Below are 90979 nucleotides of genomic sequence, written 5' to 3'. Positions count from 1 at the left end.
TCGATCGCCGGCGGCGGCGACACGCTGGCCGCCATCGCCAAGTACGGCATTGCCGACCGTGTCGGCTACATCTCCACCGGCGGCGGCGCGTTCCTGGAATTCCTGGAAGGCAGGAAGCTGCCCGCACTGGACGTGCTGGAGCAGCGCGCCGCCGGCTGACCCGTATTACCAAGCATCGACTAAAGGAGCTTCACCATGGCACTCATTTCCTTGCGACAGCTGCTGGACCACGCGGGAGAGTACGGCTACGGCGTGCCGGCATTCAACGTCAACAACCTGGAACAGATTCACGCCATCATGGAAGCGGCCGAGGAGACCGACAGCCCGGTCATCCTGCAGGCCTCGGCCGGCGCGCGCAAGTATGCCGGCGAGGCCTACCTGCGGCATATGGTGCTGGCCGCTGCCGAAACCCATCCGGACATCCCCATCGTGCTGCACCAGGACCACGGCTCCAGCCCGGCCGTGTGCCAGGCCTCGATCCGCTCCGGCTTCACCAGCGTGATGATGGACGGCTCGCTGCGCGAAGACATGAAGACGCCGTCGGACTACGACTACAACGTCGAGGTCACGCGGCGCGTGTGCGAGATGGCGCATGCGGTCGGCGTGTCGGTGGAAGGCGAACTCGGCTGCCTGGGCTCGCTCGAAACCGGGCAGGCCGGCGAAGAGGACGGCGTGGGCGCGGCAGGCACGCTGTCGCACGACATGATGCTGACCGACCCGGCGCAGGCGCGCGACTTTGTCGCACGCACCGGCGTGGATGCGCTGGCCATCGCCATCGGCACCAGCCACGGCGCCTACAAGTTCTCGCGCAAGCCCACCGGCGACATCCTGGCGATGGACCGCATCCGCGAGATCCACGAGCAGATCCCCGATACCCACCTGGTGATGCACGGCTCCAGCTCGGTGCCGCAGGAATGGCTGGAGATCATCCGCCAGTACGGCGGCGAGATCAAGGAGACCTACGGCGTGCCGGTCGAGGAAATCCTGCGTGGCATCAGGATGGGCGTGCGCAAGGTGAATATCGACACCGATATCCGCCTGGCCATGACCGGGGCGATCCGCAAGTCGCTGTCCGAGGACCGCAGCGAGTTTGATCCGCGCAAGGCCCTGCTGGCGGCCAAGAAAGGGGCCAAGGGCGTGGTGAAGCTGCGTTTCGAGGCCTTCGGCTGCGCCGGGCAGGCGTCGCGGATCAAGCCGGTGGGGATGGAAAGGATGGCGGGGCTCTACCGCTAGCGGCGCTCGCAGTACCACCACCCCGCCACGGCGATCCGGCTGCAGAGCCGCAAGCCGTCAGCAGCCCCATCACCCGTAGCGCGATTTTCATCGTCGCGACCCTTTCACCCGGCGCCGCGCACGCCGAAACCGTGCGGGCGTGGTGCGCGGATGTGGCCGCGCTGGTCCGTGCCGTAGGCAAGCGGGTCCAGGGCGGCAACCTTTCCTGTGTCTGCGGCTTCGGATCCGGGGCCTGGGACACGCTGTTCGGACAGCCACGGCCGGCCTCGCTGCATCCGTTCCGCGAATTCGGCAGCGGCGCGCGCCGCGCCATGGCCATGTGACAACATGCCGTTCGGGCAACCGGGCAAGGGCGAGTTCGGTACCTTCTTTATCGGCTACGCCCGCTCTCCCGCGCCGGTCGAGCAGATGCTCGAGAACATGTTCGTGGGGCGCCCGCCCGGCAACTATGACCGGCTGCTGGACTTCAGCGAGGCGGTCAGCGGCAACCTGTTCTTCGTGCCGCCTGCCTCGCTGCTGGAGGCGCTTGCCGAACGCCGCCCGGGAGGCGCCGATACCGGTGAGGCTCGGTAGTTCCGCGTGGCGGTCCGCGACGGCCCGCACGCCGGTCGCTTGCGCAATCGCACCGAGGCGCCAATGCTTGTTGTTATACCCCCTCCCGGAGCAACGCCATGGACACAGCAAGCGAACTGCAAGCCACCGTCGACGCCATGGTGCAGGGCGCCAAAGGCCTGCTGGCCGCCGACGAAAGCGGGCCGACCATCGCCAAGCGGTTCGACCGCATCGGTGTGGAATCCAGCGAGGAGAGCCGCCGGGCGTGGCGCAACCTGCTCCTGTCCACGCCGGGCCTGGGCGAGTTCATCAGCGGCGTGATCCTGTACGAGGAGACCCTGGGCCAGCGGGCCGACGATGGCACGCCGCTGCCCGAACTGGCCGCGCGCCAGGGCATCGTGCCCGGCATCAAGGTCGACAAGGGCAAGCTCGCGCTGGCGCACGCACCCGGGGACGAAATCACCGAAGGCCTCGACGGGCTGGCAAAACGGCTTGCCGGCTATCGCCAGCAGGGCGCGCGCTTTGCCAAATGGCGTGCCGTCTACAACGTGTCCGACAAGCTGCCGGGCCGGCTTGCCATTCACGCCAACGCCGAGGCGCTGGCGCGCTATGCCGCGATCTGCCAGGAGGCAGGGATCGTGCCCATCGTCGAACCCGAGGTGCTGATGGATGGCGCGCACAGCATGGCGCGCTGTGCGGAAGTCACCGAAGCCGTGCTGCATGAGGTGTTCGACGCCTTGCAGCGGCATGCGGTGGTGTTCGAGCACATGCTGCTGAAACCCAGCATGGTGCTTCCAGGCAAGGATGCGGGGCAGGCGGCACCGGCAGAGGTTGCCACGCAGACCGTACAGGTGCTCAGGCGCACCGTGCCCGCCGCGGTGCCGGGTATTTTTTTCCTGTCCGGCGGCCAGACGCCCGCCGAAGCCACCGCCAATCTCGATGCGATGAACCGGCTCGGCCCGTTGCCCTGGCGGCTCAGCTTCTCCTATGGGCGCGCCTTGCAGGAGCCGCCATTGCTGGCGTGGCGCGGGGAGCCGGCCAACGCCGCGCTGGCGCAACGGGCGCTGCTGCAGCGCTCGCGGCTCAACGCCATGGCGTGCCTGGGGCAATACGAAGCGGCGATGGAGAACGCCGCGGCCTGATCAACGCGCAAGATGCCGGCGGGCGTGCTCTTCTATCGCTGAATCGCCGGCGGCCTGCCGCGCCGTTTGCAGGTCCTTCCCGATTCGATTGAAAGAACTTCCGGTCGCCGGCCCGGGTGCGCGTGTGACGCGCGCATCCGGCAAACACCCGGCCCTCCGCTTCGGCAATACGGAACATATTTCACGCTCCACATCCGTCTCATCACCTGCGTGCTGGCATGCCGAATGCAGACGCAGGCACCGAGGATTATCCCGCCGGGGCCGAGGTCCCGGCGGCGCTATCCCGTCCCAGGAGACCCCGTGGAGAAGACAAATGTCAACCGACTTGCAAAGCAGAGTTTTGCCAGTGACCTTCAAACTGGCTCCCGTCCTCGTTGCGACCGTGGCCGGCCTTGTGCTGAGTGCCTGCGGCGGCGGTGACGGTGACAACGATCATCCCCCGCCGGTAAAGACCCCGGTATCGTGCCAGAACTTGCCGGGCAAGACCGTCCCCGCGAGCAGCATCGGCCTGCCTACCAAGGGCGCAACGGTTGCCGAGACCGACATGGTGCCGGCCACCGGCGGCGGGCAGTTGGGCACTGGCGCGTATTGCAAGGTAACGGGGACCATCGCGCCCGTCGATCCGACGGCGCCACCGATCCGGTTCGAGATAAACATGCCCGCCAGCTGGAACCAGAAGGTGGTGATGTTCGGCGGCGGCGGCTATGACGGGACCATTCCCAACACGGCAGGCAATGTGCCGGCCGGACCGACTGACCAGCCCTCGCCACTGGCGCGCGGCTATGCCACCTTCGCCAGCGATTCCGGCCACCAGGCGGGTGCGCTCGGCAGCCGCGACGGCTCGTTCGGCGTCAATGACGAGGCGCTGCGCAACTATGCCAGCGACGCGCTGAAGAAGACGCGCGACGTGGCGATCGCGCTGATCCAGATGCACTACCAGGCCGATGGCCCGAAGAAGGCCTACTTTGCCGGCGGATCGACCGGCGGCCGCGAAGCGCTGGCCGTGGTGCAGCGCTGGCCGCAGGACTGGGATGGCGCCATCGTGCTCTATCCCGCCTGGAATGCCGCCAGCCTGGACCTGCAGTTCGGCCGCATCACCCGCGCGCTGGCCGCGCCGGGCGCCTACCCGAACCAGCCCAAGCGCAAGGTGCTATACGACGCCGCCATTGCCGCGTGCGACGACCTCGACGGCGTCAAGGACGGCCTGATCAGCAATGTCGCCGCCTGCAATGCCAGCTTCGACCCATCCACGGCCATGCTCAACGGCCAGCCGGTCCGCTGCGCCAACGGCGCCGACGCCGGGGACACGTGCCTGTCCGACGCGCAGATCAACGCGCTGAAGGTGTACAACTCGCAGATCGTGTTCGGCTATGCGCTGGGCAGCGGCGAGACGCAGTATCCGGGCTTCAACGTCTGGGGCGCCGACCTCGGCTTGGCCGGCAACGCATCCGTCCAGCCGACAGTCATTGCCCTGGCGCTCAACATCGATGCCCCGGTCAATCCGATGCCCGCTACCGCGCCGTACATGAGCGTGTTTTGGGACCAGTGGGTGCGCTACTTCGTCACGCGCGATCCGACCTTCAACTCGCTGACGCTCGACCCGCAGAACCCGGGGCCCTGGCAGGACCGCATCAGCCAGCTTGCCGGGCTGCAGGACATCAACAAGACCGACCTGTCCGCGTTCATGAACAAGGGCGGCAAGATCCTGATGGCGCACGGCAAGTCCGATGCGCTGGTCAGCACGCGCGCGACCGAGGACTACTTCACGCGCGTACAGGGAACGATGGGCGCGGGCAATGTCGCCAACTTCATGCGTTACTACGAAATCCCGGGCTACGGACACTCGATAAGCTCGGTGTTCAATGCTTCGTGGGACTCGCTGACGGCGCTTGAGAAGTGGGTCGAGCAGGGCACCGCGCCGGCTTCGCTGACGGTGACCGACACGGTCGGCGTGCCGGGCCGCACGCGGCCGCTGTGCGAATACCCGAGCTGGCCGAAGTACAACGGCGCCGGCGATGTGAACCTGGCATCGAGCTTTACCTGCGCGACGCAATAATGCGGAGGCAGGCGTAGGAAAAAGGGGCGAGCCCGCGCGGCTCGCTTCTTTTTGCTTGCTTGCGCTTTTACTTGCTCTTTTACTTGCCTGCCTTACCCGGCACGACGCATGGACTGCGCGAGTTCGCCGAATCCCCGCGCTTGCAGCGATTCCGCGGCACCCAGCCGGTCGCGCGCTTCCCGGTTCTGGCTCAGCTTGACCTTGCCCTGCAGCGCAGTGACAGCGATCTCGATGCCGACGATATGGCGCAGCATGCCGTCGATGAATTCGGGCGTGGAGTCGCCCATCTTCCATGGCCTGGGCTCGTCCGCTTCGTGCCGGCGCGTCAGGCGCGCGACGATGCGCCGGACGAAGCGTTCGTCGTCATGCACGGTGAGCGTGCCGTGCGCGTGTACCACCTCGTAGTTCCAGGTCGGCACCAGCCGGTGCGCCTCGTGCTTGCTCGGGTACCAGTTTGGCGAGATGTAGGCCTCGGCGCCGCGAAAGACGACCATCACCGGCGTGCCGGAAGGGCAGCGCTGCCAGACCGGGTTGGCACGCGCCACGTGGGCGCTGAGCACGCCGTGCGAGCCCGCGTCGGCGTCGAACTCGAACGGAATGTGGTCGGCATCCAGCGTGCCGCTTGCCTGGGTGACCAGCATGCCGAGCGGGTGCGCGCGAATGATGCGCGCAAGTTCTTCTGGGCGGGTTTCTGCGAAGTGGGCGGGGATGTACATGGGGCGAACGGGTGTCCTGGCGTCGTAGATACTGTCTCCTGTAACTGGCACAATCGGAAGGTCCAGTTTTCAGGATTTTTTATGGGCCAGATTCCCCGACCCAACGGCCCGCGGCCGGGCGCCAGCGGCGCGGGACGCCGCATCTACGACCTGCTGCGCGGCCAGATCTCGGACGGCGTGCTGCCGCCGGGCGCGCCCGCACCGTCCACGCGGGCGCTGGCAGCCGAGCTGGGGGTATCCCGCACCACGGTCACCGCGGCCTATGAGCAGTTGGCGGCCGAAGGCTTTCTCGTCACGTCGGCGGGGCGCGCGGCGCGGGTTGCCAATGCGCTGGCGGCGCCGGCGCCTGCCAGCGCGGCCGGGACGCCGCGCCTTGCCTCCCGTTTGCCGCTGTCCCGCTTTGCACGCCGGCTGGCGGACATCGGCATGCCGGCATTCCCCGACGCGGAACCGCTTCGTTTCGACTTCCGCTATGGCGCGGTGGCGTCGCGGGATTTCCCTACGCTGGCGTGGCGGCGCGCCTATCAGGCCGAACTGCTGCGTCAGCAGGACGGCCTTTACTATGCGGCGCCGGAGGGCGACCCTGCGCTGCGCCGCGCCCTGCAGGGCTATCTGCGGCGGGCCCGCGGGCTTGCCTGCGAGCCCACGCAAATCGTGGTGGTGAACGGCTCGCAACAGGCCATCGACCTGTGCGCGCGGCTGCTGCTGGATGCCGGCGACGCCTTCGCCTTTGAAGATCCCGGCTACCTGATGGCCCGGTGCTGCTTCGCGGCGACCGGCGCCACCTGTCTGCCCACGCCCGCGGACGAACACGGACTGGATACCGCCAGCCTGCCGCAGCACGAGCGCGTCCGCCTGGCATACGTGACGCCATCGCACCAGTTCCCGCTGGGTGGCGTGCTGCCGGTCGGCCGGCGCATGGAATTGCTGCAATGGGCACAGCGCCACGATGCCTGGATCGTCGAAGACGACTACGACGGCGAGTTCCGCTACGGCCAGCGCCCGATCGACACGCTGCAGTCGATCGACACCGACGGACGCGTGATCTACGTCGGCACCCTCTCCAAGGCATTGTCGCCGCAACTGCGGCTCGGCTACCTGGTGCTCCCTGCCGAACTGGTGCCGGTGTTCCGGCAGGCCAAGCGGCTGGCCGACCGCCATGCGCCGGTGCTGGAGCAGCGCGCGCTGGCCGCGCTGATCGAGAGCGGCGCCTACGAACGCCATGTGCGGCGCATGCGCCGGGAGAACGAGCGCCGCCGTGCGGCGTTGCTGGATGGCATTGCCCGCTACCTGCCCGCGGATGCCGAGGTCAGCGGCACGGCGGCCGGCCTGCATGTGGTGCTGTGGCTGCCGTCGCTGCGCCCGCGGGACGAAGCGGCGCTGGCGGCTGCCGCGCGGGAGCAGGACGTGGGCGTTTATCCGTTGTCGCCGCTGTTTGCCTTGCCGCCGTCGCCAGGACCCACACGACCGGCCGGGCTGGTGCTGGGCTATGCCAGCCTGACGACCCGGCAGATTGAGGAAGGCATGCGCATCCTGGGCGCGGTCATCGCGGCTATGGCCGCGTGAACCCTATGCTGCGGTGCTATCGGATCGCGTCTATGCCGGTGTGCTCGAAGGCGCGGAGAACCGATCCCGGCGTCGACAAGCCTAACAGGGAGCAACCGCAGGAGGCTAGCATGTTGCACGTCACTTACCCCAACGAAAGCGCCGAGTACCGCAAGGCGCGGAACGCACTGCTTGAAGAGGAAATTGCGTTGCGAAGGCATATCGAGGCCGTCGCGGCGCAGCGCCGCGCGCTGCCGCCAGGCGGCGAAGTGCCGCAGGACTACGTGTTCGAGCGGATCGGCGCGAACGGCATGCCCGAAACGGTCGCAATGTCCGGGCTGTTCGGCCCGCATCCCACCCTGGTCCTGTACAGCTTCATGTACGGCCCGGACCGCGATACGCCATGCCCGATGTGCACGCTCTTGCTCGACTCCGTCAACGGCGCGGCCAGGCATGTCGGCCAGCGTGCTGCGCTCTATATCGTCGCCAAGTCGCCCATCGCGCGGCTGGTCGCGTGGGCGCGCGAACGGGGATGGGCGCATCTTCAGTTCCTCTCGACCGCGGGCAACAGCTACGACGCCGACTATTTCGGAGACTCAACGAAACTGCCGGCGCAGATCCGGGCGTTGAGCGGCGGGAAGCCCGGCGAGGAATGGGACGACACCGCATTCAACGTATTCCGTCTCGACCACGGCAAGGTCCGCCACTTCTGGGGCAGCGACCTTACCTGGGCACCGGCGGACGTTGGCACGGATCATCGATCCGGCGACGCCGTCAGTGCGCTCTGGGGCCTGCTCGACATGACGCCCGAGGGGCGTGGGCAGTTCATGCCGAAGCTTGCCTACTAACGCCCCGCGCGCGACCAGTCCTTCGTCGCAGGATGCGCTGACAGCGCAGGCCATTGCGACGGCCTGCGCTGCCATCACTTCTCCTGCATCCTGGCCGCCTTGACGATCTCGCCCAGCCGCTTCCGTTCCGCATTGACGAACTTCACGAAATCCGCACGCGTGCCGCCGATCGGCTCGATGCCGACGGCCTTCAGCTTGGCGGAGGCGTCGGGATCTTTCATGGCCTTGTCGACCGCCGCGGCGACCTTGTCGAGAATGGCGTTGGGCGTGCCCTTGGGCGCGTGGACACCGGCCCAGTGGGCGATCTGCAAATCCGGAAAACCCTGCTCGACCGCGGTGGAGAGCTGCGGGTAGGCCGAGATGCGCTGCGTCCAGGTCGTGGCCAGCGCCTTGAACTTGCCTTCGTGCAGGATGTGCGGCAGCGCGATGATGCTGGCCTCGGAGGTGCCCTCCACCTGGCCGCCCAGCACTGCCGTGGTGCTCTCCGACCCGCTCTTGTACGGCACCGGCTGCAGCTTCGCGCCGTACTTTACGTTCAGGATCTCGGCGACAAAGTGGGGCGTGCTGCCGGTTCCCGCGGTGGCGAAGTTGAAGCCGGTGCCTTTCTTCGAGGCCTCGACAAAGTCGCGCAAGTCCTTGTAGGGCGCGTTCTTCGGCACGACGATCACCGACGGCGCGAGGCCGATCATGGCGACCGGCACCAGGTCGTCGTCCTTGAACGGCATCGACTTCTTGATCATGCTGTTGGAAATGACACCGGCGGCGCTGATCAGGAAGGTGTAGCCATCGGGCTTGCTCTTGGCCACCACGTCCGCGCCGACGGTGCCACCGGCGCCCGGGCGGTTCTCGACCAGTACGGTCTGCCCCAGCTCCTTGGAAGCGCCCTCGGCCGCGGCGCGCGCCATCAGGTCATTGGCGCCGCCAGCGGCGAAAGGCACGACAAAGCGGATGGGTTTGTTCGGCCACTGCCCTTGTGCCGAGGCCGGCGTAGCGGCAATCAGGCTTGCCGTGGCCAGCAGGCCCAAGGCGAATCGATATTTCGTGGTCAAGGCTTGTCTCCGTGTGTGGATCAGGGAATCGGCTCGTCAGCGTATGTCTTTTGTGCCGGTAATCCTATATTCACCCGGGGACTGCCCGCAACGACCTGATCTGAGCCGACGCCCGCCTCAGCGCCGACGCAGGCCGCCAGCCTTGTGCTTCCTGGCCGTACGCAGCGCCAGTCCCGCCAGCACCGCGACGACCGCCAGGATGCCGGCGGCGATGAAGAAGGGCAGGGGCCGGTCGATCGCCAGGCTCTCGCCCGCGACGACGATGCCAATCGCATAGCCCGCTTCGGCGATGGCGATGGCGGCCAGGAACTTCGCGAAGGGGTAGCGCATCGTGCCAAAAAGATAGCCGGGAATTTCGGACGGCACCGCGATGCAGAACAGCAGCACCGCCCAGAATCTGATGCGCTTCGATACGTAGTCCTGGTACTTCGCCAGCTTGTCCGCATAACCGCTGCGGGCAAGCAACGGATAGGCGAGACGGCCGATGCCGTAGGCGGCAACCGCGCCCAGCACCCAGCCGCCCCAGAGCAGAAGAACGGTGAGGGGCTTGCCAAACACGGCGCTGGCCGGCGGCACCAGGACCACGCTCGAGGCGAAAGCGAGCATGGCAGATACGGCGGAGAACAGGAAGAAAACCAGCGCGCCAGCCCCGGGATGCTGTTCCATCGTTGCCTGGGCCCAGGCGATGGCCTGGTCGGCAAAGCCCTTGACGGGCGGGGACAGCACGGCCAGGGCGATCAGCGCCGCCACGGTGCCGACTGCAGACCAGAACCAGATGGTGCGCCGATTGGCAGACAATTTGCTCAGCATATAAAAATTAGAACCGCGGGCAGGGCCGAAGTTTCGATGCGAGGGCACGGTGGATCACGACGGGGGGCGCCGTGCGCGCGGCCACTGGCGGCAATTTCGAGTTTTAGCTCGCGGCACAAACTGCAAGAGATTGACGGCTCATTGCCCCGCTAGAGACATACGAGCCCCGACGTAGTTGTCTCCTCTCTGAAACGTTCTTTCCGGTTTGCGCTGGCCGGCAATTCTTCCACCGCAAAATTTCCGAACAGAATCAAGACGCTAGCCCGGTTGGCACCGATCTCGCTTAGCCATTTGAATCAATTCGCTATTCCGGGGAGATGCCGGGCGTGGGCCGGCGATGCCGGCACGCGCTCAAGTTGGCAGTGAAGCTACCGCCCGAAGGCAGTATTGGAGGGCGCAGCCGAGACCAGGGATGTCGTCCCGCGCGCTTCCCTGTCTTGCGACGCTGCGGGTGCACCGCATGTCCAGGGCATAGCCAAATGCGCCACGGAAATCAGAGAAGGAGGGCGCCACCAGTACCTTGGTTGAAACAGCTTTTCAAGGGCTGGGGGCACTGCTGGCTGCAGTCCTCCCGGCTGTTTCCTGCATTGATGGCTTCAAAGGTGGTCGTATGGCAAATCGTCGTAAGGCCCTGTCACTGGCGCTGACAGGCACATGCTCGTTCTGGCTTATCGCCGCGCCGGCCGGTACCGCTGCGGCGGTGGAGGCATGCCCTGCCGCGGGTGCGACGGTATGTGGGGTAAACAGCGGTCTGATTCCCGTGCACAAGGATTTCATCCACACCTCGCTGATATGGAATAAGAAGTACGCGGAATGCCCGAAAATGCTGATCTGGATGCGGCCATCTGAGTACAAGCCGAAGCACTATCTGAATCCGCCGGTGCAGGGTGGTGGCTTCCCGGGATTCAACCAGAAGTACATCGAACTGGTACAGGGCGGTTTCGGGCTCGGACAACTCGACGAAAGCGGCTGGTCGCGCTACAGCTCCGACCTCGAACGTGAAAACACCCAGATCGTGGATGTCTGTGGACTGCAGTCCCTGATCGATACCGGCATATTCACCAAGACGGCTATCGCCGACCTGACCAGCGCGGACATCAGCCATACCGATCCGTTCTTTTCGGACGCAGGCTTTTCCAGGGGACTGGGATATAACCTGTTCTGCAATGGCCACGTGGCTGGCATCGATGGCCGCATCTATGTAGTCGGGTTGCATGACAAGGGCGGCAACAATGGCGGCAGGAAGGTCAATATATTCGACCCCAAGACCGAGCAATGGGTATTCAGGCCCACGCCCTGCGTCAGGTCAGGCTTTGAATCGGATCCGACCGGCACCTTGTCGCATTGCAATCCCCTCGATGAGAACAACACCGACCCGCCGCTCCCCTCGGACCTGAAGTACCAGCGGTGGTACCCCACCGCCGTGACCCTGCCCGACGGGAAGATCCTGGTGCTGTCCGGCTCGGACCAGGATACCAGCGTGGGGGCGGGCAACGCGAGCGCCACCAAGGTACGGCAGGCGGTACCCGAGGTGTACGACCCCAAGACGGACACGACGGTGGCGCTGGAGAGCGCGCGCAAGCTGTTGCCAATGTATCCGCGCGCCTTTGTGGTCCAGACCGGCCCTGGCGAGAAGGACTGGAAGGTCGCGGTGACATCCGAAGTCGTGCCGCCCCTGCCCGGGGAAACGGGCGGCCTCAACATCCGCGGATATGACCCGTTCTTCTACAGCGGCAAGACCTACCTGTTCGATGTCCAGGCAGCGCTGGCCGATCCGCTGATCGCCACGCCGGCGCAAAACCATTGGCAATATGTCGATACCGCGCAGAATGCCCACGACAGTGGTGCCGGGGCCATCATGGTAACGATCAACGCGGATGGCACGTGGTCGCAAAACGTGTTCCTGTTCGGCGGATCGAATGGCGGCAACACACCGGGATCGGCGGTTGCGGAAACCATCAACTTCTCCAGCGCGACGCCAAAATGGACGTCCCTTAGCAACCTGGCCCAGCCGGTCTCCCAGAACAATGTGGTCGTGCTGCCGGACGGGAAGCTGCTGGTCGTTGGTGGTGCCGAGGGCGACGTCAACAGCCTCGTCTACCAGCTGTACAATCCGGCCGACGGCAGCAGGACCGACGTGGCCACTTCGCCGGTGCCACGGCATGACCATTCCACTGCGCTGCTGATGCCAAATGGCGGTGTATGGGTGATGGGCGGCAACCGGGTCAACCTGATACCGGGATCGCCGCAGACGCAGGCGCAGCGTGACGCCGCCGTACCGGTCATCGAGTTCTACAAGCCGCCGTATTTCTTCAAGGGCGCGAAGCCGGTCATCACCCAAAGTCCCAACAGCATCCACTACGGCAACAGCTTCAAGCTCGACGTCTCCGGTACTGAGGTCGAGTCGGTGGCGCTGGTTCGTACCGGTCCGATCACGCACAACTGGACCTGGGGAAACCGGTACGTGAAGCTGCCGGTGCGGCTTCACAACGACGGCAAGCTGGAGGTCACCGCGCCGCCGCTGCCAGGGCTGGCGATTGCCGGCGACTACGTGCTCTACGCCGTTGGCAAGAACGGGACCGTCAGCGAAGGGCGGCATGTGCTGCTGAAGTCCAAGGGGGAACCTGCGAACGATTAGACATTGGCAGGTATTGACCGCCGGACCCGTCCGGGCCCTTCGTTCGCGAAGCGGCCCCCGACGGGCACGCGGATTTGTTCCATGGCGTTTCTATTCCTGTTCCCGCCGGTGCCTGTATTCCCGGTCAATGCGCACCTAAACTGAGCCTGACAGGAGAAGGCCGAAGACTGCGCTGCCGCCATTCAGGCCAGCCGCACGGCACTCCCGATTCACAGCACACCCGACCAGACTGGAATACATGATGTCCGTACATGAACGACTTTCGGCGCGCGGACTGGCGCTGCCGCGGCCCCCGCAACCACTGGGCAGCTATACCGCCGTCAGCCAGGCGGGAGACCTGCTCTTCATCTCCGGCCAGTTGCCATTGCAGGACGGCAAGGTGGCCTGGCAAGGCCAGGTCGGCAAGGACCTGACGGTCGGGCAGGGCAAGCTGGCCGCCGAACTCGCGGCTCTCAACGTGCTGGCGCAGATCGATGACTGCCTGGGTGGCTTCGAGCGCCTGGACCATATCGTTCGCGTCGACGGCCACATTGCCAGCGCGCCGGGCTGGTTCGACCAGCCCGCGGTCCTCGACGGGGCTTCGGACCTGTTCCGCGATGTGCTGGGGGACAAGGCCGGCCATGCACGGACCATTTCCGCGCATTTCCAGCAGCCCGCCAATGCAGCGGTGATCCTCGTGGTGATTGCGCAGCTCAAGCCTGCGTGAGCGCTCCGCGTGGAGATTTACGCGGAAAACTTCTCCACCAGGAAGTCGACGAAGACGCGCACGCGGCGCGTCACGTGCCGCGCCGACGGGTAGAGCAGCACGAACGGCCGCGTACTGCCGCTGAATTCCTGCAAGACTTCCACCAGCGTGCCGTCGCGCAGGTCCTGTTCCACCACGAAGCGATAGGTCTGGAACAGGCCCGCTCCGGCGCGGACCAGCGTGGCCCCGCCGAGGATGTCTTCGGTCGCCGCATAGCCGCCGGTGGTGACGATATCGGTGTCTTCGCCATTGACGCGGAAGGTCCAGGGAATGCGCCGGCCGCTGCTGGGGCGTTCGAACTGGATGCATTCATGCCTGAGCAGGTCTTCCAGTGACCGGGGCGTGCCGGCGCGCTGCAGGTAGGCGGGCGTTGCCACGACCACCAGCTCGGCATCCTCCAGCTTGCGCGCAATCAGGTTCGAGTCGTCCGGCGCGCGGCCGCGCACCGACAGGTCATAGGTGTCGTCCGCGAAATCGACGTTGCGGTTGCTGATATGCACGTCGACCTCGACTTCCGGGTACTGCGCCCGGAACGCCGGCAGGACCGGCAGCACGCGGTAGTGGGCATAGGGCGTCGGCAGGCTGATCCGCAAGCGGCCCGCGGGCGCTGCGCGCTGGCCGCTGACCTGCCGCTCCGCATCCAATAGCTGCGCCAGCGCGCCCCGGCTTTGCTCGAAATACAGCCGGCCTTCGTCGGTCAGGCGGATCTGCCGCGTGGTGCGCACGAACAGGCGTACCCCCAGCCGTTCTTCCAGCCGCTGCACGGTGCGGCTGACTGCAGGCGGCGTCACGCCGGCCGCGACCGCGGCGGCGGTGAAGCTGCCCAGTTCGGCGGCCAGGCAGAACAGCTCGATGCTGCCGAGCTGGAGGTCATCGAATTGCCTTTTCATCGGGTCGGATCAGGCGGTGCATCGGGTGGCGGGAAGCGGTGTTCCCATCATATGTGGGCCTTTGCCAGAAGTCGATGGCGGCCGTCTAGCGGGCGGAAAAGCGGCCGGGAGTCGACGTTTCGCCGCCTTGGCAACGGTGCTTCCTGCGCCATTTGTTCCGCGCGTGCATAACTGTTTGTTCCGCCGAGGTCTTCGAACCACGGGACGGTTCTCCTAGATTTGAGCCCATCGGAGCCGTCGGCCCGATCGGCCCGAAGGACCTGAAGGACCCGAAGGCCGAATCAACTGACATCGAGGTAAGAAAATGAGTGCAGCACAGAAGGTTGTCGTCATCACCGGCGCATCGCAGGGCATCGGCGCGGAACTGGTCAAGGCATTCCGCGAGCGCGGCCATCGCGTGGTCGCCACCGCGCGCAGCATCAAGCCGTCGGACGACGCGGACATCCTGGCCGTTCCCGGCGATATCGCCGACCCCGCAACGGCGCGCCGCGTCATCGCCGAAGCCGTGGCGAAGTTCGGCCGCATCGATACGCTGGTCAACAATGCCGGCATCTTCGTCGCCAAGCCGTTCACCAGCTATACCGACGAGGACTATGCCACTGTCACGGGTATCAACCTGACGGGCTTCTTCCATATCACGCAGCTGGCCATTGCCGAAATGGAGAAGCAGCGCAGCGGCCATGTGGTCAGCATCACCACCAGCCTGGTCGACCATGCCATCAGCGGCGTGCCGTCGGTGCTGGCCTCGCTGACCAAGGGCGGGCTGAGCGCGGCGACGAAATCGCTGGCGATCGAGTATGCGAAGACCGGCATCCGCGCCAACGCGGTGTCGCCCGGCATCATCAAGTCGCCGATGCACCCGAAGGAAACGCATGAGGCGCTGGGCGCGCTGCATCCGGTGGGGCATATGGGCGAGATGCGCGATATCGTCGACGCCGTGCTGTACCTTGACCGCGCGCCGTTCGTGACGGGCGAGATCCTGCATGTCGACGGCGGCCAGAGCGCCGGGCACTGAGTCTCCTGCCCGCAAGGGATCGACGGCGCGACGGGGCAGTTGCCCTGTCGCGCCGTTTTGCGTTGAGCCACCGGTGCTAGCCGTCCTGAACCAGCTTGAACGCGGCACGGCACGCGGCGGCCCATTCGCGGGCCAGCGCGCTGCGCTGTGCAAGCCCGATTGCCAACGCCTGGTCCATGCTCGCCGCAAGTTTCTCTACGGGTACGGCCGCCGGCGCGCCGGCCGCGCCCCAGGCCGAGGCGAACGCAACCTGCTTGCTGGCTTCGGGCGGTTGCCCGGGCCGCAGCAGGCCCAGCCTCGGCAAGCCAAAGGCGCCTGCGACAATGCCGCCGTGCAGGCTGCTGCCGATGAAGCCCTGGCTGTGCGCGACCAACGCGCAGATGTCCCACAGGTCGAGCGAGCCAAAGAGCGCGACGTGCGCGCTGCGCAGCCGTGCGGCAAGGCGTTGGTAGCAAGCCAGGTCGTCATGCCATGGCGCGGCGCCGGCGCGGAACAGCACCACGCCCAGGTGCCTGTCCCGGGCGACGCGCTCGAGTTGGGAGGCCAGCTGTGCCAGGGTTTCGTCGTCGCCAAAATCGGCGCTGCACTGCACCGCCAGGTATCCGCCCGGGAAACCCGACCCGATGCGGGCGCATTCGCCATGGCCGGCGCGCCGGCGGATGCGATCGCCGAACAGTTCAGCCACCAGCACCGCCGGATCCGGCTCCAGGCGGCAATCGATGCCGTTCGCGGCGAGCACGGCCCGGGTTTGCCGGTCCCTGACGCCGACACTGGTGGCGGCGCCGAGCTTGGCCACCACTTCGGCCCGCATGCCGGACTCGACCGATCCCAGGTCAATGCCACCGGCGGCGTGGACAATGACGCGCCTGACATTGGCAAACAAAGTGGCAGGCAACAGGTAGGGAGCAAGGTCCGGCACGCCCAGTTGCCGCCGCGCCCACGCCGTGCGCTCGCGCGGATGGCTATCGAGCCGCGCTACCACTGCGCCGGCCTCGTCAGGCGGCAGCAGCATCACGGCGGCTTCCCACGGCGAGCACGTCAGGATTTCGCCGCCCACGTGGATGACCTCGACGGCGGCGTCGCCCACGGTGGCGGACAGATGCGCCAGCGCGCGGACCCGGTGGCCGCCATGGCGCCTCAGGTCGCGCCCGGCAAGACCTCCGAAATAGAGTTTGTCACTGGTGCGGTGCTGGCCGATCATGCGCCGCACCACATGCGCGAGCAGCAGGTCGCCGAAGTTGTGGCGGTCGAAGGCGCCGAACAGGATCGTGAAGGTCGCGGCGCCTGCCTGTTCCCGCGGCCCGGACGCTGGCATGGCATCAACGGGCGGACACGGCCTGCATGTCCGCGCTGTCGAAGCCTTCCGTCAGCCCGGCCCGGATGCCCGCCAGCAACTGGATGGCCGCTTGCTCCTTGCCTTGCTGCCGCCATAGCTGCGCCAGGTCCAGCGCGGCCCGCAATTCCAGCGACCTGGCATGCTGGTGGCGAGCCACTTCCATCGCCTTGTCGAAACACGCTTGCGCTTCGGCGTCGCCTTCAGGCCGCCCCTCGGCAGCCGACCGTTGCCGTACCAGCTCGCCGTTCAGGCGGTGCCATTCCGCGTCGCAATAGTGCTCCCCGGTCTGGTCCACCGCGTCCTTCGCCACGGCAAGCGCGTCCAGCCCCGCCTGCCATTGTCCCTGGCGTCCGTAGGCGTGTGCCAGCAGGCAGTGGAAGTGCGAATTCCCCAGGACCGCACCGGTCGCATGATAGGCGTCCAGCCCTTCATGCATCAGCGCGATGCCTGCCTGCTGCTGCCCCTGTTCCGTTAGCGCCCAACCGCGAAGGATGGTGGTCCACGCGCGCCACAGCGGGAAACCCTGCTCGGTCGACAGCGTGATGGCGGCATCGGCGTATTCCTGCGTGAGTTGGGGCTCGCGGCGGAACTGGTGCAATTCCGCGGCCTGGCACAGGGCATGCGCCAAACTGAAGGGGTGGGATATCTGCCGCGCCAGCGCAAGCCCGTCCTGCGCGCACTGGAGGGCCTGGTCCGGATAGCCAAGCGTCCAGAGCACGAGTGCTGACGCCGACAGGGCGCGCACTTCGGGATCCACGCCATGGACATTCAGGTGGGTGAGATGCGGTCCTGCGCCATAGAGCGCGAGGGCAGCGCGCAGATGGGTATGCGCGATGCCGAACCTGCCCAGGTAATACGCGCTCATCCCAAGCGCGACGTGCGCTTCTCCCGACAGCTCCGGATCGTTCGTTCGCCCGGCCAGCCGCAGCAGTTGCTTGCCCAGCCGGTAAGCCTTCGCATGCTCCGCCCGCAGCGAGAAGTAGGTACGCAGCCCGACCAGCGTCGGGAACAGCTGTAGCGTGTCGCCGCCCTGGCCGCACAGGGCCAGCGCGCGGCTGTAGGTGGCCTCGACCTCGGCGGCGGCAAAGCCCCGGGCGGCGATCAGCGCCGGCCCGATGGCCAGCCGCAGCGCGAGCTCCTGGTGTGCGCGTTCCGGGGTGTCCGGCTGGCGGCCGAGCAGTTCCAGTGCGGCATTCAGGTGGCTGATCGCCTCGTGGTAGGCCGAGCGCTGGATGGCCTGCTGTCCCGTGTACTGGAGGTATTCCACCGCCTTCGGGTCGTTGCCGCTGAGGCTGTAATGCCGCGCCAGTTCGCCGTAGTGGTCTTTCAGCTGGTTCTGGAACAGGGCCTCGATCGCCTGGGCGGTGCGCTGGTGCAGCGCGGTGCGCTGCTCCGTCAGCAGGCTGTTGCCGGCCACTTCCTGGGTCAGCGCATGCTTGAAGGTGTATTCGGTGTCGGGAAAGGCCGGCCGTTCGTAGATAAATTCCCCCGCCTGCAGCTGGGCGAGCAGCGGGCGCAACTGCTCATCGGGTTGCGCGACCACCCGCTGGATCAGGCTGAGCGTAAACTCTTTCCCGATCACGGCGAGGGTTTGCAGCAAGTCCTTCTCGGCACGGGACAGCCGGTCGATGCGGGCGGCAAGCACGCCCTGTACCGTGGTCGGGATATGGAGCGCCGTGGGCGTCTTCTCGATGCGGTAGTGGCCGGGCTCGCCAAGCAGCGCCTTTTCCTCGCACAAGGTTTGCACCACTTCTTCCATGAAGAAGGGATTGCCTTCGGTCTTTGCCAGGATCAGGCGCTTGAGGTCCGCCAGCGCCGGATCGTCGCCGAGGAGCGCGGTGAGCAGTTGCCCGGCTTCCGCCAGGCCCAGCGGGTCTAGCCGCAGCGGCGTGTAGCAGTCAAGATGGCTCCAGCCATGCTGGTACTCGGGCCGGTAGTTCAGCAGCAGCAGGATCCTGGCGTTGGCAAGGCGGTCGACGAGTACATCCAGGAAGGCTTCGGTCTCGCTGTCCAGCCATTGCAGGTCCTCGAACAGCAGCACCAGCGGCTGGTTGCGGCTCTCGCGCGCCAGCAGGGTGGTGATCGCCTCGAAGGTGCGCTGGCGCCGGATCAGCGGATCCATGTTCGGCAACGCCGAGCCCGGCTCGCTGATGCCCAGCAGGTGCAACAGGTATGGCAGCACGTCTTCCAGTCCCCGGTCGAGCATCACCACGCGGCCCGCCACCTTTTCGCGGGCCTTCCGTTCATCGTCGTGAGCCTCGATCTGGAAATAGTTCTTCACCAGCTCGATCAGCGGGAGGTAGGCAAAGGCCTTGCCGTGGGACACCGAAAACGTCTCCAGCTTCAGGCAGCTGCCCGGCGAACGCGCCTTGAATTCATGGAACAGCCGCGACTTGCCGACGCCGGCCTCGCCGACCACCGCAACGATCTGCCCCTGTCCAGCCGCTGAGCGCTGCAGTGCCTGGTGCAGCGTCTCCAGTTCCCGGTCGCGCCCGACGAAGCACGCCAGGCCCCGATGCGCCGACACCTGCAGGCGCGTACGCAGCGGCCCGATGCCGGTCAGCTCGTAGACGGCCAGCGGCATGGGAATCCCCTTGACCTGCGCTAGGCCCAGCGGCTTGAAGGCGAAATACCCTTCGGCAAGCCGCTGCGTGGATTCGCTGACGAAGATCGACGAGAGCGCCGCCATGGTTTCCATCCGCGACGCGATGTGGATGGTGTGGCCGACCGGATCGTAGTCCGTGTGCAGATCGTCCTTGCGGATCGAGCGCACCACCACTTCGCCGGTGTGGATGCCGACCCGGATCTGCAGCGAGATGCCTTGCTCCAGCCTGAGCCTGTCGCTGTGGCGCTGCATTGCCTTCTGCATGCGCAGCGCGGCGTAGAGCGCACGCTGGGGGTGGTCCTCGTGCGCGATCGGTGCGCCGAAAAGCGCCAGGATGCCGTCGCCCAATGACTTGGCAACGTAGCCCTCGTAGTAGTGCACCGCCTCCATCATCAGGTCGATCACCGGCGTGATCAGCCGGTGGGCGTCCTCTGGATCCAGGTCGTGGATCAGCGCGGTCGAGCCGGCCATGTCCGCAAACAGCACGGTGATGGTCTTGCGCTCGCCGGCGGGCTCGCCGCGGGCTTCCAGCGCCGCCTGCTCGCTGCGGATGCGCTCGGCGAGGTGGGGTGGCGTATAGGACACCGGGGACACCGGCGAGACCGGCGCGGTGGACGCGGCGGGTGCCGGTTCCCCACAAGGCTCGCCGCATGCACTGCAGAAGCGCGCCGCCGGCGCCAGGGCTTGGCCGCAACTGCGGCACTGGCGGACGAGGGCGCTGCCGCACTGCTGGCAAAAGTTGGCACCCGCGGTGTTATCGCATCCGCACTTTGTGCACTGCGCCATGGGGCCTCCTTGGGGACGCGTCCTTCATAGGATTAGTGCCCAAAGCCGTCCATCGCAAGAGGCGTTGCCAGGGATCGTGGTTCAGCAGGAAAACGCGTTACGAGATGTCTTCCATGTTGTCCTGCTGCGAGCGGATATCCTCCGGACTGAACACGATATACCCGAGCGCCTTCAACAGCTGCACCGCTTCCAGCTCGGCGTCGAGATAGACCGGCCGGTCCGGTCGCCGCAGGCGCGGCGCGGGCTGCCAGCGTGGCAGCCCGCTGGCATGGGGGCCAGCCGCGCCCGGGCCATCCGGTTGCCGCGCGGTCAGGATGCGGCAATGCTCCACGCTGAGCCGCCAGGCCACGTCGACGGCGACATTGAAACGCGCCACGCACAGCCGCAAGCGCTTGAGAGCCTGCAGCCAGCTGATGAAAGTGTCGCGCTTGGATGGCTCGTAGCCCTTGAGCAGCGTAGTGAGCTGATCATGGGCCGCGGGATTGGCCGCTGCCGGGTCGTCGTCGAGCAACGCAAGCTCCAGCGCGACCTGCTGGCACTTGTCCTGATCGTAGATCGTGCACTCGCAGTCGAGTACGCCTTCCTGCAGCAGCTCGCACAGCAGCGCCCACACCCGGGGGTTCTTGTCGAGCCGGCCTTCGAGCGTGGGATCGATCTGGCAGAGGATGTCCGGCAGGGGGCGTTCGGCATCCGCCTGCACGGCATGCGCGAACGCCATCGCGTTGTCCGAGGGCGTATCGCCGCGTGCCAGCCGCTGCAAGGCTGCCTCCTTCAGTTCGTGGATCTCCGCGATGGTGTCGACGGCGTGCTTCCAGGCAAACGCTTCCAGCCCGCCCGCCAGCTTGCGAGCGGGCCTGGCAAGCTGGCCTGCCAGCGTCTGGATGAAGCCGGTGCAGATGCTGCACTGACACTCCAGCCGGCCGGCGTGCAGGAAGCCGGCATACAGGCGCTCCCGATGCCCGCAATGCGGGCATTCCACCGAGAACCCGCCCTGCCGTGCCACGCGTTGCGACGCGAGCAGTCCGTCGACCTGGTAGTGCGCCTGGCCATCGCAGCAAGGGCAGATCCATTCCAGCTTGTGCGCACCGTCGCGCGGCGCGACCGCGCGGTCGAACTGGCGCTCGATCGCGCTGCGCGGAATCCCTTGCGAGCGCCCGAGTACGTCGGCGGAATAGCGCCAGTAGCAGTACGAGTGCGCGGCAGCGGCCGCTTCGGGGCCGAGGCGCTGCAGGGCGGAGATGAGATGCGTGCTGCGCCGGATCTCGTCGGCCTTCGCGTCAACCAGCGCGGCCCCGCCGGGCATCACCGCCTCGAGGGCGGCGCGGCTCTGTGCGAGGAAGTCCGGCACGTGGACGCTGCGGATGAAGTCCTCGTTCTCGAGCCAGAACATATGTCCGGGCAGCGATTCCAGTGCATCGACGCCGGACCTGACTTCCGGCATGCCGGGACAGGCGAGAAACGTGAAGGGTTTGCTGAACAGGAATGCATCGGCCATGTTTTGTCAACGGAGAATCCCGCTCACGGCCGGTACTGCACCGCGTGCGATGGTTTCACCCCATGATTCCAGTCAGGCCGAGCGCGCGGACGGCGCATGCTTCTCGCATCAGCCCGTATTTGGGGAGATTCCCCTTGTCCTTGTTATTGTTAATTCTTGTCCGGCTATGTCTTGTACCGCACAGATTCGCCGTGCCGGTTAGGACAGGATAGGCGACGGTCATGGATCCCCGCAATGATCAATAAGCGACGCTTTCACAATGAGAAATGTGCCGCGCAACCATGCCCCGAAAGGGGCAGGATCAGGAACCGGGCCTGCGGACCGAACGCGCTGGCCACACACCGCCGTCGACCAGCCCGGCGGTAATCTCCAGCAACTGCGTCCACACCATGCTTGCGGCGAGCGTGACCGGCATCGTCGCCGACCGGCAGATCCACACGTGGCGGCTCATGGCGGGCTGCACGCCTTTGATACGTTCTGCCAGGTGGCCGCGACCGACGACGCGAAGGAGGGAATTGCGGCCTTCGTGGAAAAGCGTCGGCCGCATTGGGGGGATAGCCGGGCGCTACGGTGGCCGATCGGATTGTCCACCGTCATGTTGGTCTTAGCGAAGTCGTGGCGGGATGATGGGCACGCCTGTCACTATCCCGGTGCTCCTCAGACGAGAGGCGTACTGACCAAAGGGGCGGCGAAGCTCTCATGGCACTACATGTACCTCGACCACCAAGTGCGTCTGGATGGCGCCACCGTCGCGCCCCTCGGGGGCGGGGCGGATCAAATTGCCGCGATGGGCGGGCACGCTAGCGCCGGCTTATGGCGTCCACGGCATATTGGGGATGCGGCCAGATAAGTCTAATATCGACGCCTGGGCGGCCGACCGGCACACCGTGCCTGGCCGGCGCCCTTGAGTGTTCGACGACCACGGATGCCCCGTGCTCACCTTTCCAAGGAGACACAACATGCCGAGCAAGAATACGATCTGTTTGTGGTACGACCGCGACGCGCTGGATGCCGCGCACTTCTATGCCGAGACCTTCCCCGACAGCGCTGTCAAGGCCGTCCACCGCGCCCCCGGCGACTATCCCGATGGCAAGCAAGGCGATGTCCTGACGGTAGAGTTCACCGTTGCCGGCATTCCCTGCCTTGGCCTCAACGGCGGCCCGCATTTCAAGCACAGCGAGGCGTTTTCCTTCCAGATCGCGACGGACGACCAGGCCGAAACCGACCGCCTGTGGAATGCCATCGTCGGCAACGGCGGGCAGGAAAGCGAATGCGGCTGGTGCAAGGACCGGTGGGGATTGTCGTGGCAGATCACGCCGCGCGCGCTGACCGCGGCGGTATTCGATTCCGATCCCGCGGCGGCCAAGCGCGCCTTCGAAGCGATGATGACGATGCGGAAGATCGATATCGCAAAAATCGAGGCGGCCCGGCGCGGAACCTGATCCCGGCGCGCCTCGGGCCTACGCGTGCTGCGCTTGCTGCGCCTGCTGCGACCGCCACTTCGACACGCTGCAGCCGAACTCGCCGCTGAACCAGCGCGAAAACGTGCTCAGTGAAGTAAATCCCAGCAGCGTGGCCACCTCCGACAGCGGCCTGTCGGGGTTCTCGATATAGCCGACCACCAGCCCCGCACGCACCTGGTTCAGGATCTCGGAATAGCTGGTCCGGTCGCGCGCCAGGCGGCGGTGGATGGTGCGCCGGTCCACCCCCAGGTGTTGCGCCACCCGGTCGACCGAGCACATGCCGGTGGGCAGCAGCACGTAGACCAGCTTGCGCACCTTGTCCGGCGCGGTGGCATTGGCCTGGGCCAGCAGGCTGCCGAGGTAGCGCTTGACCTGGCCTGCCATCGCGGGGTCGTAGGACGGCAGCGGGGCCTCCAGGTCGGCGGCGGCGCAGACGATGCCGTCGAAGTCCTGGTTGAACAGCGGGTCGATGCCGAACACGCGCATGCAGGTCGCCACGCTGGCGGGTGCGGGGTGCGTGAAGCAGATGCTGCGCGGGCGCCACGAAGTCCCCAGGAACAGGCTCAGCATGCGGAACATCACGCCCACGGCCAGGTCGGTGGCCTGGCGCAGCACGCCGGACTCCTCGCTCAGGACCTGGAGCCGGATGATGACCAGTCCTTCGGATTCCTCCAGGCGCATCGCCAGCGATTCGTTCTGCAGGCCCATGTATCGTACCATGGACTCCAGCGCGCGGCGCAGCGTGGGCTGCTCGCGCACCACGAAGGCCAATGGCCCCAGGTTGGAGAACTGGCGCAGCTCCGCCATGCGCAGGCCGAAGTCGTCCACCTGCGCGGCGCGTGCCGACGCGTCAAGCAGCCGTCCCACCAGCGCGGCAGGGATGCGGATATCGGGATCGAGCAGCACGTCGCGGCTGATCTTGGCCGCACGCATCTGCTGGTGCGGATCGAGGCCGACGGCACGTGCCACTTCAACGTAGTTGGTCAGGCTGGCGCTGCGCAGGTAGTAAGACATCGCGTTATCCGATTGTCGCGAAATGCAAGCCGATGGTGTGCGAAGGGCTCATCGTTGCGTGGCCTCGGCACCGGCAGCGCTTGCGTTGCCGCTGGTGTTGCCGTTTGCGTGCCGCCGGCGCCATGCCAGCGGCGGCTCGCCGAACTGGAGCGAGAACCAGCGCGTGAACGTGCTGGCCGAGCTGTATCCCAGCAGCTCCGCCACGCGCAGCATGGCGTATTGCGGGTTCTCCACATAGCGCAGCGCCAGTTCGCGCCGCACTTCATTGAGGATATCGGTGAAGGTTTCGCCGGCTTCGTCGAGCTGGCGCTGCATGGTGCGCAGGCTCAGTCCCAGTCCCTGCGCCACGGCTTCGCAGGTGGCGCGGCCCATCGGCAGCATCAGGTAGACGGCATTGCGCACATCGCGGCCGATGCTGGGCGCGTTGATGCGCGGCAGCGTGTCGACAAAGCGCTCGGCATAGCGGGCCATCGCCGGATCGCCGGTCGGGTTGGGCGCGTCGAGGTCGGCTGCCCGGCACACGATGCCGTTGAATTCGCTGTCGAACTCGAGCGGGCAGCCGAACAGGCGCCGGTGCACGCGCAGGTCGGCGGGCGCCGGGTGCGTAAAGTTGATGCTGAGCGGGCGCCAGTGCGAGCCGAGCAAGGCGCGGCACAGCCGGAACACCACCCCCAGCGCCAGCTCGGTGCCCTGGCGCGAAGGCTGGTCGAGCACGATTTCCTGGCGGATGATGACCGCGCCGCCGGCCTCTTCCAGCAGGATCGACACCGATTCGTTGACCAGGTGCCGGTAGCGGATGATCGTGGCGAGCGCGGCGCGCAGCGTTGGCTGCTGGCTGATCAGCAGGCTCATCACGCCAAAGTCCGATAGCTGCCGGGATTCCGCCATGCGCAGGCCGAAGGTGGGGCAGTCCGCCGCCCTGGCCGCGGCTTCCAGCAGCGCGGCGCAGGCGCCCACCGGGATGCGCTGGTCCGGATCGGCCAGCAGCGCCCGGCTAAGCCTGGCGGTGCGCAGCAAAGGCTGAGTATTGAGGCCGAGCGCGCCGGCCACTTCAAAGAAATTGGTCAGTGCTGCTGCACGTACCAGGGTGTCCAAGGTTGTCTCCCGCTTATGGCGGCTGGCCTTGGGAAGGCCGCCGCATTGTCTTTGCAGCGGCATGATAGGCGGGCTTGGCATGAAATGCAAAGCCGCTGGAGCCTATTGCAAAGCTGCCGCGGCCGCGGCGACCTACATTGGCTGCATGCGCGGCACACATCGGTGCCGCAACGTTCCAAGGAGACAACTGCATGGCAAAGATCGTCCGCATGTATGAGACTGGCGGCCCCGAAGTGTTGCGTTACGAAGACGCGGCGGTGGGAGAGCCCGGCGCGGGACAGGTGCGCATCCGCCACGTGGCGGTGGGCCTGAACTACGCCGACACCTATTTCCGCAACGGCACCTACCCGGTGCCGCTGCCGTCCGGCATGGGCGTGGAAGCCTCGGGCGTGGTGCAGGCCATCGGCCCGGGCGTGACCAACGTTGCCGTGGGCGATCGCGTCACGTATACCGGCTTTATCAACACGCTGGGCGCCTACAGCACCGAGCGCCTGGTGCCGGCGGCGCCGCTGATCCGGCTGCCCGACACCATCGGCTTCGAGACCGCGGCGGCGATGACCATGCGCGGCCTGACTTCGGCGTACCTGATGCGCCGCATCCATGCGTTCCAGCCGGGCGAAACCATCCTGCTGCACGCGGCAGCCGGCGGCGTGGGCCTGATCGTTTCGCAGTGGGCCAAGCTGCTGGGACTGACCGTGATCGGCACGGTGTCGAGCGAGGCCAAGGCCGAAGTGGCGCGTGCCCATGGCTGCGACCACATCATCAACTACAGCCATGAAGACGTGGCCAAGCGCGTGCGCGAACTGACCGACGGCGTCGGCGTGTCGGTGGTGTTCGACAGCGTCGGCAAGAGCACCTTCACGTCTTCGCTGGATTCGCTGCGCCGCCGCGGCACCATGGTCTGCGTCGGCACGGCCTCCGGCCCGATCCCGCCGTTCGACCCGGTGCTGCTGGCGATGAAGGGCTCGCTGTTCCTGACCCGTCCGGCGCTGGCCGACTACATCTTCGATCCGGCCGAGAAGGCGCAACTGGCCGGGGAACTGTTCGATCATGTCGGCTCCGGCCGCATCCGGATCGAGATCAACCAGCGCTACGCGCTCGAAGACGCGGTGCAGGCGCATATCGACCTGGAGTCGCGCAAGACCACCGGTTCGTCGATCTTTGTCATCTGAGGAGCCAAAAGCCATGCGAGTCCAACAACTCACCTGCGCGCTGGGCGCCGAACTGAGCGGCGTCAACCTGGCCGATGCCGTGCGCGACGACGGCCTGTTCGCCGAGATCCGCGCGTTGCTGCTGCAGCACCGCGTGCTGTTCCTGCGCGACCAGAAGTTCAGCCGGGCCGAGCATGTCGCCTTCGCCAGCCGCTTCGGCGAACTGGAAGACCATCCGGTGGCCGGCAGCGACCCGGAACACCCCGGCCTGGTGCGCATCTACAAGACGCCCGACCAGCCCAACGACCGCTACGAGAACGCCTGGCACTCCGACACTACGTGGCGCGAGGCGCCGCAGTTCGGCGCGGTGCTGCGCTGCGTGGAATGCCCGCCGGTTGGCGGCGACACCATGTGGGCGAACATGGCGCTGGCTTACGAACGGCTGCCCGAGCACATCAAGACGCAGATCGCCGACCTGCGCGCGCGCCATAGCATCGAAGCGAGCTTCGGCGCCGCCATGCCGGTCGAGAAGCGCCTGGCGCTGAAGGCGCAGTATCCCGATGCCGAGCATCCGGTGGTGCGCACGCACCCGGACACCGGCGAGAAGGTGCTTTACGTCAACGCCTTCACCACGCACTTCACCAACTACCACACCGCCGCGCGCGTGCGCTTCGGGCAGGACGCCAACCCGGGCGCCGCCGACCTGCTGCGCTACCTGGTAAGCCAGGCGTACATCCCCGAGTACCAGGTGCGCTGGCGCTGGGCGCCCGACAGCGTGGCGATCTGGGACAACACCGCGACGCAGCACTATGCTGTGATGGATTATCCGCCGTGCCACCGCAAGATGGAGCGGGCCGGCATCATCGGCACCAGGCCGTACTGAACCCTGGATTCGAGCGAATGAACATGCAAGACAACCTGATCACGCCGGCCAAGTCGGCCTACGCCTATCCGCTGCTGGTCAAGCAGCTGCTGACCAATGCCCTGAGCCTCTATGGCGACCAGGAGATCAGCTACCGCGGCGAAATGCGCTACACCTTCCGCGATTTCCGCCGCCGCATCGGCAAGCTGGCGTCTGCGCTGGCTGCGCTGGACATCCGCCACGGCAGCACCGTGGCCGTGATGGACTGGGACAGCCACCGCTACCTGGAATGCTATTTCGGCGTACCGATGATGGGCGCCACGCTGTTCACCGTCAATGTGCGGCTGTCGCCCCAGCAGATCCTCTACACGCTCAACGATGCAGGCGCCGCGATCGTGCTGGTGCACCCGGATTTCCTGCCGGTGATCGAGCAGATCCGCCCGCAGCTCACCGGCAACCCGCGCTTCGTGCTGCTGGCCGATGGCCAGGACGTGCCGAAGTCCAGCGTGCCGTTCGCCGGCGAGTACGAGGCGCTGCTGGAGCATGCGCCCGCGGACTTCGAGTTCGCGGATTTCGACGAGAACACCAAGGCCGCCACCTTCTATACCACCGGCACCACCGGCGATCCGAAGGGTGTCTGCTACAGCCACCGCGAGATCGTGCTGCACACGCTGGCGTCGGCGACGAGCCTGTGCTCGCCGCGCGAAGGACAGCGCATGCATCGTGAAGATGTCTACATGCCGATCACGCCGATGTTCCACGTGCTGGCATGGGGCATCCCGTATGTCGCCGTGATGCTCGGGCTGCGCACGGTGCTGCCGGGCCGCTACCTGCCCGACCAGCTGCTGAAATTGCGCGAGACCGAGAAGGTCACTTTCTCGCACTGCGTGCCAACCATCCTGCAGATGCTGCTGCAGGCCTCCGCCAACGGCAAGCCGGACCTGTCGGGCTGGAAGATCATCATCGGTGGCTCGGCGTTGCCGCCCGCGCTGTGCGAGGCGGCCCTGGATCGCGGCATCGACATCTTCGCCGGCTACGGCATGTCGGAGACCGGCCCGATCGTGTCGCTGGCGCAGCTGCCGCCCGGGTGCGTGCCGAAGGACCGTGCCGAAGAAGTGCGCATGCGCTGCTCCACCGGCCGCCCGGTGACGCTGGTGGACTACCGCATCGTCAGCGAAGACATGCAGGACCTGCCGCACGACGGCAAGAGCCGCGGCGAGATCGTGCTGCGTGCGCCGTTCCTGACCAAGGCGTACTTCGGCAAGCCGGCGGCATCGGAAGACCTGTGGGCCGGCGGCTACCTGCACACGCAGGACGTCGCGGTGATGGGGCAGGACGGCTTCGTGCAGATCGTCGACCGCATCAAGGACGTGATCAAGACCGGCGGCGAGTGGGTGTCGTCGATCGAGGTGGAGAATCTGATCACCGAAGTGCCAGGCGTGCTGGAATGCGCGGTGATCGGTGTCCCCGACGCCAGGTGGGGCGAGCGGCCGATGGCGTTCGTGGTACGCAAGCCGGGCGTGGAGGTGAATGCGGAACAGGTCCGCGCGCACCTGCTGGGCCACGTCGAATCGCAGCGCATCAGCAAGTACGCGGTGCCTGAAGCCGACCGCATCACGTTCGTCGAGGCGATCCCGAAGACCAGCGTGGGCAAGATCAACAAGAAGCAGCTGCGGGAAGACGTAGCCTGAAAGGGAAGGTAAGGAGCTTGGCGCCAGTCCTCGGGCGGGGACTGGCGCTTTTTTTTTGTTGAGCTTGCGAAAGGGCGACGCGCTTTCGCCGGCAAGTAGAAACGCCTCCCGAGAAAGGCGTGCGGGGGGCTGACGAAGCCTGGTGCCGGCAGCGATGCTTGCCATGCGCCTGCCCTCACCCTCTCTCGCGCAAGCGGAGGAAGCAGCGCAAGCGCCGGCGCAGCCAGCACTCGAGATCGCGCAGCACGCTTGGCCACTCACTGAAGCCGAAGTTGCCCAGCCCAGTGCGACCAGGCCTCGTATCTGATTTCTGTTCGTCAGGTCGTGGCTTTGCTCCACGCTTCCTTCAGACCCCACCTCATGGTGGAGCCCTTGCGCTTCGCTAATCCTTCACCACCATCAGGTTGGATAGGGGACCTGCACCCCCGAGCTGTTGGGCATGCTCGGCACACATGAGAAACGCCTCCCGAGGGAGGCGTGTGGGTGCGACGAAGCCTGGTGCCGGCAGTGCTTACTCCCCTCTCCCATTTATGGGAAAGGGAAGCAAACCAGTGGAACAAAAGCGCCCGATCAAGGCTGGATATTGAACGCCTTCACAATCGCGCCGTTGCGCTCGAACTCTTCGTGCAGCGACTGCCCGAGCTGCTGCAGCGACTGTGGCTGCATCGGCTCATAGCTCAGCGCCTGCATCCGCTCCTGCACCTTGGGCGTCGCCGCGGCCTTGTAGGTCGCGGTCTGGATCTTCTGCGCCAGCTCGACCGGCACGCGCGCGGAGGCGATCACGCCAACCCAGTTGCTGAACTCCACATCGGGATAGCCCAGTTCGGCGAAGGTCGGCACCTGCGGCAGCAGCGGCGAGCGGTTCTTCGATGCCACGGCGTACGGCTGCAGCTTGCCCGCCTTGATCATCGGCAGCGACGTCACCATGCCGTCGTACATCACGGCGATCTGGCCGCCCATCACCTGGGCCAGCGCTGGCGCCGAGCCGGCGAACGGCACGTGCTGCAGGTCCATGCCGGACTTCTGGTTCACGATCACGCCCGCGTAGTGCGAAGCGGTGCCGGCGCTGTAGGAAGCGAAGCTGAGCTTGCCGGGGTTGGCACGCGCGTAGCTCACCAGGCCGTTGAAGTCCTTGGCGGGCAGCGTCGGCGAGCCCACCAGCAGCAGCCGCGAGCGGGCCACGGCGGCCAGCGGGCGGATGTCCTTCATGGTGTTGTAGGGGGTCTTCAGCACGTGCGGCACTTCGGTCAGCACGTTGGTCGCGGTCACCATGATGGTCTGGCCGTCGGGCGGCGCGGCCAGCATCGCGCTAATCGCGATGCCGCCGCCGGCGCCCGGCTTGTTGTCGACCACCACGGGCGTGCCGAGGTCGGCCGAAAGCTGGTCGGCCAGCAGGCGTGCGATCACGTCCATGGTGCCGCCGGCAGGCGCCGGCACCAGCATGCGCACGGGCTTGCTGGTCCAGGCCATCGCGGCCGGCATCGCCAGTGCCAGCATGGCGGCAACCGCGGCGTGGCGGGGACGGAACAGGGTGGGGCGGGTTGGCATGGTTGTCTCCGTTTAAAGATATGAGATGAAACTTGCCCATGCCAGCCTTCTTGTCGGGATGGTCATGGGCTCAGGTTGAAGAGATGGGGGCGCGCGCCGGTTTGAATACCGGCGGGGGAGCTTCAGCCGGCAGCGAGCGTGGCGCGCTGCTTCGCGCGCGCAAGGGCCCGCTGCATGGCTTCGACCAGCACCGAAGGCGGCCGGGCGCCCGACACGCTGTGCGTGCCGTTGAACACCACATGCGGCACGCCGAAGCCGGTGCGCAGCGGCGGGGCGTCCGGGTCGTGCAGCGGGGGCAGCCAGTCCAGATCGGGCAGGTCGCCGTCGGCGCCTGCGTCAGGCAGTGCGATGCCGCAGGCTGCCGCGGCGCGCCGCAGGACTTGCGGATCGCCGATGTTCTCGGCGCGGATGAAGTAGCGCGTGAACAGCTCGTCCAGCAGCGCCGAAGCGGCCTCGGGGCCGGCTTGCCTGACGGCGTGGCGGACCAGCCGGTGGGCCAGCAGCGTGCTGGGAAAGGTCTCGATGCGATCCAGCGCCAGCGTGATGCCGGCTTCGCGCGCGGCAGCGCAGACTTGCGCCTGGCGCGCGGCCATGGCCTCGGGGCCTCCCAGCCGCGCGAGGTAGAACTCGCGGTAGGGCCTGCCCTCCGGTGGCGTGGTCGGGATCAGCGGATAAGAGTGCCAGGCGACCCGGACGGCAACTTTCGGGTACTCCCGGGCGAGCCATTCAATGGCGGTTTCGAGGTGCTTCTTGCCGATCATGCACCAGGGGCAGATCAGGTCGAAGTAGGCATCGACCGTAAGCGTCGTGGGGTGGGTCATGGCAGCAGCTTGATGGCGCCCGCCGCCGCATGCGTGCCTGGCGGCGGGCGAGGGGAATCAGGGGGCGGACGCGGCTTGCGCGCGGCGCCAGGGCTGGCGGGCGGGCAGCTCGGCCAGCACCTCGGCGCGTCGGGCCTCGGTCATCCGGTCCCAGGTGCCGATTTCCAGCGGGGTCCTGCCGCAGCCCTGGCAATACTTCCCGGCCACGTCCAGGCGGCAGATGTTGAGGCACGGATTGGCGACGGCGGGGGCAGGATTCATGGCTTCAGCGGTGTTGTGGTTCGGGCAGGCGCGTGGGGCGCCGATGCCCGGCCGGGGCGGGACGCCCCGCGGCCGGGCGATGCGCGTCAGGCGCGCACCGGCAGGTTCTTCTGCCCGGGCTTGCGGTTGGGCGCCATGCCGTGCGCCGCAAGGGTTTCCTCGGCGCTGTCGTACCAGGTGCCGATGCGGTAGATCTCGCGCGCTTCCTTGCCCGAGGCGATCTCGCGGCCCAGTTCCTTGGCCACCCGCACGCATTGCTCGATCTGCTGCACCGAGGTCATGCGGTTGCCGTGCTGGTCGATGATCGTGTCCTCGATGCCGCAGCGCGGGTGCAGGCCCATCGCCATCGCCATCATGTTGAACGGCAGCACGTTCTTCAGCAGCGACTCGGCGGTCAGCGTGCAGCCGTTGGGCGCGCGGTGGATGAAGTTGAAGAAGTTGAACGGGTTGGGACCGTCGAAGCCGCCGCCGATGCCGATCCAGGTCAGGTTCAGCGGGCCCATGTACTTGCCGGCGCGCACCATCCGCTCGAGGGTTTCGAGGGCGTGCATGCCGGTCAGCTGGAAGTGCGGCTGGACGCCAGCGTTGCTCAAGCGGCGCAGGTGCTCTTCCACCCAGCCCGGGCCGGCCGGCACGGTCATTTCGCGATAAGCTTCGACGTAGGCCGGATGGGACAGCGAGGTACCCGCGGTGTATTCCGGGTACAGCAGCTCCATGATGTTCATCTGCGTGGTGTTGATCGCCACGGTGACCTGGTCCGGCTTCGGGTCCAGTTCGGCCAGCATGTGGCGGGTGTCGTCCGACAGCCACTTGGCGGCCTGGCCGTCGTCTTCCGGCGCGAACGAGATCGAGCCGCCGACCTGGATGATCATGTCGGGCACGGCTGCGCGCACGCCGGCGATCAGCTCGTTGAACTTCGACAGGCGCTTGGAACCCTTGCCATCCAGTTCGCGCACGTGCAGGTGCAGCACGGTGGCGCCGGCGTTATAGCAGTCGACGGCCTTCTGCACCTGCTCTTCCATGGTCACGGGGATGTCTTCCGGGAAATCTGCCGGCATCCATTCCGGACCGTACGGCGCCACGGTGATGACCACCTTGTCCATGTTCTCGGGGTGCAGGGAATCGTCGAGGAATTGCATGCTGTTGCTCCTGGGTGTTGTCGGCAGGCGGTCCGGGCAGAACCTGCTGGTTCGCGTTCCGTCGGCCTGTTTTCATCGTCATTCGATGGCCTGAAGTATCGGCGAACGGCATGAAGCAATTTGACGATCCGGGACGATCGCTTGACATTTCGGGACAGTCAGGGAAAACACGATGTGCGCGGCCGGGGCAACGTTGCACAGTGTCGGGGCGATGGCGCAGACGCGCCGTATTTTCGTCTCCCACCCGCGGCATCCGATGCCGGTTTTTCAAGTGAATTGCCTGTCCCCCACCGTCCCGGTTTCCTTCGTCCATGGCTTCCTGCCCGGTGCCGATCCTGCGCTGATCGCGCAGCTGGCGGCGCGTTCCGGCATTGCCACGGAGCTGATGGACGAGCCCGCGGCACGCGTGACGCAGGAGCAGTTCTCGACCTTGTACCGGCTGCTGGCGCACGAGCTCGACGATGAGATGCCCGGCATCTTCAGCCGTCCGCTGCGCAACGGCACGCTCAAGTACCTGTGCCTGAGCTTGCTGGATGCGCCACGGCTCGAAGTCGCGCTGCATCGCTTCGGGCAGTTCTTCCGGCTGCTGCTGGATGAGTTCCGCGTGGAGTCGCGGCGCGAAGGCAGTGCCGCGCATGTGGAACTGGTGGAGGCTGCAGCCGGTCCGGCCGTGGGCCCGATGGCACGCGAGCTGATGCTGAAGCTGGTGCATGGCGTGGCGTCATGGCTGATCCGCCACAAGATCCCGCTGCAGGCGGTGCAGCTGCCGTCAGCGCGCCCCGCGCAGGCGAGTGACCATCTCTACCTGTTTCCCGGCCCGGTGCATTTCGGCTGCGAGCGCGGCGGCATTGCCTTCGACGCGGCATTCCTCGACATGCCGGTGCGGCAACGCAAGTCCGACCTTGAGAAATTCCTGGCACGCGCGCCCGAGGACTGGATCTTTGTCACGTTTGCCGAGCCCATGACCTGTCATCGCGTCAGGCAGTACGTGGCGGATTGCCTGCCGGTAGCGCCGACCATCGAAGCCGTGGCGGCGGCGCTGCACTGCTCGGTGCGCACGCTCTGCCGCCGGCTGTCCGCGGAGGGCACCACCTTCCAGGCGATCAAGGACGGCGTGCGGCGCGACATTGCCATCCAGCGCCTGACGCGCTCCGATGACGCGATCACGGCCATTGCCTTCGACGTGGGTTTCGACAATCCGACTGCCTTCCACCGCGCCTTCCGGCACTGGACCGGCAGCACGCCAAACACGTACCGCCGCACGCCTTAGCGCAGCAACGGTGCTGGCAATGCCGGCCGCGCGACTGACAAATCCTGCCATTCGGTGCGCCCGCGGAAGCGCATTGCGCGCACGCCGTGCCACGGCCCTGCAAAGCGGCAAGCATTGTCAGCAAATGGGCCGGTTTTGGTAGCCGTGTTTGCGCGCCGCGCCACTACGATGCGGCAGTACAAACATGCGTGCGCCGACACGGTCGGCATGCACGGACGCCAAAGCAAGCAAGGAGGCATATGGCAATCGAAGGTTACAGCATGGGCACGCTCGGCGCATTCGTCGGCAAGGAACTCGGCGTTTCGGCGTGGATGGAAGTGGACCAGGCGCGCATCGATGCATTCGCGCAATGCACCGGCGACAGCCAGTGGATCCACGTCGACGTGGAGCGCGCGCGCCGCGAAAGCCCGTTCGGCGGCACCATCGCCCACGGCTACCTGACGCTGTCCCTGCTGGCAGGGAAGCTGGTCGACATGGGCGTGGTGCCGGCGGATGCGCGCGCCGCGGTCAACTATGGCGTGGAGAAGACGCGCTTCCTCGCGCCGGTGAAGGCCGGGGCGCGCGTGCGCAATCGCGTCAGGCTGGTGTCGGCCGACAACAAGGGCGACGGCCGCGTGCTGCTGCGCACGGAAAACACGATGGAGATCGAGGGCGAAGCCAAGCCGGCGATGGTGGCCGAAGCCCTGGCGCTTGTCATGGCGTGAAACGGTAACAGCGGAAGCAAAAGCAGAAGCAGGAAAGAAAGAGACAGGAGAGCAGTATGACAAATGCAGCCACCATGGAGGCGCCCACCGATTTTCTGGCAGGACCCAATCCCTTTGTCGGGATCCGTCCCGAGGATCTCATCACGGCCGCCCAGCAGATCGGCGCGCAGTGCGTGCAGGAGCCGGTACTGGTGCTCGAGCAGCAGGCGCAGCTCACCCATGACCTGGTCAGCGTGCTGGACGGCTCGGCACCGATGCCGTCGGCGCGCGACCGCCGGTTCGGCGACGACGCCTGGCGCGACCATCCGCTGTTCCGCATGTCGCTGCAGGGCTACCAGGCCTGGCGCGACGCGCTCGAGGGCACGGTGCGGCGTTCGGTGATGGATCCGCGCAGCAAGCATCGCGCGCAATACTTCATGTCGCTGCTGACCGACGCGCTGGCACCGACCAACACTCTGGCAGGCAACCCGGCGGCGCTGCGCAAGACCTTCGAGTCGTGCGGCATGAACCTGGTCAGCGGCATGATCAACCTGGCCAGCGATGTGCTGACCAACGGCGGCATGCCCGCACAGGTCGACAAGGATGCGTTCAGCGTCGGCACGAACCTGGCTGCCACGCCTGGCGCGGTGGTGTTCCGCAATGAGGTGCTGGAGCTGATCCAGTACGCCCCGACCACCGCGAAAGTGCATGCGCGGCCCCAGCTGATCGTGCCGCCGCAGGTCAACAAGTTCTACGTGTTCGACCTTGCGCCTGGCAAGAGCATGGTGGAGTACATGCTGGCCCAGGGACTGCAGGTCTTCGTGGTCAGCTGGCGCAACCCCACGGCGGCACAGCGCGACTGGAATCTCGATACCTATGTCGGCGCGCTGGTCGAGGCGATCCATGCGATGCGCGACATCACCGGCAGTGCCGATGTCAACGTGCATGGCGCCTGCTCCGGCGCGATGACGATGGCGGCGCTGCTGGGCTATTGCGCCGCCAGTGGCGAGAAGCTCGTGCACGCCGTCACGCTGATGGTGGCGGTGTTCGGCCTCGATGCCGAGTCGCAGCTCGGGCTGTTCAGCACGCCCGAGGCGGTCACGGCGGCGCGGCACGGCAGCGCGTCGCGCGGCGTGCTCGATGGCGAGGCGCTGGGCCGGGTGTTTGCGTGGCTGCGGCCCAACGACCTGGTGTGGAACTACTGGGTCAACAACTACCTGCTCGGCAATGCGCCGCCCGCGTTCGACGTCCTCTACTGGAACAACGACACCACGCGCCTGCCGGCCGGCCTGCATGGCCAGTTCCTGGACATGCTGACGCTGAACCAGCTCGCCACGCCGGGTGCGCTGCAGGTGCTCGGCCACGCCATTTCGCTGTCCGACGTGGACTGCGACAAGTACGTGCTGGCGGGCATGACCGACCACATCACGCCGTGGAAGGCGGTGTACCGCTCGGCGCAGGCGTTCGGCGGGCGCACCGAGTTCGTGCTGAGTTCCAGCGGCCACGTGCAAAGCCTGGTCAATCCGCCCGGCAATGCCAAGTCGAAGTATTTCCGCAGCGGCACGCCCGATGCGAACCCCGAAGCCTGGCTGGACGGCGCCACCGCCGAGCAGGGCTCGTGGTGGGAGCATTGGACCCAGTGGCTGAAGAAGCGCTCCGGTCCGAAGCGCAACGCGCCCGCGGCCCCCGGCAGCCTGCGTTTCGCCCCCTGCGGCGAAGCGCCGGGCCGCTATGTGACCGAGGCGTAGCGCGCATGGCGAGACGCCGCAACATCGCAACACCGCAACATCGCAGTACCCAACATCGCGATCTGAATTTCCCAACCCAACCTTCAGGAGAAAGCAATATGGAATCGACCAACACCGCAGGCACATCGGCCGCGCAAGCCCCGCACAAGAAGCTGCTCGACTTCGTGCGCAACAACCGCCTGGACCCGGCCGCGGTCCTGGAATCGCGCCGCAAGGACATCGAGGCGCTCGCCAGCGTCAACGTCATGCTGCTCGGAGGCCTGCAATCGCTGGTGCGCCAGCAGGCAGAGTTCCTGTGCGATGCCGCCGCCGATCTGCAGGCGCTGTCGCGCGGCGGCCAGGCCGTCGATGGCAAGGCGCCCGTGAAGCTGGCGGAAGCCCTGCCGCGCTCGCTGCAGAAGGCCGTTGCCGGCGTGCGCGGCCTGACCGACACGCTGTACAAGGCGCAGGCGGACAGCATTTCCGTGGTCGGACGCCGCCTTGCCGAGAACGTCGAGGAGGTGAAGGGGATTCTGCGCCCGAAGCAATAAATTGCGGCGGGCATGGCCGCGCGCCGGCCATGCCCGTGCGCAAACTCTCCAGGACAAGCTGATGACAACAACAGACACCGGCACGCATGCCGGCCAAAAGCTGCAGGTGCTGACCGTGGACCTGGACGGCCAGGTCGTGCGTGCCGGCATCCGGCCCGGCAGCGATGCCGGACCGCCGCTGCTGATATTCAACGGCATCGGCGCCAATCTCGAACTGCTCGCCCCCTTTGTCGATGCCCTGCCGGGCATCGAAGTCATTCTATTCGACGTTCCCGGCGCCGGCGGCTCGCCCGCGCCGATGGTGCCGTACCGTTTTTCCAGTCTTTGCGTGCTCGCCGACCGCCTGCTGTCGTATCTCGGCTATACGGGCCAGGTCGATGCGCTGGGGGTGTCGTGGGGCGGGGCGCTGGCGCAGGAGTTCGCCCGTCTTTATTCGTCGCGGTGCCGGCGCCTGGTGCTGGCGGCCACGTCGCCCGGCGTGATCATGGTGCCGGGCCGCCTGTCGGTGCTTGCCAGGATGATCGGCGTGCGCCGCTATACCGACCCGCAATACCTGCGCCGCGTCGGCGCCGACCTCTACGGCGGCGCTTTTCGACGTGATCCTTCCCTGCTCGACGAACACGGCCAGCACATGCAGCCGCCGGCCGGGCGCGGCTATCTTTACCAGCTGCTCGCGGCATGGGGCTGGAGCAGCCTGCCGTGGCTGGGCTCGCTGCGCCAGCCCACGCTGGTCATGCACGGCACCGACGATCCGATCGTTCCCGCGGTCAATGCCAGGATCCTGGCCGCCCGCATCCCTGGCTCGACGCTGCAGATGGTCGATGATGGCCACCTCTTCCTGGTGACCGGGCCGGAGCATGCGGCCGGCATCGTCCACGGCTTCCTGCGCCGATAGCGGCGGCGTGCGCCTGGCGCACGCCGCATTTCCACCGTCCCAAAAAAAATCGGCCGTCCCGGAAAGACCGGGCGGCCGCAAAGAGCATCGCTTGCGGGATCGATGCCGCGAGACGCGTTGTCAGAACTTGTGGCGGATGCCCACTGCCGCGCCGAACATGTTGCTCTGCCCGTTGGCCAGCGCGTAGCTGTTGCCCAGCGACAGGCTGTTGGCGTAGACCGTAGCCAGCGATTCCATCATCAGGCCGGCATTCTTGGCGTAGGCCGTGGTCAGGTACACGTCGGTGCGCTTGGAGAACGCGTAGTTGGCGATGAAGGCGACCTGCCACGGGTTGGGGACATGGGTATCGCCATACAGGGTCTTGACGTTGTCGTAGGCGTATTCGAGCGTCAGGCCGATGGCCGGGGTGACCTGGTAGGTGCCGCCGATCCAGTAGAAATCGTCGCGCTGGATCACCACGTCCGCGGCGTTCTTGTTCTGGCCCCAGCGATAGCCGCCCATGATCTTTGCCGGGCCATACGAATAGCTCGCGCCGACCACGGCCTTCTTGACCTCGCCGTTGCTGGTGCCGATGGTCGGGTTCCACTGGTCGTAGCCGACGGTCACGCCGAACGGGCCGCCCTGGTAGGCCACCGCGGCGCCCCACGCGGTGTCGCGCCGGAACTGCCCGGGCACTTCGCCGTTGCCGCCGATCGGCGTGGCAATGCCCACGGTCGCCGGCAGGGCCAGGCCGGTGCCGAAGGACCAGTGCGCCAGCGCGGTGACCGGGCCGAACTGCCCGGTGTACTTGACGGTGTTGTCGGCGCGGAAGTTCGGGCCGGACTGCAGCACCACCGGCTCGTACTGGGTGGCGTAGGCCGCCGGCGAGAAGTTCGCCAGCGCCTCGAACATCGAGGTGTACTGGCGGCCCAGGCTGATCTGGCCGATGCCTGCCTTCTGCAGGCCGACGAAGGCCTGGCGGCCGAACAGGCGGTTGCTTTGCTGCATCGTGCCGGTATCGAGGTTAAAGCCGCTTTCCAGCACGAACAGCCCTTTCAGGCCGCCGCCGAGATCCTCGGTGCCGCGCATGCCCCAGCGCGAGCCGGAGATGCCACCCGAGTTCATGCGGTACACGTCGTTTGCCGGGCCGCGGTTGAACTGGTTGCTCGCCACCGGCACCGCGCCAACATGGTTGGCGTATTCGACGTTGATGTCCACCACGCCATACAGCGTGACGGTCGATGACTGCGCGAGGGCGCTGCCCGAGCAGGCAAGCGCTGCGGCTGCAGCCAGGGTCCTGATCTTCATGGATTGTTTCTCCACTTGTTTCCTTTGGTTTTTGGGATGCGGATATTTCCGTCTCGTTTGGTATTGCCGGGTACTACAAATCAATGCGCTGGATCAGCCGGCGCGCAGCAACTCATCGATCAACGCGGTCGCGCGCGGCCATGGGCCGTAGCCCGCGGCGGGATTGAGGTGGCCGACTTCGCCCAGGTCGACCAGCTTGCTGCCCCAGTCGCTGGCCATTTCGGCGGCGCGCGGGTAGGTCGCCAGCGGATCGTTGCGGCTAGCGGCGAGGATGGTCGGGAAGGGCAGCGGGCTCCTGGGAACGGGCAGCCAGCCGTGCTGCGCCAGCGTGGCGGTGTCAGGGTAGCCGGCCGGCATGGGGGTTTCCAGGTCGGCGGGCGTGGCCAGCAGTGCGCCGCGGATCTTGCGGCGGTTTTCTGCAGCCGCATGCGTGTCCGCATGCGCAGCCCAGTGCACGGTGATCATGACGCCGGCGCTGTGCGCGACCAGCACGACCGGACCGTCGATCTCGGCCAGTGCGGCGTCCAGCGCGGCAACGCGGGCATCGCGGCTGAGCTTGTCGTGCTCGAGCGGCGGCACCGAGCGCGCGTTGGGCAGCTGTGCCTGGAGCAGGGTCTGCCAGTGCTCGGCAACGTGGTCGCGCAGGCCGGGGACCAGCAGCACGGTGGTGTCAGGGGTAAGGCTCATGGTTCCAGATCAGTGAGAAGTTGCGGGAGCGGCGGCTTCGTTCCGGCGCTCCAGGCGGCGCAGGTCGGCTGCGTAGTAGCGGCGGCCGGCAAGGAAGGCGGCGGCGGCGACCAGCGACGCCAGCGGCACCCACTGCAATGCGCCTTGCAGGCCGATGTGGTCGGCGAGCAGGCCGGTGACGAAGGGCCCGGGCGCCAGGCCCAGCAGGTTGTTGGCCAGCGTGAGCGTGGCAAAGGCGGTGGCATGGATGGCCGGGCGCGTCAGGTTGGCGACCGCGGCGCTGGCGGGGCCGGCGGTGCCGCCGACAAACAGCATGCCCGCACCGATCAGCGCCAGTTGCAGGCTGCCCGCGGGGAGCCGGAACGCCGTCAGCAGCAGGCCGCAGCAGATCAGGCTGTAGGTCACCGCGACCGCCCACTTGCGGCAAGGCGCCTGGCGGGCGATCCAGTCGGTCATCGCCCCGCACAGCACCATGCCGACGCCGCCGGCCAGCACGAAGCCCGCCGCGACCACGCCGGCGCGATCGGTGGCCATGCCGTAGTAGCGCGCCAGGTAGCTCGGCATCCAGGTGATCAGGGCGCCCATCACCAGCAGTTGCATGGCGCTGCCGACATAGGCGCAGAGGATCGAGCGCGCCGAGAACAGCGCGGCGAGCAGCGGGCGCATGGCCAGGGCAGGCTCGCGCGATGCGGTCTCGGCGTCCTCGCCCAGCGCCTTGCGCCGGGCCTGCAGCCGCGGTTCGGTCACGACCAGGCGGAACACCGCCACCAGCACCAGCCCGAACAGCGCCATGCCGGCAAAGGCCCAGCGCCAGCCGAAATGGGCCGACAACGCACCGCCCAGCGCCATGCCCAGCACGGAGCCGAACGCGCCGCCGGCGATAAAGGCCGAACTCAGGCTCGCCCGCAGGTGGCGCGGAAACACCGACAGCACCACGGCAATGCCGACGCTGCCGTAGGCCGCCTCGCCGATGCCCACGCACAGGCGCGCGATGAACATCTCGCCGAAGTTGTTCGCCAGCGCGCAGCCCAGCGTGGCCAGGCTCCACAGCGCCGCCATCAGCACCAGGCTCCTGACCCGGCCCCAGCGGTCCGCCAGGATCGACAGCGGGAACGTCAGCAAGCCGACCATCAGCGCCACGATGCCGCCCAGCGCACCGAGCTCGGTGTCACTCAGCGACCACTCGGCCTTCAGCAGGGGGAATACCGCGTTCAGTACCTGGCGGGACATGTAGTCCGACAGCAGCAGGCCAAAGCTCAGGGCAAAGACGATCCAGCCGTAGAGGCCGGATTGCGATGCCTTGCCCGAGGGCGTTGCAATTGCGCGATGGGTGTTAGTGGGTTGCCCGATCATGAAAGCTCTTCCAGTAGTGGCCACGGCTACGCCAGCAGGGGAGGCAATGCTCTTGCAGGCGGCGGGCGCAGGTCGGTTGCGACCCGCGAAGTATCTAAGATTGGCTGTCTCCGGTTTGGCTTTCCGGGACAACGTTTTTGCATTCAGGGACAGTGCGGGAAAACGAGGAGGGCGGGCGAGCGGGGCGCGAGCCGTGGCACCGCCCGCGTCTGGCGCCGCCGGCAAGTAACCCACCCGCGGCATGGCAAGACTGTGCCGCCAACGCCTATATTCGATGCGTATCGGACAATTAAGGCTGCCATGGAATCCGGGAAACTGACGCCCTTCGCAGGACGAGACGATGGCAAGGCCGCCGGGTGGCTGCGCTGGCTGCCAGGCGTCCGGATGCTGAAGTCCTACCGGCCGGACTGGTTGCCGCGGGACCTGGCGGCGGGGCTGGTGCTGACCACCATGCTGATGCCGGTCGGCATCGCCTACGCCGAGGCCTCCGGCGTGCCCGGCGTCTACGGGCTCTACGCCACCATGGTCCCGCTGCTGGTCTACGCCTTGTTCGGGCCGAGCCGGATCCTGGTGCTGGGCCCGGACTCGGCATTGGCCGCGCCGATCCTGGCCGTGGTGCTGCAGGTTGCCGGCGGCGATCCGGCGCGCGCCGTGCTGGTGGCCAGCATGATGGCCGTGGTCTCGGGCGTGGTCTGCATAGTGATGGGGCTGCTGCGCCTCGGCTTCGTCGCCGAACTATTGTCCAAGCCGATCCGCTACGGGTATATGAACGGCATCGCCCTGACCGTGCTGGTGAGCCAGCTGCCCAAGCTGTTCGCCATCCCGGTCGAGGATGCCGGGCCGCTGCGGGAGATGGTTGCGCTGGGCAGCGCCATCGTGGCCGGGCAGACCAACTGGTACAGCTTTGCCGTCGGCGCCGGCAGCCTGGCCCTGATCCTGGCCCTGAAGCGCTTCGAGCGCGTGCCGGGCATCCTGATCGCGGTGGTCCTCGCCACGCTCGCGGTGAGCATGTTCGGCCTGGACCAGCATGGGGTGAAAGTGCTGGGCAAGACGCCGCAGGGGCTGCCCGCCTTTGTCGTGCCGTGGCTGGACGGCGCCGACCTGATGAAGATCGTGCTGGGGGGATGCGCGGTGGCGCTGATCGCCTTCGCGGACACCAGCGTGCTGTCGCGCACCTATGCCGCGCGCACCAATACCCGCGTGGACCCCAACCAGGAAATGGTGGGGCTGGGTGCCGCCAACCTGGCGGCGGGACTGTTCCAGGGCTTTCCGATCAGCAGCAGCGCCTCGCGCACGCCAGTGGCCGAAGCCGCCGGCTCCAAGACCCAGGTCACCGGCGTGGTGGGCGCGCTGGCCGTGGCCGTGCTGCTGATGTTCGCGCCCAACCTGCTGCAGTACCTGCCGAGCAGCGCGCTGGCCGCGGTGGTGATCGCCGCGGCCATCGGCCTGTTCGAGTTCGCCGACCTGAGGCGCATCTACCGCATCCAGCAATGGGAGTTCTGGCTGTCCATGGTGTGCTTCGCCGCGGTGGCCGTGTTCGGCACCATCCAGGGCATTTTCCTGGCCGTGGTGATCGCCGTGATCGAATTCCTCTGGGACGGCTGGCGGCCGCACTATGCCGTGCTGGGGAAGGTGGAGGGGCTGCGCGGGTACCACGATACCGAGCGCTACCCTGAGGCCAGGCGGATCGACGGACTGGTGCTGTTCCGCTGGGACGCGCCGCTGTTCTTTGCCAACGCCGAGCTGTTCCAGGAACGCCTGATGGAAGCGATCGACGCCTCGCCGACGCCGGTGCGCCGCGTGGTGGTCGCCGCCGAACCGGTGACCAGCGTCGACGTCACGTCGGCCGACATGCTGCGCGATCTGAGCGCCTGTTTGCGCGAGCGCGGCATCGACCTGCATTTCGCCGAGATGAAGGACCCGGTGCGCGACAAGCTCAAGCGCTTCGAGCTGATGGAAGCGTTCGGCGACAAGTTCCACCCTACCGTGGGCAGCGCGGTCGATGATTACCTTGGCAAGGAAGACTGATGCCGTACGCGGCCGGCGCCAGCGCCTGCAGCTCACGCCACGCTTGCCAGGGCACCACGTCGAAGGAGCCTTACATGAACCGCCGATTCCGGGTCTTGCCCGCGCTGGCATGCGCCGGCGCGTGCCTTGCCGCGCTGGCGCCGGCAGGGACGGCCTTTGCCTACTTTGATCACTATCTCTCCGGCACCGTTGTCGGCACGCTGACGCAGAAGCAGTTCGACGTGCTGAACGACGTCTTCCGCAGGACGCTGGACCAGGGGGCCGACGGTGCGCGCGTGCCGTTCACGCTGCCGCCGGACACCCGCGAGCGCAAGGTCGAAGGCGCATTCACGCCGCTGCGTTCCCGGCAGGACCATGGCGACCGGTGCCGGCAGCTGCACAGCGAGTTCCGCCGTGCCGGCGTGTCCGAGAGCTGGACCGGCTGGTATTGCAAGGAGAAGAACGGCGACTGGAAGTCGCGCAAGCTGCGCGACTAGGCCGCCGGCTGCCTCGTACTCCTCGTACTAATACCGCGACTCCACATGCCGGTAGGGGTAGTGGGGCTCCTGGTATCCGTGCGCCTTCTGCCGGGCCGGCAGCTTGACCGGCTTGCGCTCGATCTCCTGGTACGGGATCCGGTCCAGCATGTGCCGGATGATGTTCAGCCGCGCCCGCCGCTTGTCATTGGAATCGGCGACGTACCACGGCGCGAAGTCGCTGTCGGACGCCTCGAACATGGCGTCGCGCGCGCGCGAATAGTCGTACCAGCGGCTGTACGAGCGCAGGTCCATGTCGGTGAGCTTCCAGGTCTTGCGGTCGTCGTGGATGCGTCCTTTCAGGCGGCGCGTCTGCTCTTCCGGGCTGACTTCCAGCCAGTACTTGATCAGGATAATGCCGGAATTGACGATGGCCCGCTCCACCAGCGGGACGGCGCGCAGGAACTCCTCGGCCTGGGTCTCGGTGCAGAATCCCATCACACGCTCGACGCCGGCACGGTTGTACCAGCTGCGGTCGAAGATCACGATCTCGCCTGCCGCGGGCAGATATGGCAGATAGCGTTGCATGTACATCTGGCTCTTTTCGCGATCGGTCGGGGCCGGCAACGCGACCACGCGGAACACGCGCGGGCTGACGCGTTCGGTGAGCGCCTTGATGGTGCCGCCCTTGCCGGCGCCGTCGCGGCCTTCGAAGACCACGCAGACCTTGGTGCCGCTCGCCTGCACCCAGCGCTGCAGCTTGACCAGTTCGCCGTGCAGGTGGCGAAGCTCCTTCTGGTAGTCCTTCTCGGACATGCGTTCCTGCAGCGGCTCCCGCCCTTCGTCCTGCCGGTCCTCGGCGTCATCGCGCGGGCGTGGCGGCTCGGTCTCGGCCGCGGCCTGCTCCCTGTCCTTGTCGTGGCGCTTGTCTTTATGCTTGGCCATGGTTCTCCTCCATAGGTCCATAGGGTTCGAGCATCGGGAGAGGTGGCAAGGCATACGGCGGCCCGGCCTGTGTCATGCGGCACCTCATCACAATAGCAAAACCGCGGGCATTGGCCGCGTTGTCCGGACCGGCGGGCGGCAAAAGTTTTTCCTATTTCACTTTCGCAAAGTTTTCATCTCTGGAGGCGGCGCCGGCACCTATAGTTTGTCAGGGCAATACATCGTGATCGCTAATTACCTTTTCCAGGCCTGGCGCGGACACGGAGCGGACGGCAGGCCGGAAGTTGAGCCCCGTAACGGCGCTCGGCGACGGGGCAAGGGAGACGGCCATGGAGGGGCGGGAAATGCGTCTTTGGCGCCGTGTCGGCGCCTGCCTGTGCGCGGGCCTGGCATGGCTGGCGCTGAGTGCCCATGCGCAGAATGCGCCAGCCCAGCCGGCACCGTTCAAGCCGGAAGAACTCGAGGCCCTGGTTGCACCCATCGCCCTCTATCCCGATGCGGTGCTGTCGCAGGTGCTGATGGCCTCCACCTATCCGCTCGAGATCGTGCAGGCGGCACGCTGGGTCAAGGCCAATCCCAAGGTGAAGGGTGACGCCGCGCTGAAAGCGGTCGAGAGCCAGAGCTGGGATGTCAGCGTCAAGTCGCTGGTGGCGTTCCCGCAGGTGCTGGAGCCCATGAGCGACAAGCTCGACTGGACGCAGAAGCTGGGCGACGCTTTCATCGGCCAGGAGAAGGAAGTGCTCGACGCCGTGCAGCGGTTGCGGGCGCGCGCGCAGCAATCGGGCAATCTCAAGTCGAACGAGCAGCAGAACGTCATTGTAGAGCCTGCGCCGGCGCCGTCGGCACAGGCAGCGCAGTCGGCAGCGCCGGCGCAAACCATCGTGCGGATCGAGCCGGCGAACCCGGAAGTCATCTATGTGCCGGCCTACAACCCGACGGTGGTGTATGGCGCCTGGAGCTATCCCTCCTACCCGCCGTATTACTGGCCCCCTTATCCCGCCTACTATCCCGGCGCCGCGCTGATGACCGGCTTTGCCTGGGGCGTTGGCCTGGCCGCTGCGGGCGCGATTTTCGGCAACTGCAACTGGGGCGGGGGCGACGTCAACATCAACGTCAACAAGGCTGCCAATATCGATCGCAATTTCGACCGCACCAAGGTGCAGGGCGGAGGGAAATGGCAGCACGACGCCTCGCACCGCAAAGGGGTGGCGTACCGGGATAACGCGACGAGCGAAAGGTTTGGCGGGCGTGATGCGGCTGCCGCCAACCGCCGCAACGAGTTCCGCGGCCGCGAAGGCGCGGGTGGCGTGTCCGACCGCATGGCGGGCGGGGATCGCGGTGGGCGCGGCGGCGTTGGTGACCGCGGCGGCGTTGGCGACCGCGGCGGCGTTGGCGACCGCGGCGGTGTTGGCGACCGTGGCGGTGTTGGCGATCGCGGCAGCGTCGCGGACAGAGGTGGCAGTCGTGGCGGTGCGGGCGATCGCGCCGGCGTGTCCGACCGGGCAGGGGTGTCCGATCGCGCCGGGGCGTCCGACCGGGCTCGCGCTTCGGACCGGTCCGCTGGCGGTGGTCGCGACAACGCATTCCAGGGCGTAGGCGGCGGAGGCGCGGCCGCGCAGCGTGACTTCGACCGCGGCCGCGCCAGCACGCAGTCAGCCTCGTTCCGCGACGGTGGCGGTCAGCGTGGCGGCGGTGGCGGCTTCAGCGGCGGCGGCGGCCGTGGCGGCGGGGGCTTCGGCGGTGGCCGCGGTGGTGGTGGCGGTGGCCGTGGTGGCGGACGGCGTTGAGCGGGGGACAGCGATATGCAGCGCACGCAACGATTGGGCCTGGCCTGGCCCTGCCGCAAGGCGTTGTCCCTTGGAGGGCTGCTGCTCGCCCTGGCGGCGGCGCCGGCCTACGCGCAGAAGAGTTTCGCCACGCCCGAGGCGGCAATGAACGCATTCGGCGAAGCGGTTGCCACCAGCGACGACGCCGCCATGAAGTCGCTGCTCGGCGCCCGCTATACCGACCTGATCCCGCCGGTCGGCGCCGAGATCCGCTACAGGTTCCTTGAGGCATGGCACCAGTCGCACGCGATTCGCCCCGACGGGCCAGACCGCGCCCGCATTGCCGCGGGCAATGACGGCTGGACCATGCCGGTGCCGCTGGTGAAGACTGCCAAGGGCTGGCATTTCGACACGCGCGCCGGCGTCGATGAGATGCGCCTGCGCCGCATCGGCCGCAACGAACTGTCGGTGATGCAGACCTTGCTCGCCGTGTGCGACGCGCAGAACGAATATGCGCAGCTGATGCGCCAGGACCGCGGCGTGACAGCGTACGCCTCGAAGCTGGTCAGCTCGCCCGGCAAGCACGATGGCCTGTACTGGCCAACGCGCCCCGGCGAACCGGAAAGCCCGCTGGGCCCCGCCTTTCTCAGCGCGGAGCATCGCAGCGCGCCGGGCGCGGGCTACCATGGCTACCGCTACCGGCTGCTGACGTCGCAGGGCTCGCACGCGCCGGGCGGCAAGTATGACTATGTCGTCGATGGCAAGCTCTTTGGCGGGTTTGCGGTGATCGCCTGGCCGCTGCGGTACGGGGATACCGGCGTCAAGAGCTTCATGGTGAGCCACGACGGCCGCGTCTACGAGCGCGACCTGGGTCCGGACAGTGCGGCAAGGGCCGCTGCGATCCGGTCCTTCGACCCCGGCCCGGGGTGGACCGAGGTCAAGCCATGACGCCCCGGGCGGCGGAATGTCCGTCGCCCTTGTACCAACAGCGGAGGTGATCCATGTCCGTTCTCATGCTCAGCAACATCGATGCCGGCGTCACCGACGAAGAAATCGGCGCCTTCCTGGTGAAGTACGGCTTCCCGGAATACAACAGCATCGAACATATGGAAGGCGACGGCACCCGGCCCGCGGTCAGGCTGACCTTCGACACGCTCGACGACGAGACCCTGGACAAGCTCAAGGGCCGCATCCACCAGATGTTCTGGCACGGCCACAAGGTCAGCGCACTGGTCATGCGGGATCGCTTCAGCTGAAGCGGGCGTCACTTCGCGGCCATCGGCCCGTGCGGCCGCCCGTACTGCTAATCCGCCCGGTTGAGCTTGCGATACTGGTTGAAGTGCCGCACCGCCTTCTCGAAGTGCCCCAGTTCATGATGCAGCCGCGCGGCGTTGTAATGTGCATCCGCATCGCCGGGCGCAAGCGCAATGCAGCGATCGTAGGCCGCCAGCGCCGACTGCGGCGCACCAATATCTTCCAGCGCGACGCCCAGGTTGAAATGCAGCTGCGGCGCGTCCGGCAGCCAGCCCAGTGCGCCTTCATAGAGCGCGATCGCGTCGTCGAAGCGCTGCTGGTCCGACAGCAGGCAGCCCAGGTTCAGGTAGGCGTCCAGCATGCCGGGCGCCAGCGACAGCGCGCGCCAGTAGCCGGCTTCCGCGGCGACGGCATCGACGGGCTCGAGCGCCTGCGCGCGCGCAAAGGCTTGGCCGGCCGCTGTTTCGCCGGCGGCGGCACGCGCCAGTTCCACCACGCGCACATCGTCCGGCGCCGGCTCGAATTCCATCAGCCGCTGCCCGCTCTCCACCAGCCACGCGCCATGCCGGTCGCGCACCGAGACCTTGCCGCTGCTGGCGGACATGCGCACGCCTGACAGGTGCCGGTCCGGCGCCAGCCGTTCGAGCCGCTGCAGCGCCCGCAGGATCTGCGCCGGTGCCACGCGTGCCTGGTGCAGCGAGGCCGCGGTGCGGATCAGCACCACGTCCTGGAACGAGAACACATGCTCGCCGCGCGGACCGCGCGCGGGCGTGACCAGCCCGGCGCTGACCAGGCTGCCGATCAGCCGGCGCGATACGCCCAGGCGCGCCTCCAGCGCCCGCGTGGTCAGGCCTTCGCCGCGGTTCACGCCGATTTCTTCGCGGTGCGCCGGATCGGCGTGGGCGCTGCCGGCGTTGCGGCGCGCTTGCCGGGACGGCGGGCGGACGCCGTTTCCGCGGCGGCCTTGCCCTTGGCCGCAGGCGCTCCCTTCTTCGACAGGCTGGCGCGCAGTGCATCCATCAGGTCGATGACCTCGCCGCCGGCGGCAACCTCGGCCGGCTCCGGCGACACGATCTGCTTGCCGGCGATCTTGGCGTCGATGGCGGCGAGAACCCTGGCCTTCTCTTCGTCCTTGTACTGGGCCGGGTCGTACTGGTCTTCCGATGCCTGCTCGATCAGCTGGACCGCGAGTTTCAGCTCGGCATCCGAGACCGCCACCTCATCGATATGCAGTTCCGCGATATTGCGCACTTCATCGGCGAACAGCAGCTGCTGGAACACCAGCCCGCCTTCGACCGGCCGGATCTGCACGATATGCGACTTGCCCTTGGCGGCCCACTTGGCGATGGCGCAGCGCCCGGTCCTGGCCATGGCTTCGCGCAGCAGGCTGTAAGGCTTGCCGCCGCGCTTGTCCGGCGCGATGAAATAGGCCTTGTCGTAGTACAGCGGATCGACGCTTCGCTCGGGAATGAACGCGACGATATCGACCATGTGGCTGGCGCTTTCTTCCAGCGCCTTGAGCTCGTCGGGAGAGAAGGTCACGAAGCGGCCCTTCTCGAATTCATAGCCCTTGACCATGTCGGCCCGCTCGACCACCTCCTGCGTCTGCTCGGAGATGTACTGCTGCTTCAGGCGCGAGCCTTCCTTGCTCAGCAGGTTGAAGCGCACCGCCGAGCTGGTTTCGGTGGCCGTGTAGAGCTTGACGGGGATCGATACTAGGCCGAAGGAGAGGGACAGCGAGGCGAGGGATCGGGCAGGCATGGAAGTCTCCGCAATGCAGTACGGCTGGAATCAGCTTAAGCGCTCGATGGCGGCGGTCAAAGTCTGGCGGCTGTCCCAATAGGACTGCCACGGGTCGGCGACCTGGAAGCTGAGGTACTCGCGGGCATCGCGGATGGTCCACTGTGCGCCACTTTTCAGCTTGCCAAGTTGCTCCCACGACACCGGCATCGAGACCCCGAGCCCCGGCCTGGCCCGCGCCGAGAACGCCGCCGCGGTGGTCTGGGAAAAGCCGTTGCGCAGGTAATCGACAAAAATCCGCCCCTTGCGGTTGGCCGCGCCGGAGCGGGCGGTGAAGCGGCGGGGCAGGGTGGCGGCCAGGTGCTTCACCGCCGCCCGTGAGAATGCCTTGACTTCATCGTACGAGCGGCGCGGCGCCAGCGGCACCACCACATGCAGTCCCTTGCCGCCGCTGGTCTTCAGCCATGCCTGCAGGCCGAGCTCATCGAGCAGCGTGCGCACCAGCATGGCTGCTTCGAGCATCGATTCCCATGGCACGCCTTCGCCGGGATCGAGATCGAAGATGACCCGGTCGGGATGGTCGATATCGCGTGTGGTGGAGTTCCAGGTATGGAACTCCACCACATTCATCTGCGCCGCGGCGACGATGGCTTCGGCCGAGTCGGCCGTCAGCAGCGCGCCGTGGCCGGGCCAGAGCGACGCGGGGCGCTCGGTCAGTCCCGGCATTGCCGTTTCCGCATACTTCTGGAAAAACGTCGGCCCGTCGATGCCTTCCGGCGCGCGCACCAGCGACAAGGGGCGCTCGGCGAGGTGCGGCAGCATCAGGCTGGCGACGCTCTCGTAATAGCGCACCAGTTCGACCTTGGTGAAGCCCCCGGCCTTGTCGATGACGCGCTCGGGGTTGGTGACCTTGATGGCGGCCATGCCATGCGGCGTCACGGCGGTCTGGACCGCTTCGCGCCGGACCGACCCGGCGGGGCGGTCGGTGCGCAGGCCCTTGAAGCAGGCATGGCGGACCTGGCCCTCCGGCGTCCAGTCGGAAAACTCGACCTCCGCCACCAGCGTTGGCTTGACCCATCGCGACACGGCGGGACGGCCACGGCCCCAGCGGCGGCTGCCACGCGCTTCGTTGGCGAACGGGCTGTCGTCGACCTGCAATGCCGCCAGCCGCTTGTGCAGCTTCGCGGCCATCTCGCTGTCCCATCCGGTGCCGACGCCGCCCACGTAGAGCAGTTCGCCCTTGTTGCCCTCGTCATAGACACCCAGGTGCAGCCTGCCGATTTCAGTCTTCGACCCTTCGCGGTCCGCGAACCCGCCGATGACGAACTCCTGGCGCAGCTTGCACTTGATCTTCAGCCAGGTCTGCGTACGAGCGGAAACGTAGGCGGCATCCGCGCGCTTGAACATCAGGCCTTCCAGGCCGAGCTTGCACGCCGCCTGGAACATCTGCGCGGCAGGCGCATCGAAGGCCTCGCTGAAGCGGACCCGCTCCGTGCCCGTGGCGACCAGCGTGGCCAGCTTTTCGCGGCGCTGCGCCAGCGGCAGGCCGCGCAGGTCGCGGCCTTCCCAGTAAGGCAGGTCGAAGGCAAAGAAGACAATGGCGTCGTGCCGCTGCCCGTCGATGGCGTTCTGCAGCGCATTGAAGTCCGGCATGCCGTCGCGCAGCACGACGATCTCGCCATCGAGCCAGCCTTGCGAGATATCGAGCTTCTCGATCTCGGCGGCCAGCGAGCCGAGCTTGCGGGTCCAGTCATGGCCGTTGCGGGTGAAGAGCGTCACCCGCGCATCGTCGATCCGCGCCAGGATGCGGTAGCCGTCGAACTTGGTTTCGATGATCCAGCCGGTGCCGCCCGGCAGCGTGGGCGAAGGCGTTGCCAGCTGCGGCGCCAGCTTCGCCGGCAGCGGCGCGCGCGGCGCGTGCCTGACCGCCTCGGCCGCGTCGTCAACCAGGCCTTGCCCGGATTCGTTCAATGCGCCCAGTGGCCTGGCGATGACGCTGTCCGGCAGCGCGGCCAGCACATCGAACTCCGACAACGGCCGCGCCCACGCGTCGCGCTTCTTGAAGAGGATCCACTGATCCGACTGGTCGCCCGGCCTGGCGATGCGGACCAGTTCCCAGCGGCCGGCCAGCTTCTCGCCGGACAGGTCGAACACCAGCTTGCCGGCTGCCATGCCCTCACGCGCGTCGCCGACCGGCGCCCACGTGCCGCGGTCCCAGACAATGACCGAGCCGGCGCCGTACTGTTTCGGTGGAATCTCGCCTTCAAAATCCGCATAGTCGAGCGGATGGTCCTCGACATGGATGGCAATGCGCTTTTCGGCAGGGTCGTAGCTGGGTCCCTTGGGCACGGCCCAGCTCAGCAGCACGCCGTCCAGTTCCAGCCGGAAATCGTAGTGCAGGCGGCGGGCCCAGTGCTTCTGCACCACAAAATGCAACGGCTGGCGCAACGGCTGCGCCTTCCCCCTGCGCCGTGTGCCGGCGGGCTCGGGGGTAATGTGGAAATTCCGCTTTTCCTGGTAATCCTGAAGGCTGGCCGGCCGCTCCGCAGCGCGGCGCCTGGCCGTTGTCGCCCTTGGGTTCGTTGCCATAAGACTTCCGCGCCTCAGCCGCGCCACGAGAGCGCCCGCGATTCCAGTCTAGGGGGCGCGCCGGATACGGTGTATCGGGCGGTGTCTTACGTTGGAGGGAAGTGCGTCATCGGGCATTTCGAGGGGGCGCTCCCATCCACGGCCCGCATCGGCCGCCGACCCGGAGCCTGACACACGACCTGTTATGGGATAATCCCCGGTTTGCCCAGGGCGCAGCTCAAGAGGTTGTCCGCACGGGCGCGCGCAGGGCCGTTCATCCCGTGGCCCGCAACCTTTCTGGCGACATTCCTTAGCAAAACAATGCCCACATACCGTTCCAAAACCTCCACCGCCGGCCGCAACATGGCGGGGGCCCGCTCGCTGTGGCGTGCCACCGGCATGAAAGACGACGATTTCAACAAGCCCATCGTCGCGGTGGTCAATTCGTTCACCCAGTTCGTGCCCGGGCACGTGCACCTGAAGGACCTGGGCCAGCTGGTCGCGCGCGAGATCGAGGCAGCCGGCGGCGTGGCCAAGGAATTCAACACCATCGCGGTCGATGACGGCATCGCCATGGGCCACGACGGCATGCTGTACTCGCTGCCCAGCCGCGACATCATTGCCGACTCGGTCGAGTACATGGTCAACGCGCACTGCGCCGATGCCATGGTGTGCATCTCCAACTGCGACAAGATCACCCCGGGCATGCTGATGGCCGCGATGCGCCTCAACATCCCGGTGATCTTCGTCTCCGGCGGCCCGATGGAAGCCGGCAAGACGCGCCTGGCCAATCCCGTCACCAAGGCCGTCGAGTTCAAGAAGCTCGACCTGGTCGACGCCATGGTGATCGCCGCCGACAGCGCCTATTCCGACGCCGACGTGGCCGAGGTGGAGCGCTCGGCGTGCCCGACCTGCGGTTCGTGCTCGGGCATGTTCACGGCCAACTCCATGAACTGCCTGACCGAGGCGCTGGGCCTCTCGCTGCCGGGCAACGGCACCGTGGTGGCAACCCACGCCGACCGCGAGCAACTGTTCAAGCGCGCCGGCAGCCGCATCGTGGAGCTGGCACGCCGGTACTACGAGCAGGAAGACGCGCGCGTGCTGCCGCGCTCGGTGGGCTTCAAGGCGTTCGAGAACGCCATGACGCTGGATATCGCCATGGGCGGCTCGACCAACACCATCCTGCACCTGCTGGCGATCGCGCAGGAAGCGGGCATCGACTTCACCATGGACGACATCGACCGCCTCTCGCGCGTCGTGCCGCAGCTGTGCAAGGTCGCGCCCAACACCAACAAGTACCACATCGAAGACGTGCACCGCGCCGGCGGCATCATGGCGATCCTGGGCGAGCTGGAACGCGCCGGCAAGCTGCATACCGACGTGCCGACGGTCCACGCCCCCTCGCTCAAGGATGCGCTGGAGCAGTGGGACATCGGCCGCACGCAGGACGAAGCGGTCCGCCATTTCTACATGGCCGGCCCCGCCGGCATCCCGACGCAGGTCGCGTTCAGCCAGGACACGCGCTGGCCGAGCCTGGACCTGGACCGCGCCGAGGGCTGCATCCGCTCCTATGAGCATGCGTTCTCCAAGGAAGGCGGCCTGGCCGTGCTGAGGGGCAACATCGCGCTCGACGGCTGCGTGGTGAAGACCGCCGGCGTGGACGAGAGCATCCTGGTGTTCGAGGGCACGGCGCATGTCACCGAGTCGCAGGACGAGGCGGTCGAGAACATCCTGAACGACAAGGTAAAGGCCGGCGACGTGGTGATCGTGCGCTACGAAGGCCCCAAGGGCGGCCCCGGCATGCAGGAAATGCTGTACCCGACCAGCTACATCAAGTCCAAGGGCCTGGGCAAGGCGTGCGCGCTGCTGACCGACGGCCGCTTCTCGGGCGGCACCTCGGGCCTGTCGATCGGCCACTGCTCGCCCGAGGCGGCAGCCGGCGGTGCGATCGGGCTGGTGCGCGACGGCGACAAGATCCGCATCGACATCCCCAACCGCACCATCGACGTGCTGGTGTCCGACGAGGAACTGGCGCGCCGCCGCCAGGAGCAGGACGCCCGCGGCTGGAAGCCGGCCAAGGCGCGTCCGCGCAAGGTGTCGGCCGCGCTGAAGGCCTATGCCAAGCTGGTCATGTCGGCCGACAAGGGCGCCGTGCGCGACCTGTCGCTGCTGGACGACTGACGCCAGGTTGACTGTCGTTCCCGCGCAGGCGGGAACCCGGTGACTTCAACGACGCTGGATTCCCGCCTGCGCGGGAATGACTGAGGTGAATATCACCAGACTCGGGCCGCTCCTCGGAGCGGCCTTTTTTTGGCTGATTTTCCGGCCCGTATTTGTATCGGCGTATCTGGCATCCACATCCGGATACACAGCGATACAAGACGCCGGATTCCCGACACATTGCGCTTGCCAGCGCCTCCTAGACTCGTGCCTGGTTCGATCACCAGATAGGAGAGAGAGATGTCAAACACCATCGACCTGCCGCGCCGCGGCTTTCTCGGCGCTGCCGCGCTGACGCTGGCCGCCGCGCACGCCGGCCTGGCACAAGCCGCCCGTCCCGAAGCCGGCCTGCCCAAGACCGCGCCGTTGCCGTCGACCACGCCAGGCACCCATACGAAGTTCGCCGCGCTCCGCCAGGTCAATGCCGGCGTGCTCAACGTCGGCTATGCCGAAGCCGGGCCGGCCGACGGCCCGGTCGCGCTGCTGCTGCACGGCTGGCCGTATGACATCCACAGCTTCGTCGACGTAGCGCCGTTGCTGGCGGCACGCGGCTATCGCGTGATCGTTCCCTACCTGCGCGGCTTCGGTTCGACGACCTTCCTGTCGTCCGGCACGATGCGCAACGGACAGCCCTCGGCCATCGCCGCCGACATGATCGCGCTGATGGATGCGCTGCGCATCCCGACCGCCGTGGTCGCCGGCTTCGACTGGGGTGCGCGCACCGCCGCCATCATGGCCGCGCTGTGGCCGGACCGCTGCCGTGCACTGGTCTCGGTCAGTGGCTACCTGATCGGCAACCAGGCCGCCGGCAAGAAGCCGCTGCCGCCCGAGGCAGAACTGCAATGGTGGTACCAGTTCTATTTCGCTACCGACCGTGGCCAGGCTGGCTACCAGCAATACACGCACCAGTTTGCCAAACTGATCTGGAAACTGGCGTCGCCGAAGTGGGAGTTCGACGATGCCACCTTCCATCGCAGCGCCGTGGCGCTCGACAATCCCGACCACGTGGCGATCACCATCCACAACTACCGCTGGCGACAGGGCCTTGCGGCCGGCGAGTCGCACTTCGACGAGTTCGAGAAACGCCTTGCCACGGCGCCTGCGATCAGCGTGCCCACCATCACCATGGAAGCCGACGCGAACGGCGCGCCGCACCCGGCGCCCAGTTCGTATGCGAACAAGTTCACCGGGCGTTATGAGCACCGCCAGCTGGGCGGCAAGATCGGCCACAACCCGCCGCAAGAGGCGCCGGTGGCGTTTGCGCAGGCGGTACTGGACGCCGACAGCCGCTGATGCCCGAGGGGAGGCCGGAACGTTCGCGGCTCCGGCATCCCTTACCGTTTACGCGGGCCGGTCGCTGCACTAATCTGCACGGATGCGGATTCGGTGCTCGCCTTCGTCTCGTGCCGGGAATGCCATCGCGATCGCCCCTGCCATCGCGCTGGCGCTGGCATTCGCGCTTTCGGGTTGCGCTGCCGTACCGGCTGCGCCATGCGCGGCCGGAGAACAGGCGGCCATCGGCGAACTGATCTACTTCGGCATGGCAAAGCCCGGCGGCACGGTGTCCGAGGCAGAATGGGATGCCTTTGTGCAAGGCTCCGTGGCACCGCGCTTCCCGGACGGCTTTACGGTCTGGCCGGCTTCCGGCCAATGGCGCGGCGCGGATGGCAAGGCCGTCAGCGAGGCGACACGCGTGCTCAGCCTGGCGCATGCCCCCGACGAACGCAGCGAGGCGGCGGTACGTGCCATCGCCAGCGAGTACAAGGCCCGCTTCCGGCAGGAAGCGATGCTCAGGGTGCGCAGCAACGCCTGTATGTCGTTCTAGGACTTTCCAATCCGTGCCAGCCGCATTTCGATGGTGGACAGCGCATCCTTGTACAGCGAATGCCAGCGATCGGATGGAGCCTCGCCCAGGGGATGCCAGAAGAATTTGAACACGTGGCCGTCATCATCGGCGGTAAGGTGCTCCCAGGTGTCCGGCAGCGGCTGCGATGGCTCGCAGAGGTGCAGCGACCATATCTGCTCTTCATGACCGGATTCCCACAACCCCAGGTCGGCCGTCACTACGCCAGCAATGCCGGACTCCTCGCGCAACTCGCGCACGGCGGCATCCGCCGGCGGTTCACCCGGTTCGATCTTGCCCTTGATGATCTGGAGTCCGGAGAGGGGATGCTCGAATGCCAGGATCTCCAGGCCGTTCGGCGTGCGTCTCAGGACAATCGGACAGGCTTTGTTCGGCTTCATCTGGAAGTCCTTATCAGGAATTGATGCGAACTGTCCGCAGCACCGGCGGCTGCGATCTTCCGGTTGGACCGTCGGATATCGGGAAGAATCCGGCCTTCACACGCTGGCAGCCAGAAACGCAGGCTCGCATGGCGTGTCCGGGGCGCACCGGCTCAATTGACGAGAATATCGGACAGGATGCGTTCCGTACGGGCTGGGCATCGGCGCCGGCGGCGGTACGCCGACGCCCGCGCAGGCCGAAGATGAATCGGTGGTCTACAAGACCAAGGTGGCCGTGACGGCCATGCAGGTTGGCTTCGACCAGCGCACGGCGGGCCAGCAATGGCTGCGCCTGCGTCTCGGTGAACTGTTTGGCCAGTGAGGCGTGCCGCGATGAAACGCCTTATTTCAGCTTTCCCCCTGTTGGCACTGCTGACACTTGCCGGCTGCGGTGGCGACGATGCGCCGGGCAAGACCAGCCCGGGCGCGTCCGCGAGCCTGCCGGTCACGGACCTGGAGCCCGGCGCCTACGTCGTCAGCGTTGGCGATGCCGACAATCCCACGGTCGGCAAGTACTATGCCGCCACCGATGGCAGCCGTTTCCCTGCCTGACCGCGCAAGCGGCGGCATGGCGGCATGGCGGCCGCATCCTGAGTGCTTGCGTCACCGGGCTCCGCGGGCAGTCCCGCGGTCCCGGCAGCCTGTGCGAGCGAGCCCATGTGGTGGCGGCGAATGGGGTGTTCGGAAATTGCAGAGGCAGGAATTCTCGCGGGCGGCGATGATAGTCATCGTTACAGACCGCTTTCCGAGCCACCATGCGCGTCCATTTGCAGTCCCCCATGCATATCAGCCTGCAGCGGCTGCTGCTGGCATTTCCGCTGTCGGTCGCGGTCACGCAAGGCAGGGTGGTGGTCAGGCGGCGCGGCTTCGATCGGCTGCTGGTGGCCGGCCAGGAGATGGCGGTCGCGCCGTTCGAAGCCATCGATCTGCATCTGGACGGCAGCGGCGCCCAGCCCGCGGCATGCCATCTCGAACTGCATGGCGTGGTGCCGGCGGCGGCACAGGCGGCGCTGCATCACCGAGTCTCCAAGCGGGTTTTCCTGCAGCCGCAATACGCCTGGAGCGCCGCATTCATCGCCGAACGGCTCGACATTTCCGCAGCACGGGTGCGCCGCACGTTGTTTGCGCAGGGCACGGCACTGACCGACCTGTGCCGGACGCAGCGGCTCATGCGCGTGCTGTTCGAAGCCATGTCGGGGCACGTGGCGACGGCCGACCTGGCGCGCTTTGCGGGCTGGCCCGCCAATAGCGACCTCGACTGCGCCTTCTATGACCGCTTTGGCCTGTCCATGGATGCAGCGCGCCGTCTCGCGCTGCATCACGCCCCGGAACGGCACCGTTCGGTAGCCTGAGCCGAACGACGCGTTCGTTTCGCTGCCGCCCGGCACCCAGGCGCATCTGCCTTCCAGCCCCGCGCGGCTTCCTGGCACTATTGGCTAACCTTTGCCTGTCTTGCGGACAAGGCGCCAACGCTGGGCGATATTCGCCCCGGCGGTGCGGCATTCGCACCGGCGTCGTGTACGGGCGCCGCCTTTGCGCGATAATCCCGTACCACGCTAGGGAACGATGTAATGCGCTTTGATCTGGTCGATCTGAAACTGTTCACGCATATTGCCGAGGCCCAGAGCCTGACCGGCGGCGCGCAGCGTTCCCACCTGTCGCTGGCCGCGGCCAGTACCCGCATCAAGAACCTGGAAGAGTATGTCGGCGTCAAGCTGCTGAGCCGCAGCAGCCAGGGCGTGAAGGTCACCGGTGCCGGCGAGACCCTGCTGGCGCACGCGCGCCGCGTGATCCGCCAGCTGGAGCAGCTCAGCGGCGATCTGCAGGAATACGTGGCCGGCGTGAAGGGCCATGTGCGCGTCTTTGCCAACACCACGGCGATGAGCGAGTTCCTGCCCGCGGTGCTGCGCACCTACCTGGTCAGCAATCCCGACGTCACCATCGACATGCAGGAGCGGCTCAGCCCGGACATCGTGCGTGCGGTGCAGGAGGGGATGGTCGATATCGGCATCATCGCGGGCAATGTGCGCACCGAAGGGCTGGAGGTCATGCCCTACCGGCGCGACCGGCTCGTGCTTGCGACCGCACTGAGCCATCCGCTGGCCGAGCGCGACACCGTGGATTTCATCGATACGCTCGACTACGACTTTATCGGCCTGCCGGAAGCCAGCGCCATCCACAACTTCCTCAAGCGCGCCGCGGCCGACCTGCAGCGCGAGCTGCGCTGGCGCGTCCAGGTCAGCAACTTCGAGACCGCCTGCCGCATGATCGAGGCCAATGTCGGCGTCGGCGTGCTGCCCGAGAGCACGGCTGCGCGGCACGCCGGCACGATGGCACTGCGCATCGTCCAGCTCAACGACGAATGGGCCGAGCGCAAGCTGCAGGTGTGCGTGGCGGATGTGGGCGCATTGCCGCTGTTCGCGCGCAAGCTGGTCGACCTGCTCGTCGAGGACGGACTCGGGCGGCAGGACTGAGCGCCGCCGCTGCCGCTATCGCCACCGTTATCGCCACCGCTAATTCTGCTGCGAAACCATCTGCTTGAGCTGGTGCTTGAGCAGCTTGCCGCTGGCAGTGGTCGGGATGCTGGCGACGCGCAGGATCTTTGCCGGGCGCTTGTACGGCGACAGGCGGTCGACCAGGTAGTCGTGCAGCGCCTGCGCATCGAACTTCTCGCCGTCCTTGATCTCGACAAAGGCAATGACCCGCTCGTTGCCGTCCGCGGCCGGCTGGCCGACCACCGCCGACACGCGCACCGACGGATGCGTGTTGATCACCGATTCGACCTCGATCGGATAGACGTTGAAGCCAGAGTGGATGATCAGGTCCTTGGTCCGGCCCACGATGAACAGCGCGCCGTCGGGCCCCAGCCGGCCCAGGTCGCCGGTGTTGAGCCAGCCGCCGGGGCGCAGCGCCTCGGCGGTCAGCGCCGGTGCGCGGTAGTAGCCGCGCATGACACCGGGGCCCCTGACCCACAGCTCGCCGGACTCGCCGGCCGGCACGGGCTGGCCGTCGGGGCCGACCACCCGCAGTTCGGCGCCTTCCACGATCTCACCCGCCGAGCAATCGCCGCGCGGGCGGTCCACGCGCGTGACGAACAGCGAGCCCGCGTACTCGGTCATGCCGTAGCCATGGTGCAGCGGCTGGCCGAACATCGCTTCGACTTCCTGCTTGAGCGTCGGGTCGAGCGGTCCGCCGCCGGTGTACAGGTAGCGCAGCCTGGGTGAGGGCGCCAGCGGCATGCCGCTCGCACGCACATGCGCGAGGATGCGGCCGAACATGGTCGGCACGCCCTGCAGCAGCGTGATCGCCCCTTGCCGGATTGCCGCGATGACGTCCGCCGCGTTGAAGCGCGCGCTCAGGTACAGGCTGGCGCCGGCCTGGAAGGTCGACACCAGCAGCGTGCCCAGTCCGAACACATGCGACATCGGCATGACCGCATAGGCGCAGTCATCCGGCTGCATGCGGCGCGATTCCACCGTGACACGGGCAAAGTGCAGCAGGCCGCGGTGCGTCACCATCACGCCCTTGGGCTGCCCGGTGGTGCCGGAGGTGTAGATCAGCACGGCGACCTCGCGTGCCACGGCTTCGGGCTCGCGTTCGCTGGCGCTGTCGGCGGCGCTGGCCATCAGCGGGCCGAGTCCGGCCGGCGCGATTTCGCGGGCACGGTAGCGCACGCCGTGCCGCAGCGCGTCGGGCGAGGCACCGTGGGTAAAGAGCATCAGCCGGGGCTGGCAGTGCGAGCGGATCTCCTCGATCTCGCGCTCCGACAGGCGCGCGTTGACCACCACCGGCCATGCGCCCAGTTCGGACAGCGCGAACACCAGCGTGATCACGGCCAGGCAGTTCTCCGCCACGACCAGCACCCGGTCGCCGGTGCCGACGCCTTGCGCCTGCAGGTAGCCTTGTGCAGCCTCGATGCCCTGCCACAGCCGCGCGAAGGTCACGATGCGGCCGTCCTCGAAAACGGCCGCGCGGTCTGGGGCCTCGGCGGCCCAGTGGCGGGGGATATCGCTGATCCGTTGCGGGTTGGCTCGGTCCGGGGGCATCGCGCGGAAAGTCCTTGTGCGGGGTAGAAAACCGTCCGGCAAACCGGACGACGCCAGTGTATGTGCGCGGCAATTGCGCTGCAATCGGCTTACACTACGCCCCTGGTGCGCAGTGCTTCAACCTGCTTCGCGTCCAGCTTCAGGTAGTCGCGCAGCACTTCCTCGGTGTGCTGGCCCAGCGCCGGCGGGGCATAGCGCAGCGTGGGCGGCGTCTCCGACAGGCGCAGCGGGCTGGCGGCGGTGACGACCCGATTGACGCTCTGGCCCGCAGGCGGCTGCGCGCCCGGATAGCGCGACTGCTCGATGCGCAGCCCACGCGACTGCACATGGGGGTCGGCATACGCCTGGGCGATATTGTTGATCGGGCCGCACGGCACCGAATTGGCTTCGAGCAGCGCGACCCATTCGGCGGTGGTGCGGGTGCGCGTCAGCTCCATCATCATCGCGATCAGCACCTTGCGGTTGTTGACGCGGCCGGTGTTGGTGGCATAGCGCTCGTCGCGGGCCCAGTCCACGCCCGCGGCCTCGCAGAAGCGCGCGAACTGGCCGTCGTTGCCGATCGCCAGCAGCATGTTGCCGTCGGCGGTGGGGAAGTCCTGGTAGGGCACCACGCTCGGGTGGATATTGCCCTGGCGGCGCGGTACGTCGTCGGCATTGAGAAAGCCCGCGCCCTGGTTGGCGAGCACGGCCATCGCCACGTCAAGCAGCGCGATGTCGATATGCTGGCCGCGGCCGGTGTAGTGGCGCGCTTCGAGCGCACTCAGGATCGCGGTGGTGGCGTACATGCCGGTGAACAGGTCGATCACCGCCACGCCCACCTTCATCGGGCCGCCGCCGGGTTCGCTGTCGGCATGGCCGGTGATGCTCATCAGGCCGCTCATGGCCTGGATCAGCAGGTCGTAGCCGGGGCGGGCCGCATACGGCCCGGTATGGCCGAAGCCCGTTACCGAGCAGTAGACCAGGCGCGGACTGACCGCGCTCAGGCTCTCGTAGTCCAGGCCATAGCGCTTGAGGCCGCCGGTCTTGAAGTTCTCCACCACGACGTCGCTGTGGCGGGCCAGTTCGCGGATCAGTGCCTGGCCTTCAGGCTTGGACATGTCCACGGTGACCGAGCGCTTATTGCGGTTGGCCGCGGTGAAATAGCTCGCCTGCCGCGTGGGCACGCCATCGTCGCCCGACAGGAACGGCGGGCCCCAGTGGCGGGTGTCGTCGCCTTCGCCGGGCTTTTCGATCTTGATGACGTCGGCGCCCATGTCCGCCAGGTTCTGGGTGGACCACGGCCCGGCCAGCACGCGCGACAGATCGAGCACGCGCAGGTGGCTCAGCGCGCCCGTGCGCGGCGAAGGGGGCGGCAGTTCGGGAAGGGAATTGGCGGCGGAATCGGTCATGGAAATCGTGGCGGTTGCGTCGTTGCTGCCCGTCGCGGTGCGGGCAGCGTGGGGGGGCATATCGGCAGCGCGGCGCCTCAGGCGCCGCGCGCCTCGCAGATCATGTTGCGGGCGATGATGACCTGCTGGATCTGCGTGGTGCCTTCATACAGGCGGAACAGGCGCACGTCGCGGTAGAAGCGCTCGATGCCGAACTCGGAAATATAGCCGGAACCGCCAAGAATCCGAACCGCGCGGTCGGCCACGCGGCGACTTTCACGTCCCCTTCGGGGATGAAGACACTGGATCCCCGCCTGCGCAGGGACGACGGCTCGACGACGGTGCATGCGATCAGCAGCGCTCGAACACCGCGGCGATCCCCTGGCCGCCGCCGATGCACATGGTCTCCAGGCCATAGCGGCCGCCACGGCGCTGCAGTTCGTGCAGCAGCGTGGCCAGGATGCGCACGCCGGTGGCGCCGATCGGGTGGCCCAGCGAGATGCCGGAGCCGTTGACGTTGAGCTTCTGCTCGATCGCGTCCTGGTCGTTCCATTCCCAGCCCTTCAGCACGGCCAGCACCTGGCAGGCAAAGGCTTCGTTCAGCTCCACCAGGTCCATCTGGTCCAGCGTCAGGTTCAGGCGCTTGAGCAGCTTCTTCACCGCCGGAACCGGGCCGATGCCCATATGCGACGGCTCGCAGCCCGCTGCCGCCCAGCCCACCAGTGTCGCCATCGGGGTCAGGCCCAGCTCGGCCAGCTTGTCTTCGGCCACGATCAGGCAGGCGGCGGAGGCGTCGTTCTGCTGGCTGGCATTGCCGGCGGTGACGGTGCCGTTGGGCATCAGCGCGCGCAGCTTGCCCAGGCTTTCCATCGAGGTGCCGGGGCGGAAGCCCTCGTCACGCGCGAACGTGACCGGGTCGCCCTTGCGCTGCGGCACCTGCACCGGCACGATCTCGGCGTCGAAGCGGCCGGCTTCCCAAGCGGCCGCGGCGCGTTCGTGGCTGCGCACGGAGAAGGCGTCGGCCCGCTCGCGCGTAATGCCGTAGTCGCGCGCGAGGTTTTCGGCGGTCTCGATCATCCCGGAGATCTTGCCGAAGCGCTCGACCGGCTGCGAACGCTCGCGGCCGCGGTCGAGGCGGTCGTAGAACTTGACGTTGCCCGAGCGCGAGCCCCAGCGCATGTCGGTGGTGTAGTACTCGATATTGCTCATGCTCTCGACGCCGCCGGCAATGACCACGTCGGCAGCGCCGCTCTGCACCATCATCGACGCCGTGACGATGGCCTGCAGCCCGCCGCCACAGCGGCGGTCCAGCTGCATGCCCGGCACTTCAACCGGCAGGCCGGCCTGCAGCGCGGCCCAGCGGCCCACGCAGGGCACTTCGCTGTTGGCGTAGGACTGGGCAAAGACCACGTCATCGATGCGGGCGGGGTCGATGCCGCTGCGTTCGACGACGGCGCGCACGGTGGTGGCGGCCAGTTCCTCGACGGACACGGGGCGCAGGCTGCCGCCGAAGGTGCCGACGGGAGTACGGAGGGGGGTGACGATTGCGGCTCGGCGCATGGAAGTCTCCTTGGAAATTCTGTTGGGTAGCGAGGCAGGCGCCCGGTCAGGCCATGCTCGCCGTGGCAACGAAAACCGCGCCGCACTGGCGCAGCAGGGCGTGGGCCTGGCGCTCCAGGTCCTCGCGGTGTTCGGGGGCGGCGATGTCCAGCATGCGGCGCACGCGCTGCGACAGGGTCTGGCCGCGCAGGTCGGCGACGCCGTGTTCGGTGACGATCAGGCCGGCATCCGAGCGCGGCGTGCTGACCGGCCCGGACAGCTGCGCCACGATGCGGCTGGCGCCCTTGGCGGTCGCGGGCAGGGCGACGATGGGCAGGCCGCCGCGGCTGCGCGCGGCGCCGCGCAGGAAGTCGACCGCGCCGCCCACGGCGCCGACATAGACGCCCGCCGCCACTTCGGCATTCACCTGTCCGGTCAGGTCGACCTCGATCGCAGAATTGATCGCCGTGAGCTTGTCGATGCTGGCCAGCACTTCGGGATGATGCGTGTAGCTGGTCTCGCGCAGTTGCAGCTTCGGGTTGCGATGGGCCCAGCGGCGCACCCGCTCGCTGCCCATCAGGATGCCGCCGATGCCGATGCCGGTATCGATAGTCTTGCGCGCGTTGGTCAGCACGCCGGCCTCGGCCAGCGCGGCAATGCCGTCGCCCACCGCGCCGCTGTGCAGGCCCAGGTCGCGGCGGTCGTGCAGCGCGGCCACCACGGCCTCGGGCAGGTTGCCGATGCCCATCTGGAGCGTGGCACCGTCCTCGACCCAGCCGGCGATATGGCGCGCGATCGCCTGCTCAGCCGCGCCGGGGGCGCCGCGGTCCAGGCTGATCGGTGGATGCGCGGCATCGACCAGCAGGTCGATCTCGTCTGCGGTGAGATGGCGGCTGCCATAGGTCCACGGCACGTCGGGGTTCACCTCGGCCACGATCACGCGGGCCCGGTCCAGCGCCGCCGGAATGTACTCATGCACCAGGCCCATGCTGTAGCGGCCTTCCTCGTCGGGCGGCGACACCTGCACCAGCACCACGTCGGCGCGCAGCGCGCCCTGGCGGATCAGGCCAGGCAGATGCGAGTAATGGCTGGGCACGATGTCCAGCACGCCGGCCTTGGCCAGCGCGCGATGCGGACCGCTGGCGGCATAGCCGAAGAAATCGATCACGTCGGCCTGCGCCGGCTGCAGCGTGTCTGACTGGCCGATGCCGACAAACACGCTCAGCCGGCTGCCCTGGGCCAGCGCGTGGCGATGCCCGACCAGCGCGCGCGTCAGCGTCAGCGGCTCGGCGGTGGCCTGGCCCCACCAGATATGGTCGCCGGGGCGCAGCAGTGCCTGCAGCGCGGCGCCAAGTTCGTTGTTATCCACGGTAGCAGGATGCATTGGGCGGTGCAGGCTCAGGCGATCTCGGCCCAGCCATGGCTGAGCACTACCTTGTCGCGCTCGGCCACGCGTGCGCGTAACCGGAAGTGGTTAGGATTGTCCGGCGTGCGCCAGATCTCGGTGACCAGCGTCTCGCCCGGGAACACCGGCGCGGTGAAGCGGATATCCAGCGCGCGCAGGCGGGCGGGATCGTGGTCCGCGCACTGGCGCACCAGCGCATGCGCGACCAGCCCGTAGCTGGCCAGGCCGTGCAGGATCGGACGCTCGAAGCCTGCGGCCCTGGCAACTTCCGGGTCGGCATGCAGCGGGTTGAAGTCGCCCATCAGGCGATACAGCAGCGCGGCCTCGGGGCGGATTGCCTGCGCGTCGGTGAAGTCCGGCGCGCGGTCTTCCGGCGTGGGGCGCAATGCGGGCAGCGGCTCGTCGCTGGGCTGGCCGCCGTCGCGCTGGCTGTAGCCGCCATCGCCGCGCAGGAAGCTGACCTGCTGCACCGTCGCCAGCAACTCGCCGTCCGCCGTTTCGAGCCGGCGCTCGGTCACCATGATCGCGCCCTTGCCTTCACCCTTGTCGGTCAGGTGCGTGATGCGGTTGTTGCCGACGATGTCGGCGCTGGCCGGCAGCGGGCGGTGCAGCCGCATGCGCTGCTCGCCGTGCAGCAGCTTGACCCAGTCGATGCCGGTATCGGCCTCGCGCGCCCAGAAGCCCGGATAGCCCAGCACCACGGCTTGCGACGGCAGCGTGCGCAGCCCGCCCGCGGCGCCCTCGAACACGAAGGGCAGGGCGGCCGCATCCAGCGGATCGTTGCCCAGCCCCAGGCTGAGTGCGTACAGCATGGTGTCGCGCTCGGTATAGCGCTGGCGTACGGGGGCGAATGGTCGCTGCTTGAGGTGCTGGTAGCTCACTGCCATGTCCGGGGGTCCTATGTCTTCATCAGGAGATAGCCGTGAGGATGTCGCCAAAGTGGGTTTTGCGCTATTTGACAATGCCAATGGTCGGCTTCGGCGTTCGCGAAAACGGCACTCGGCGGCCCCGGATGCCGGCCTTAAGCGCAGTGGAAGGCGCGCTTTCGCAATGGTTGATTGCCCGGGGCGGCGATCGCAGCGACCATTGCGGCCAAGACAACATCGGCGGTCGCCGCGGGCATTCCGTGGGACCGATGCGCCGCAAACTCCGTCCGCAATTTCGTCCGTACCCAAGCCAACGACGCGCCATGATCGAACAGACCCAATCGAACAACTACCAAGAAATCCGCGATGCCGTGCGCGCGCTTTGCGCCGAATTCCCGGATGAGTACTTCCGCAAGGTCGACGAGCAGCGCGCCTACCCCGAAGCCTTCGTCAATGCACTGACCGCGGCCGGCTGGCTGGCAGCACTGATCCCGCAAGAGTACGGCGGTTCCGGCCTGGGCCTGACCGAAGCCTCGGTCATCATGGAAGAAATCAACCGCAGCGGCGGCAACTCCGGTGCCTGCCACGGCCAGATGTACAACATGGGCACGCTGCTGCGCCACGGCTCCCAGGCGCAGAAGGAAAAGTACCTGCCGAAGATCGCCTCGGGCGAATGGCGCCTGCAGTCGATGGGCGTAACCGAGCCCACCACCGGCACGGACACCACCAAGATCAAGACCTCGGCGGTCAAGAAGGACGGCCGCTATGTCGTCAACGGCCAGAAGGTGTGGATCAGCCGCGTGCAGCACAGCGACTTCATGATCCTGCTGGCGCGCACCACCGCGCTGGCCGACGTGAAGAAGAAGAGCGAAGGCATGTCCATCTTCATGGTCGACTTGCACGAAGCGCAGAAGAAGGGCCTGACCGTGCGGCCGATCCCGAACATGGTCAACCACGAGACCAACGAGCTGTTCTTCGAAGACCTGGAAATCCCCGAGGAAAACCTGATCGGCGAAGAGGGCAAGGGCTTCAAGTACATCCTCGACGGCCTCAACGCCGAGCGCACCCTGATTGCCGCCGAGTGCATCGGCGACGGCTACTGGTTCATGGACCGCGTCACCAAGTACGTCAGCGAGCGCGAAGTCTTCGGCCGCCCCATCGGCCAGAACCAGGGCGTGCAGTTCCCGATCGCCGAGTCCTTCATCGAGCTGGAAGCCGCCAACCTGATGCGCTGGAAGGCCTGCGAACTGTTCGACAAGCACGAGCCGATGGGCGCCCAGGCCAATATGGCCAAGTACCTGGCGGCCAAGGCCAGCTGGGAAGCCGGCAATGCCTGCCTGCAGTTCCACGGCGGCTTCGGCTTTGCGTGCGAATACGACGTCGAGCGCAAGTTCCGCGAGACGCGCCTGTACCAGGTCGCGCCGATCTCGACCAACCTGATCTACTCGTACGTCGCGGAACATATTCTCGGCCTGCCGCGCTCGTTCTGAGCGGGCGGGGGGCCGGCGCGCTTGCGCGCCGGCTTTTGCAAGCTGGCCGGCGCGGCGCGACTCCGCTAGCGGGTGGGCGTTGCAGGGCGGGTGTCGCGCGCCGTGCCGGGCGCCGGATATACCTCGTCGCCAGCCGCAATCGGCAAGCGTGGCGGCGGCGGAGTCATGGAAGTATCGCGAGGCGGGGCTTCACATCCAGCCACGGCTGCCGCAAGCAGTGCAATACAAAACGCATGGCCTGGCCAGCAGCGCCAGGTGCGGTACCGGTTGAAGATGAACGTGTCTGGCATGGAGCGGCCCTCTTTGCGCGGAGTGCGTTCAGTGTAGCCAAAGGTGACAGCTACCATTGCCAGGACGACGATTTGCCGAGTGCTCCGCGAGCCGCACTGATCCATTCCCAACACCTGCTTCCAGGTTTCCGTATTGCGGCGATCTGGCTGGTGAGAGCGCGGATTTCACACATGGGGCCGCATCGGAGATGCCTGCACGGTTCGCGAGGCACTTTGCAATCGGAACCTGACAGGCTAATGTTGGACTATGCTCCGGGGTCAGACGACGGAGGCGCTTATGAGCACGGTCTCAATAGAACCCGGCAGCTATCACGTTGCACCGCCGCAAAACCCCGGTGAAGTCATCGCTCTGATCAAGGAGCATGCGATCCAGGTCATTGACCTCAGGTTCACGGACTTGCCCGGCGTGTGGCAGCACTTCTCGATCACGCTGCCGGAAGTCAATGACGATTTATTCTCAGCCGGCATCGGGTTCGACGGGTCGTCCATTCGTGGGTTCCAGCAAATACACGAATCCGACATGCTGGTCAGGCCTGACCCGGCCACGGCATTCATCGATCCGTTTTGTACGGCACCAACGCTGGTCCTGATCTGCGACGTGCTGGACCCTGTCTTGCACCAGCCATATTCGCGCGATCCGCGCCACATTGCGAGAAAGGCGGAGCTTTATCTCCAGCAAACCGGTCTTGCCACGGTTTGCTACATTGGCCCCGAACTGGAGTTTTTCATTTTCGACTCCATTCGCTTCGGCCAGGACCAGCACTCTGGCTACTACCATGTCGAATCCGCCGAAGGCGAATGGGCCTCCGGCCGTGACGAAGGCGCCTATGGCGGAGGCAATCTTGGGTACAAGCAGCACTACAAGGGAGGATATTTTCCCGTGCCGCCAAGCGATACGCTGCAGGATATCCGCTCCGAAATCGTACTCGCGCTGATGCAGGCTGGCGTCCGGGTCGAGGTGCATCACCATGAGGTAGCCACGGCGGGCCAGAATGAGATCGACATGCGCTTTGCACCGCTGACCCGAATGGCGGGCAACGTGATGATGTATAAGTACTTCTGCAAGAATGTTGCACGCCGCCACGGCAAGGTCGCCACATTCATGCCTAAGCCCCTGTTTGCCGACAACGCGAGCGGCATGCATTGCCACCAAAGCCTCTGGCGCGGCGACGAGAACCTCTTCTACGACGAGAATGGCTGGGCGCAGACGTCCCAGATGTGCCGGTGGTACATAGGCGGCTTGCTCAGGCACGCCCCCGCCCTGATGGCGTTCTGTGCGCCGAGCACAAACTCCTACAAGCGACTGGTGCCCGGATACGAGGCGCCTGTCAATCTGGCCATGTCGCAGCGCAACCGATCTGCCGCCGCCAGGATTCCAATGGTTTCTGATTCCCCAAGCGCCAGGCGCGTTGAATTCCGCTGCCCTGACCCGTCGGCCAATGCCTATCTCGCCTTCTCGGCAATGCTGCTTGCCGGCCTTGACGGTATTGAAAACCAGACGGACCCCGGCGACCCGCTCGACAAGAACATCTATGATCTGCCACCGGAGGAAGCCGCCGGCATCCGGCAGGTTCCAGGTTCTCTCGAAGAGTCGCTTTCCGCACTGGAATCCGATTCTGCATTCCTGCGAAAGGGAGATGTCTTTACTGAAGACCTGATCAGGACCTGGATTGACTACAAGCGCACGCACGAGATCGATACATTGAAGTTACGCCCGCACCCGTGGGAGTTCTATCTGTACTTCGACATCTGATCACTGCGCACGGCTCTGGCGTTTGCTGGTGGCAACGAAATTCTACCGGCTGATGGGCCGCTTGCACCTCCGGAAGATCCGTCTGGCCCCGGTATCCCATGCTGGTGGCATCGCCATCCGCACCCGTTACCCCGGCACCGCGCGGCGATGACCGAAGCATCGAGCTGCATGACCAGCGACAGATATGGCGCGATGATGCTGGCGCGCGTGACCTGGTCCACCCTCCGGCAAAACAAAAAAAAGCCACGCTCCGACGTCGGGGCGTGGCCTGGAATGCCGACCCTCCCTCTGGCCGGCGGGGGAATTTATTGTTCTGGCACCTGGACTGATTCCGCCTTCCAGTGAAGGCGGCCTGGCCCGGCCGATGCCAGGGCGGCGGGCGCGTTCTTGCGTATCTCTGCTTGCGTCACCATTGAACGCCGCTGACGTGGTGCGGCTCTGTGCGGCCTCTGACAGAGGCGCGTTTCAAAACCGAGGTGGGCGGCCGCTCAGTGCGGCAACAGGTCGCGCAAAGCCGGGGGTTCGCGCGGCCGCGCCGCTTCATCCTTGCTACGCGAACATCGCCACGATGATCTCGCCCATTTCATGCCGGCGTGCCGCCGACATCCGCGACGCAGTCGAAACGATGCTGATGGCCGCCTCCGCGCCCATTGCCAGCGGCAGGGCGTAGCCCACGCCCGCCACGCCTTCCGCGCCGGCCAGCGCGTAGCCCAGCTTGCGGCTGCGCTCGACGCCGCGCATCAGCCGGAGCAGGCTGAGGCCGCCGGCTTCGTACTCGGCGCGGTGGCGTTCGTAGTGCGCGCGGACCGCGTCGTTGTCCATCTTGGCCAGCAGCGCCATGCTGCCGGTGCCCTGGCCCAGCAGGCGCGAGGTGCCGGTCAGCATGTGGAAGGTCTTGATGCGATGGCTGCCTTCCTCGGTATGCAGGCAATGACCATGGTCGCCGATGCGCACGATCAGGAAGACCGCGTCGCCGGTCAGCCGCGCCAGTGCCTTCATCTTGCTGACGAGGGCGCTGTTGGGCGGCGGCCGGTTCATCGCGCGCAGCCCGAGCGCCATCGCCGCGGTACCGAGGTGATAGCGCTTGCCGGCCGATTCGCGCTCGATATACGCGCCGGCTTCCAGGAAGCGCGCCATGCGGTGGGCGGTGGTGCGGTCGATGCCGGCCATGGCGGCAAGGTCGGGCAGCGCCAGCCCGGCGTCATGGTGTTCGGCCAGCAACTGCAGCAGGGTGAAGGCGCGCGCCAGGCTCTGGACGCCGCCGGGGGCAGGGGATCTGGGGGGCATGGCTGGATGCGCCGGCGGCGCCGCGCTGGTTCGGCAGATTGTGCACATTATGCACAATCTGAGCGATTGCGGTTGTCGCGCCGTGCGCCGTGGTTTGCAATCCATCCATCACGGAACCACAGGCACGCGCCATGATCTCCATCGAATCCCGCATTGACCCGTCCTCCGACACCTTCGCCGGCCAGCGCGCCGGCATGCAGGCACTGATCGACCGCCTGCACGGCCTGGAGCAGCGCGCCGTGGCCGCGTCCGAGCGCTCGCGGCCCGCCTTTGCAAAGCGTGGCGCGCTGCTGCCGCGCGAGCGCGTCGGCCGCCTGCTCGACCCGGGGGCGCCGTTCCTGCCGCTGTCCACGCTGGCGGGCTTCTGCATGGACGATCCCGATCCGGAGACCTCGGTGCCCGGCGGCTCGCTGGTGGCCGGCATCGGCTTCGTGTGCGGGGTGCGCTGCATGGTGCTCGCCACCGATTCCGGCATCGATGCCGGCGCCATGACCGAGGCCGGCAACATGAAGCTGGTGCGCTGCCAGGAAATCGCGCTGGAAAACCGGCTGCCCTTCATCCACCTGGTGGAGTCGGCCGGCGCCAACCTGCGCAAGTACCGCGTCGACAAGTTCGTGCGCGGCGGCGCCATCTTCTACAACCTGGCGCGGCTGTCGGCGGCCGGGCTGCCGGTAATCACGGTCGTGCACGGCTCGTCCACGGCGGGCGGCGCCTACATGCCCGGCCTGTCCGACTACGTGGTGATGGTGCGCAGCCGCGCCCGCGCCTTCCTGGCCGGGCCGCCGCTGCTGAAGGCCGCCACCGGCGAGATCGCCACTGACGAGGAACTGGGCGGCGCCGACCTGCATGCCACCGCCACCGGCCTGGCCGAATACCTTGCGGAAGACGACGAGCACGCCATCGCCACCGCGCGCGACATCGTCGCCAGCCTGGACTGGCCCCGTGTGGAGCCCCAGCCAGCACAGCCGGCGCGCCCGCCGCGGCTGGACCCGTCGGAACTGGACGGCGTCATGACGCTCGACATGAAGCGCCCGGTGGACATGCGCGAGGTGATCGCGCGCATCGTCGACGATTCGGCGTGGCTGCCGTTCAAGCCCGACTACGGCCCCGGCACGGTGTGCGGCCATGCCCGCATCGAGGGCAATACCGTGGGCTTGATCACCAACAACGGCCCGATCGATCCCGCCGGCGCAACCAAGGCCGCGCAGTTCATCCAGCTGTGCAACCAGTCCGGCACGCCGATCGTATTCCTGCAGAACACCACCGGCTTTATCGTCGGGCGCGCGTCGGAAGAGGCCGGCATGATCAAGCACGGCGCCAAGATGATCCAGGCGCTGTCCAACTCCAGGGTGCCGCAGATTACGCTGTACTGTGGCGCCTCGTTCGGCGCGGGCAACTTTGGCATGTGCGGGAGGGGCTTCAAGCCGCGCTTCTGCTTTTCGTGGCCGAACGCGCGCACCGCGGTGATGGGCGGCGAGCAGGCCGCCATGACGCTGGAGATCGTGGCGCGCCAGCAGGCGGCGCGCAAGGGCAAGCCGGTCGACGAGGCGCAGCTGGCCGGCCAGACCGCCGAGATCGTCGCCAACTTCGAGCGGCAGGCGAGCGCATTCGTCACCAGCGGGCTGCTGCTCGACGACGGCGTGATCGATCCGCGCGACACGCGCGCCGTGCTCGCCTTCGTGCTGGTCACCGCGCGCGAGGCGGCGCTGCGCCGGCCGCATGCCATCCAGTTCGGCGTCGGGCGCTTCTGAGCGCCGCCGCCTCCAGACAACCAGAACGCAACGAAATCCGGGAGACCAGCATGCTTTACACCGAAGACCACCGCAACATCATGGACAGCATCCGCCGCTTCGTCTCGGCGGAGATCGATCCCTTCGTCGACGAATGGGAAGCCGCCGAGGTGTTTCCGGCGCACGAGCTGTTCAAGAAGATGGGCAACCTCGGCTTCCTCGGCATCACCAAGCCGGTGGAGTATGGCGGCATGGGGCTCGACTTCTCCTATGCCGTTGCCGCCGCCGAGGCGCTCGGGTATGCGCGCGCACAAGGCGTCGGCATGGGCGTGGGCGTGCAGACCGACATGGCCACGCCGGCACTGACTGCGTTCGGCTCCGATGAACTGAAGCGCAACTACCTGGCGCCCGCCATCGCCGGCGACATGGTGTGCTCGATCGGCGTGTCCGAGGCGGGCGCGGGTTCCGACGTGGCCTCGCTCAAGACGCGCGCGGTGCGCGACGGCGACGACTATGTCATCTCCGGCTCCAAGATGTGGATCACCAACGGCACCCAGTCGGACTGGATCTGCCTGCTGTGCAACACTTCCGACGGGCCCGTGCACAAGAACAAGTCGCTGATCGTGGTGCCGATCAAGGAAGACGGCAAGCGCGTGCGCGGCGTGGAAGTGCAGAAGATCAAGAAGTTCGGCATGTGGTGCTCGGACACTGCGCAGATCTTCTTTGACGAAGTGCGCGTGCCGGTACGCAACCGCATCGGCGAGGAGGGCATGGGCTTTATCTACCAGATGAAGCAATTCCAGGAAGAGCGGCTGAACGGCGCGGCGCGCCGGCTCGCCTGCACCGCGCTGATCGAGGAAACCGCCGAGTACCTGCGCCAGCGCATCGCCTTCGGCAAGCCGCTGCTGGACAACCAGTTCATCCAGTTCAAGCTGGCCGAGCTGAAGACCGAAATGGAAGCGCTGCGCGCGCTGGTCTACCTGGCCACGCAGACCTATATCGCCGGCGGCGACGTGGTCGAGCTGGCGTCGATGGCCAAGCTCAAGGCCGGGCGCCTGTCGCGCGAGGTGGCCGACTGGTGCATGCAGTTCCAGGGCGGCATGGGCTACACGTGGGACAACCATGCATCGCGCGCGTACCGCGACTTCCGCCTGGGCTCGATCGGCGGCGGCGCGGACGAAGTGATGCTGCAGGTCATCGCCAAGCAGATGGGCCTGATGTCGCGCGGCTGACAGGCAGGAGGCGCCATGACCGACCCAACGCAAACCGAATCCGTGATCGTACGCCGCGCCGGCGGCGTGCTGTTCGCCACCCTCAATATCCCGGCCACGCGCAATGCGCTGGCGCCCGAGGTCGTTGCCGCGCTGGCGGCGGCGGTCGAGCAGGCCGAAGCCGGCCCCGAGGTGCGCGCGCTGGTGCTGCGCGGCGCCGGCGGCATGTTCAGTGCCGGCGGCAATGTCGGCAACTTCCAGGCGCGGCTCGATGCCGAAGCCAGCCGGGAAGACCCGGTCGCCACGCGCAACCGGGAATTCGGCTATTTCATGCAGCGGCTGGGCGCATTGCCGGTGCCGGTCATCGCCGCCGTGGATGGCGCTGCAATGGGCGGCGGCATGGGCCTGGCGTGCGCCGCCGACATCGTGCTGGCCACGCGGGATGCGCGTTTCGCGCTGTCGGAAACCACGCTCGGCATCATCGCCGCGCAGATCGCGCCGTTCGTGGTGCAGCGCATCGGCGCGGCGGCCACGCGCCGCCTGGGCCTGACCGGCGAGCGCATCGGCGGAGAGGCAGCGGTGGCGATCGGGCTGGTCGACCAGCTGGCCGCCGACAGCGCCGAGCTGGACGCGCTGGTCGCCGAATGGCTGACGCGCATCGGCCGCTGCGCCCCCAATGCCAACCGCGTGTTCAAGACGCTGGTCAGCCGCTGCGGCCAGGAGCCGGCGGGACCGCTGCTGGACGAAGCCTCGCGGCTTTTCGCCCAGTGCATGCGCAGCGAAGGCGTCGAAGGCGTGGCGGCCTTCCGCGAGAAGCGTGACGCGAGCTGGACCGTGCGCTTCGATGCCGATGCCGTGCGCGCAGCGCAGTCGCCGAGCTGAGCTGAGCTGAACTGAGGGCTGCCGCCTGCCAATTTCCGGTAATTCAAAGGATTCCCACATGTCTGCAACCAGCCGCCCCTTCCATACGCTGCTCGTCGCCAACCGCGGCGAGATCGCGGTGCGCATCATGCGCACCGCGCGCCGCCTTGGGCTGGCCACCGTGGCCGTCTACTCCGAGGCCGACCGCCACAGCCCGCACGTGGCGTTCGCGGACCGCGCGGTCTGCATCGGCGCCGCCGCGCCGCGCGAGTCGTACCTCAACATCCCTGCCATCATCGAGGCCGCCCGTGCCAGCGGTGCCGATGCCATCCACCCGGGCTACGGCTTCCTGGCCGAGAACGCGGGCTTTGCCGAGGCCGTGGTGGCGGCGGGCCTGGCCTTCGTCGGCCCGCCCGCCGGGGCGATCCGCGCCATGGGCAACAAGGCCGAGGCCAAGCGCCTGATGCTGGCCGCCGACATGCCCTGCGTGCCGGGCTACCAGGGCGCGGCGCAGGACGACGCCACGCTGCTGGCCGAAGCCGGCGCGATCGGCTTTCCGTTGATGGTGAAGGCCGCGGCCGGCGGCGGCGGGCGCGGCATGCGGCTGGTGCGCGAGGCGGCGGCGCTGCCCATCGCGCTGGCCAGCGCGCGCTCCGAGGCCGCGGCCGCGTTCGGCTCCGACGAGCTGATCCTGGAGCGCGCCGTGATCGCGCCGCGCCATGTGGAGATCCAGGTCTTCGCCGATACGCAGGGCCATGTCATCCACCTGGGCGAGCGCGACTGCTCGGTGCAGCGCCGCCACCAGAAGGTCATCGAAGAGGCGCCGTCGCCCGCGGTCAGCCCGGCGCTGCGCGCGCGCATGGGCGAGGCCGCGGTCCGCGCGGCAACGTCGATCGGCTATGTCGGCGCCGGCACCATGGAGTTCCTGCTCGATGCCGACGGCAACTTCTACTTCATGGAGATGAACACGCGCCTGCAGGTCGAGCATGCGGTGACCGAAGCCATCACCGGTTTCGATCTGGTCGAATGGCAGTTGCGCGTGGCGGCGGGCGAGCCGCTGCCGGTGACGCAGGAGCAGGTGAAGCTCGACGGCCATGCCATCGAGGTCCGCCTGACCGCCGAAGACGTGCCCGCCGGCTTCCTGCCGCAGGGCGGGCCGCTGCTGCGCTGGCGCCCGCCCGCCGCCGGCCGCGACGTGCGCGTCGACCATGCGCTGGAAGAGGGCCGGGCCATCCCGACGCATTACGACTCGATGGTCGCCAAGCTGGTTGCCCGCGGCGCCGACCGCGAGGAAGCGCGCCGCAAGCTGCTGCGCGCGGTGGAAGACTGCGCGTTGCTGGGCGTGCCGAGCAACCAGGGCTTCCTGGCCGACTGCCTCGCGCATCCGGCCTTTGCCGGCAACGACGTGCACACCGGCTTCGTCGATGCGCATATGCAGGGCGCGCTGCAGGCGCCGCTGCCGCCACTGTCAGTGATGGCGAGCGCCGCGCTGGCCGCGTCCGGGCTGCTCGGCGACAACGGCAAGCCGGCCACGCTCGCGCGCGCCGCCGCCAGCGTGGTGCTGTACGCGGCCGGCGCGGCGTGGGAAGCGACCTTGCGCGTTGCCGCCGACGGCTGGCGCGTGATGCTGCGGCAGCGCGAAAGTGATCAGCAACCCGGCCAGGAACCGGTTGCCTGCGCGCTGCGCGTGCTACGCGCCGACGGCGACAGCGGCACGGCCCTGGTCGAGTGCGACGGCGTGGCCTATCCGCTGGTGTTCGCCGCCGACAAGCAGGTGCTGCACCTGTTCCAGTCCGGCCGCGCCTGGCGGTTCCCTCTGCACGACCCGCGCCGCCGCCGCGATGCCGGTGAAACCGGCGGGGTCCTGCAGGCGCCGCTGACGGCGCGCATCGTCGCGGTCCACGTGGCCGAGGGCGAGCGTGTGGAGGCCGGCCAGCCGCTGGTGGTGCTGGAGGCAATGAAGATGGAGCACACCATCGCTGCGCCGTTTTCCGGCGTGGTCGCTGAACTGGCCGCGCGCGCCGGCGGGCAGGCCAGCGCCGGCTCGCTGCTGGCGCGCGTCGAAGCCGATGTGGTGGCGAAGGAGCCGGCATGAACGAACTGGCACATTCCGCGGCAACTACCGCGGCAAATACCGCGGCACACACCGGCAAGACCGTTCGCATCGGCGGCGCCTCCGGCTTCTGGGGCGATTCCGCGATCGCCACGCCGCAGCTGCTGACCGTGCCCGGCCTGCAGTACCTGGTCTACGACTACCTGGCCGAGACCACCATGTCGATCCTGGCGCGCGCCCGCGCCAAGGACCCGGCGCTCGGCTACGCCACCGATTTCGTGCAGGCGGCGATGGGGCCCAACCTGGCCGGGATCCTGCAGCGCGGCGTCCGCGTGGTCGCCAACGCCGGCGGCCTCAACCCGCAGGCCTGCCGCGACGCGCTGCTCAAGGTGGCCGCGCAGCAGGGCCTGCATCCGCGCATCGCCGTGGTCACCGGCGACGACGTCCAGCCCAGCTTCGCGCAATGGTGCGCCGACGGGCTGACCGACCTTGCCGGGGCGCCGGTGCCGACCACCGAGCCGTGGTCGGCCAACGCCTACACCGGCGCGCAATGCATTGCCCGCGCGCTGGCGCTGGGCGCCGATATCGTCATCACCGGGCGTTGCGTCGACAGCGCCGTGGTAGTCGGGGTGCTGGCGCACGAGTTCGGCTGGGACTGGACCGACTGGGACCGCCTTGCCGCCGGCACGCTGGCGGGCCACGTGATCGAGTGCGGCGCGCAGGCCACCGGCGGGTTGTTCACCGACTGGGAGCGCGTGCCCGGCTGGGAGCGGATGGGCTACCCGGTGATCGACTGCGCGCACGACGGCAGCTTCGAGCTGAGCAAGCCGGATGGCACCGGCGGGCTGGTCGACCCCGCCGCGGTCGCAGAGCAGGTGCTGTACGAGGTGGGCGATCCCGCCAGCTACCTGATGCCGGACGTGACCTGCGACTTCCGCATGGTGCGTACCGAGCTGGTCGAGCCGGGCCGCGTGCGCGTGGCTGGCGCGCGCGGCAGGGCGCCCGGCACCCGCTACAAGGGCAACGCCACCTGGCAGGACGGCTTCCAGATCAGCCTGATGATGGCGATCCGCGGCATCGACGCCCCGGCCAAGGCGCGCCGCACCGCCGACGCGCTGCTGGCGCGCACCCGCGCCATGCTGGCCGAGCGCGGCATGCCCGATTACACCGAGACCGTGGTCGAGCTGCTGGGCTGCGAATCGCAATACGGCGCCCATGCGCGCGAGTTGCCGACGCGCGAGGTGGTGCTGCGCATCGGCGCGCGCCATCCGCAGGCGCGGGGCCTGAGCTTCCTGCAGCGCGAATGCTCGTCGGCAGGAACGTCGATGGCGGCCGGGACGCGATCCTCGTTTGCGGGGCGTGTCGATATCCAGCCGGTGGTGAAGGTGTTCTCCTTCCTGGTGCCCAAGGCCGACGTGCCGATGCGGGTGGAATTCGAGGGCGGCGTGATCGCGCTGCCTCATGCGGCAGCCAGCGCAGCAGCCAGCGGCGCACCCGAGGCGCCGGCCCTGGTCGATGGCCCGCCACTGCCGCCGGTGCCCGACGAACCGCGCGTGCAACGGCCGCTGGTCGCCCTTGCCTACGCGCGCAGCGGCGACAAGGGCGACGACGAGAACATCGGCGTGATCGCGCGCAAGCCGGAGTACCTGGCGCTGCTGCGCGAGCAGCTGACGTCGCAGGCCGTGCGCGCGTACTTTGCCCACCTGGTCGCGGGCGAGGTCGAGCGCTTCGACGTGCCTGGCCTGCATGCGCTGAACTTCCTGATGCATGGCGCGCTGGGCGGCGGCGGCGTGGCCAGCCTGCGCTCCGACCCGCTGGGCAAGAGCTATGCGCAGATGCTGCTCGATTTCCCGCTTTCCGTACCGCGCAGCTGGGCATAGACCCGGCCAACACTGACCAAGGAGGAGACACATGACCCGATCCATGCGCAACCCGCTTGTCCGCCGGCTGCTGACGCTAAGCCTGCTCGCCAGCAGCCTCGCTGGCGCAATCCCGGCCATGGCGCAGGGCGACGCCTATCCGAACCGGCCGCTCCGCGTGGTGGTGCCGTATACGCCTGGCGGCGTGTCCGACGCCGTGACGCGGCTGGTCATGCAGAAACTGTCCGAGCGCATCGGCCAGCCCGTGGTGGTCGAAAACCGTGCCGGCGCCAACGGCATGATCGGCTCGGAAAACGTCGCCAGATCGGCGCCGGACGGCTATTCGCTGCTGGTCGTGGTCGCCGCCCACGCGATCAACCCGAGCCTGTACGGCAAGATGAGCTATGACCCGGTCAAGGACCTGACCGGCGTCAGCATGATCGGCCGGATCCCGCTGCTGCTGGTCGGCAGCGCACAGCTGCCGCCGACCACCGTTAAGGAACTGGTTGGCTGGGGCAAGGCCAATCCGGACAAGATGACCTTTGCGTCCAGCGGCACCGGCTCCGGCGCGCACCTGGCGGGAGAACTGCTCGCGCAGGCGGTCGGCATGAAGATGACGCATGTGCCGTACAAGGGCATCTCGCCGGCATTGCCCGACCTGTTTTCCGGGCAGGTCGCGGTGATCTTCGATTCGGTGCAGACCATGATGCCGCAGGTGAAGGCTGGCAAGGTGCGCGCGCTGGCGATTACCAGCCCGACGCGCTGGCCAGCCGCACCGGAGGTGCCGACCATGGCCGAGGCCGGCTTCCCGGCGGTGACGGCTGGCAGCTGGATCGGCCTGCTGGCGCCGGCCAAGACGCCGCCGGCGGTGCTGGCAAAGCTGTCGGCGGACATGGACGCGGTGCTGCAGCAGCCGGACGTGCGCGCGCGGCTGATCGACTACGGTATCGATCCGGTCGGCGGCAAGCCCGAGCAGTTCCAGGCCTTTATCAGGACGGAAGCGGTGCGCTGGGGCGAGGTGGTGAAGAAGAGTGGGGTGAAGCTGGAATAAGCAGGACTTGCGTAGGGAAAGCGCCCGCGGCAGAAGCCGCGGGCGCTAGGCGTTTAAAGCCTCAACTGCTTCGCCGCCAGGTCCTTCATGATTTCCTCCGCCCCGCCGCCGATCATCATCACCTTGACCTCGCGATACAGCCGCTCCACGCGGCTGCCGCGCATATAGCCCATCCCCCCGAGCAATTGCACCGCGCGGTCCGCGCAGAACTGGAAGGTCCGCGTGGCCATGTTCTTGGCCATTGCGATCTGTGCCACCGGCGCGGCGCCGTCGTCCAGCCGCGCGGCGAGGTCGTCGAGCAGGGCGCGCGTGGATTCGATGCGCGTGGCCATGTCGACCAGCTGGTGGCGCACCACCTGGTGGTCGGCCAGCCGCTTGCCGAAGGTATGGCGGTCGCGCGCCCACGCCAGCGCATCGTGGAAGCAGACCTGGGCATAGCCGCAGGCAGCCGCCGCCAGCGCCAGGCGCTCGTGGTTGAAGTTGCGGGTGATGGCGGCAAAGCCCTTGCCTTCCTCGCCGACCAGGTTTTCCACCGGCACGCGGCAGTCCTCGAAGAACAGCTGCGCGGTGTCGGACGCCCACCAGCCCATTTTCTTCAGCGGCGTGCGGCTCAGCCCCGGCGTATCGCCTTCGATCAGCAGCAGCGAGACGCCGCCCGCACCCAGGCCGCCGGTACGCGCGGCCACGGTGATGTAGTCGGCGCGCATGCCGGAGGTGATATAGAGCTTGGTACCGTTGACGACGTAGTGGTCGCCCTCGCGGCGCGCACTGGTCGACAGCCGGGCCACGTCGGAGCCGGCGTCGGGCTCGGTGACCGCCAGCGCGGAGATCTTCTCGCCCGACAGGATCTGCGGCAGCACGCGCGCCTTCAGCGCCTCGCTGCCCACCGCGGCGATCGGCGGTGCGCCGATGGTGTGCGAGAACAGCCCCGAGGCGATCCCGCCCGAGCCGCCCCAGGCGCGCTCCTCGAACAGGATCATGCGGTAGAAGGCATCGCACGGCGCGCCGCCGTACTCCTCGGGAAAACCGGGCGCCAGCAGGCCGGCTTGCGCCGCCTTGCGGTACAGCTCGCGCGGGAAGCTGCCGGCTTCGTCCCAGGCCTCGGCATTGGGCGCGACTTCCTTTTCAAAGAAGCGCCGCACGCTGGCGCGGAATGCTTCATGGTCCGCGCTGTAGTAGCGCGGGTTGGGCGGTTGCAGGGTCATGGTGTTCGCTTACTCGTTGGACGGCGCCAGGCATTGCGGCAGCGTGTAGAGCGGGAAGCCGTTGTACGGCTGCGAGCGCTGGTGCTGGGGCTGCGCCCAGGTGTGCTTGGCGTTGGGCACGCCGCCGTCGACGCGCAGGGTCGAGCCGGTGATGAAGGCCGCCGCCGGCGACAGCAGGAACACCACCGCCGCGGAGACCTCGGCCTCGGTGCCCAGCCGCTGCAGCGGCACCTTGCGCGCCAGCTGGCGGATCTTGACCTGGAATTCGGGCGGATAGGTGTCAAAGCCGCTGGACGCGATCCATCCCGGCGCCACGGCGTTGACGCGCACGCCTGCGGCGGCCCATTCGCACGCCGCCGTTTCAGTGAACGACAGCATGCCGGCGCGCGCCGCGCCCGAATGGCCCATGCCCGGCATGCCGTTCCACATGTCGGCGATGATGTTGACGATGGCGCCGCCGTTGGCTTCCATCCATTGCGTGAAGCATTCGCGCGCCACCAGGAAGCCGCCGGTCAGGTTGTTGCGCACCACGGCTTCCCAGCCCTTCAGGCTGATGTCGCGCAGCGGCGACGGGAACTGGCCGCCGGCGTTGTTGAAGAGGCCGTCGATGCTGCCGTGCGCCGCCAGCACCGCGGCCACGGTCTCGCGCACCTGCGCCTCGTCGCGGATATCGCAACTGTGCAGCGTCAGCCGGTCTGCGGCGTCGGGCTCGGCGTCGAGGATTTCGTCGCGGACCTGTTCCAGCTTTTCCAGCTTGCGGCCAGCCAGCGCCACGCGCGCGCCCAGGCTGGCCAGCTCGTGCGCGGTGCAGCGGCCGATGCCGCTGCCGGCGCCGGTGACCAGCACGGTACGGCCGGCGAACAGGCCGGCGTGGAAGACGGATCGATATTGCATGCGGGCTCCGGGATCAGCACATCAGGGGTTGGCAGTCAGGCCCAGGCGCTTGACCAGCTTGCCCTGGCTTTCGTAGCGCTGGCGCGCGAAGGCGGCGTAGTCGGCGCTGTTCAGGTAGGCGCTCTCCTGGTCGAGCCGCTCCAGCAGCTTCTGCATCGCCGGCTCGTTGAGCGCCTTGCGGAAGGCGTCGTGCAGCACCTGCACAGCCTGCGCGTCCATGTCGCGCGGGCCGGCGATGCCGAACGGCGAGGTGGACACGATGTCGACGCCGACATCGCGCAGCGTCGGCACGCGCGGCCAGCGGCGCGAATGCTCGGCGGTCCAGAGCACCAGCCAGCGCGCCTTGGCGCTGTCGACATAAGGGCCGATGCCGCCGGCCGTGACACCCAGGTCGATATGCCCGCCCATCAGCGCGGCGATGATCTCGGCCTCGCCCTTGTAGGGCACATGGTTGAACTGGACGCCGAGCTTCTGCCCGATCTCTTCCATGGTCACGTGCATGGTGCCATTGGTGCCGGTGCTGCCGTAGCTGATCTTGCCGGGACGGCGGCGCGCATCGTCGATCATTTCCTGCCACGATTTCCACGGCGCGTCGGCGCGCGCCGCGACGCCCAGCGTGTAGCCGGTCAGGTGGATCACGTAGGTGAAGTCGCGCAGCGGGTCGTACTGCGTCTTCTGCAGGTGGGGCAGCCGGAACACGGGTTCCGGGATCACCGTCAGCGTGTAGCCGTCAGGTTTGGCGCGCGCGACTACATTGGCGCCCAGCACGCCGGCGGCGCCGGGCTTGTTCTCGACTACCACGGGCTGGCCCAGCGTCTTGCCGGCGCTGTCGGCCAGCGTGCGTACCAGCGTATCGGTGGCGCCGCCGGCCGCGAACGGCACGATCAGCGTGACCGGCCGCATAGGGAAATCGGCCGCCCGCGCGCCGGAGGACAGTGCTCCCAGTGGCGCCAGCGCGCCCAGGCCCAGCAGCGCCAGCGTGTCGCGGCGGCGGGTGTCGATGGTGTCGTCTCTCATTGCCGGTCTCCGTCGTGGTTCGGCTGCTGCGTCAGCACCAGTGCGTCGAGCGCGACCGCACCGCGGCCGGCTTCGCGCACCAGCAGGGGATTCACTTCCATTTCAGCGAGCGAGTCGCCGAGCGCCATCGCGGCGTCGGACAGCGCGGCAATCGCGTCCGCGGCCGCGTCGATATCCGCGGCGGGCTTGCCGCGGAAACCGGTCATCAGCCGGTAGCCGCGCAGGCCAGCGAGCATCTCGCGGGCCATGGCGCGGTCCACCGGCAGCAAGCGGTGCGCCACGTCGTGGAAGACCTCGGTAAAGATCCCGCCCAGGCCGACCGTCATGGCCGGGCCGAACACCGGGTCGCGCGTCACGCCGACGATCAGCTCGCAGACGCCGCTGGCCATCTGCTGCACCAGCACGCCGCGCTGGCGTGCGTCCGGCCTGGCGCGCGTTGCGGCGGCAACCACTTCCGCGGCGGCGTCGTGCACCTGCTGTGCATCGCGCAGTCCCAGCCGCACGCCGCCGATTTCGGTCTTGTGGGCGATGTCGGGGCTGAGCACCTTGACCGCCACCGGGAAGCCGAGGCTCGCGGCGGCGCGTGCGGCGTCGGCGGGTGTGGCCGCGACCGCTTCCACGCCGATCGGCACCCCGAAACCGGCGAGCCAGTGCTTGGCCTGATACTCGTCCAGTGCGTGAGCGGGCAGTTCTGCGGCCTGCGGATGGTCGGTGGCGCGCGCGCGCAGTCCCATCCACTGCGTGGTCCGGGCCTGCGTGCCGAGCCAGTCGACATACGTGCCCAATGCCCTGGCGGCGCGCGCCACGTCCGGGAACAGCGCCACGCCGGCGGCCGCCAGCCGGGCGCGGCTGGCCGGCTCGCCGGTGGTGGCGACCACGATCAGCCGGCCGGTCTTGCCCGCCACGTCGATCAGTTCATCCGCCACGCGGTCGAGCAGGTAAGCGGTGGCGTACAGGAAGATCACATCCACGCCGTCGAACGCCGCCAGGTTGTCGAGCACGGCATAGGCGAGGCCGCTGCGGTTGAACAGCTGGCCGGTCAGGTCGACCGGGTTCGCCACCGAGCCGATCTCCGGCACGGCCGCCTGCAGGCGCTGCTGCACCGGCCCGGGCAGGCTCGGCACGTCCAGGCCGGCGGCGCTGAGCAGGTCGGCGGAGAGCGCACCCATCGCGCCCGACACCGATGCCACCACCACGCGGCGGCCCGCGCTGCGCTGGCGCAGGCCCGACAGGTAGGCCAGGTCGGTCAGGTGGGTCGGATCGCTGGCCTGCATCGCGCCGGCCTGGGCGAAAGCGGCGCGGTAGATGGCCTGGTTGCCGGCCAGCACCGCCGTGTGCGATTGTGTGGCTGCCGAACCGGCCTCGCTCTCGCCGGCCTTCAGCACGATCAGCGGCTTGTCCGCCGCGCGCATCCGCGCCGCGGCGTCGATAAAGCGCGGGCCGTTGCGCAGGCCCTCGACGTAGCCGACCACGGCGCCGGTCCGGGCATCGTCGGCGAGGTAGCCGAGATAGTCGGCATAGTCCAGGCAGGCTTCGTTGCCGGTATTGATGAACTGGTGAAAGCCCACGTCCATCTGCCGGCCGGTGGCATAGACGATGGCGCACACATTGCCGCTCTGCGTCAGCAGGCTGACGGCGCCGGGGCCGTCCTGCGGCGGGTAGGCGCGGAAGGTGGTGGCAAAGGCGGTGATGGCGCGCGTGGTCAGGTTGGCCAGCCCCATGCAGTTGGGCCCGGCGATGGCCATGCCGCTTGCGCGCGCGAAAGCGGTCAGCGCCGCCTGGCGCGCGACGCCGGCTTCGCCCGCCTCGGCAAAGCCCGACGCATAGAGGATGGCGGCGCGGATGCCGCGGGCATGGCAGCGCTGCAGCTGCGGCAACACTTCGTCGGCGCCGAGCGCCAGCACCGCCACGTCCGGCACCGCCGGCAGGGACTCGACATCGGGATAGCAGGCCAGCCCGGCGATCTCCGCGTAGCGCGGATTGACCGGGTAAACCTGGCCTCGGTAGCCAAGACGCTGCAGGTGGTCGAGCGCGACGCCGCCGATGCGGCTGGTATCGCGCGAGGCGCCGATGATGGCGATCGAGGCGGGCTCAAGCAGCTGCGCCAGTTCGGTGCGGCCAGCGCGTACCGGTGGCCGCGCCGTGTTGGAAAGTGGCATCTTTGTCTCCATCCTTCCTCTGCCGGAAGGGTGACCCGATTCAAGCGTATCGGGTGGATGGGGACAAGCGGACGGACGCTCGGTGTGCACAATGTGCACAATTTCCGGTTCGGCCGGCAGCGGGGATGCTGCAACGGCCTGTAGCAGGATTTCAGTTGGCTTGAGAGCAGCGACGCCACCAAGCCCGACGATCGAAGCACGTTCTGCGGATTTTTGTCGTTGCCCCCTTTCAAAACCCGCCAACGTTGATGTAGAATCCGCGCTTCGCTGAAAACGCGATGAATTCCCCGATAGCTCAGTCGGTAGAGCGACGGACTGTTAATCCGCAGGTCCCTGGTTCGAGCCCAGGTCGGGGAGCCAAAGTACGCGGGAGTAGCTCAGTTGGTAGAGCGCAACCTTGCCAAGGTTGAGGTCGCGAGTTCGAGACTCGTCTCCCGCTCCAAATCTTCCGGTGTTCGCCGGAGCGTGCGCCCATGTGGCTCAGTGGTAGAGCACTCCCTTGGTAAGGGAGAGGTCGGCAGTTCGATCCTGCCCATGGGCACCACCCCCTTTCGTTTCCCTTCTGTTTTTTCGTTTCGCCCCGCACGGCGCCGCGGCTAGCCGCCCTGGTCCTTTGGCCAGAACGTGATGTTGATGCTCGACGGCGCGACACCGTTCTCGTCGCGCGGCAACGGGTCCGAGCGCGCGACCGCGCGCAGCACGGCGTTGTCCCACCCGGCGTTGCCGCTCGACTTGGCCAGCCGCGTCGACAGCACCGAGCCGTCCGGCGCCATGTGCACCGCCACCACCGCCGCCGGATTGCCGGCGACGTCTTCGTTGAAGATGATGTTCGGCTTGACCCGCTGCCGGACCCGTTCTGCATAGCCCGACGAAGGCCGCGCGGAGGTGCCGGAACCGGTCCCCGCGTTGGCGTGGCCCGCCTGTGCCTGCAACCGCGCCAGTTCGCCCTGGCGCCGCGTGTTGTCGGCCTGGCGCAGTTCTTCCTGCGCCTTGCGTTGTGCTTCCTTGCGGGCCGCGTCGGCGCGGGCCTGGTTTTCACGCTGCCGGGCCTGCTGCGCTTCGTCGCGGGCGGCACGTTCGGCCTTGCGCTGCTTTTCCTGCAGCGAGATATCGGCGTCCTCCTCCTCGACGGGCTTTGGCGTCGGCGTCGGCGTGACCGCCGGCGGGGGGATGACCACTTCAGGCACGGACTCCCACAGTTCGGCTGTCACGCCTTCCGGCACGGCGTTGCGCCAGCGCACGCCGTAGTAGAGCAGGGCACCCAGCAGCAGGTGCATCAGCAGGGCCAGCAGGAAGCAGCGCATGGTGCCCCGTTCCGGCACCGGCTGGTAGGGATAGGCGACAGCTTGCATGGCGGTGGCTGCGGCGGAACCCCGGCCGCTTGTCCAGGAATCAACTTCATTCTATGAAGTGCGGCGTGCCGAACCAAGGTAGAGGGAACGGCACCTTCCCAGGCCAATCTGTACGGACAGTGTCGGAATCGGCGCAAAATTGCCGTTTGACTTTTCAAGACGACTGGTCATATTATTCCAGCCATGGCCCGCACCGCAGACAAGACCGACATCCCGAACCGCCTGACCAAGGCAGGGCGCGAACTGTTTTCGCGCCACGGCTACAACGCCACCGGCATCCAGCAGATCACCGACCATGCCGGCGTGCCGAAGGGGTCGTTCTACAACCATTTCGACAGCAAGGAAGCGTTCGCCGCGGCGATCATCGCGCAGTACGCGGCGTACCTGCAGCGGTCGTGGGAAGCCATGATGGAAGCGGCGCCGCCGCAGCCGATGGCGGCGATCCGCTATGTCTTCGAGCGGATGATTGCCCACCACGAAGCCAAAACGGAGCGCGCCGGCTGCCTGGTCGGCAATTTCGCCGCGGAAATCGCCTCGTCCAGCGACACCTGCCGCGTGGCGCTGCAGGCGGCGCAACTGGCCTGGCGCGAGCGCCTGGCCGGCATGATCGCCGACGCCCAGGCGGATGGCGCCATCCGCACGGATATCGCGGCCGCCGAACTGTCCGGCCTGGCCTGGGATACCTGGGAAGGCGCCTTGCTGCGCATGAAGCTCGAACGCTCGGTCGAGCCGTTGCGCCGCAGCGTCGACCTGATGTTCAACCACCTGTTCCAGCCGGCCGCTGCTGTTTCTGCTGCGGCCGGCCAATCACCAACCTCGGAGTAAGCCATTCATGGGTGCACAGAACGAAGCCTTTCTCGCCGATGCGCTGTTCCAGCCGGTCAGGCTGGGCAAGCTTGAACTCGCCAACCGCATGGCCATGGCGCCGCTGACGCGCAGCCGCGCCGACGACGACCTGGTGCCGACCGACATGGTGGTCGAGTACTACAGCCAGCGCGCCAGCGTGGGCCTGATCATTGCCGAGGCCACGCAGGTCTCGACCACGGCCCAGGGCTACACCAACACGCCTGGCATCTATACGCCGGAGCAGATCGCAGCCTGGAAGCAGGTGACCGACGCGGTGCACGCGAAGGGCGGCAGGATCTTCCTGCAGATCTGGCACACCGGGCGCATGTCGCACACGCATTTCCAGCCGGACAACCAGGCGCCGGTGGCGCCGTCGGCCATCGCGGCCAACGCCAAGACCTTTATCAACGGCCAGGGCTACGTCGAATGCTCGCTGCCGCGCGCGCTGGAGGCGGGCGAGATTGCCGGCATCGTCGATGACTTCCGCACCGCCGCGGCCAACGCCATCCGCGCCGGCTTCGACGGTGTCGAAGTGCACGGTGCCCACGGCTACCTGCTCGATGCCTTCCTGCGCGACGGCACCAACAAGCGCACCGACGCCTACGGCGGCAGCGTCGAGAACCGCGCGCGCTTCCTGCTCGAAGTCATGGCCGCGGTGATCGCGGAGATCGGTGCCGAACGTGTCGGCGTGCGCCTGGCGCCGGTGTCGCCGGTCAACGATGCGCTGGAAAGCAACCCGAAGCCGCTGTTCGAGCACGTCGTGCGCGAACTGGAAAAGCTGCACCCGGTGTATATCCATGTGGTGGAAGGCCACACCGGCGGCCCGCGCGACAACGTGCCGTTCGACTACGAAGCGCTGCACCGCCTGTACAGCGGCGTGTGGATGGTCAACAACGGCTACTCGAAGGAAATGGCCGAGGAAGCCATCCGCAGCGGCCGCGCCGACATGGTGTCGTTCGGCCGCAAGATGATCACCAACCCGGACCTGCCGCGCCGCTTCCGCGAAAACCAGCCGCTGAACAAGCCGTTCGAGGACGCATCGCTCTACGGCGGCAACGGCCCGCACGGCTACGTCGACTATCCGGCGCTGGCCTGAGCCGGCCCCGAGCGTCAGGAACCCCGGTGCGTCGCCAGCGCACGCTCGATGCACCGGAGCATCTCGGTTTCGTCAAACGGCTTGCCGAGGAAGCAGGCCGCACCGGCGGCCCGTGCGCGCAGCGCGAAATCCTGCAGGTCGAACGCCGTCATGAAAATGACCGGCACGCGCAAGCCGCGCGCACGCAGCGCTTCACACAGCGCGAAGCCGTTCATGCCCGGCATCTGCACATCGGTGATCACGCAGTCGATGCGGTCGATCGACGATGACTGCAGCAATGCCGGCCCATCCGCGTACATCTCCACCGCCATGCCGAAGGCGCGCACCAGCCTGCCGATGGCATGCCGCACGGCAGCGTCGTCGTCGACGATGGCAATGACCGGCGTGGCATTCACACGGTCTCCCCGGGCCGGGCGCGTGACCGGAGCCGGTCAGTGCGTTGCGCCGTCCACGGGCGCCTTGCTGGCGGCGTTCAGCGTCGGGCCTGGGGTGCCGGTGATCTTGGGCACGCATTCCGAATGGAACCATGCAATGGTGACCGGCTCGCCGGCGAGCAGGCGCTTGACCGGCGGCACCACCTGTTCGCCGATCAGCATGCCGAGCAGGCCGACCAGCGCCACCACGGGCGGCGCCGGCGAACGGACCTGCATCAGCGCGTAGATGATGCCGACAAGAATGCCGGCGCCGAGGGAGACAAGGTAAAGCTTCATCGGAAAGCCTCCAGCAAGAAATACATGAGGATCAGTGACGCGCTGCCGGGGCAGGCGGCAATCCGACGCCGAGCAGGTGCCGCACGCGCGGCGGCTTGTCGCCGGCATGGAAGCGGGTGACCTCGCGCTGCAGGTCGGCATCGGCATGAGGCACGCGCTCGTGCTGGCGCAAATGCTCGGCCCACGATTCGACCAGGAACCACTCTGTCAGCAGCTCCGGGTTGGCCGGGTCTTCCAGCACTCCCCAGTTGAAGGCCCCGTCGCGCAGGCGTTCTTCGGAAAGCTGGTGGACCGCGCGCAGGAAGGCATCGCGGTCCGGCGCGCGCACGCAGTATTCGATCAGGATCATGACCGGGCCGCGGTCATGCGCGATATCGGCGGCGCCTTCGGGTTCGGGCCAGTGCCGTGCCGGCCCCAGGTCCTCTTCGCCGCGGGGCAGGCGCAGCCGGTGCAGCAGCAGCGCTGCCGCCAGCATGCCGACCGCCGCCACCAGCAGCCCGCCGGGCGTGCCCAGCGCCTGCGCGACAAAGCCCCACACCAGGCTGCCCGCCGCCATCGCGCCGTTGAACACCATCTGGTAGACCGCGAGCGCGCGGCCGCGCACCCAGTTGGGCAGGATCGCCTGCGCCACGCCGCCGAGTGTCGTCAGCGCGATGATCCAGGCCGCGCCCAGGAACAGCAGCAGCAACAGGGCGATCCAGACCGGCGGCGCCACGCATAGCCCGGCCATCACCACCGCGGTGGTGATGGCAGACAGCAGCATCAGCCCGTCGGCGTCCAGCCGCCGCTGCAGCCGCGGCAGGACCAGCGCACCGAGGATCGCGCCCAGCCCGACCGCGCCCAGCAGCACGCCATAGAGGCTGGCGCCGCCTTTCAGCAGTTGCCTGGCCACCAGCGGCAACAGCGCCCAGATGCTGCTGCCGAAGGCAAAGTGCACCGCGGCCCGCGCCAGCACCACATGCAGCTTGCTGTGGGCGCGGGTAAAGCGCAGCCCGGCGCGGAACGCGCCCAGGAAATGCTCGCGCAGCGGGTCGGCGGCGCGCACCGGGCGTTTCCACCACAGCAGCGCGGCGACCACGAAGACATAGCTGAGCAGGTCCATGCCATAGGTGACGGCCGCGCCGAACGCCGCCAGCAGCAGGCCGCCGGCAGCCGGGCCGATCGCACGGGCAATGTTGACACCCAGGGAATTGAGCGCCACCGCGCGCTTGAGTTCTTGCTGCGGCACCAGCTCGGGCACGATCGATTGCCACGTCGGCCCCATCAAAGCCGCACCGACACCGCCCAGGAAAGCCATGCCGATCAGGATCTCGATCGTCAGCGCATTGCGCCAGGCCAGCATCGCCAGCGTGCCGCTGACCAGCGCCAGCCCGACCTGGATCGCGATCAGGAAGCGGCGCCGGTCGAGGATGTCGGACAGCACGCCGGCAGGGATCGCCAGCAGGAATACCGGCAAGGTCGCGGCGGCCTGGATCGTTGCGACCGCGGCCGGCGACGACGACAGGTCGGTGGCCAGCCAGGCGCTGGCCACGTCGCGCATGAAGCTGCCGACGTTGCCGAGGATGGTGGCCGCCCACAGCACGGCAAACGTCGCCTGCGCCATCGGCGCGAAGGCGCCGCCGTCGGCGGTGCGGGACGGGGAGGGTGTTGCTTGCTCTGCCATTTTGGTCAGCCGTGCCGGGTTGCGCGCTCGTGCAGGTCGTGCCAGGCTACCAGCAGGAAGCCGCCGGCCAGGCCGAGGTGCTCGAAGAACGCGTTGGTTATCATGAAGCGGGCTTCCGGCGGGGTTTCCCAGAAGCGGTTGGCGATGAAGGTTGCGCCGACCGTGAACGCCGCCAGCGCCAGCGCGCCCAGCCAGCGCCGCCAGCCCAGCAGGATCATGGCGCAGGCGCCCAGTTCCAGCACGATGGTGGCGGCCGCCATCGGCACCGGCGGATTCAGCCCGAAGTGCCGCATCTCTGCCACCGCGCCGGGAAAGTCGGCCAGCTTGAACAGGCCGCCCTGCAGGTAGGCCGCACAAAGCAGCAGCAGGGCCAGCCAATGCATCCAGCGCGGCAGCCCGGTGGCGCCGGTGGACGCCTGGGGAAGGGAAGTCATCGGTTCAGGCATGGCCGGTCTCGGTTGGCTAAGGTCAGAAGGCCCAGCACGAGCAGCCCAGCGCGCCCCAGAACGTGCTCTCGTCCGAGGCCGGCACGCCGGCGGTCCAGGCCCTGGCGTGCGCATGGCCATGGACGCCGCACGAACTCGCGCATCCGCACGCCGTGTTCAGCGCCAGCTTGCGCGCTTCGGGCCGCGGCTGGTAGCCGCCCACGTGGCGCACCGGCGACCAGTCCGGCATCGGCGGAGGCAGTGCCGGCGACAGCTTGCCGAAGTCGGCGTCGCCATAGACCACCTTGCCGCCCAGGATAGTCAGCACCGAGGTGATGTCCTGGATGTCGTCGCCGGGCACGCTGAAGTAATCGGCCGACAGCACCGCGAGGTCGGCGAGCTGGCCGGCCTTGATCTGGCCCTTCTTGCCGACTTCCGAGGAGAACCACGTGTTGGCCTCGGTCCACAGCCGCAGCGCGGTCTCGCGGTCGAGCAGGTTGGCCTGCGGGTACATCGCCATGCCGCCCACGGTCTTGCCGGTGGTCAGCCAGTACAGCGACACCCACGGGTTGTACGAGGCCACGCG

The 90979-nt window shown here is 67.6% G+C and carries 78 protein-coding genes, 3 tRNA genes and 1 pseudogene; 43 read left to right on the top strand and 39 right to left on the bottom strand.

Annotated elements, in window-relative coordinates; genetic code table 11:
- From pgk to IPF36_RS29895, 5 genes and pseudogenes are all read left to right on the top strand, one after another.
- Positions 1-159, top strand: a 159-nt coding sequence (pgk, locus tag IPF36_RS29915) for a phosphoglycerate kinase (RefSeq protein WP_195431830.1), incomplete at its 5' end; no start/stop codon positions are given.
- Positions 160-195: 36 nt separating this feature from the next.
- Positions 196-1233 (top strand): class II fructose-bisphosphate aldolase, encoded by a 1038-nt coding sequence (fba, locus tag IPF36_RS29910; RefSeq protein WP_133094601.1) that lies wholly within the window; start codon positions 196-198, stop codon positions 1231-1233.
- 68 nt (positions 1234-1301) lie between these two features.
- A pseudogene (locus IPF36_RS29905) lies at positions 1302-1806 on the top strand (Dyp-type peroxidase).
- A gap of 98 nt (positions 1807-1904) precedes the next feature.
- Positions 1905-2927, top strand: coding sequence for a class I fructose-bisphosphate aldolase (locus tag IPF36_RS29900; protein ID WP_135702747.1), 1023 nt, complete (start codon positions 1905-1907; stop codon positions 2925-2927).
- A 313-nt stretch (positions 2928-3240) separates the two neighbouring features.
- Entirely contained in the window at positions 3241-4983 is a 1743-nt protein-coding gene (locus tag IPF36_RS29895; protein ID WP_135702746.1) for a tannase/feruloyl esterase family alpha/beta hydrolase, read from the top strand.
- 92 nt (positions 4984-5075) lie between these two features.
- On the opposite strand, the gene IPF36_RS29890 is transcribed toward IPF36_RS29895, so the two are convergent.
- A complete protein-coding gene (locus tag IPF36_RS29890; RefSeq protein WP_195431823.1) occupies positions 5076-5699 on the bottom strand; it encodes an FMN-binding negative transcriptional regulator in 624 nt (207 codons plus the stop codon).
- An 81-nt stretch (positions 5700-5780) separates the two neighbouring features.
- Between IPF36_RS29890 and IPF36_RS29885 the strand changes: the two genes are divergently transcribed.
- Both IPF36_RS29885 and IPF36_RS29880 read left to right on the top strand, forming a co-directional pair.
- A complete protein-coding gene (locus IPF36_RS29885; protein ID WP_195431822.1) occupies positions 5781-7265 on the top strand; it encodes a PLP-dependent aminotransferase family protein in 1485 nt (494 codons plus the stop codon).
- A gap of 110 nt (positions 7266-7375) precedes the next feature.
- Positions 7376-8092: a DUF899 family protein gene (locus IPF36_RS29880; RefSeq protein ID WP_135702743.1), complete on the top strand. Its 717-nt coding sequence runs from the start codon at positions 7376-7378 to the stop codon at positions 8090-8092.
- A 74-nt stretch (positions 8093-8166) separates the two neighbouring features.
- On the opposite strand, the gene IPF36_RS29875 is transcribed toward IPF36_RS29880, so the two are convergent.
- The gene (locus IPF36_RS29875) at positions 8167-9117 is read right to left on the bottom strand and encodes a tripartite tricarboxylate transporter substrate binding protein (RefSeq protein ID WP_240745854.1); all 951 of its coding nucleotides are present in this window, start codon (positions 9115-9117) and stop codon (positions 8167-8169) included.
- 141 nt (positions 9118-9258) lie between these two features.
- Positions 9259-9891 carry a TVP38/TMEM64 family protein gene (locus tag IPF36_RS29870; protein WP_368671209.1) on the bottom strand — a complete coding sequence of 211 codons (633 nt, stop codon included), beginning with the start codon at positions 9889-9891 and terminating at the stop codon, positions 9259-9261.
- Positions 9892-10561: 670 nt separating this feature from the next.
- On the opposite strand from IPF36_RS29870, the gene IPF36_RS29865 reads away from it, so the two are divergent.
- Positions 10562-12589: a kelch motif-containing protein gene (locus IPF36_RS29865; RefSeq protein WP_195431820.1), complete on the top strand. Its 2028-nt coding sequence runs from the start codon at positions 10562-10564 to the stop codon at positions 12587-12589.
- Positions 12590-12830: 241 nt separating this feature from the next.
- Positions 12831-13295, top strand: a complete 465-nt coding sequence (locus tag IPF36_RS29860; protein WP_135703942.1) for a RidA family protein — start codon at positions 12831-12833, stop codon at positions 13293-13295.
- A 17-nt stretch (positions 13296-13312) separates the two neighbouring features.
- On the opposite strand, the gene IPF36_RS29855 is transcribed toward IPF36_RS29860, so the two are convergent.
- Positions 13313-14224, bottom strand: coding sequence for a LysR family transcriptional regulator (locus IPF36_RS29855; RefSeq protein ID WP_135702739.1), 912 nt, complete (start codon positions 14222-14224; stop codon positions 13313-13315).
- Between the two features lie 304 nt (positions 14225-14528).
- On the opposite strand from IPF36_RS29855, the gene IPF36_RS29850 reads away from it, so the two are divergent.
- Positions 14529-15239: an SDR family NAD(P)-dependent oxidoreductase gene (locus IPF36_RS29850; protein ID WP_135702738.1), complete on the top strand. Its 711-nt coding sequence runs from the start codon at positions 14529-14531 to the stop codon at positions 15237-15239.
- A gap of 76 nt (positions 15240-15315) precedes the next feature.
- Here the strand turns inward: IPF36_RS29850 and IPF36_RS29845 are convergent, their stop codons facing one another.
- The 4 genes from IPF36_RS29845 to IPF36_RS29830 form a co-directional block, all read right to left on the bottom strand.
- Positions 15316-16554 carry a polysaccharide pyruvyl transferase family protein gene (locus tag IPF36_RS29845; protein ID WP_195431819.1) on the bottom strand — a complete coding sequence of 413 codons (1239 nt, stop codon included), beginning with the start codon at positions 16552-16554 and terminating at the stop codon, positions 15316-15318.
- Between the two features lie 4 nt (positions 16555-16558).
- Positions 16559-19966 carry an adenylate/guanylate cyclase domain-containing protein gene (locus tag IPF36_RS29840; RefSeq protein ID WP_195431818.1) on the bottom strand — a complete coding sequence of 1136 codons (3408 nt, stop codon included), beginning with the start codon at positions 19964-19966 and terminating at the stop codon, positions 16559-16561.
- A 97-nt stretch (positions 19967-20063) separates the two neighbouring features.
- Entirely contained in the window at positions 20064-21461 is a 1398-nt protein-coding gene (locus IPF36_RS29835; protein ID WP_135702735.1) for a hypothetical protein, read from the bottom strand.
- 301 nt (positions 21462-21762) lie between these two features.
- A complete protein-coding gene (locus IPF36_RS29830) occupies positions 21763-22008 on the bottom strand; it encodes a hypothetical protein (RefSeq protein ID WP_195431816.1) in 246 nt (81 codons plus the stop codon).
- A 412-nt stretch (positions 22009-22420) separates the two neighbouring features.
- Between IPF36_RS29830 and IPF36_RS29825 the strand changes: the two genes are divergently transcribed.
- The gene (locus tag IPF36_RS29825) at positions 22421-22903 is read left to right on the top strand and encodes a VOC family protein (protein WP_195431834.1); all 483 of its coding nucleotides are present in this window, start codon (positions 22421-22423) and stop codon (positions 22901-22903) included.
- An 18-nt stretch (positions 22904-22921) separates the two neighbouring features.
- Here IPF36_RS29825 and IPF36_RS29820 read toward each other — a convergent pair whose 3' ends face one another.
- Positions 22922-23938, bottom strand: coding sequence for an AraC family transcriptional regulator (locus IPF36_RS29820; RefSeq protein ID WP_133094616.1), 1017 nt, complete (start codon positions 23936-23938; stop codon positions 22922-22924).
- A gap of 48 nt (positions 23939-23986) precedes the next feature.
- Complete coding sequence (locus tag IPF36_RS29815; RefSeq protein WP_218959751.1) at positions 23987-25033, bottom strand: AraC family transcriptional regulator; 1047 nt, start codon at positions 25031-25033, stop codon at positions 23987-23989.
- Positions 25034-25224: 191 nt separating this feature from the next.
- On the opposite strand from IPF36_RS29815, the gene IPF36_RS29810 reads away from it, so the two are divergent.
- Genes IPF36_RS29810 through IPF36_RS29800 form a run of 3 tightly spaced genes read left to right on the top strand, consistent with a single transcriptional unit; the run spans position 25225 to position 28737 of the window.
- On the top strand, positions 25225-26205 hold the full coding sequence (locus IPF36_RS29810; RefSeq protein ID WP_133094618.1) for a quinone oxidoreductase: 981 nt from the start codon (positions 25225-25227) through the stop codon (positions 26203-26205).
- A gap of 13 nt (positions 26206-26218) precedes the next feature.
- On the top strand, positions 26219-27067 hold the full coding sequence (locus IPF36_RS29805; protein WP_135702733.1) for a TauD/TfdA family dioxygenase: 849 nt from the start codon (positions 26219-26221) through the stop codon (positions 27065-27067).
- Positions 27068-27090: 23 nt separating this feature from the next.
- Positions 27091-28737, top strand: a complete 1647-nt coding sequence (locus tag IPF36_RS29800) for a fatty acid--CoA ligase (protein WP_195431832.1) — start codon at positions 27091-27093, stop codon at positions 28735-28737.
- 570 nt (positions 28738-29307) lie between these two features.
- Here IPF36_RS29800 and IPF36_RS29795 read toward each other — a convergent pair.
- The 4 genes from IPF36_RS29795 to IPF36_RS29780 all read right to left on the bottom strand — a co-directional run bounded on the left by IPF36_RS29795 (position 29308) and on the right by IPF36_RS29780 (position 32506).
- On the bottom strand, positions 29308-30285 hold the full coding sequence (locus tag IPF36_RS29795) for a tripartite tricarboxylate transporter substrate binding protein (protein ID WP_133094620.1): 978 nt from the start codon (positions 30283-30285) through the stop codon (positions 29308-29310).
- Positions 30286-30407: 122 nt separating this feature from the next.
- Complete coding sequence (locus IPF36_RS29790) at positions 30408-31106, bottom strand: DsbA family oxidoreductase (protein ID WP_133094621.1); 699 nt, start codon at positions 31104-31106, stop codon at positions 30408-30410.
- 57 nt (positions 31107-31163) lie between these two features.
- The gene (locus IPF36_RS29785; protein WP_133094622.1) at positions 31164-31367 is read right to left on the bottom strand and encodes a DUF1289 domain-containing protein; all 204 of its coding nucleotides are present in this window, start codon (positions 31365-31367) and stop codon (positions 31164-31166) included.
- Between the two features lie 86 nt (positions 31368-31453).
- Complete coding sequence (locus IPF36_RS29780; RefSeq protein WP_133094623.1) at positions 31454-32506, bottom strand: 3-keto-5-aminohexanoate cleavage protein; 1053 nt, start codon at positions 32504-32506, stop codon at positions 31454-31456.
- 271 nt (positions 32507-32777) lie between these two features.
- Here IPF36_RS29780 and IPF36_RS29775 point away from each other — a divergent pair, with 271 nt between their 5' ends.
- The 5 genes from IPF36_RS29775 to phaZ all read left to right on the top strand — a co-directional run bounded on the left by IPF36_RS29775 (position 32778) and on the right by phaZ (position 37632).
- Positions 32778-33776 (top strand): AraC family transcriptional regulator, encoded by a 999-nt coding sequence (locus tag IPF36_RS29775; protein ID WP_240745797.1) that lies wholly within the window; start codon positions 32778-32780, stop codon positions 33774-33776.
- Between the two features lie 239 nt (positions 33777-34015).
- Positions 34016-34480 (top strand): MaoC family dehydratase, encoded by a 465-nt coding sequence (locus tag IPF36_RS29770; protein ID WP_133094625.1) that lies wholly within the window; start codon positions 34016-34018, stop codon positions 34478-34480.
- 56 nt (positions 34481-34536) lie between these two features.
- Positions 34537-36207 carry an alpha/beta fold hydrolase gene (locus IPF36_RS29765; protein ID WP_133094626.1) on the top strand — a complete coding sequence of 557 codons (1671 nt, stop codon included), beginning with the start codon at positions 34537-34539 and terminating at the stop codon, positions 36205-36207.
- A 98-nt stretch (positions 36208-36305) separates the two neighbouring features.
- Positions 36306-36737 (top strand): phasin family protein, encoded by a 432-nt coding sequence (locus IPF36_RS29760; RefSeq protein WP_135702731.1) that lies wholly within the window; start codon positions 36306-36308, stop codon positions 36735-36737.
- A gap of 61 nt (positions 36738-36798) precedes the next feature.
- Complete coding sequence (phaZ, locus tag IPF36_RS29755) at positions 36799-37632, top strand: poly(3-hydroxyalkanoate) depolymerase (protein WP_133094628.1); 834 nt, start codon at positions 36799-36801, stop codon at positions 37630-37632.
- Between the two features lie 120 nt (positions 37633-37752).
- Here phaZ and IPF36_RS29750 read toward each other — a convergent pair whose 3' ends face one another.
- The 3 genes from IPF36_RS29750 to IPF36_RS29740 all read right to left on the bottom strand — a co-directional run bounded on the left by IPF36_RS29750 (position 37753) and on the right by IPF36_RS29740 (position 40959).
- Entirely contained in the window at positions 37753-38919 is a 1167-nt protein-coding gene (locus tag IPF36_RS29750; RefSeq protein WP_133094629.1) for a porin, read from the bottom strand.
- Between the two features lie 93 nt (positions 38920-39012).
- Positions 39013-39606: an alpha/beta hydrolase gene (locus IPF36_RS29745; RefSeq protein ID WP_135702730.1), complete on the bottom strand. Its 594-nt coding sequence runs from the start codon at positions 39604-39606 to the stop codon at positions 39013-39015.
- Positions 39607-39615: 9 nt separating this feature from the next.
- Positions 39616-40959, bottom strand: a complete 1344-nt coding sequence (locus IPF36_RS29740; RefSeq protein ID WP_195431813.1) for an MFS transporter — start codon at positions 40957-40959, stop codon at positions 39616-39618.
- 300 nt (positions 40960-41259) lie between these two features.
- Between IPF36_RS29740 and IPF36_RS29735 the strand changes: the two genes are divergently transcribed.
- On the top strand, positions 41260-42987 hold the full coding sequence (locus tag IPF36_RS29735; protein ID WP_133094632.1) for a SulP family inorganic anion transporter: 1728 nt from the start codon (positions 41260-41262) through the stop codon (positions 42985-42987).
- A gap of 74 nt (positions 42988-43061) precedes the next feature.
- A complete protein-coding gene (locus IPF36_RS29730) occupies positions 43062-43463 on the top strand; it encodes a hypothetical protein (RefSeq protein ID WP_135702728.1) in 402 nt (133 codons plus the stop codon).
- Between the two features lie 27 nt (positions 43464-43490).
- Here IPF36_RS29730 and ppk2 read toward each other — a convergent pair whose 3' ends face one another.
- The gene (gene ppk2 / locus IPF36_RS29725; RefSeq protein WP_195431812.1) at positions 43491-44387 is read right to left on the bottom strand and encodes a polyphosphate kinase 2; all 897 of its coding nucleotides are present in this window, start codon (positions 44385-44387) and stop codon (positions 43491-43493) included.
- Between the two features lie 344 nt (positions 44388-44731).
- Between ppk2 and IPF36_RS29720 the strand changes: the two genes are divergently transcribed.
- The 3 genes from IPF36_RS29720 to IPF36_RS29710 are packed head-to-tail and all read left to right on the top strand — an operon-like array spanning position 44732 to position 47409.
- The gene (locus tag IPF36_RS29720) at positions 44732-46174 is read left to right on the top strand and encodes a DUF3300 domain-containing protein (protein WP_255519945.1); all 1443 of its coding nucleotides are present in this window, start codon (positions 44732-44734) and stop codon (positions 46172-46174) included.
- A gap of 15 nt (positions 46175-46189) precedes the next feature.
- A complete protein-coding gene (locus tag IPF36_RS29715) occupies positions 46190-47101 on the top strand; it encodes a DUF2950 domain-containing protein (RefSeq protein WP_195431810.1) in 912 nt (303 codons plus the stop codon).
- A 53-nt stretch (positions 47102-47154) separates the two neighbouring features.
- Positions 47155-47409 (top strand): RNA-binding protein, encoded by a 255-nt coding sequence (locus tag IPF36_RS29710; protein ID WP_133094637.1) that lies wholly within the window; start codon positions 47155-47157, stop codon positions 47407-47409.
- A gap of 47 nt (positions 47410-47456) precedes the next feature.
- Here the strand turns inward: IPF36_RS29710 and IPF36_RS29705 are convergent, their stop codons facing one another.
- From IPF36_RS29705 to ligD, 3 genes are read right to left on the bottom strand one after another with little or no spacing between them, the layout of a single operon-like run.
- Entirely contained in the window at positions 47457-48275 is an 819-nt protein-coding gene (locus IPF36_RS29705; protein WP_195431809.1) for a tetratricopeptide repeat protein, read from the bottom strand.
- Positions 48272-49168, bottom strand: coding sequence for a Ku protein (locus IPF36_RS29700; protein ID WP_135702723.1), 897 nt, complete (start codon positions 49166-49168; stop codon positions 48272-48274). The genes IPF36_RS29705 and IPF36_RS29700 overlap by 4 nt, the downstream gene beginning before the upstream one ends.
- A gap of 30 nt (positions 49169-49198) precedes the next feature.
- Positions 49199-51736, bottom strand: a complete 2538-nt coding sequence (gene ligD, locus IPF36_RS29695) for a DNA ligase D (RefSeq protein WP_195431808.1) — start codon at positions 51734-51736, stop codon at positions 49199-49201.
- Between the two features lie 300 nt (positions 51737-52036).
- On the opposite strand from ligD, the gene ilvD reads away from it, so the two are divergent.
- The 3 genes from ilvD (at position 52037) to IPF36_RS29680 (ending at position 55760) form a co-directional block, all read left to right on the top strand.
- Positions 52037-53896 carry a dihydroxy-acid dehydratase gene (ilvD, locus tag IPF36_RS29690; RefSeq protein ID WP_195431807.1) on the top strand — a complete coding sequence of 620 codons (1860 nt, stop codon included), beginning with the start codon at positions 52037-52039 and terminating at the stop codon, positions 53894-53896.
- Between the two features lie 279 nt (positions 53897-54175).
- Positions 54176-55228, top strand: coding sequence for an alpha/beta fold hydrolase (locus IPF36_RS29685; RefSeq protein ID WP_135702720.1), 1053 nt, complete (start codon positions 54176-54178; stop codon positions 55226-55228).
- An 82-nt stretch (positions 55229-55310) separates the two neighbouring features.
- Entirely contained in the window at positions 55311-55760 is a 450-nt protein-coding gene (locus tag IPF36_RS29680; RefSeq protein WP_195431806.1) for a DUF3574 domain-containing protein, read from the top strand.
- Here the strand turns inward: IPF36_RS29680 and IPF36_RS29675 are convergent.
- A complete protein-coding gene (locus IPF36_RS29675; protein WP_133094644.1) occupies positions 55757-56179 on the bottom strand; it encodes an NUDIX domain-containing protein in 423 nt (140 codons plus the stop codon). The genes IPF36_RS29680 and IPF36_RS29675 overlap by 4 nt on opposite strands.
- 372 nt (positions 56180-56551) lie before the next feature.
- On the opposite strand from IPF36_RS29675, the gene IPF36_RS29665 reads away from it, so the two are divergent.
- The 3 genes from IPF36_RS29665 (at position 56552) to IPF36_RS29655 (ending at position 58692) form a co-directional block, all read left to right on the top strand.
- Positions 56552-56770 (top strand): hypothetical protein, encoded by a 219-nt coding sequence (locus tag IPF36_RS29665; protein ID WP_255519944.1) that lies wholly within the window; start codon positions 56552-56554, stop codon positions 56768-56770.
- Between the two features lie 227 nt (positions 56771-56997).
- Complete coding sequence (locus tag IPF36_RS29660) at positions 56998-57570, top strand: AraC family transcriptional regulator (RefSeq protein ID WP_240745794.1); 573 nt, start codon at positions 56998-57000, stop codon at positions 57568-57570.
- A 219-nt stretch (positions 57571-57789) separates the two neighbouring features.
- Positions 57790-58692 carry a LysR substrate-binding domain-containing protein gene (locus IPF36_RS29655; RefSeq protein ID WP_133094646.1) on the top strand — a complete coding sequence of 301 codons (903 nt, stop codon included), beginning with the start codon at positions 57790-57792 and terminating at the stop codon, positions 58690-58692.
- 39 nt (positions 58693-58731) lie between these two features.
- Here the strand turns inward: IPF36_RS29655 and IPF36_RS29650 are convergent, their stop codons facing one another.
- The 6 genes from IPF36_RS29650 to IPF36_RS29625 form a co-directional block, all read right to left on the bottom strand.
- Complete coding sequence (locus IPF36_RS29650) at positions 58732-60264, bottom strand: class I adenylate-forming enzyme family protein (protein ID WP_195431804.1); 1533 nt, start codon at positions 60262-60264, stop codon at positions 58732-58734.
- Positions 60265-60353: 89 nt separating this feature from the next.
- Positions 60354-61652 carry a CaiB/BaiF CoA-transferase family protein gene (locus tag IPF36_RS29645; RefSeq protein WP_195431803.1) on the bottom strand — a complete coding sequence of 433 codons (1299 nt, stop codon included), beginning with the start codon at positions 61650-61652 and terminating at the stop codon, positions 60354-60356.
- 77 nt (positions 61653-61729) lie between these two features.
- Positions 61730-61978, bottom strand: coding sequence for an acyl-CoA dehydrogenase family protein (locus IPF36_RS29640; protein WP_255519943.1), 249 nt, complete (start codon positions 61976-61978; stop codon positions 61730-61732).
- Positions 61979-61982: 4 nt separating this feature from the next.
- Positions 61983-63191: an acetyl-CoA C-acetyltransferase gene (locus tag IPF36_RS29635; protein WP_133094649.1), complete on the bottom strand. Its 1209-nt coding sequence runs from the start codon at positions 63189-63191 to the stop codon at positions 61983-61985.
- Positions 63192-63237: 46 nt separating this feature from the next.
- Entirely contained in the window at positions 63238-64554 is a 1317-nt protein-coding gene (locus tag IPF36_RS29630; protein ID WP_195431802.1) for an acetyl-CoA hydrolase/transferase family protein, read from the bottom strand.
- Positions 64555-64568: 14 nt separating this feature from the next.
- Positions 64569-65462, bottom strand: coding sequence for a MaoC/PaaZ C-terminal domain-containing protein (locus IPF36_RS29625; protein WP_135702714.1), 894 nt, complete (start codon positions 65460-65462; stop codon positions 64569-64571).
- Positions 65463-65764: 302 nt separating this feature from the next.
- Here IPF36_RS29625 and IPF36_RS29620 point away from each other — a divergent pair, with 302 nt between their 5' ends.
- Together IPF36_RS29620 and glnA are read left to right on the top strand one after the other, a co-directional pair.
- Complete coding sequence (locus IPF36_RS29620; RefSeq protein WP_029048285.1) at positions 65765-66931, top strand: acyl-CoA dehydrogenase family protein; 1167 nt, start codon at positions 65765-65767, stop codon at positions 66929-66931.
- 567 nt (positions 66932-67498) lie between these two features.
- On the top strand, positions 67499-68974 hold the full coding sequence (glnA, locus tag IPF36_RS29615; RefSeq protein ID WP_195431801.1) for a type I glutamate--ammonia ligase: 1476 nt from the start codon (positions 67499-67501) through the stop codon (positions 68972-68974).
- Positions 68975-69523: 549 nt separating this feature from the next.
- On the opposite strand, the gene IPF36_RS29610 is transcribed toward glnA, so the two are convergent.
- Positions 69524-70261 carry an IclR family transcriptional regulator gene (locus IPF36_RS29610; protein ID WP_195431800.1) on the bottom strand — a complete coding sequence of 246 codons (738 nt, stop codon included), beginning with the start codon at positions 70259-70261 and terminating at the stop codon, positions 69524-69526.
- A 131-nt stretch (positions 70262-70392) separates the two neighbouring features.
- On the opposite strand from IPF36_RS29610, the gene IPF36_RS29605 reads away from it, so the two are divergent.
- From IPF36_RS29605 to IPF36_RS29580, 6 genes are read left to right on the top strand one after another with little or no spacing between them, the layout of a single operon-like run.
- On the top strand, positions 70393-72012 hold the full coding sequence (locus IPF36_RS29605; RefSeq protein WP_135702712.1) for an acyl-CoA carboxylase subunit beta: 1620 nt from the start codon (positions 70393-70395) through the stop codon (positions 72010-72012).
- Positions 72013-72062: 50 nt separating this feature from the next.
- The gene (locus tag IPF36_RS29600; RefSeq protein WP_133094655.1) at positions 72063-73223 is read left to right on the top strand and encodes an acyl-CoA dehydrogenase family protein; all 1161 of its coding nucleotides are present in this window, start codon (positions 72063-72065) and stop codon (positions 73221-73223) included.
- A 15-nt stretch (positions 73224-73238) separates the two neighbouring features.
- A complete protein-coding gene (locus IPF36_RS29595) occupies positions 73239-74084 on the top strand; it encodes an enoyl-CoA hydratase/isomerase family protein (RefSeq protein ID WP_195431799.1) in 846 nt (281 codons plus the stop codon).
- Positions 74085-74142: 58 nt separating this feature from the next.
- On the top strand, positions 74143-76158 hold the full coding sequence (locus IPF36_RS29590) for a biotin carboxylase N-terminal domain-containing protein (protein ID WP_195431798.1): 2016 nt from the start codon (positions 74143-74145) through the stop codon (positions 76156-76158).
- Positions 76155-77996 (top strand): acyclic terpene utilization AtuA family protein, encoded by a 1842-nt coding sequence (locus tag IPF36_RS29585; RefSeq protein WP_195431797.1) that lies wholly within the window; start codon positions 76155-76157, stop codon positions 77994-77996. The genes IPF36_RS29590 and IPF36_RS29585 overlap by 4 nt, the downstream gene beginning before the upstream one ends.
- A gap of 31 nt (positions 77997-78027) precedes the next feature.
- Entirely contained in the window at positions 78028-79026 is a 999-nt protein-coding gene (locus tag IPF36_RS29580; RefSeq protein ID WP_135702708.1) for a tripartite tricarboxylate transporter substrate binding protein, read from the top strand.
- 53 nt (positions 79027-79079) lie between these two features.
- Here the strand turns inward: IPF36_RS29580 and IPF36_RS29575 are convergent, their stop codons facing one another.
- The 4 genes from IPF36_RS29575 to IPF36_RS29560 are packed head-to-tail and all read right to left on the bottom strand — an operon-like array spanning position 79080 to position 84301.
- Positions 79080-80231: an acyl-CoA dehydrogenase family protein gene (locus IPF36_RS29575; RefSeq protein ID WP_195431796.1), complete on the bottom strand. Its 1152-nt coding sequence runs from the start codon at positions 80229-80231 to the stop codon at positions 79080-79082.
- A gap of 9 nt (positions 80232-80240) precedes the next feature.
- The gene (locus IPF36_RS29570; protein ID WP_133094661.1) at positions 80241-81125 is read right to left on the bottom strand and encodes an SDR family oxidoreductase; all 885 of its coding nucleotides are present in this window, start codon (positions 81123-81125) and stop codon (positions 80241-80243) included.
- A 21-nt stretch (positions 81126-81146) separates the two neighbouring features.
- Positions 81147-82142: a tripartite tricarboxylate transporter substrate binding protein gene (locus IPF36_RS29565; RefSeq protein ID WP_135702705.1), complete on the bottom strand. Its 996-nt coding sequence runs from the start codon at positions 82140-82142 to the stop codon at positions 81147-81149.
- Positions 82139-84301, bottom strand: a complete 2163-nt coding sequence (locus tag IPF36_RS29560; RefSeq protein ID WP_135702704.1) for an acetate--CoA ligase family protein — start codon at positions 84299-84301, stop codon at positions 82139-82141. The genes IPF36_RS29565 and IPF36_RS29560 overlap by 4 nt, the downstream gene beginning before the upstream one ends.
- 284 nt (positions 84302-84585) lie before the next feature.
- Between IPF36_RS29560 and IPF36_RS29555 the strand changes: the two genes are divergently transcribed.
- The 3 genes from IPF36_RS29555 (at position 84586) to IPF36_RS29545 (ending at position 84845) form a co-directional block, all read left to right on the top strand.
- Positions 84586-84661, top strand: a tRNA-Asn gene (locus IPF36_RS29555).
- Between the two features lie 6 nt (positions 84662-84667).
- Positions 84668-84743 (top strand) — tRNA-Gly (locus IPF36_RS29550).
- A gap of 27 nt (positions 84744-84770) precedes the next feature.
- Positions 84771-84845: transfer RNA gene (locus IPF36_RS29545), tRNA-Thr, on the top strand.
- 52 nt (positions 84846-84897) lie between these two features.
- Here IPF36_RS29545 and tolA read toward each other — a convergent pair.
- Complete coding sequence (gene tolA, locus IPF36_RS29540) at positions 84898-85653, bottom strand: cell envelope integrity protein TolA (protein WP_135702703.1); 756 nt, start codon at positions 85651-85653, stop codon at positions 84898-84900.
- 183 nt (positions 85654-85836) lie between these two features.
- Between tolA and IPF36_RS29535 the strand changes: the two genes are divergently transcribed.
- On the top strand, positions 85837-86478 hold the full coding sequence (locus tag IPF36_RS29535) for a TetR/AcrR family transcriptional regulator (RefSeq protein ID WP_135702702.1): 642 nt from the start codon (positions 85837-85839) through the stop codon (positions 86476-86478).
- A gap of 7 nt (positions 86479-86485) precedes the next feature.
- A complete protein-coding gene (locus IPF36_RS29530; protein ID WP_195431795.1) occupies positions 86486-87595 on the top strand; it encodes an alkene reductase in 1110 nt (369 codons plus the stop codon).
- 14 nt (positions 87596-87609) lie between these two features.
- Here IPF36_RS29530 and IPF36_RS29525 read toward each other — a convergent pair whose 3' ends face one another.
- From IPF36_RS29525 to IPF36_RS29505, 5 genes are all read right to left on the bottom strand, one after another.
- Positions 87610-87990: a response regulator gene (locus tag IPF36_RS29525; protein WP_195431793.1), complete on the bottom strand. Its 381-nt coding sequence runs from the start codon at positions 87988-87990 to the stop codon at positions 87610-87612.
- 36 nt (positions 87991-88026) lie between these two features.
- Positions 88027-88305 (bottom strand): XapX domain-containing protein, encoded by a 279-nt coding sequence (locus tag IPF36_RS29520; protein WP_135702698.1) that lies wholly within the window; start codon positions 88303-88305, stop codon positions 88027-88029.
- Positions 88306-88336: 31 nt separating this feature from the next.
- Positions 88337-89968 (bottom strand): MFS transporter, encoded by a 1632-nt coding sequence (locus IPF36_RS29515; protein ID WP_195431791.1) that lies wholly within the window; start codon positions 89966-89968, stop codon positions 88337-88339.
- Between the two features lie 5 nt (positions 89969-89973).
- Positions 89974-90414 carry a DoxX family protein gene (locus tag IPF36_RS29510; RefSeq protein ID WP_133094670.1) on the bottom strand — a complete coding sequence of 147 codons (441 nt, stop codon included), beginning with the start codon at positions 90412-90414 and terminating at the stop codon, positions 89974-89976.
- 22 nt (positions 90415-90436) lie between these two features.
- Positions 90437-90979, bottom strand: a 543-nt coding sequence (locus IPF36_RS29505; RefSeq protein ID WP_195431790.1) for an amidohydrolase family protein, incomplete at its 5' end; no start/stop codon positions are given.

This window comes from Cupriavidus sp. IK-TO18 (genome assembly GCF_015549295.1).
In the GTDB taxonomy this organism is placed as follows: domain Bacteria; phylum Pseudomonadota; class Gammaproteobacteria; order Burkholderiales; family Burkholderiaceae; genus Cupriavidus; species Cupriavidus oxalaticus_A.
This window is presented reverse-complemented; position numbering and strand designations above follow the sequence as displayed.

Coding starts and splice junctions, on each gene's coding strand:
- fba (WP_133094601.1), top strand. CDS start 196: ATGGCACTCATTTCCTTGCGACAGCTGCTGGACCACGCGGGAGAGTAC.
- IPF36_RS29900 (WP_135702747.1), top strand. CDS start 1,905: ATGGACACAGCAAGCGAACTGCAAGCCACCGTCGACGCCATGGTGCAG.
- IPF36_RS29895 (WP_135702746.1), top strand. CDS start 3,241: ATGTCAACCGACTTGCAAAGCAGAGTTTTGCCAGTGACCTTCAAACTG.
- IPF36_RS29890 (WP_195431823.1), bottom strand. CDS start 5,699: ATGTACATCCCCGCCCACTTCGCAGAAACCCGCCCAGAAGAACTTGCG.
- IPF36_RS29885 (WP_195431822.1), top strand. CDS start 5,781: ATGGGCCAGATTCCCCGACCCAACGGCCCGCGGCCGGGCGCCAGCGGC.
- IPF36_RS29880 (WP_135702743.1), top strand. CDS start 7,376: ATGTTGCACGTCACTTACCCCAACGAAAGCGCCGAGTACCGCAAGGCG.
- IPF36_RS29865 (WP_195431820.1), top strand. CDS start 10,562: ATGGCAAATCGTCGTAAGGCCCTGTCACTGGCGCTGACAGGCACATGC.
- IPF36_RS29860 (WP_135703942.1), top strand. CDS start 12,831: ATGTCCGTACATGAACGACTTTCGGCGCGCGGACTGGCGCTGCCGCGG.
- IPF36_RS29855 (WP_135702739.1), bottom strand. CDS start 14,224: ATGAAAAGGCAATTCGATGACCTCCAGCTCGGCAGCATCGAGCTGTTC.
- IPF36_RS29850 (WP_135702738.1), top strand. CDS start 14,529: ATGAGTGCAGCACAGAAGGTTGTCGTCATCACCGGCGCATCGCAGGGC.
- IPF36_RS29845 (WP_195431819.1), bottom strand. CDS start 16,554: ATGCCAGCGTCCGGGCCGCGGGAACAGGCAGGCGCCGCGACCTTCACG.
- IPF36_RS29840 (WP_195431818.1), bottom strand. CDS start 19,966: ATGGCGCAGTGCACAAAGTGCGGATGCGATAACACCGCGGGTGCCAAC.
- IPF36_RS29835 (WP_135702735.1), bottom strand. CDS start 21,461: ATGGCCGATGCATTCCTGTTCAGCAAACCCTTCACGTTTCTCGCCTGT.
- IPF36_RS29830 (WP_195431816.1), bottom strand. CDS start 22,008: ATGCGGCCGACGCTTTTCCACGAAGGCCGCAATTCCCTCCTTCGCGTC.
- IPF36_RS29825 (WP_195431834.1), top strand. CDS start 22,421: ATGCCGAGCAAGAATACGATCTGTTTGTGGTACGACCGCGACGCGCTG.
- IPF36_RS29820 (WP_133094616.1), bottom strand. CDS start 23,938: ATGTCTTACTACCTGCGCAGCGCCAGCCTGACCAACTACGTTGAAGTG.
- IPF36_RS29810 (WP_133094618.1), top strand. CDS start 25,225: ATGGCAAAGATCGTCCGCATGTATGAGACTGGCGGCCCCGAAGTGTTG.
- IPF36_RS29805 (WP_135702733.1), top strand. CDS start 26,219: ATGCGAGTCCAACAACTCACCTGCGCGCTGGGCGCCGAACTGAGCGGC.
- IPF36_RS29800 (WP_195431832.1), top strand. CDS start 27,091: ATGCAAGACAACCTGATCACGCCGGCCAAGTCGGCCTACGCCTATCCG.
- IPF36_RS29795 (WP_133094620.1), bottom strand. CDS start 30,285: ATGCCAACCCGCCCCACCCTGTTCCGTCCCCGCCACGCCGCGGTTGCC.
- IPF36_RS29790 (WP_133094621.1), bottom strand. CDS start 31,106: ATGACCCACCCCACGACGCTTACGGTCGATGCCTACTTCGACCTGATC.
- IPF36_RS29785 (WP_133094622.1), bottom strand. CDS start 31,367: ATGAATCCTGCCCCCGCCGTCGCCAATCCGTGCCTCAACATCTGCCGC.
- IPF36_RS29780 (WP_133094623.1), bottom strand. CDS start 32,506: ATGCAATTCCTCGACGATTCCCTGCACCCCGAGAACATGGACAAGGTG.
- IPF36_RS29770 (WP_133094625.1), top strand. CDS start 34,016: ATGGCAATCGAAGGTTACAGCATGGGCACGCTCGGCGCATTCGTCGGC.
- IPF36_RS29765 (WP_133094626.1), top strand. CDS start 34,537: ATGACAAATGCAGCCACCATGGAGGCGCCCACCGATTTTCTGGCAGGA.
- IPF36_RS29760 (WP_135702731.1), top strand. CDS start 36,306: ATGGAATCGACCAACACCGCAGGCACATCGGCCGCGCAAGCCCCGCAC.
- phaZ (WP_133094628.1), top strand. CDS start 36,799: ATGACAACAACAGACACCGGCACGCATGCCGGCCAAAAGCTGCAGGTG.
- IPF36_RS29750 (WP_133094629.1), bottom strand. CDS start 38,919: ATGAAGATCAGGACCCTGGCTGCAGCCGCAGCGCTTGCCTGCTCGGGC.
- IPF36_RS29745 (WP_135702730.1), bottom strand. CDS start 39,606: ATGAGCCTTACCCCTGACACCACCGTGCTGCTGGTCCCCGGCCTGCGC.
- IPF36_RS29740 (WP_195431813.1), bottom strand. CDS start 40,959: ATGATCGGGCAACCCACTAACACCCATCGCGCAATTGCAACGCCCTCG.
- IPF36_RS29735 (WP_133094632.1), top strand. CDS start 41,260: ATGGAATCCGGGAAACTGACGCCCTTCGCAGGACGAGACGATGGCAAG.
- IPF36_RS29730 (WP_135702728.1), top strand. CDS start 43,062: ATGAACCGCCGATTCCGGGTCTTGCCCGCGCTGGCATGCGCCGGCGCG.
- ppk2 (WP_195431812.1), bottom strand. CDS start 44,387: ATGGCCAAGCATAAAGACAAGCGCCACGACAAGGACAGGGAGCAGGCC.
- IPF36_RS29720 (WP_255519945.1), top strand. CDS start 44,732: ATGCGTCTTTGGCGCCGTGTCGGCGCCTGCCTGTGCGCGGGCCTGGCA.
- IPF36_RS29715 (WP_195431810.1), top strand. CDS start 46,190: ATGCAGCGCACGCAACGATTGGGCCTGGCCTGGCCCTGCCGCAAGGCG.
- IPF36_RS29710 (WP_133094637.1), top strand. CDS start 47,155: ATGTCCGTTCTCATGCTCAGCAACATCGATGCCGGCGTCACCGACGAA.
- IPF36_RS29700 (WP_135702723.1), bottom strand. CDS start 49,168: ATGCCTGCCCGATCCCTCGCCTCGCTGTCCCTCTCCTTCGGCCTAGTA.
- ligD (WP_195431808.1), bottom strand. CDS start 51,736: ATGGCAACGAACCCAAGGGCGACAACGGCCAGGCGCCGCGCTGCGGAG.
- ilvD (WP_195431807.1), top strand. CDS start 52,037: ATGCCCACATACCGTTCCAAAACCTCCACCGCCGGCCGCAACATGGCG.
- IPF36_RS29685 (WP_135702720.1), top strand. CDS start 54,176: ATGTCAAACACCATCGACCTGCCGCGCCGCGGCTTTCTCGGCGCTGCC.
- IPF36_RS29680 (WP_195431806.1), top strand. CDS start 55,311: ATGCGGATTCGGTGCTCGCCTTCGTCTCGTGCCGGGAATGCCATCGCG.
- IPF36_RS29675 (WP_133094644.1), bottom strand. CDS start 56,179: ATGAAGCCGAACAAAGCCTGTCCGATTGTCCTGAGACGCACGCCGAAC.
- IPF36_RS29665 (WP_255519944.1), top strand. CDS start 56,552: ATGAAACGCCTTATTTCAGCTTTCCCCCTGTTGGCACTGCTGACACTT.
- IPF36_RS29660 (WP_240745794.1), top strand. CDS start 56,998: ATGCATATCAGCCTGCAGCGGCTGCTGCTGGCATTTCCGCTGTCGGTC.
- IPF36_RS29655 (WP_133094646.1), top strand. CDS start 57,790: ATGCGCTTTGATCTGGTCGATCTGAAACTGTTCACGCATATTGCCGAG.
- IPF36_RS29650 (WP_195431804.1), bottom strand. CDS start 60,264: ATGCCCCCGGACCGAGCCAACCCGCAACGGATCAGCGATATCCCCCGC.
- IPF36_RS29645 (WP_195431803.1), bottom strand. CDS start 61,652: ATGACCGATTCCGCCGCCAATTCCCTTCCCGAACTGCCGCCCCCTTCG.
- IPF36_RS29640 (WP_255519943.1), bottom strand. CDS start 61,978: ATGCACCGTCGTCGAGCCGTCGTCCCTGCGCAGGCGGGGATCCAGTGT.
- IPF36_RS29635 (WP_133094649.1), bottom strand. CDS start 63,191: ATGCGCCGAGCCGCAATCGTCACCCCCCTCCGTACTCCCGTCGGCACC.
- IPF36_RS29630 (WP_195431802.1), bottom strand. CDS start 64,554: ATGCATCCTGCTACCGTGGATAACAACGAACTTGGCGCCGCGCTGCAG.
- IPF36_RS29625 (WP_135702714.1), bottom strand. CDS start 65,462: ATGGCAGTGAGCTACCAGCACCTCAAGCAGCGACCATTCGCCCCCGTA.
- IPF36_RS29620 (WP_029048285.1), top strand. CDS start 65,765: ATGATCGAACAGACCCAATCGAACAACTACCAAGAAATCCGCGATGCC.
- glnA (WP_195431801.1), top strand. CDS start 67,499: ATGAGCACGGTCTCAATAGAACCCGGCAGCTATCACGTTGCACCGCCG.
- IPF36_RS29610 (WP_195431800.1), bottom strand. CDS start 70,261: ATGCCCCCCAGATCCCCTGCCCCCGGCGGCGTCCAGAGCCTGGCGCGC.
- IPF36_RS29605 (WP_135702712.1), top strand. CDS start 70,393: ATGATCTCCATCGAATCCCGCATTGACCCGTCCTCCGACACCTTCGCC.
- IPF36_RS29600 (WP_133094655.1), top strand. CDS start 72,063: ATGCTTTACACCGAAGACCACCGCAACATCATGGACAGCATCCGCCGC.
- IPF36_RS29595 (WP_195431799.1), top strand. CDS start 73,239: ATGACCGACCCAACGCAAACCGAATCCGTGATCGTACGCCGCGCCGGC.
- IPF36_RS29590 (WP_195431798.1), top strand. CDS start 74,143: ATGTCTGCAACCAGCCGCCCCTTCCATACGCTGCTCGTCGCCAACCGC.
- IPF36_RS29585 (WP_195431797.1), top strand. CDS start 76,155: ATGAACGAACTGGCACATTCCGCGGCAACTACCGCGGCAAATACCGCG.
- IPF36_RS29580 (WP_135702708.1), top strand. CDS start 78,028: ATGACCCGATCCATGCGCAACCCGCTTGTCCGCCGGCTGCTGACGCTA.
- IPF36_RS29575 (WP_195431796.1), bottom strand. CDS start 80,231: ATGACCCTGCAACCGCCCAACCCGCGCTACTACAGCGCGGACCATGAA.
- IPF36_RS29570 (WP_133094661.1), bottom strand. CDS start 81,125: ATGCAATATCGATCCGTCTTCCACGCCGGCCTGTTCGCCGGCCGTACC.
- IPF36_RS29565 (WP_135702705.1), bottom strand. CDS start 82,142: ATGAGAGACGACACCATCGACACCCGCCGCCGCGACACGCTGGCGCTG.
- IPF36_RS29560 (WP_135702704.1), bottom strand. CDS start 84,301: ATGCCACTTTCCAACACGGCGCGGCCACCGGTACGCGCTGGCCGCACC.
- tolA (WP_135702703.1), bottom strand. CDS start 85,653: ATGCAAGCTGTCGCCTATCCCTACCAGCCGGTGCCGGAACGGGGCACC.
- IPF36_RS29535 (WP_135702702.1), top strand. CDS start 85,837: ATGGCCCGCACCGCAGACAAGACCGACATCCCGAACCGCCTGACCAAG.
- IPF36_RS29530 (WP_195431795.1), top strand. CDS start 86,486: ATGGGTGCACAGAACGAAGCCTTTCTCGCCGATGCGCTGTTCCAGCCG.
- IPF36_RS29520 (WP_135702698.1), bottom strand. CDS start 88,305: ATGAAGCTTTACCTTGTCTCCCTCGGCGCCGGCATTCTTGTCGGCATC.
- IPF36_RS29515 (WP_195431791.1), bottom strand. CDS start 89,968: ATGGCAGAGCAAGCAACACCCTCCCCGTCCCGCACCGCCGACGGCGGC.
- IPF36_RS29510 (WP_133094670.1), bottom strand. CDS start 90,414: ATGCCTGAACCGATGACTTCCCTTCCCCAGGCGTCCACCGGCGCCACC.